A 110,891-nucleotide genomic window follows, 5' to 3' on the forward strand; every position below is an offset into this window, starting at 1 on the left:
ATCTAAGTGCGCATAATGTATATTATGTTAAATTGCGTATAGTGCCCAATAACTTCATATTTGACAGCGGCCTCTTAACAAATCAACACGGTACTTATTTATGACTGACATCCCTTTTCTTGCGTTATGTTCATAGTACATGTTCGCCCTGTCATCTGATATTCAAACTCCTACCTTAATGGACAATGCTTCCTGAAGATGAACTTTCACCGGACCAGAAACTGGCGGTTGTGTATGTTTCATACTTGCCTCCAGTTTCAGGGAAATTAAAATTAAACAGGCAGATTTTGTCTCACAGAACACCCAGTATCACTTTGACAGGAAATCACGAAGGTAAAATCTCAATCGTGGCCGCTCTGGCGCGAGTCCCTGTCATTGCTGAAACATAGCTGCTGCTGGAGTACTTTTTCTGATAAGCCTGATCAATTTTACTTTCAAGCTCAGGGTCTGATGGTTTTGCGAACAGGACGTCGAACTCCTGTCCAATAGCCAGTATCTTACCCGCCTGCTGGGACAATGCAGCCTGATACCATTTTGAACGGGTACCACTATAGGCTCGGACGAAAAGTCTGTTCTCCACCTTCACTTCCCAAATCCATGTCGGCGTACCGGTCGTATTCATATCGGGATGATACGGAGCGATTTTCAGGTCGTCGGCCGCATCTATTCTTGTTAATAATTCAGGGTTCCAGAACATAAACTTCTCCTCTTTCAAGAGCAGTGTCTGTCGTTTGTCGCACAGACACTGCATCTGAAAGCACCGGACGGTGCTATGGCTTACTTATTAAGATTTTTGTTAAAAAATGCAGTGATGTTATCGAACGGGATCTTATCCATACGATCATATAAATCGACATGTGTGGCATCTTTAACAATCAGAAGCTCTTTTGGTTGATTTGCCGCTTCATAAGCCGTTTTGGAGAAGTAAAGCGAATGCGCTTTTTCGCCATGGATGAACAGGATCGGACGCGGAGAAATTTCCTTGATATAGGTCATGAGCGGGAAATTCATGAAGGCCATCGGCGTTGTCACCGACCATGAATTGCCAGAGTTGACGGCTCGTGGATGATAACCGCGTTTGGTCATGTAGTAATCCCCATAGTCCACGAGGAACTGTGCTTCCCCGCCCTTCAGTTTATTATAGGCTGGCTGGTATGCAGGTTTGCCGTTTGCCGCATCTTCCCAGCGCTGAAGACTCATCTTCTCCAGCGCCTGCTCGCGTTGCTCCGGCGTTACGCTGTCATTGTAGCCTTTCGACATCACGCGGCTCATATCATACATGGTGCTGGCAACGACCGCTTTTACGCGTTTATCCACGGCAACAGCGTTCAGGGCAATCCCTCCCATGCCGCAGATACCAATGACACCGATACGTTCACGATCCACATAAGGTTGCAGTCCAATGAAATCGACTGCGGCCATAAAGTCTTCGGTATTGATATCAGGGGAAGCAATATTGCGGGGTTCACCACTGCTTTCACCGGTATAAGACGGATCAAATGCCAGCGTCACGAATCCGCGCTCTGCCAGGGTCTGAGCATAAAGACCTGAAGCCTGCTCTTTTACCGCGCCAAATGGCCCGGAAATCACAAGCGCAGCAAGCTTCTTGTTCCCGCGATCTTTAGGAAGATACACATCTGCGGCCAGCGTAATACCGTAACGATTTTTAAAAGTAACTTTTTGATGATCCACTTTTTCGCTCCTTGGGAAAGTTTTATCCCACGTCTGAACCAGATGGACTGAAGAATCTGCTGTGCCTGGTGCCGGCTGGGCGACCGCAGCTTCTGTTGAAATCAGAGCCATCGCTCCGGCGATGAGTGCGCGATTAAAAAAGCGCGTTGAAGATTTTAGCGTCATGATATTAAAACCTTTCATTGGATGTTGAGGGATAGTTTCAGACAGCATGCATGAGTATTTCAGTTACAACTCTCTTTTCCGGAACTGAATTCGATTCGGGTTGGGTTGTAGAAAGTAAACTCTTTCACGTATGTCTCCTCCGGATAACCTGTCTGGCAGTTAAAAATGGCTTTAACCTGAACGGTTTAAATTGGCTCGCTGTGAAAGCTGACTGACAGGTCACAGCTTCATTTCAGTGTTGTTATTTTGAGTGCCTTACATGAAAGTTGTTATTAAAATACTCTGCATTATTTGTCTGATCCTCTGAAACTGAATTTAAAGCGTATATTTCAATTTTCATCGCTGCTAAGTTGTTAACGTCAAAAGCCGCAATAAACGTGAGGTATTACAGAATGATTTCTGACAAGACGGTTGAAAAACTACTCGGCGTGCTTTCCCGTGATATTGCTCAGCGCACTCCGGGCACCGGTGATTTCCCAACAGCGGTAGAAGGACTCCAACTGTTCCGCCGAAACGAAACCGCTCCTCCGGTGAGCTGCCTGGTCCCTCCCAGTATCGTTCTGGTGGCCGATGGCGCGAAGATCATGTGGGTTGGTGGTCAACCTTACGAATACAATGCGGAAAAATTCCTGATCACCTCCCTTGACCTGCCAGCCAGCTCGGAGGTTTTACAGGCTTCGACATCCCGGCCCTGCGTCGGCGTAGCCTATAAACTTGACCAGCGCGTGCTGATGGAATTAATTGCCCAGGGAAGCCTGCCGCCGATCAAAAAACGAGACGCGGGAACGGGTGTCGGTATAGGAACGGTTACTGATGTTTTGCTGGAACCTTTCTGCCGTCTGCTTTCTTTGCTTGACGAGCCTGAAGCCATTCCTGTCCTCGGGCCGCTGATTCAAAGGGAGATACATTACCGGCTTTTGATGAGCGATCAGTCCGATCATCTCAGACAGATTGCAGCAGTAGACGGCCATGGCTACCGTATCGGTAAAGCTATCGACTGGTTAAAAACCAATATTGCGTCACCCTTACGCGTAGAGGAACTGGCAAGTCGGGTGCAAATGAGCACGCCCTCTTTTCACCAACACTTCAGGCAGCTTGCGGGAATGAGCCCGCTCCGGTATCAGAAATGGCTGCGCCTCAATGAAGCCAGGCGACTGATGCTGAATGAACATTACGATGTCACCACAGCAGCCTATGCTGTCGGTTACGAAAGCTTATCCCATTTCAGCCGGGAATATACGCGGATGTTCGGGGAGTCACCCAAGAGGGATATTACTGTGCTGAGAAAGTCAGCTGGTAAGCTTCAATAAATTCTCCACAGCCACAAGTGAAATCGGTAGTGAATTATATTACTTCCGCCCGGGGTGGCCGCTTCGAAATAAAGCTAAGAGGCATTACGGTAGCGTAATATCGAGATAACTTCAGCAAGGGCGGGTGACAGTTGATGACGGCTGGAGTAATAAAGATGATAACCTTACAAAGCGGATTGGTGTTGTTATTGGTGGATTCGGTGTTCTCATGCCGACGAACGACGTGACCGAAAACTTCCCGACAAACCAGCTATGGCGTTGTTCATAAAACTCCTCCGGCACGTTTGTGGCGCTCTCGATCGTCGTTGGGTTCATCAGGCGAACGCACGTCGGCGACACAAGGACCGCACCAGGTCTGCCGGCGCGGTTAACAACATGTTTCGCTTCTGGTTGCGTATCTGCCAGATAATGCTGACTCACTCAATTTTAACCGTTCCCGGCAAAACGCACGCCGCACTTTCTCCGCCCTAAAATGTCCAGGTAACTGCTGCTGCCAGTGCCGCCTCGTTACGTCGTAACACGATCGGGCTTTGATTGGCATGCTCCCCAAGCCAGGTATAGTCAGCGCTCAGAACCGTGCCCCAGTGGGCATCAAATCGGTGACTCCAGATCAGACTGTTGTCTATGCCATAAAATCCCCCCGGTGCTGAATAGCGGCTATAACCTGAACGCTGGCTCTGCTCCGGATTCACGCCATACCAGGTATTCAGGTAACGGTTGTCGCCAAACAGGGCTGCCGTTTGAAAGGCGATCGTGTCCTGATCGGTTTGTACAGGGAGCAACGTCAAGGATGCCTGGTAGCTTACCCCCTGACCGTCCGTTAAAGGCAGCGTCGCTTTGCCTTCAACACTGAGCCACGAAAGCGCCTGCCAGCCAACGGCAAGGGCCGTATTCAGTGAGACGTCAATGTCTCCCATCCCTTTCAGATTATTTGCCCCTGCCCGCCAGTTGGCGTTTTTATCCCTCCTTCCCAGATCGTATCCCAGCGTATGTTCGAAGTACCAGCCGCTGGCGTTCTGCAGGTCATACCCTACCCCTTTCTGCGTATCAATAAAGAAAGCGCCGTTACGACCCTGAAGCACCGGAACCACCTGCCATACCTGCTTGTCTGAACCTGAGTATCGCGGAGCGTAGCGCCCCCCCAGCCCGATAGTGAAAGAGCCGTCATCATTTGCCTGTACACAGGATGTGATGGCCGTCAAAAGCGGTACGGTCATATACAGGGCTTTTTTTATCGCTATCATACTGTTCTCCTCACGGATGCTGGTTTCTCCTGAGGCAGGAGCTGCCACAAAATGTTGGCGCAGTATGATTTGGCAAAATCAATGAATCGTCGGGATAGTGTTAAGAATCGGTCAAGGTGAACGGATGTTGTCCAGAAGAGTGCTGATTATTGAAGATGACGCCGATGCGGCTGGCGTGCTCGAGGCCTATTTACGCCGTGAAAATTACGATGTCGTCATTACAGGAGATGGACTTTCCGGGCTGGATATGGCGCACCGGTGGAAACCCGATCTGATCCTGCTGGATGTGATGCTTCCGGGGCTTAACGGCACCGAAGTCCTGGCTGGCCTGCGTCGTAAAAATGATGTTCCGGTGATCATGGTCACCGCCATGGGAGATACTCCCGATCGTATTGGCGCTCTGCGCTATGGCGCTGATGATTATGTTGTTAAGCCTTACCATCCGGGAGAAGTTGTGGCCCGGGTGCAGGCGGTATTGCGTCGCAGCAATAAAACGGAAACAAAGGAAGAGATCCTTCGCTGGCAATCACTTGAAGTGGATGTTACGGCCATCGTGGCGAGCATTATCGACGGGGACACCACACCGCGGACGTTGGATCTGACCCCAACCGAATTTTCACTACTGACCACGCTTATGCGCTCTCCTTCACGACCTTTTTCCCGCCAGCATTTACTGGAGCACTGTTTGCCGGAAAGTGAAGCCCTGGAGCGTGTGGTGGATACCCATATTTATAACCTGCGTAAAAAACTCGAAGCGGCGGGTATTTCCGGCGTGCTGGTTAACGTTCGCGGCGTAGGCTACAGGTTCAGACAACCATGACAAAAACCCGCTATTCCTCCCTGTGGCGCTGGATTTGCGCACGTATATTAGCGCTGGCCATCGGAAGCGTAATTGTCATAGCGACCTGTATGTGGCTACGTTATGCGGTGCAGAATTACTGGATCATGAGCAGAATGCCGGCATCGGTCAGACAAGAGTTTCTTGCGCTCAGCCAGAACCCGCAGGCGGACCCGGCGCGCTTCCATCAAATCGTCGATACCTGGTGGGGGTTGAGTTATTCAACACCCTCCATCGCCTCGGCAGACTGGGTCACCGTGGCGTTACTGGTCCTGGTCATGATCCCTTTTATTGTGGTGATGGGGTTGAGATATGCCAGGCCACTGGCGCTGCAGTTCAGCCGGTTGCGTGATGCGGCAAAGGACGTCGCCGAAGGGCAATTTGGCCGCCAGGCAGAGCTCATCAGGAATGCGCCGGCTGAAATGGTCAGCTTTGCCAGTGACTTTAATACCATGACGGGGAAACTGGCCCGCTATGAAAAAGAGTTACGTACCTCTCATGTGGCCATGGCGCATGAGCTTCGCTCCCCACTGACTGCCGCTATCGGACGTTTGCAGGGCATGCTGGATGGCGTGTTTGATGCCAGCCCGGAACAACTGGCAATGGTAATGAAACAGCTTCAGCACCTGAATCGCCTGACCGATGAACTTCATCTGCTCTCACTGTCTGATGCCGGGAATCTGGTTCTGGAAAACGAACCCTTTCGTCTGGATGAGCTGCTTAAGGAACGGGTGACATGGATCATGCCCCAGGCTGATGCACATCGTTTTACCATCAGGCTTCATCATTCTCAGGCGTGTCCTTTCAAAGGCGATACGTTCCGTATGGGCCAGGTGTTTACTATCCTTATGGAAAATGCCCTCCGTTACGGGCGTGATGGCGGCTTTCTTGATGTCACGCTGCACTACGCCAGCGGGCAATATTGCCTCGAATTTCGCGATGACGGCCCGGGGGTATCCTCCCGGTTCCTGCCGGAAATGTTCAACCGTTTTAGCCGGGAGGAGCAGTCGCGTGCCCGCCACTCCGGCGGCAGCGGTCTCGGTTTGTCGATTGCTCGCGCGATTTGTCAGGCCCATGGTGGCAGTATCAGCGCGTCGTTACCTGAAACCGGCGGACTCGCAGTCAGCATTTTGTTACCCTGGACGTCGTCTGAGATGGAAAATAGCCGCTCTTGATAATACCTTGACGAAACGTCGAATCTTTCTCGACTAAGCGCGCATTTAATAACGCCGTAACCTATATGGAGCGGCGTTATGTCAGATGAATTTTTACTCTCCCTCCGCCACAGTCTGCACCATTTGTACGACGTGGCGCGCACCCTTTCCTGGCTGCACTTTCTCCCTCTGACCCTTCTTTCGGTAGTGATTTTTCTGCTGCCCGGATGCGGGGACAACCATGGTAATACGACTGATCCTGTGCGAACGGTGCGCTACGTTGTTGTTGGCTCAGCGCAAACCCTTCCCGCGCTGGAAAGAACCGGAGAGATCCATGCGCACGATGAAACGATTCTCAGCTTTCGTACCGGCGGCCGGATAGTGACGCGTAGCGTCGATATTGGCGATCGGGTCAATGCAGGGCAACTGCTGGCCACGCTTGAAAATACAACCAGTCAGAATCAGCTCGATGGCGCACAGGCTGATTATGAAGGAGCCAAAGCCGCTGCTCAGGTTGCTGCACTTAACCTCAACCGAATGCAAAAGCTCATGCCAACAGGCGCGATTGCCCGCACGCAGCTCGATACCGCCCGCGCAGACTGGCTTGTCGCCCGCGCGCGTTTAAAAAACAGCGAGTCCGCATTGCGTAATGCCCGGGAAAGCCTTGGCTGGACGCGTCTGATGGCGCCGCAAAGCGGCGTGATCACCGAAGTAAGCGCCTCTGCGGGTCAGGTGGTCAGTGGTGGTCAGTCGGTGTTGACGCTGGCGACCGGTGAAGCCCGCGATGTGGTGTTTGATATCGCTAAACCCGAGGCGATCCCGCCACAGGAACAGGCTGGCTTGCGAGTTTCCCTCCTCAGCGACCCGTCGGTGCAAGCGTCCGCCGCGGTAAGAGATATTAGCCCGCAGGCCGATCCTCAGACCCGCACATGGCGCGTCAGGGCTACCCTGCAAAACCCACCGCTGGCAATGGCGCTGGGCGCCAGCGTTACCGTCACGTTACCCGCAACGGGTCCGCATGGATACGCCCTTCCCGCTTCAGCGCTGAGCCGCGTCGACGACAAACCGGCGGTTTATGTAATTAACCCACGGTCGCAGGCCCAGCTTCGCGTGGTGGTGCCAGCATACTATACCGCCACCGCGGTTATTATCTCCGGCGGCCTTGAACCAGGCGACCGGGTGATTACCGCCGGCGTGAGTAAATTACGCTCCGGCGAGCCGGTGATTGCCGGGGAGTGCGAATCATGAAACCCGTATTGGATGAGAAATTTAACCTGTCCGCCTGGGCGCTAAATAATCAACAGATGGTCAGTTTCTTCATGCTGCTGATCATGGCTATGGGCGCGTTCTGTTATGAGAACCTGCCACGTAACGAAGATCCGGCGTTTACGATTAAAACGGCCGTTGTTTCTGCGCAATGGCCCGGGGCATCCGTAACGGATACCACCCGACTGCTGACCGATACGCTGGAAAAAAAGCTGCAGGAAACCCCCTGGCTTGATTATCTCGAAAGTGAAACCCGTGCCGGGAGCTCCGTTATTCATGTCAATCTCCGTGACGATACCCCGCCGCAAAAGGTGCCGGATATCTGGTATCAGGTACGTAAGAAAATGCAGGATATTGCCCCGTCGTTGCCAGAAGGCGTTCAGGGCCCCGCCGTCGACGACGAATTTGATGATACGTTCGGTACGATTTATGGATTTATACCTGAGGGCTATACCCTGCGGGAGGTCCGGGACCGTGTTGAGACAATCCGCCGGGAACTCATGTCGTTACCGGATATCGGAAAAACCAGCCTGCTGGGTGAGCAGCAGGAACAGATAGTTCTCTCTTTTTCTCCAGCGCGTCTGGCAAGTATGGGGTTGAACATCCAGCAGGTAGCGGATGCCCTCAGAGCACAAAATGCGGTTGTCCCGGCAGGTATGATCCGCACCGGACAGGAAAATATGGCGATAAAGGTCAGCGGGGAACTGACTTCTGAAGCTAGCTTACGTGCTGTCACGCTGCATATTAACGATCGTTACCTTCCTCTGACGGATATTGCCACCGTTAGCCGGGAAAACGCCGAGCCTCCCCAGCCGGTTTACCGGGTTAACGGCAAACCCGCCATCGGGCTGGCTATCTCGATGGCGCCGACGGGTAATATGCTGCGTTTCGGCGCCGCGCTGAATGCAAAAATGCATGCCATCAGCGTCACGCTGCCGCACGGTATTGAGATGGTCAAGGTTGCCGATCAATCAGCGGTGGTCAGCGATGCCGTAAGCGGGTTTATCCGGGTGCTTATCGAAGCCGTGGCGATCGTCCTGGCCGTTTCGTTTGTCTCGCTGGGTTTACGAGCCGGACTGGTCGTGGCTGCGGCCATCCCACTGGTTCTGGCCATGACCTTTACGGGAATGATGCTGGCAGGAATAGGTCTGCAGCGTATTTCTCTCGGCGCATTGATTATCGCGCTGGGTCTGCTGGTCGATGACGCCATGATCACTGTGGAAACCATGGTCTCTGGTCTGGAAGCCGGGGATTCCCGCCGGCAGGCGGCTACCCGGGCTTTTAAAACGACCGCATTTCCGATGCTGACGGGCACCCTTGTGATGATTGCCGGGTTTATTCCCGTGGGATTTGCTGCGTCCAGCGCCGGTGAATATTGCTTTTCCCTGTTTGCCGTGGTGCTCATCGCCCTGCTCTGCTCATGGGTTGTCGCGATCCTGTTTTCACCGTTAACCGGGACGTGGCTGTTATCTGACAACATCAGACAGAAGGCGAAAGGGCCTGGACGGATGGCCCGCGGATACCAGTGGCTACTGCGCAAGGCGTTGCGTCACCGCGTCGCCACCGTGTGTATTGCTCTCATTGCGCTTGGTCTGTCCGTTTACGGAACAACCTTTATGCAGGGGGAGTTTTTCCCCGCCTCCGACAGGCCTGAATTGCTGGTCAGCCTGACGCTACCGGCCAATGCCTCGCAGTCGGAAACGCAAAATAGGGCTGAACAGCTGGAGAAGGCCCTGACAGGCAACCGCAACGTTGAGCGCTTTTCGACATACGTTGGGTCGGGAGCGATTCGTTTTTACCTGCCTATGGATGTGCTTCTGGCAAATGAAAATATCGCCCAGATGGTGGTGGTGGCTAAAGATCTTAAAGCGCGGGATCGTCTTCATCGACAGTTAAACAGGATACTGGCTACGCGCTTTAGCGACATCATCACTCGCGTATCGCCCCTGGAACTTGGGCCCCCCGTCGGCTGGCCAGTCAAATACCGGGTGAGTGGGCCAGATTATCTGAAGATCAGGTCGATCGCGAACCGCCTGAGCGATGTCATTGGCCGGTCACCCTCCTCCCGCGAGGTTAATCAGACGGCAGGCGAACCGGAGAGAGTCATTACCCTCAAGGTCAATCAGACCGCCGCCCGGGCTGCGGGCGTGTCGTCAGAAAGTCTGGCCCGGATGCTCAATACCGTCTGGTCCGGCAGTATAGTCACGTCGGTTCGCGATAATGACCGCCTTGTCGATGTGGTGCTCCGGGCCAGGGACAAGGAGCGTCTTAACCTCGCCACCTTCTCTTTGCTGACTATTCAGGGGAATGACGGTAAAAAAATCCCCCTCAGCGCCTTTGCCACGCCAGTCTGGGGCGTGGATGATCCGGTTATCTGGCGTCGACAGCGTTTGCCTTTCATCACCGTGCAAACTGACCTCGCCCCGGGACTTCGCGCCGAAGCAGTATCCGCAGCGTTGCGACCAGCGGTAGACAGGTTGCGCGCGGAACTGCCTGAAGGCTACAGCATTGAAGAAGGGGGCGCGGTTGCTGAATCTGAAAAAGGTAATAGTTCGGTCTATGCGGTTCTGCCGGTGACACTGGTCATCATGCTCTTGCTGTTGATGCTCCAGTTGCGCAACTATTCCCATATGGTGTTGGCTATAGTGATGGCCCCGTTTGGTTTACCGGGTATCGTGCTGGCTATGTTACCTGGCGGAACACCAATGGGATTTGTCGCTCTGCTTGGCGTGATTGCGCTCGCTGGCATGATCATTCGTAACGCCGTCATACTGATTAGCGAGGTTGACAGCAATCTTGCTCAGGGGATGGCAAGCGATGCCGCCATTATTGCGGCCGCAGAGCATCGTGCGCGCCCCATCTGCCTGACTGCCTGTGCAGCCATTCTGGGAATGATCCCCATTTCTCATCAGGTATTCTGGGGACCGATGGCCTATGCGATTATCGGGGGACTACTGGTTGCCACGCTGGTTACACTGACCGTTTTACCTGCATCGTTTAGCCTGTTGCTACAGCTGAGAATGACTTCCTCCGGCGTGATTCATGAAAAATGAGTGGCGTGCCGTCGTATCCTCGTCTCAGGGGGCTGCCAGGTTATTCGCCAGAAGAGAAAGCACTTGCGCCATCCTGTCATCCACCTGCTGCGACGCCCGGATAACAGGAAACCTGACAATGACAATCACAATGCGATGCGGTCTAGCCCGTCCTTCAGGCGCAGGGTCGCGAGCTACAGCGCAGCACGTGATAATAGAACAAAATTTTACTGCTTCTTCGGCAACAGAGAGCGAGGAGAAATGCCAAAGGCTTTGCGGAAGGCGTGGCTGAAATGAGAAAAATCAGAGAAGCCGAAATCCAGCGCCGCCTGGGACACGCTATTGACACGTCCTCGTTCGATAGCCTCTCGGCTCGCCAGCAGCCTCTCCTGCCAAATCACTGCCATCGGCGTTTTTTTGTGGCGGGCGAAAGCACGCGTGACGGTGCGAACGGAAACGTGGTGCGCCCGTGCCAGGCTTTCGATGTTCAAATCTGGATCGACAAATTGCCGCCGGATGTAGTTCATCATCCGCGAATACAGATCGCGCTCAACACCAACGTTGTTCAGGTCCTGTAACTCCAGGCTCAGCACCAGTAGATCCAGCAACGTCCGGGAGAAGCGGCCAGAGATATCCGGAGTGTCCAGGCAGGCGGGCATCGTTGCCGCCTGACGCAGCATTTCGCGCAAGGGGATCACCCCCGGGCGGCGGTCGTCGAGCACCGTCGCGGTGAGGTGTTCGACCCCAGGTAAATGACAGCTCAGCAAATGGCGGGGTATCCGCACCAGATGATTATCGCGCCCGCCAAGACTGAAGCGGAATGTCTGGGCGGCATCGTAGAGCACCAGACTGTCCGCTGCCAGCGTCGCCTTGCGTCCCCCCTGTTCAAGCTGACCGTATCCATCCTGCATATACCCCAACCACAGATCGTCGTCGGGGCCTTGGCGCAAAAAACGGGCCGTGCGATCCCAACTGTGTAGCGGCGCGGACAGTGAACACATATCCACCAGACCCACTCCACGTACCGTAAGCCGTGCATCAAAGTCGACCCCAGCCAGAGGGGCGCTGGCGGCTGGAATACAGTGACGTAACACTACGTCGTTCCAGTACTCGAAGCGGCGCGACTCGGTTACGCCAACGGTTGAATAGTGGAGACTGCCCGCAGACTGCATGCTATTCATCATCATTCACCTCGCGCCGGGTATTCCGCCAAAACGACAGAAACGATTTCGCAGACAGCAACTCTCATGCCAACGAGCTAATACACCCTCTTTCAGTTTCGCCGATCGGCGCTAAGTTCCCGGGAAATAACACTGAAAATCCGCGCCCCTCTTTTCTGCTGGCATATAGGGCGTTGAATAGCAGTACGACAAAATCTGGAATCGCACCCTAAACGTGCGAAGCCTGCACTATGGCGGACCATCACACGACGGGGCTGCCCGCAACCGAATGTCCCTTCCAGCCAAACGACTGTCCTGCTGAAGCAAGTACGCCGCAAATTTCTCCCTAGTATCAGTAAGCGTAAGGTCTTCAGGCCACACCGTGCTCCGGACATAACACGACATCAGACAAGAGGGGGAACGTCATGACTTTCAGCAACGCTACGTTTCGCATCAGCCTGGCCGCCTGCACACTGTGGCTGGCAACCGGCCCGGCCCATGCGGTCGATCTCAATTCGCAGGATTTGATTCCAGCCCCTGCCGGCACCGATGCCATTCTGGGATATTTCACCTACGCGACGAGAGATAGCTTCACCCCGACCGGGGGCGGTGAAATTAAGCAAGAGACCGGGCTCGACTCCTTCGTCAGCATCTTTCGTTACGTTCACTACATGGACGTCGGTGGCTTTACGGTTGCGCCGCAAGTGCTGCTGCCTTACGGACGCCTCTACAATGGCTCACTAAACGGCGTTCGACTTGATTCAGCCAGCGGCCTGGGCGACCCCATCCTTGCCGCGCCGGTCTGGCTGGTCAACAACCCCAGTACAACCTTCGCCATTGTGCCTTACCTGTACCTCCCCGCGGGCTCCTACGACGCCGGACGCACGCTAAACGTTGGTGAAAATCGCTGGAAGTTCGATCTGCAGCTCGGCGGCGTGCAGCAGCTGGGTAACGGTTTCGCCACCCAACTGTCCGCAGATGTGATGTGGTATGGCGTCAACGACGACGCCTCGGGCATCGGCACCGGTCGACTTAAGCAGGACAACACCTATCAGTTTCAGGGCTGGGTGAACTGGACGCCGCCCGCCGATAAGAGCTGGACCCTGGCCGCCGGTTATTCCCAGTACTGGGGCGGCAAACAGCAGCTTGACGGTATTGAGAACGGACAGGCGACGCGCGTCGATCAGGTACGGCTGGAATTATCGAAATTCATCACCCCCACGGTACAGGTACAGGGTCTGCTCCAGCGCGACCTCAACGTCGATGGCGGTTTTAAGGAAGATCTGCATACCACCCTGCGCGTGATGAAACTGTTCTGATGCGAATCGGCACAGAGACATCCCCAGACTCACTACTCACCCGCAACGGAGAAATCCATCATGACCGATCAGCAGCAAAAACCCACACTCTATGAACGTCTCGGCGGTTATGACGCCGTTTACGCTTTCGCAGGGGAAGTGTTGAAGACCTGTATGAAGCATCCCGATATCGGCCATATCTGGGCGCACGTATCCGAATCGTCGTTCCAGAAAGAGCATATCAACTTTGTCGATTTTCTGTGCAAATACTGGGGCGGCAACACGGTCTACCGGGGACGAGATATGGTGACCGCGCACCGCGGAATGGGGCTGACCGAAGTGCACTGGAAAGCCGTATTCGAGGCTATTAATGAATGCTACGAGAACTTCAACGTTCCGCAGGATATTCGTGAAGAGGTCACCGCATTCCTGACCCAGTTCAAACCCGCCGTCATCGGTAGCCCTTCATACCGGGATGTGGTACTCGCCCACCCTGACATGGACGTCACCAAGGGGATGAAAAGCGTCGGCATCCACTGGCCGAAAACAGATAAACCGTCTTAACCGAGGGCGGACATCCGCGCAACAGGCGGGTGTCCGTCTCAGCCAAATGACTGACCTGCACAACCATGTATTGATGACATTTCGGGCTTATGTTGAAGACAGGTTGCATTGGCAAACATCGTACAAAGGGAACTCCATGGCTATTGAACGTCCTACTATTGAACAACTGCAAGCGCTCGCCAGTCGGCTAAACATACGATTGACGCCTGCACAAGCCGAAGAATATCTGGCGCTGATGCAGGCCAATTTCGACGCCTATGATCTCATCGACGCCCTGCCCGACGAGATCCCCCCGGTGCACTACCCGCGCGCCGCCGGCTATCGCCCTGAAGGCGAGGAAAATCCGCTCAATGCCTGGTATTACAAGACCGAGGTGACAGGTGCAGCAACCGGTAAGCTGGCTGGCCGCACCGTGGTGCTCAAAGACAACATCGCGCTGGCTGGCGTACCGATGATGAACGGAGCCTCGACGCTTGAAGGCTTCGTCCCTGTCTACGACGCCACCGTTGCCACCCGACTGCTGGATGCCGGCGCGACTATTCTTGGCAAGGCGACCTGCGAGCACTTCTGCTTGTCGGGAGGCAGTCACACCTCCGATCCGGCGCCAGTACATAACCCATTGCGCCGCGGCTACTCGGCTGGTGGCTCATCTTCTGGGAGCGCCGCTTTGGTCGCTTCCGGAGAAGTTGATTTGGCGATGGGCGGCGATCAAGGAGGCTCTGCGCGTATTCCCGCCGCATGGTGCGGCCTCTATGGGCTGAAACCGACCCACGGTCTGGTGCCTTATACCGGCATCATGCCGATCGAAGCCACTTTCGACCATACCGGGCCGATGACTCGCAGCGTAAAAGACAACGCCTTAGTCCTTGAGGTCATTGCCGGCGCGGACGGATTGGACCCGCGTCAGTATGCCCCCAAAGTAGAAGCTTATACCGAGGCTCTGGGTAAGGGAGCACATGGCTTAAAGATCGGCATTATGGCCGAAGGTTTTCAGTTGCCGAATCTGGATGCGCGAGTCGCGGAGAAAGTTCGCGCTGCCGTCGCCCGTCTGCAGGATCTGGGTGCTACGGTCGGCGAGATTTCGGTACCGGAGCATAGCCTGGCGGGTGCGCTCTGGTCCCCTATCGGCTGCGAGGGGCTGACCGCGCAGATGATGCATGGCAACGGCATGGGCTTTAACTGGAAAGGACAATATGACGTGGCGCTGCTGGACAAGCACGCCCGGTGGCGTGAGGACGCCGACGCGCTTTCCCCATCGCTGAAGATATGCATGTTCGTCGGCCAGTACGGGCTGGAACGCTACCATGGCCGCTACTATGCCAAGGCGCAGAATATCGCGCGTCGCGCGCGTGCGGGCTATGACCGGGCGCTGGCGGACTTCGACCTGCTGGTGATGCCCACTGTACCGCTTGTCGCACAGCCATTACCGAAACCTGACTGCTCCATTACCGAATATATCTCCCGCGCATTTGAGATGATCGGCAATACCGCACCGCAGGATATTACCGGCCATCCGGCAATGACTCTCCCTTGTGGGCTGGTCGACGGCTTACCGGTAGGAATGATGTTGGTAGGACGCCACTTCGCCGAAAGCACCCTTTATCAGGCCGCCGCCGCATTTGAAGCTTCCGGCGACTGGCGGATGTTTTAACTCTTAACCATCGGGAACCATAAAATGAGCCATCAACACGACCACGACCATACTGAACCACCTGCGGACATCGAGCTACGTGTCCGGGCGCTGGAATCCCTGCTACAGGAGAAAGGACTGATTGACCCGGCGGCACTGGATGAACTGATTGACACGTACGAGCACAAGGTCGGCCCTCGTAACGGCGCGCAAGTGGTCGCTAAAGCGTGGAGTGATCCGGAGTATAAACGTCGGCTGCTGGAGGACGCCACAGCCGCCATCGCCGAGCTGGGTTTCTCCGGCGTGCAGGGTGAAGACATGCTGGTAGTGGAGAACACGGCGGACGTGCACAACGTGACCGTCTGTACATTATGTTCCTGCTACCCCTGGCCGGTGCTGGGTCTTCCGCCGGTCTGGTACAAATCGGCCCCCTATCGCTCGCGTATCGTTATCGACCCGCGCGGCGTTCTTGCCGAATTCGGGGTAACCATACCCGAAAGTAAAGAGGTGCGCGTCTGGGACAGCAGCGCGGAACTGCGCTATCTGGTCCTGCCAGAACGTCCGGCGGGTACCGACGGCTGGAGCGAAGCGCAGCTGATTGAACTGGTCACCCGCGATTCAATGATCGGCACTGGGCTGGTCGCCGCGCCATAATAAAAGGAGAAAACCATGAATGGGATACATGATCTGGGCGGTATGCACGGCCTCGGCCCGATCCTCAACGAGGAAAATGAGCCGTATTTCCGCCATGAATGGGAGCGCCGGGTATTTCCGCTGTTCGCCTCGCTGTTCGTCGGCGGACATTTCAATGTGGATGAATTCCGCCACGCCATTGAACGCATGGATCCAGCCCACTACCTGGAGGCAAGCTACTATGAGCACTGGTTGCACGCATTTGAAACGCTGCTGATGGAAAAAGGGGTGATCACCGCCGATGAACTCTGGGGTGGCTCGCCCCCTGCTCCCTGCGCGCCAGGCACGCCGGTGCTGACGCAGGACATCGTCGCGGCGGTTGTCAGTACCGGTGCCTCCGCGCGCGTCAGTCACGATGTTGCTCCCCGCTTTAAGGCCGGAGACCTGGTTCGGGCAAAAAACATTAACCCAACCACCCACACCCGCCTGCCGCGTTACGTGCGTGGGAAAATCGGCCGTATTGAGACCGATCACGGCGTATTCATCACGCCAGACACTGCTGCGCACGGTCTGGGCGAACATCCTCAGCACGTCTACAGCGTAAGCTTCAGCGCACTGGAACTGTGGGGCACGCCGCGCTCGGACAAAGTCTACATCGATCTGTGGGACGACTATCTGGAGGAAGCATGAGCCTTGCGACACAGCGTGATTACGCCGCCGTCGGGTTACCCCGCGACGAGGAGGGGCCTGTGTTTGATAAGCCCTGGCAGGCGAAAGCATTCTCCCTGATCGTCCATCTGCACCGGGCGGGGCTGTTCCCTTGGGCAGAATGGGTTCGGACGTTCAGCGAAGCGATCAAGGCTGCTCCGGCGCAGCCCGGCGAAAGCGTGAACGATGCCTACTATCGCCAGTGGGCGACAGCAATGGAGAACATGATCACCGCCCTCCACCTGACCGCGCCGGATGACATTGCCCGACGGACACAGGAATGGCGACTGGCGTATATAAACACGCCGCATGGTCAGCCGATCGTCCTGGCCAATGCCAGCTGTCCGCCAGCGCATAACCACCACTCGCTTCCACTCGGCGTTCCGGTCACGGTTAGCCCGGCACAATCTTCCATCAGCAAAATCAACAACGGAGTTACATCATGAGCGATATCACCCTTACCACCAACGCCCCGGCCACTCCGATACCGGTCGCGGCGCTGTTGCCCTGGGCACTGTTCACCACCCTGCTGGCGCTTTTAGCGATCTATTTCGTCGGTGCGGAACAAGGCGCGACGTCGATGTTTTCCGGCACCCAGGTGCATGAATTCTTCCACGACGCACGCCATCTGCTGGGTTTTCCCTGCCACTGAGGAGGCGGACATGATTGGGAAACTATTATTCAAGGGGATGATAGCAGGCATTCTGGCTGGACTGGTGGCATTTGCCTTTGCACACCATTTCGGCGAGCCGCAGGTCGATCGTGCTATTGGGATTGAAGACAGTCTGGCCGCTCATACACACCAACACAGCGCGTCGGCTGATGGCGGTGAAGAAGAGGTGTTTAGCCGTCAAACCCAGTCCGGGATCGGGCTAATGGCCGGTATGGTGCTGTTCGGCGCAGCGCTGGGCGGCAGTCTGGCACTGAGCTGGGCCTTTAGCTATCAGCGCTTCGGACCATCGAACCCGCGTCTGTTAGCGTTATGCCTGGCGCTGGTCGGCTTTCTGGTCATGAGCCTGATGCCTGGTCTGAAATACCCACCCAATCCGCCTGCAGTCGGTAACCCGGATACCATCGGCTATCGTACCGAACTGTACTTCGTCATGATGTTGCTTTCCATCGGCATTGTCATCGCGGCCGCGTGGTTATCACATCAGCTAATACCGCGCCTTGGCAGAGGAAATGCGATGATGTGGGCAATGCTGTTCGCTATGGCGCTGATGCTCATGGTTTGTGCCCTGATGCCGACAGTGAACGAAGTGCCCGAACACTTCCCGGCGGACCTCCTATGGCGTTTCCGTATTAGCTCCTTCGGCACGCACCTGGTGCTCTGGAGCGTCATCGGTGTGGCGTTCGGTGCCTTAGCCGAACGTACGCCGGCGACACGTGCGCAACGCCCAGCCTTCCGCCGCGGCTAACATCATGAGAGCGTCGCTAACGCTGATTTGTCAGGGAGAAACGGCAGCGTCCAGTGGTTCACATTTCCCCTGTGATGCCCCTCTGAAGGCACGGGAATGGCAACGGGCGCGTCAGTTACAAAGCCGTGTCGCCCGTTGTCACCGCGTCTGGATCTCCCCGGAGACCGCCGCCCGACAAACTGCCGCAGCGCTCTCTTTACCGGGGACCCCGGTAATGGAGCTGGCGGAGCCCGACTACGGCATCTGGGCCGGTCGGCCATTACGTGAGGTGATGACGCAAGACGCCGACGCTTTCCTGGCCTGGCTGGAGGGTGAAGCGCCGCCGGGCGGAGAATCACGTGTTCAGCTGTTGGCGCGCTGTGGCCGCTGGCTGACAAAACACGTCGATATTCAAGGACGACACTGTGTAATTGCGTCTGCCTCCACTATCCGTGCCATGATCCTCGCCGTTCTCGGCGCCCCACTTCACTCATTTGCACGTATTGACGTCCACTCGCTCAGCATCACCGAGTTGCGCAGTGACGGACGGCGCTGGAATTATTGTTTATTAAGAGATGACATAAATGGCTAATGCTCGACGGTGTCCCGCTGAAGCCATCAGCAAGTAAGCGCCTTTGGCCATGGATGGCTCCATCTACTTGTCCTGCATCGCTAAACCCAATGCCATAGGACCGCTCAGCCCCCTTCACGACCGGTCCTGCGCAAAAAAGTAAACCTTCCCTGACCATGATTATTTATACTCAGAAAACAGGTCATTAAGAAAGGAAGCCACGCGTTGAAATGGGTAACCTGGTTAAAACGTATCGTGTTGTCCCTGCTGCTGTTGATTGTTGGCGCTCTGGGACTACGCGTTTATGACATTCAGCGCGGGCCCGATCTGCAGCTCTGGCATACCTGGGTTCCGCATGAAATGGGCGCGGATGAAATCGACAATGCTGACTGGAACGATTACCTCCAAAAAGAGAATGCGCTCTTCGGTGAGGTAAAACGCCAGGTTTCCGATAAGCTGGACGCTGAACAGCAAACCGAACTGAATCGTTACTACAGTCACAGCCCCATCTATCCGGAATCGTTTCCCACCAACTGGAATCGGTCATACATTATGATGCCGGATGGCAAACCGAGAGGCGCTGTGGTGTTGCTGCATGGTCTGACGGATACACCCTACAGTCTGCGGCATATCGCCGAAAATTACCGGCAACAGGGTTATGTCGCCATCGGTATCAGGTTACCGGGCCACGGGACGGTACCCGCCGGGCTGACCGACGTGGACTGGCAGGACTGGCTGGCCGCCACGCGCCTGGCGGTGAGAGAAGCGAAACGACTGACGGGTCATGATGCGCCCCTGCATATCGTCGGATTTTCCAACGGCGGCGCGCTGGCAATGAAGTATTCGCTGGACGCGCTGGATAATGCCGGACTGGCAAAACCCCAGCGGGTGATCCTGATTTCTCCGATGATCGGTATTACCCGCTTCGCGCGCTTTTCCGGCCTCGCGGGCTGGCCCGCGTTTCTTCCCGCCTTCTCGAAAGCCGCATGGTTAAACATCATGCCTGAGTTTAATCCGTTCAAATATAACTCCTTCCCGACGAACGCCGCCCGTCAGTCGTTTCTGCTGACCAAAGCGCTGCAAAAGCAGATAGTGACGGATTCGAGAAATCATAGGCTTAACAGCTTACCGCCGGTATTGACCTTTCAGTCCGTTGTGGATTCAACGGTCAGTACGCGGGCGATCGTGACGGCGCTGTATAACCGCTTGCCGGATAATGGCAGTGAAATTGTCCTGTTCGATTTAAATCATGCGGTCAGGTTTAATTCATTATTACGCCGGACGTCTTACACCGCGCTGGCGCGGTTGCTGCCCGCGGCGCCGCGGGCTTATCAAACCACGATCATCACTAACGCCAATTCCGCCAGTACAGAGATGGAAATTCGCACCACCCGCGCCGGGAAAACAGACACCACGGTGGAAAAGCTGCAGGGAATGCACTATTTACCGGACGTCTACTCTCTTTCTCATGTCGCGCTCCCCTTCCCCTTGAGCGATTCGCTGTACGGGCGCTATCCCCATCCGCTGAATCAATACGGGATCAGCCTTGGCACGTTTGCAGCTCGCGGTGAGCGTTCTGTGCTGGTTGTGGGTCTGGACTCGCTGATGCGCCAGTCTTCCAATCCGTTCTTTCCCTATATGATCAAGCGCATTGACGAAGGGATCGACACTCGCCCGGCGCTCTCCGGAAAATAACTCCCCTCTGGATAAGTGGCCGCCGAGGCCACTTTTTCCTGAGGGTGCTACACTATGCTTTCGCCGACGTCGACAGCCACTGATATATCGAGGACAGGTCCTGCCCGGCAAATCCCGCATCCGCCGCCTGCTGCCACAGTTCGGCGATGTTATCCAGTCCCGGCATGGTGTGCGGCTCGGACAGGGACAAGGCCAGCCGGGCATCTTTCAGCGCATGCGCCAGCTGCATCTGCGGCGCGAATTGCTCATTGGCGATGGCGTCCAGTTTGACTTTGACATAGGGCGCCGCCAGCGGGCCGCCCTCCAGGGCGCTCCACAGCTGGTCGGGGGTAAAGCCCAGCGTCTTCGCCAGCTGTGCGCTTTCCGCGATGCCCTGCATCATCGCAATCAGCCAGGCATTGAGGACCAGCTTCATTTTCTGGCTGTTGCCCGCCTCGCCAAACCACTGCGTCCCACGTGAGATAGCGGCAAATACCTGTTCCGCCGGGCTACACTTTTCACGATCTCCGCTGGCGAGCACCAGGATCTGCGCCTTCTCCGCCGGGGCTTTGGTCCCTGAAACCGGGGCATCGACGAAGGTCATCGCCGGCTGACGCTCCCGCAACAAAGCGATAGCCTCCTGGGTCTCCGCCAGGCCGATGGTGCCCATCTGGCAATAGATCGCCTGCGGCTGACAGGCAGGCGCTATTTGCGCCAGTACCTGCAGGGTAGCCTGACCATCGGCGAGCATACTGATGATCACCTCGGCATCGGCCACCGCCTGCTGCGGCGTGGCGTGCAGGGATAATCCCTGCGCCTGTAAATCCTCGCCGCGCGCTGGCGAACGGTTCCAGCCCGCGACGGTAAAGCCCTTCTTCAGCAGATTGCTGGCAAAAGCGTGTCCCATGGCGCCGAGTCCCAGCACCGCGACTTTTGGTAATGTACTCATCTTGTCTGTCCTGATTCGCGTGTTAATAAATGGCGGACGTCTACTATCGCATCTCTGGCACGGATGTCAGTAGCAATAACCGCCATATAAAGTGACACTGTCACTATATGATAGCCACGTTTATCGCGGCTCAGGGCTGGCGGAGCCACTCCAGCAAGCGGCGCATCGCTGGCGACAGGCGTTCGTCATCCTGATAGCACAGGCACAGCCGACGCAGCGCCCAGCGATCCTGCAATGTGATAACGGCGAACCGGTAGCGAGGCAGGTAGCGTTCAGCAATAACGCGCGGCAGGATCGCCGCGCCGGCGCCGTGAGCCACCATCTCGCAAAGCCCTTCAAAATGGCTCATCCTGATACGGACGTTCAGCGCCTGGCCGAGTCCGGCGGCCTGCTCTTCGATATGCTGCTGCAGCGCGCTGGTCTGATAGAGCGCGACCAGCGGCTCATGGATGATCGTTGCGAAAGCCACCTCGGCGGCGTCACTCAAGGCATGGGCCGGCGGCACGATCAGCACCAGGGGATCCTCCGCGACGGGCTCCAGGCGCAACGGCCCGGGGTCGACCGCATCGGACACCACCCCGACCTGCGCCACGCCAGCCAGAATGCTGCTGACAATATCTGCGCTGGTGCGCTCTTCGGTGTCGATCTGTATCCCGGGATGCGCGGCCATCCACGTGGCGAGCTTGCCTGGCAGAAAAGCCGACATCGCCGAGGTATTGGCAAACAGGCGCAGCGTGCCCTGCTGACCGCGGGCGAAGGCGTGCATCGCCTGGCGCAGACGCCGCTGCTGCTCTAACAACGGACGCGCATGGCGCGCCAGCACCTCCCCGGCCTCGGTCGTTGTCACCCCCCGGGCATGACGGTGCAGCAGCGGCACACCGACCTCCGCCTCCATTTTTCGCAGCCTTTCGCTGGCGGAGGCCAGCGCCAGATGGGCCGCCGCCGCCCCGCCGGTAATGCTGCCGCTATCCACGATGGCGATAAACAGTCGCAGATCGGCGAGATCCAGTCGCATAAGCCCTCCTTTCCCTTCGGTTTTACCGTAGCATGCGGGCAACATACCGCATTGTCTACCCGGCGACCAGCTGTTTCAATGCCCTTCTCTGAGCCGATAAGTGAGCCATGATGTTTGATCTTCACACTCTCTGTTTACTGCTGATCTTTATCGCCGCCGGGCTGGTCAAAGGGGTGACCGGCATGGGACTGCCCACCGTGGCGATGGGCCTGCTTGGCCTTCTGATGCCGCCACCGGCCGCGGCGGCCCTGCTGGTGCTCCCCTCGCTGTTAACCAATCTCTGGCAACTGCTGGCAGGCCCCGCGCTAGCGCAGATTGTGCGTCGCCTCTGGTTAATGATGACCGGGATGATTATCGGCACGCTGGCGGGATCGTCACTGCTCATCCACCTGAACCCGCGGTGGTCGTCGCTGGCGCTGGGCGTCGTGCTGATAGCTTATGCCGGATACGCGCTCCGTGGTCCGGCGGTGCAGGTTTCCGCCCGCGTGGAAAAGCGCCTGTCGCCGCTGATGGGCGGACTGACCGGACTGATCACCGGGGCGACCGGGGTATTCGTTATTCCGGCGGTGCCCTGGCTGCAGGCGCTGGGCTTTCGTCGCGACGAGCTGGTCCAGGCCCTGGGACTGTCGTTCACCCTCTCCACTCTGGCGATGGCGGCCGGCCTCTCCCTGCACGCAGGCTGGCGCGCAGAGTCGCTGCTGCTGTCGACGCTGGCGCTGTTGCCCGCGCTGCTCGGCATGTGGCTGGGACAGCGGATCCGCTCGCGTCTCAGCCCGCAGCGCTTTCGTCAGGGCTTTCTGTTGTTCCTGCTGGCGCTGGGGCTGGAACTTGTCCTCCGGGGGCTGCTGGGGGGATCGGCCTAGCGGCGGGTAATGTGCTTCACATTGTATTTACTGGTGTTCTGGTAGATCTCTGAGAAATCAACGATCGTCCGGTTCTGGGCGTAGCTGACAGACTGCACCCGTAGCAGGAGACTGTTAGGCGCCACCTGCAGCAGCTCCGCCTGCTCGCGGGTCGCCAGCACCGGCGTATAGCTGCGGTGGCTCTCGATAATGGTGATATGGCACTCTTTTTTGAAATAGTTGAACTTAGACTGCTCAAGGTTACCCACGCTGAGCCACGGAAAAGCGGCGTACGGAATGTAGCTGTTCTCCACCAGGATCGGGACCTCATCAATCAGGCGCAGCCGCCTGACGTAGTAGACTTTCTCTCCCGGCTGGATCTTTAACTGCTGGGCAATGGCCGGCGGGGCGTCAAGCAAGGTGAACTCAATGACCTTATTACGGTAGTTGGTGACCCCCACCACCTGCATCTGGTAGTTAAACCCCTCCAGCTCGCCGCCATGATAGTTACTCTTACGCACAATGCAGGTTCCGCTGCCGTGCCGTCGGGCGATCAGCTTTTCCTCCTCCAGTAGCGCCAGCGCTTTGCGCAGCGTCATCACCGAGACCTGCAGCTCCGCAGCGAGCGCTTTTTCGCTGGGCAGCATATCCCCGACGGCGTAGTCGTCGCTGTTGATACGGGCCTTCAGTTCGGTGGCAATCTTTTTATAAATCACTTTTAGATGTCTCGTTGAGATGGAGGGTGTGGGAAAGAACGATAAATAACGCATTGTATTTACAGATAATAGTTAACTTTTACGCGAGAGATAAGACGTTAACTCATCTATAAAAATGGTTATATTTATATATCTCTCCTGCAACAATATATATGACTTTCGTCACAGATGGCCTTTTTCCTGCTCGGGATCCCGGTGGTCTGCTCCTAGTCTGATAAGCCTATTGATCAGGTGATGACAGCGGGCTATGAAGACGAGAGGACAACCATGATTGGCGTAAAAAAGCTTCAGGACTTTTCCAAGGCGATGATCGGGCCGGTGCTGTATCTGCCGGCTATCGGCCTGTTGATCGCCCTGTTCAGCATGACCACCAACCGGCTGTGGGTGGATGAAAGCAGCGGGATCTATCTGTTAGGGAAATTCGTCTCCAGCATGCTCTGGGCGCTGATGAACAATCTCGGGTTTCTGTTCTGCCTCGGGCTGGCAAGCGGTCTGGCGAAAACCCGCAAAGCCGAAGCCGCTTTCGTGGCGGCCATGACCTGGCTGGTCTACCTGGCGGCGAACAACAGCTGGCTGACCCTGACCCATCGCCTGGCGACCGGGGCCACCAACGCGCAACTGTATGGCAGCGGACAAACCTACATCTTCGGTTTTCAGGTTATCGATATGGGCGTGTTCCTCGGTATTATCCTTGGCTGCGCTGTCGCCTTTGTTCACAATCGCGTGATCGGCATCGAATTTCGCGGCGCGCTGTCGATCTACGGCAACAGCAAGCTGGTGCTGATCGTGATGCTGCCGCTGGTGGGCCTGTTTGCTATCGCCACCGTCTATCTCTGGCCGGTGGTGGAGCTGGGCATCTCGGCGCTGACCGGCTTTATGAAATCGTTTGGCGCCATCGGGGTCTTCCTGTACGGCTTCCTCAACCGGTTCCTGATCCCCACCGGGCTGCATCATCTGATCTGGTCGCCGTTCGTCTTTACCTCTATCGGCGGTCAGCTGCTGATTGATGGCCAGACCGTCATTGGCGCCAAGCCTATTTTCCTCGCCGAAATCGCCCGTCATCCCGTTGACGCGCTCAGTGATTCCGCCCGCTTTTTAACCTATGGGATGGTGAAGATTTTTGGCACCGCCGGGATGGCGCTCGCCTTCTACCGCACGGCGAAACCGGAGAATAAACAGCGACTCAAAGTCACGCTGATCCCCTTAATTGTCACCTCAGTGCTGGTGGGGATCACCGAACCGTTTGAGTTTCTCTTTATCTTCACCGCCCCGCTGCTGTGGCTTATCTACTCCCTGCTGGACGGTTTCTTCCAGATGCTGGCCTGGCTGCTTCACGTGCGGGTCTGCGCCACAAACGGTCTTATCGATTTTGTCGTCTATAACCTGCCCGCCGGCGCCAGCGTGACGCGCTGGCCGGTATTTGTCCTGCTCGGCCTGCTGGAAACCGCCACCATGTACCTGGTCGGCACCTTCTGCATTACCCGCCTGCGAATGCTTACCCCGGGGCGCGAAGCCGCTGCCGATGCGGCGTCTTCCCCACAGACGGATCAGGCGCATGGCGATTCAGACAGAGGCGCGCTGGTGATTGCGGGGCTGGGCGGTAAAGAGAATGTTTGTACGGTGGAAAACTGTTTTACCCGTCTGCGGGTCGATGTGCGCGACCCTGCTCTCATCCAGCAGACGCTGTTGAAAGAGAGCGGCGGGAGCAGCGTGCTGATTAAAGGCAATCATGTCCAGGTGATCTATGGCCTGGGGGTTAACAAAATTCGAACGGCGGTCAACGCCAGTCTGGGTGTAACTGAATAACGAGGTGGTAAATGAAAGATAACTTTGTGGTCACGATTGCCGGCGGCGGGAGTACCTACACGCCAGGGATTGTCATGATGCTGCTGGAAAATATGGCGCGCTTTCCCCTGCGGGAGATCCGTCTGTACGATAACCATCACGAACGTCAGAAGACCATCGGCGACGCCTGCGCCATTCTGGTGGCTGAACGCTTCCCGCAGGTGAAGTTCAGCTATACCACCGATCCGCAGGCGGCCTTCACCGACGTTGATTTTGTGATGGCGCATATTCGCGTTGGCCTGTATGAGATGCGGGAAAAGGATGAAAAGATCCCGCTGAAATATGGCGTGCCGGGCCAGGAAACCTGTGGGCCGGGGGGGATCGCCTACGGTATGCGCTCGATTGCCGGCGTACTGGAGCTGGTCGATTATATGCAGCAGTACGCCCCGGGGGCGTGGATGCTCAACTACTCCAACCCGGCGGCCATCGTCGCGGAAGCGACCCGTCGCCTGCGTCCCGACGCGCGCATTATCAACATCTGCGATATGCCGGTGGCCATCGAGGGGCTGTTTGCCGACATCCTCGGTCTGCCGTCCCGCAAGGCACTGAACGTCCGCTACTATGGCCTGAATCATTTTGGCTGGTGGACCAGCATCACCGATAAAGCCGGTAACGATCTGATGCCGGCGCTGAAGCGTCACGTGGCGGAGCAGGGTTACAGTAGCCCAAAAGAGGATTTTCAGCATAAGGCGCCGAGCTGGATCGAGACCTTTAAAAAGGTGAAGGATGTGTTTGCCCTTGATCCCCTGACCCTGCCTAACACTTACCTGAAATACTACCTCTACCCTGACTACGAGGTGGCGCACTCTGACCCGGACTTTACGCGGGCCAACGAGGTGATGGCCGGGCGTGAAAAAGAGGTCTTCGATATGGCCCGGGAGATCACCCGTCGCGGCACCGCGGAAGGCGCGCATTTCCACGCCGGGGCCCATGCCACTTTCATCGTCGACCTCGCCTGCGCCATCGCCTTTAACACCCAGGAGCGGATGCTGTTGATCGTGGAGAACAACGGGGCGATCGCCAACTTTGACGAAACGGCGATGGTGGAAGTCCCTTGCCTGGTGGGCGTCAACGGCCCAGAACCGCTGGCGATGGGAAAAATCCCTTCGTTCCAGAAAGGGTTGATGGAGCAGCAGGTGGCGGTGGAGAAGCTGGTGGTTGACGCCTGGATCGAGGGCAGCTACCAGAAACTGTGGCAGGCCATCACCCTGTCGAAAACGGTGCCCAGCGCCGCGGTGGCGAAAGCGATCCTCGATGAGCTGATCGTCGCCAACGAAGGTTACTGGCCCGCGCTGCACTGATTTTTTGCCGCAACCCTGCCGGGAGACCTTCTCTCCGCAGGGTTATCAGCGGCACCCGTCCCGCGATACCTGCCTCATAACCTTCCTTCGGCACAGACGCGTCAATGGCCTGCGCTACCCCCTCCAGACCGACGCCCCAGAGTCGCCAGCCACGCTTTTCCCTAATCGGAGTAATGAAATATAAATTCTATTCTTCGATATTATGGCGTAAAAATGTGATCTGCGTTGTATTCTTTGAGTTACATTAACCCACTGAAAACAACATCATTGTTACTCACTCGCAAAATTAACCCCCTTTTCATGGGGATATCGCGCTGCATGCCATTGTGATTGGCTTCATGTATTTACCTTCCTGCAACACTGATTTGAAATTAAATTTTCATAATGTGATCTTGTAGCATGCTCGTTCCATTTCTTTGTGCCATATTCTTATCACAGTAAATCGCCGGAACGACAGCAACATGCCACACCAGGGCGCTGTCCTGCCGACGCACTGAAGACCGCTAACCCCGAAAAGGAGAACGGATATCGACAACATCCATATCACCACCAAGCCGTAAACCTCTTTGACCGCCATTGCTTAGCGTACCCTGCCATGTGCTGAGCAATTACACAAAGAAGAAAATCATTTAATTCAGTTAGATACGACAACACAGGCGTGATAAATCCTGACTGGGGAGATGTATTTTTATCTTGTGTCGTTCAACAAAATAAAGGGACTACCATGTCATTTATAACAAACCTGAACCAGCAACAGAGAAAACGACTTCATCAGATCACCTTAGTGGCCACCTTCGGCGGCCTGCTTTTCGGTTACGACACTGGCGTTATCAACGGCGCCTTTTCCTCACTGAAGCAGTACATGGCGCTGACCCCGACCACCGAAGGGCTGGTGATGAGCGTCCTGCTGGTCGGCGCCGCGCTGGGCAGCGTGTTTGGCGGCAAGTTTGCCGACTACTTCGGCCGGCGCAAATACTTACTCTTCCTCTCCTTTATCTTTCTCATCGGCGCCCTGCTTTCCGCCGCGGCTCCCGATATCACCACCCTGCTGATTGCCCGCGCCCTGCTGGGCTACGCCGTCGGCGGCGCCTCGGTTACCGCTCCGACCTTTATTTCTGAAGTGGCGCCCACCGAGATGCGCGGCAAGCTGACCGGCCTGAATGAAGTCGCCATCGTTATCGGCCAGCTGGCGGCGTTTGCCATTAACGCGATCATTGGCATCATCTGGGGCCATCTGCCGGACGTCTGGCGCTATATGCTGTTGGTGCAGGCGATCCCCGCTATCTGCCTGTTTGTTGGTATGTGGCGCGCGCCGGAAAGTCCGCGCTGGCTGATCAGCAAAAACCGCCACGAAGAAGCGCTGCATATTCTCAAACAGATCCGCCCGGCGGAACGCGCACAGAAAGAGTATGACGACATCTCCACCCTGATCAAAATTGAAGCCGGCAATAAGTACAGCACTCAGAACACCTTCACCACTATCCTCACAACGCCATGGATCCTCAAAATTTTGCTGGTGGGCATTACCTGGGCCGCACTGCAGCAAACCACCGGGGTGAACGTCATTATGTATTACGGTACGGAAATCCTGAGTGCCGCCGGCTTCTCAGAGCGTACCTCGCTGATCTGTAACGTGCTGAACGGTGTCTTCTCCGTCGGCGGTATGCTGATTGGCGTGCTGTTCCTTGTCGACCGCTTCAAACGTAAGACGATCATCATCTACGGCTTCGCCATTATGGCCACGCTGCATCTGATTATCGCCGCGGTCGACTACACCCTGGTGGGCGATCTGAAAGCCACCGCTATCTGGCTGCTGGGCGCGCTGTTCGTCGGCGTGATGCAGGGCTCGATGGGCTTTATCACCTGGGTGGTATTAGCTGAGCTGTTCCCGCTGAAATTCCGCGGACTGTCGATGGGGATCTCGGTATTTTTCATGTGGATCATGAACGCGGTAGTCAGCTACCTGTTCCCGCTGCTGCAGGCGAAACTGGGCCTGGGGCCGGTCTTCTTCATCTTCGCGGCCATCAACTATTTGGCGATTCTGTTCGTGGTGTTCGCCCTGCCGGAGACCTCCAATAAATCGCTGGAGCAGTTAGAAGCAGAGCTGTCAGCGAATCATGAGGATAAAAAATCCACTCGTCTCACCAGGGAGGTTGGCTATGATCGATAACATCACGCTGGATAATCTGCACATCGGCTGCAAGGCCAGTAATAAAGCGGAAGTCATCGCCATGATTGGCGCGGAGTGTAAAGCCAAAGGCTATGTCAATCAGGAGTGCGTTCACTTTCTGCTGGAGCGTGAACATCAGGTTTCCACTTTTTTGGGCAATGGCATCACCCTGCCGCATCTGCCGAAATCAGCGACGGATATCATCCTCAAAACCGGGATTGAGATCTTTCAGTTTCCTGATGGCGTTATCTGGGATCGCGGCAACGTGATGTTTATTGCCATTGGCGTGATTGCGAAAGAGAAAGAGCATATTGACGTGCTCAAAGAAATTGCCTCGATATTCAGCGATGAGCTGATCGCGAATGCGCTGTCATTAATCTCTGACAAAAATGACTTCCTGAAGATCCTCCAGCATAACGCACTGCCCCATTAAGTGCGCCACCGGCCGGGGCGCAGCCCCCGGCCCCTCCATTTATTGGTCTTGCAGCAAACAGACATTGCGAAAAATCTAATTTTCCCCGTTATCACGTCAATCACAATAATAACTGGGGAAATTAACGCATATTAAATTGCTATCATATCTATTTATTATGCGCCCCCTTATCTGATTCACTAAAATCACCAATAAAAACATAATCTTAAGCATCAAAATAGTGTTTTAACCTCTGTTTTGTCAATCAGGCTGCGAGTGCCTCGCGCCAGTAATTCCTGCGCTATCCCATTAGTTTTGATTTAAATCAATACCTCTTCCGTGGTTAAAATGCATTTTACAGCGCGATTATTTTGGCAAGGTGTATACGACATTGGTTTTACGATTTGGATATTTATTTAGCCGGCCCGCAAGCCTGTGGGGATGGCTGATGTGTAACGCGCTTAACGGTATCGCTATCGTCCTTTGCTTTCGCGGGATAAGCGTCGTGACAGGCTATCGTCAAGCGGTCTGGCAGGTCATCATCACGCTGGCTATTATTATATCGACCTGGTATAGCGCTAATTATTTCGCCGCCCTGGAAGCGCGGCGCGACAGACGACGCTTTCTGCTGCTGGCCTGGGTGGTCATGACCATTCTGTTGAATTTCATTCACCTGAGCGGTGGTGAATACCGTTATTAAAGGAGCATGCCCATGACGCTGGCGATGCTGTGGGTGCTTATCACTCACCATAAAGGGCTCGCGCTCTTGCTGGTCGTGATAATTGCACTGCTGTTTATTGCGCTTACCCCGCTGGTCAAAAAACTGCTGAGCACCCTTCACGATCGTTCCTGACCTTTCTCCCATGGCCGCCAACAGGCGGCTATCTCTTCTCCTGTTGGTCTGATTGGGGTCAGTTTGGATATCGAAAATTATTGTACGTTAAGGTTATTTTTTGACCTTTCTACTTTAGCGGGCCTCAGCCGGCGAAACTTACCGGAAGCCGGTATTCGGTTGCTTTTCCATATATAATCACCTGTCGGATTGATGTGTTCCCAGCCTAACGGGGACAAATGCGATAGTAGTTGCTCGTTGATCTTTACCCCTTTGCGCTTCAGGGCATCGACCGCTCTTTCCATATAGACGGTATTCCACAGGGATATGGCAGCCGTCAGCAGTGTCAGTCCGCTGGCGCGATAGCTCTGATTTTCCGGTTTTCTGTCCCTGATTTCTCCCAGCCGGTGCATAAATACCGCACGCGCCAGCGCGTTACGGGCTTCGCCTTTATTCAGCCCTGCCTGTACCCGCCGACGCAGAGCCGGATTGCGGAACCAGTCGAGCATAAACAGCGTTCGCTCAATGCGGCCAATTTCTCTCAGTGCTTTGGCAAGTCCGTTTTGCTTAGGGTAGCTGGCTAGCTTTTTCAGCATCAGAGATGCTGTCACGGTTCCCTGCTTTATCGAGGTCGCCAAACGCAGCACTTCACGCCAGTGAATTTCGATCTCGTTCAGATTCAGACTGGCCGTTGATATCAGTGACTGAAGCGCCGGGTACTGGTCCGCTTTCCCTTTGATAAATAGCTTCTTGTCGTGGAGATCCCTGATTCGTGGACAGAACGCAAATCCCAGCAGATGCATCAGGGCAAAGACATGATCGGTGAAACCCGCGGTATCGGTGTAATGCTCCCTGATTTCCAGGTCACTTTCGTGGTACAGCAGGCCATCTAGCACATGGGTTGAATCCCTGACCCGACTGATTATACAGGTGTAAAACGGGCTGTATTGATCCGATATATGGGTATAAAACTGACGCCCAGGCTCCTGCCCATATTTCGGGTTAACCTGCCCTGCGTAGCGGCCTGAGCTGCCTGTTCTGAAATTCTGTCCATCTGATGATGACGTTGTCCCGTCTCCCCAGAATGCCGCCAGTGGTCTTTTCCCCTGCGCGTTTACCAGCTCTGCGAGGGCTGCTGAATAGGTTTCGTCACGGATGTACCATGCCTGGATATCTTCCAGTGATGATTTGGTGCTTCCGGGGCAGGCTTCCGCCAATTACTGGCGTTCTGATGAAGTCCGCTGCGTGCCAGAAGCGAACATTCATTTACCATCTAAACTCTAATTTAGATGCTGCTCTTTATTATCTTATAGCTGTTTGCGAGTTGAATAGCGTAGCTCATCAACCAGCAAGCTAAATGCTGGCGTTGGCTGGCGGTGGCTTGGATAGTAAAGATGGTACCCGGAGTAAGGTTCACACCACTCTTCCAGAACGCGAACCAGTTGTCCGGATGAGATATAAGGTTCCAGCTGCCCTTCAGGAAGATACGCAAGACCCCGCCCTTCAAGTGCAGCTCTAAGTATCATGCTTCCTGTGTTGAAGACCAACTGACCATCAACCCGCACATTCAGCTCACGCCCGTCTTTCTCAAATTCCCACGCATAGAGTCCTCCATGACCGGAGAGTCGAAGATTAATACAGCTGTGATCGGTAAGTTCCTGTGGCGTACCTGGTACAGGTCTGTCATTGAAATAGGCTGGAGAACCGGCAACCGCCATGCGCATATCTGGTGCAATACGAACGGCAATCATATCCTTTGCAATGGTTTCACCAGGACGAACTCCAGCATCAAAACGGTCCCTCACAATATCGGTCAGACCATAATCCGTCAGGATTTCAACCTTAATATCCGGATAGGCTTTTACCAGGCGGGATACCGCCGGCCACAGAACTGACTCTGCTGCATACTCTGTTGCCGTAAGCCGTATCGTACCCGCAGGCTTATCGCGGAGTTCACTCAGCACCATTAACTGGCGCTGGATATCCTCAATTTGCGGCCCCACGGAGGCCATTAGCCGCTCTCCGGCTTCTGTGGGCACAACACGCCGGGTGGTTCGGTTGAGCAAGCGGAGGCCAAGCTGAGCCTCCAGCCCCCGAACCGTCTGGCTCAGTGCGGACTGTGAAATGCCCAGTCGTTTTGCCGCACGCGTAAAGTTTTGCTCCTTCGCAACCACCATAAACGCAGCAAGGTCATTGAGATTCTGATCGGACATTAAGAAGCTCTCCTTATAATTTCAATCTCATATTACCCTCTAATCACTTAATAAGTCCTCCGATATACTTTCTTCCGTTCACTAATTAATCAGGCCTGACGACTGTAATGCAATAAAAACGTCAGCATTCCCGATGCCACAATCCGGATTGCCGATGCGCCAATAATTTATGAAACAAGACGGCAGATAAACGGAGGTTAATGATGTGCGGAAAATGTGAAGACAACAGTCATCCGGACGCGCCAGCGTCCCCGACCCGGAGAAAGGTTCTGATGGCCGGGGCCGGCCTTGCTGCAGCATCAACGCTGGCGGTCATGCCGGGAAAGGTACAGGCACAGGAATCTGCCGCTCAGGCAGGTAATGGACCCTGGCGTGTTCGTGCCTGGGGCAACAGGGATCCGGAGGGGCCATTTGTTCCCCTGGAAATTCCCCGCCGGGCACTTCGTCCGAACGATGTCCTCATCGACATTATGTACTGTGCTATCTGTCATTCAGATATTCATATCGCCAGGCAGGAATGGGGGGCGCCTTACCCTGCCACCAATTATCCCTGTGTTCCGGGGCATGAGATCATCGGGCGTGTCGCCGCCATCGGAAGCGCCGTGACGAAATTCCGGCCGGGTGATATTGCGGGTGCCGGTGCCATGATTGATTCCTGCGGAGAATGCGAGAGCTGCGTTAACGATCTGGAACAGTACTGCCTGAAAGGCTGGACGCTGAATTTCAACTCGCCGGATAGAATTTCGGGCGGCTATAACTATGGCGGTTTTTCCCAGCGTGTGGTGATCCCCGAACGTTTTACCGTTCGCATCCCACCGGGAATGAATCTTGCCGCTGCGGCACCGTTAATGTGCGCCGGCATCACCACCTTCTCACCCCTTGAGCACTGGTCGGTTGAAGCCGGGCAACGGGTCGGGGTTATTGGCATGGGCGGGCTCGGGCATCTGGCCGTCAAGCTGGCCGTCGCGCGCAGGGCTGATGTTACGGTATTCACCACCACTCCAGGAAAAGTCACGGACGCGAAAAAAATGGGGGCCCGGGAGGCTGTTGTCTGGAACGATCCTGACGCCCTGAAGCCTTATGCGAACCAGTTTGATTTTCTTATATCAACGGTGCCGACGAGCGTCCCCACTCATCCGATTACTAATATGCTTCGCCTGGATGGTACCTACGTCATCGTCGGAGCCCGTGAACCGATAGAAGACGTCCGCGGTTCCGGGCTGTGGCTTCAGCGTCGGCAGGTCTCAGCATCACTGATGGGTGGCATGGCAGAAACTCAGGAGTTCATCGATTTCTGTGCCCGCCGTAACATTGTGGCCGATATCGAGCTGATAAAGCCCGACCAGATAGATCGCGCCTTTGAGCGAATCAAAGCAAAAGACATTCGTTATCGTTTTGTTGTGGACTTTACGTAAGCAGACACCCATTTAGCCGAAAGTAACCAGCGAGGTGAAAGATGAAAGCGATTATTGCTGCAGCAGCCATGTCCGTACTGGGTACCACCCAGGTTTCTGCCGAAAGTATCGAAATCCGTCGTAACGGGCAGACCCCTTCTATCGTCGGCAAGGCCGATAACTTCTCGGGTCATGCAGTTGTCAGCCCGTTGTTGCCGCCAAACGAGTCCACGCGTGCCAATCTGGGCCAGGTGGATTTCGCCCCGGGGGCGCGCACGGCCTGGCATACTCACCCTGCCGGACAGTTGCTGATCGTTACGGCAGGCAAAGGCTGGGTTCAGGAAGAAGGTAAGGCTCGTCAGGATATAGCCCCCGGGGATGTCGTCTGGATCCCTGCGACCGTTCGCCACTGGCATGGCGCCACGGCGACGTCCCCCATGAGCCATCTGGCCATGACGTATATGGTGGACGGTAAAAACGTGGACTGGCAGGAGCCCGTCTCCGACGAACAGTATCAGTAATCCGGAGGTCAGATGAAAACTTCAACGGCAGTTGCGCTGGCGCTTTCTCTCGGATCGGCTGGCGCCATTGCAGAAACGGGGGCACAGCGGGGCCCGCTGTCAGACACCGACACAGAGGCAGTATCTCCCGCACTCGAACGCTATGCGAGCACCAGGCTGGCAGGAGACCTCTGGAAAAGAAACGATTTGTCGCCACGCGATCGCAGCCTCGTTACCGTTGCAGCGGTTATTGCCCGGAATCAGACCGTACTTTTACCGGAGCAGCTGGAGCTGGCGCTGAAAAACGGTGTTAAGCCGGCTGAGCTTTCCGAAACCATCACGCAGCTGGCGTTCTATGCCGGCTGGGGCAATGCCATTGCGGCCGCAGCGGTAACGAAAGAGATATTCCTGCAAAAAGGAATTAACGCTGAACAGCTTCCTCGCGCGGAGGAGGCGCTGCTGCCGATCGATGAAAAAGCTGAAGCAGCTCGCGCTGCACGCGTAGAACAGAGTATCGGTAGCGCGGTGCCGGGGCTTGTCAGCGACACCACCGACGTGCTTTTCCGGGAGTTGTGGCTGCGTCCCGGGCTTGCACCACGGGACAGAAGTCTGGTGACCCTGTCTGCCCTGATTGCAAACGGGCAGGTACAGCAAATTTCGCCGCACCTTAACCGGGCAATGGATAACGGCCTGACCCGGCTGCAGGCTTCAGGCGCACTGAGTCATCTTGCGTATTATGCTGGGTGGCCTAATGCTTTCTCAGCAGCGCAGATTTTCAAAACGGTGTTTGAGCAGCGTGAATCGAAATAACCATTCCTTACAGGAGGACAGTATGTCTCAGGGTATTGATAACAAAATCATCGTCATCACCGGTGCCAGCAGCGGCCTGGGAGCAGAAACAGCCCGACACCTGTCGAAACTGGGCGCAAAAGTTGTTCTGGGCGCGCGACGTATTGAGAAGCTTGAGCAACTTGCCGGCGAACTGGGGCTGGATACCAAAGCAGTACTGCGCACCGACGTGACGGACCGCACTCAGGTCCAGGCCCTTGTTGACCGGGCGGTAGAGCTGCACGGCCGTATTGACGTCATTATTAATAATGCCGGCTTAATGCCGAGCTCCATGCTCGACAAGCTGAAGGTGGATGAATGGGACCGGATGATCGACGTGAACATTAAGGGTGTACTTTACGGTATCGCCGCCGCGCTGCCGTATATGAAAGCCCAGAAGTCGGGACAGTTTATCAACGTATCGTCCGTAGCCGGACATAAGGTTGGGCCCGGCGGTGCTGTATATGCAGGAACGAAATGGGCCATCCGCGCTATTTCAGAAGGCCTGCGTCAGGAAGTGAAACCCTGGAATATCCGCACAACTATTGTTTCACCCGGCGCGGTAGATACCGAACTGACTAAAACCATCACCGACGAAGATATTGCGAAAGGTATGTCGAAAACCTACGAGAATGCGATCCCTGCAGAGGCTTTTGCACGGGTCGTCGCATTTGCCATCAGCCAGCCTGACGACGTGGATGTTAACGAAATACTTTTCCGGCCGACCGTACAGGTTTATTAAAACACAATCAGACGGGTAGCTGACGTCTGCCTTATATCCGGATAGTTTATATCATCCGGATATAAAAAGAGCATTACCAGATAACGCATCTTTCAACACAGGAAATTCAAACCCGAATTTTCTGCGGGCTACTTCGCGCCCGAAAAATCCATACGCGTATACGACATTCTGTTTATTAAAAGGTAAGGGGCTGATTTGTATGCCTGTAAAACATTCTCACACAATCTCCGGTGCCGGTGTTGTCTCTGCACTGATGCCGGTGATGGCTGCGGTACTGGTCGGCTTTATTATTATCGGCGTGGCACTTCCTGTCCTGCCGCTGCATGTCAAAAATGACTTGGGGTTCGGGACCTTTATCGTGGGCCTGGTCGCCGGGGCACAGTTCGCTGCATCGCTTTGTTCCCGGGTGTGGTCCGGGAGCTATTCGGACAGGCGCGGTGCCAAAAAGGGCGTGGTGGCAGGGCTCATCGCAGCTGCCGTATCAGGGCTTCTGTACCAGGTGTCGCTCTGGCTGGTCAGTATTCCTGTCGTGTCAGTGAGCGTGCTGCTTGCCGGGCGCGCGATCCTGGGCGGTGCGGAAAGCTTCATCATTACCGGTGCCGTGGCATGGGGTCTGGCTCTGGTGGATAAAGAGCACGCTGGTAAGGTTATCGCCTGGGTGGGAACCGCGATGTTTGCCGCTATGGCTCTGGGCGGGCCGGTGGGCACGATGTTGTTTGAAGCCTTCGGCTTTGAGGCGGTCGCACTGCTGACGTTTCTACTTCCTTTACTGGTACTGGCGTATCTTGCACGCATGCCCGCAGTTGCGCCCCATCCACATGCCGCGCAGGCAACCTTTGGCTCAGTCATGCACGCGGTCTGGTTACCCGGACTGGGCGCCGCGCTTGCCAGCACGGGCTACTGTACCATCCTGGCCTTCAGCTCACTTTATTACAGCGCCATGAACTGGCAGCCCGTCTGGATGGCATTCACGGCCTTTGGCGTTGCGCTGATTGTTGCCAGAATCGTTGCCGGTCATCTGCCAGATCGCTTTGGTGGCGCACGTATTGCGCTGATTTTTGTGCTCGTTCAGGCCGCCGGGCTCTTTCTGATATGGCTTGCGGGTACGTCCCTGATTGCGACTATCGGTTCAGCGTTAGCCGGTTTTGGCTACTCACTGGTTTACCCGGGCCTCGGTATCGAAGCCATCAGTGGTTCAACGCCCCAGAACCGCGGCATGGTGATGGGCATCTACACAGCATTTCTTGACGTGGCGATGGCGATCGGCAGTCCTGCTCTCGGCTGGGTAGGAGGACATCTTGGGCTGAACGCGATATTCCTGGCCGGCGCGCTGGCAGTGCTGTCCACTGCTGTGGTGGCATCCCTGCTGTTAAAACGCCCGGACCAGAGTAAACAAAATCCGGCCTGAAAAGGTCCTGCTGTCCGGAGGTTTATTGTTCTCCGGATTCTTCACTCCGTTTGTCTTAACACCGTTATTTAATTCAGGAGGTAATATGAAACTGCATTCAAAAGGGAAATTAAAAACCCTGGCCGCGCTGACAATACTGAGCGTTGCTTTGGGTATAGGGGCAAGCACAGCCGTCGCTGCTGATATGTCCCACGGTGCGAATAATTTCTATAAAAGCGATAAGGTGAAGACTGAAACCGTTAAATTCAAAAATATTTACGGTATGGAAGTCACCGGCACGTTATTTACTCCCCGCACTATGGAGGCCGGTAAAAAATATGATGCCCTTATTGTCGGCCATCCTTTTGCCGCAGTAAGACAGCAGGCTGCTAACCTCTATGCAACTAAAATGGCAGAAGCCGGATTTGTTGCGCTGTCCTTCGACCAGTCCTTCTGGGGAGAGAGTTCAGGTACGCCGCGTGGCGCCGTGCTGCCTGATGTTTATGCAGAAAACTTCAGCGCCGCAGTTGATTTCCTCGGAACGCGCGCATTTGTGGATCGTGAAAAAATAGGCGTGATAGGTATCTGCGGTAGCGGCGGCTTTGCCATCGCCGCGACAAAAATTGATCCCCGCATTAAGGCACTCGCGACTGTTAGCATGTACGACATGGGCGAATATTTCCGTACTGGTCTGAACCATGAGCGGACCTTGGAGATGAGAAACAAGGACCTGGCGATTGCTGCAGATCAACGCTACAAAACCGCTGAAACCGGTCAACCCGTCTATGGTCCGGGGCAAAACGATCCGGTGTTCATCGAAGGTAAAGAGTCCAATGATTTTTATCAGACAGAGCGCGGCAAGGTGGCATCCAACGATCGCCGCTCAACACCAGCGACCTATGCGAAATTCATGAACTTCCATCCGTTCATCGATATCGAGTCCATTTCACCGCGACCAATACTCTTTGTCGTGGGTGATGCGGCACCATCACGCACTTATACCGATACCGCCTATAAAATGGCGGCAGAGCCGAAAGAGCTTGTGGAAATTAAGGGGGCTAACCGTATCGACCTGTATGACCGCACTGAACTCATCCCGTGGGACAAGCTGGTGTCATTTTTTAACACCAATCTGAAAAAAGATAAATAATGCGCTATTTGAACGGCACTGTTGCAGTGCCGTTATTCCTGAAAAAAAACAACGGAGAGTTTTATGTTCAAACCAGTCATGCTTGCTCTGGCTTCCCTGACGGCTGTGTCATTCTCATCTGTGGGTACCGAGTTCGAAGGTATCCGGGTCAAGATCACTGCCGGTGACCAGGTGATGACGGCAACGTTTTATGACAATGCCACCACCCGGGCTCTGGTCTCTCGTTTCCCGCTGACGCTGCCCATGGAAGATTTATATGGACGTGAAATGTGCTACCGGTTCCCGGATGCGCTGCCCGCAAACGAAACGAAAACCAGCGGTTATGAAGTGGGAGATATTGTTTACTGGGCACCCCGCCACAGCTTCGTCATCATGTACAAACAGAACAATGAACAGATCGGTAATCTTCAGAAAGTGGGCCGTATCCACTCTGGGGTTGGGATTTTCAGGCATACGGGTAATATTGATGTGACATTTGAGATGGCACATTGATTGCGATTCAATTTCGATAATTTGATGCAGTAACATTATTTGTCTTCATTGAGCATAACTTAGGTGTCTGGGTCAGCGTCCGTTTCGCTCAAAGCTGCCTGTCAACATGGTCAATCTCCCTTACCACAGCCTATGAGTACAAAAAGTAACCTTAACGTACAATAATTTTCGATATCCAAACTGACCCCTGATTCCGCCACCAGCCTCAGCGGCATGCCACCTGCTACTGCGCGCATAAAAAGAAATGAGAACCATTATCAATGAAGCTATGCTAACGTGTCAGCCCAGGCAAAACGCCAGATGACAGAGAACAGGAGGACAGACGAGGTGAAGCAGGATTCAGGGATCATCACAGCGCGGCAGGCGCACGGATTGCTGACGCTGGCGATAGGCGCGCTCTTCTACAGCAGCGGCAGTTTCGCCCGGCCGGATCTGCAGCCGCTGGGACCGAATATTGCGGATAAAGGGTCAGCTTTCTATCATTTTACCCAGCGCCAGTACGACTCTGCCGATGGCGAACGCCATTACCGGGTGTGGACCGCGGTGCCGGATAAAGCGCCGCCGGCCGCCGGTTACCCGGTGCTGTATATGCTGGACGGCAACGCGGTGATGGATAAACTCAACGACGCGTTTCTGCAACAGCTCTCCGCCGGTTCCCCGCCGGTCATCGTCGCTATTGGTTACCAGACGACACTGCCCTTCGATACCGCCGCCCGGGCCTGGGATTACACTCCGCCGCTGAAGACGCATGAACCTCGCGCCGGGAAAACCGCGCTGCCGCCGCGAAAAACCGGGGGCAATGATCTGTTTCGTCAGCTGCTGAGCGAAACGATGGTTCCGCAAACAGAAGCTAACCTGAAAATCGATCCCCGCCAGCGCGCTATCTGGGGCCACTCTTACGGCGGACTGTTTGTACTCGACGCGTGGCGAAACCACTCCCTTTTCAGGATCTACTATTCTGCCAGCCCGTCGCTTGGCCAGGCGCAGACGTCTCCCCTGAAGGACACCCAGACCCTTGATGCCACCGCGTTTACCGGGACGTCCCTGTATCTGCTGGAAGGCGACGGAAAAGCCACTGGCGAGCCCTCCGGGCATGAAGCCTCCCTGGGCGTACTGCGTCAGACCCAGCAGCAGCTGGCCAGCAACGGTCTGACGGTGCAATTCTGGCGCTACCCTGGCCTGACGCACGGTCAGATGTTCGAGGTCTCCCTGCGCGCGGCACTGCTGCACCTTTCCGGGCAGCCTACGTTAGCGCATCAGTAACGATCCCGCGCCCACCAGCCAACGGCGGGTGCGTTAATTCTGCCGTGGCAGATGTTTAACATCGACCGGCTCGCCGAACAGAAAGCCCTGCATTTCGTCGCATCCCTCTTCTTCGAGGATTTGCCGTTGCCCTTCGGTTTCTACCCCTTCGGCGATAAGCGGGGTATTGATTGAGTTGCCCAGCGAGATAATCGCCCGCACGAACGAGCGAACCTGAGGATTGCTCTCCACATCCTGCATAAAGCTACGGTCGAGCTTGATGACGTCGAAATGAAAATCGCGCAGCATGCTCAGGGAAGAGTAACCGGTGCCGAAGTCATCCAGCGCAATACTGATGCCCATCTTTTGCAGATGATGCAGCACGCTGAACGCCAGCTGTTTATTGATGATAAACGCCGTCTCCGTCACTTCAAATTCCAGCAGGCTAACCGGATAAGCGGTTCGCATCAGGATCTCGCGGACTTTTTCGATAAAGCTGCGGTGACGCAACTGTACCGGTGAGATATTGACTGAGATTTTTTTATTCAGCCGATTATCCAGTGATTCGCTGCATACCTGCTCCAGTACCCAGTAGCCTAATGGCACAATAGCGCCACTCTCTTCGGCGATGGGAATAAACACCTCCGGCGGGATAGCCCCCAGCTGCGGATGCTGCCAGCGCAACAGCGCTTCATAACCGGTGATGCGACGATCTTTAATGTTGCGGATCGCCTGATAGTGAAGCGAAAACTCCCCCGCCTGAATACCACGGCGGATGTCGGCGGCCATCATATTCCGCTGACGCGTCTTGTCGTCCATCTCACGTTCGTACCAGCAAATCTTGTGGTCGAGACTGCTCTTTGCCCGATACATGGCCAGATCGGAATTGCTCAGTACCGTATTAATATCCGTCCCGTCCTCCGGGTAGACGGAGATACCTATGCTGGCGGAGAGGATCACTTCCGTCGCGGCAAACGTCTGCTTACCGCTGAAGCAGTGCCAGAGACGGGTGGCAAAGGCGTCCACCTCGCTTTCATCGGCAAAAGGTTTGACGGCCACAAACTCATCGCCGCCGAAGCGGGCGACCATCTCCTCCTTCTGCAGCGTTTTCAGCACGGCGCCTGCCACGCGCTGCAGCAGCTGATCGCCAATAAGATGGCCCTGCAGATCGTTAATCTCTTTAAACTTATCTAAATCGATGGTGAAAACGGCAAAGCGGCGGGCGTCATTACCGGTGATCAGCTTTTCCACCCGCCCAAAGAACTCCACCCGATTGGGTAAACCGGTCAGCGCATCGTAGCGCGCCATCCACGCGATGCGGTCATTGATCGCCTTCTGTTCGCTGATGTCGCGGGTAATTTTGGCAAAGCCCAGCAGGTTATGTTGTTCATCGCGGATGGCATCGATCATGACATGCGCCCAGAACCGGGAGCCATCTTTACGATACCGCCAGCCTTCGCCTTCAAACTGGCCGCTACGCAGGGCAATTTGCAGATTTTTTGCCGGCACCCCGGAGAGCTGTTCGGCTTCGCTATAGAAGAGACCGAAGTAGCGACCGACGATCTCGTCGCTCAGGTACCCTTTTGCCCGGCGGGCGCCCTCGTTCCAGCTGATGACCGTCCCGTCGGCGCTCAACATATAGATGGCATAATCTTTAACACTTTCAATAAAGTGGCGATAGGCAATATCCGTCAGGTGATCGTTACTCATGGTACAGCGCTCTCTGTGGCTCGGTCGTGGCAAAACGCATTAGATATAACAGAATCACGCCCATAATGAATACAAGGTTAAGGTGTTTTATGGTCGCCTTTCCGGCCCGGGCATGCGCCGACCGCGCGGCGCACACGCCTGTTAAGCGTAGTGGACCTGGCCATCTTCGGGAGTGACAAACTCGGCGATTTTCACACTTAGGTCGCCCACTAATAGTTACTTTTATTGATTAAAAAGTTTGATTGAAAGAATAAATAAAAGGAGTAATGTTAATAATACTTTCTATGGAGGTTAAATATGTTGCGTGATTATTTAAAAGTGGAAAAAGAAGATCGCCTGGTTGAACAACAGAGTCGTCATGACAATAGTCAGCATTATTCTTCGGTGACCGAATGGGTTATTTTAAGTAAAGATGGCCAGCGTAAAGGTCGGGTATCCCTGTTTGACCGCTTCACCACCCGCCGCTCCTGGAGCGACAGCTTCCGCATTACGCAGTTTGATAATGCGGGTAAAGTGGTGGTGGATAAACTCACTGACGCGCTGTAAATCCCCCGGATTCCCGGCCTGACGGGAGAATATTCATACGCAAAATTAACACCTGCATAAAATATATTGATGCGTCGCCATCATGTTATTTTCATTCCGCATACTGATAACCTAATGGGTAATTTTCGCCATGGTAAACAGCGCGAATTTTTAACCCGAACACATGCTGAAAAATAAGCCCGCCGGTCGGGCTTTTTTGCATGGTGTTCGCCGCCCAGGCCACAAAATGCCAGGGACATCCCGCGCTGGATGGTATACGATACATATACGAATCATATATGGGTTGTTGCTATGGGAATCGTCAAAATCTCCGATCTGCTGCACGATGACATTCGTGATGCCAGCAAAGCCATGTCCCGCTCCGTCAATGCGCAGGCGGAATACTGGATCCGTCTGGGCATGATGAGCGAACTCTACCCCGAGCTTAACCACCAGCAGATCAAACTGCTGATGCTGAAATCCGGCTCTGACCGTCTGCTGGAGGTGATCAATGCCATCAATAATCATTAAAACCGCCGATGAGCTCGCACGCCAGCGTCATGCCGGCCAGCTGCTGGCATCGGTGTTTGCCATGCTGGATACCTTTATCGTTCCCGGCGTGACGACGATGGAAATCAACGATCGAGTGGAAGATTTTATCGTCAACCAGCTGCACGCCCGCCCGGCCAGCAAGGGGCAATACGACTTTCCCTATGTGTTGAACACCTCGATTAACGACGTGGTCTGCCATGGGATCCCCAAGGCGACCGAGCATCTGCGCTCCGGGATGATCGTTAACGTCGATATTACCCTCGAGAAAGCGGGCATGATCGCTGACTCCAGTAAGATGTACCTGATAGGCGACGTTTCCCCGCTGGCCCGCCGGCTGGTAAAGACCACCTATGAAGCGATGTGGAAAGGCATTGAGGTGGTGAAACCTGGCGCGACGCTGGGCGACATCGGCCATGCCATTCAGCGCTGGGTCGAGGACCATGGCTACAGCGTGGTCAGAGAATACTGCGGTCACGGCGTCGGTCAGGAAATGCATGAAGAGCCGCAGGTGCTGCACTACGGCAGGCCCGGGGAAGGCGCCGTGCTGCGGGAAGGTATGGTATTCACTATTGAACCGATGGTGAACCAGGGCGACAGTCGTATCAAGACCAAAAAGGATGGCTGGACGGTGGTCACCCGCGATAAAAAACTCTCCGCGCAGTGGGAGCACACCGTGGCGGTGACCGCCAACGGTTTTGAGGTACTGACGCTGCGCGACGACGAGCAGTCGCGGATCCGCTGAGCATCTTCCCTTTCTGTATGACGGTGGGCCGCTTTCTGATCCCGGTGCTCGCCTGGGAGCCAGACGATACCTGGTTCTGCCGCCGGATGGCGGCAATAATTATTTCCATGAATGGTTTTCTGCACGCGCGTCTCCCGGATGTGACGGCTGACGCGCGGATACACTGCACAACGGTTTACCTTTTACCTTCAGCATCCGCTTACCCTTCATCACGTCTATCCCGCCTTAGCGATAGCGAATAATAACATCTGCTTCACTATGCTGCGCATTTCGCCAGTGAATACTGACCTCACCGCGATTGTCCGGCATGGCATAGCCAGGGCGGTTGTCTGTCGTGGCGATCTGTTCCGGTGAATGGTACTGACACGAAACATCGATACGATCGCGCTGCGGAGCGATAAGACAGGCTGGATTGATGACCCGCCCTGAAAAATGAACCTGACCGGAAAGCGCAGCAGAGGACGCCTGCGGCGCCAGACACAGACATAACAGAGCGAGACGGAGCGGAGACATAGCAATCTTCCTTGATAGCGGGTGACACTGCGCGGCACAGCATCGTTTCTGTGCCATACAACCTGCGGCTTCCTGCCGTCACTCCACGCTACTGCAAAATAGCGGCGCCGTAAATGGTTATTACGGGCCACCCGGTCATCTGCCGGGAATAACAGCTACTTTTCGCAAAATTTTGCCGGAATAGTTACCACTCCCGGAAATAATTCATTATATGCATGGGCCTCTTTTTAATATTCAGTAAGATTATACTTACACTAAAAAATAAATAATGTTACAGCTTAACACATCTTATCAATGGGCCTTTACGATGTTCTCCGTATAATCCCGCCCCCGACGGTAATATACATTAGCGATGCTTACCGTTTTTTGTGAACAGAAATAATAAACATGCTTTAAAAATGTTAAGTGCTTTTATTAACTTGTGATTATTTAATAAGGTTTGAGTATGAAAGAAAAAGGCACCCTGCTGGTTGTTGGTTCACTGCTGGCCTTAAGTCTGGCTACTGTGACCACTGCCCACGCGGCGGGCACACTGAATTTCACTGGTAAAATTATTAACGAGTCCTGCCAGATCGCTAATAACGGTGGCGATGTTAATGTCGATTTTGGCAACGTCGATATTTCAGCGCTGAAATCACATGAAGCGAAAACCGCAGAAACACCGTTTACCATCAACCTGACCGGCTGCCCGCTGGCACAGAACATCAGTATCAGCCTGGAGGGTACCCCGGACACCAACGCTAACGGCACCAGCGCCGCCGTGCTGGCGCTCTCCGACGCTGCAGATACCGCCAAAGGTGTGGGCATTGAAGTCTTCTCTTCCCCTGACGGCTCGACGGAAGGTACTCAGCTGACCTTTGACAAGCAGAGCAAAACAGCGGTTTCGCAAGCCGACGAAAACGGTGATATTGCATTTAACTTTATTGCCGATCTGAAAAGCGATTCCTCACAGGATGTAACTGCCGGCAATATTAATGCTACGGCCAATATTGATATTGTATATGAATAGAATGTTCTGATTGCCGCTTTACCAAGGGCAGCTTCCCCTGCCCTTATTCTCATCCCTCATGACCGGATCTTCAATTATGCAGTGTTATAAAGTGGCTTTTATCCTGAGCCTTCTCTTTTGCCCGTTCCTGGCGTCTGCCGCCGGGGTTGCCATTGCCGGCACACGTGTCATTTATAATGAACAAAGTCATGAGGCAGACATCGCGGTAGAAAACACCAACTCTCACGATCCCGTGCTTATTCAGAGCTGGGTAGACGACCTGGCTGATAATAATAAATCACCATTTATCGTCACCCCGCCATTGTTCCGTCTGGATGCCGGAGACAGCAACGATCTGCGCATACTATTAACCTCGCCGCAAATGCCCCATGACCGGGAGAGTTTGTTCACCCTAAACATCAAAGTGATCCCTGCCAATACCGCGCCGGCTGGCGAGAACATTCTGCAATTTGCTATTAAGAATCAACTGAAGCTAATTTATCGCCCGGCAGGGCTCCCTGGTTCGGCGCTTCAAGCGGCGCAGCACCTGCGCTGGCGCGTCAGCGGCAACCACCTGCAGGCGGATAATGCCTCCCCCTATTATGTGACTATTACCACGCTCACCTGCGCGGGCCAGAACCAGAAAACGCCGCTTGAGCACAGCGTGATTGCTCCTCACAGCCGTGAAGAGTATACCCTTCCAGGCGAGGCCTGCGCCCACGAGGTGAGCTGGCGCATTCTGGATGACTTTGGCGCCGTGCAGTCGTTTAGCGCCCCCGTTTCGGCGCACTAGGCGTCTGATGTCGCCATGCGCCACGGCCCGGCTCATACCGTTACCGTCGTCAGCCTCTCCATCCTGTTGGGCGGACAGAGCGCGCTCTTGCACGCCCAGGCGACCTTTAATATGGATCTGCTGGAAAAAAACGACCATCTGCCAGCGGTGGATCTGCAGCGTTTCAATCAACAGACGGGCCAGCCGCCAGGCAAGTATCCGGTGAGCTGGCAGGTCAACGGCGTCACGCTGGATGCTCGTAAGACCGTCATGTTTCGCCAGAACGATCGCGGGCAGCTAACGCCCTGCCTAAAGCCTGAAGACCTGGTGCAGGCTGGGGTTAGTCCGGCCGTGCTGGTACAGGCGCCCGGCGCAACGTCCCGCTCATGTCCCGAACTCGCCACGCTGCTGCCGGGCAGTGTGGTCAATTTTGATTTCTCCCATCAGCAGCTGGTAATGACCATTCCTCAGGCGCTGATGACGCACCGGGCGAGGGATAATGTTCCCTCTGCGCTGTGGGACGAAGGTATTAGCGCCTTTCAGAGTAACTATCGCTATTCAGGCGCCAGCCAGCGTACCCGCATGGGCAGCACCGAGCGCGATAACTATCTGATGTTGAAAAGCGGCGTGAACGCCGGCGCATGGCGCTTGCGCGCCAGCAACGGCCTGACCGCCAACAGCGACGATAAGCCCCACTGGACCACCAGCGGCGCCTGGCTTGAGCGCGACCTGACGAGCTGGCAAAGTGAACTGACCCTCGGGGATACCTTCACTTCAGGCGATGTGTTTGACGCGGTACAGTTTCAGGGAATTGCCCTCGCCTCCAGCGACGCGATGCTCCCGGACTCGCAGAAAGGTTTTGCCCCGACCATTCGCGGGATAGCAAGAACCAACGCCCAGGTCACGGTTCGGCAAAATGGCTACGTGCTGTATCAAACCTACGTCACCCCTGGCGCGTTCGTGATTGACGATCTTTACCCCACCGCCAGTAGCGGCAATCTTGAGGTTGCCGTCAAAGAGTCTGATGGCGAAATCCGCCGCTTCACCCAGCCGTATGCATCGGTGACCAGCATGCAGCGCGAAGGCAACCTGAAATACAACCTGGTCGCCGGGCGCTATCATAGCGACGATGCCAGCCAGCGGCCGTTAATGATGCAGCTATCGCTGATGCGCGGGTTCGCCCATAACCTGACGCTGTTGGGCGGACTGCAAAGCGCGGCGCAATACCACAACCTCTCGCTCGGCGCGGGACAGGGGCTGGGAGAAGCCGGGGCGATCTCGCTACAGCTGTTAATCGCCCACGACCGGCACCAGCAGGATCCGATCGATGGCCGGGCCTGGCAGCTCCAGTACAGCAAAGGTTTTGATCGTCTCGGCACGCAGTTCACCTTCACCGGCTGGCGTTATTCGCATCAGCGCTATGCCACGCTGAGCGAGGCGTATTCCAGCCCAGACCCCGACGCCGACGCCGACGCCGACGCCGACGCCGACGCCGACTCGCAGGATAAAGACAACAAAAAAACGACCCTGCAAATCACCGCCAGCCAGAACCTGCCGTACGATATCACCCTCTATCTGAGTCTCGATCAGGACAGCTACTGGTCTGGAGGCGACCCGCAGCGTACCGCCAATATGGGGATCAGCGGCCAGGTTCACGGTATCGCGTGGTCGCTCAGCTACAGCGACTCCCACAGTAGCGATGGTGACGAAGTGGATGACGAGCCGCATTCCGACAAAGTGGTGACGTTGTCACTTTCGGTGCCGCTAAGCCACCTGCTCCCGGGGAGCTACGCCAGCTATACCCAGAACACCTCCCGCCACAGTGCCACCAGTCAGATGGTCAGTCTCAACGGTACTTTGCTGGACAATCATGCGCTTAGCTACGCCGTCAGCCAAACCCTCGATCAACAAAACGGGCACAGCGGAAGCCTGACGGCCGGGTACAGCAGTGGTAGAGGCGATCTGAATCTCGGCTACAGCCGCGATTCGCAGGCCACTCGTCTGAACTACGGCGCCAGCGGAGGTATCCTGATTCACCGCCACGGGGTGGTCTTTACGCCGGAAATGAATGGTTCTGTCGTCCTGATTGACGCCGGTGGCGCCAGCGGTGTGACCCTGGCCAACCAGAAAACCATCGCCACCAATCGTGACGGGTACGCCGTGCTGCCCTTCGCCACCGCCTATCACCGCAACGACGTCTCTCTCGACAGCCATTCACTGCCGGGGAATGTGGATCTGGCCACCAGCACCGTGACGCTGGTCCCCACCAAAGACGCGGTGGTTCTGGCACGCTTTCACACCCACGTTGGTTATAAAGCGCTGTTTACGCTGCAGTCTCGGGGACAACCGCTGCCATTTGGCAGCGAAGTTCGCGCCAAGGACACCAGCAGCATTGTTGCCAGCGAGGGTCAGGTGTATCTGGCCGGCCTTGCGCCAAAAGGCATCCTGTATGCGCAATGGGGGCCTGGCCCTCAGCAGCGCTGTAGCGCCCGCTACGATCTCACCCCGACGCTGGCGCAGACACCCCATCCACTCATCCTACAGCAGGCGTTATCATGTTCTTTTTAACTCTCCTGCGTCGGGTCGTTCTGACGCTGTTACTCGTCGTGTTACCGACCGCCAGCGGATGGGCCTGCTCTCCGGTGTTTGTCCGCGGCCAGGCCTCCACCCTTCGGCTGAACGTGGGGCAACTTACGGTGTCGCCTGACGCCAGACCGGGCACCCCGCTGTATCACAAAAGTTTCGCCTGGAACCGCCTTAGCGACGGCGGCGAACAGTGGATCCGTTGCGCGGACGACCCGCATGGGCTGTCGCCGCTGCTGCTGGACAGTCTGCTGTCCGGGGGGGCGACGCGACCGACGGTTTATCAAACTAATCTCGCTGGCATTGGCGTTCGCGTAGCGCTGCGCGCTATCGGCGGATATGGCGGCTTTCCTGACCGACCAACGCCGTCGCCATTTAGCCTGCGAGTGGACAATCCCGCCGCTTTACCCGATGCGGTGTGGAAACTGGGCTATTTCCGCCTGACGATTGAGCTCATTAAAACCGGCTCTAAGACGACACCGGGCGAGCTTGAGTATCACAGCGAGCGCATTTTAATGGCGGAACATACCCCGCTGGCAGCCTTAGACTTAACCGGCAGGGTCAACACCGCAGGGTGTTCTGTGAATGACGCCACGCCAGCGCTGATTAAGCTACCTGCAGCGATGCTTGATCGCTTCGGCGGCGTCGGCAAAACCACCGGCGATACCCCTTTCGCGCTACAACTGGATTGCAACAGCGCGGTCACGGTTTCTCTGCGTGTTGACGGCACGGAGCCCCTTACCGCCCGGGGGCATGGCGTTTTGCGCAATGACGCCACCGACGATCGGGCACAGGGTATCGGCGTGCAGTTGCTTTACCATCGTCAGCCGGTCGCGCTGAATCATGAGATGATGCTGGGCACCGCGAGCGCGGGTCAGTTTACTCTGCCGCTCACTGCCCGCTACTACCAAACACGTTCCCGGATCACCGCCGGGCAGGTGTCGGCCGTCGCGACCTATACCTTACATTATGACTAGGCGATGACGAACCGACGGATGAAGAGGATCAAGGAATTGCTCTGACCGGCGAATCGTAAGAGAATAGCGCCTACACGCGACGATCTGATTACACGGGAGTTCATCATCAGCCATTCTCGTCGATTCCCCTTAGCCAGCAAAGTGGCGCTGGCAGGCGCGGCGCTCATCGCCGCCGGCATGCTGTTCAGCTGCACCAGTAAGGCCCCGAAATCCCTCGTCACGCCGCCGAAGAGCGCGGCCGTTAAAGCCGGTCAGACGCACCGGGAGCCGGTACGCGGCGTCTGGCTCACCACCGTCTCGCGCCTTGACTGGCCGCCGGTCGGGTCGATTATCGCCAGTACGCCGGAAAGCCGCATCACGCAGCAGAAGCTGGCGCTGATCGCCAAACTCGATAATCTGCAGCGCCTGGGGATCAACACCGTCTTTTTCCAGGTGAAACCGGACGGTACGGCGCTCTGGCGGTCGGATATTCTACCGTGGTCCGATATGCTGACCGGCAAAATCGGCGAATATCCCGGCTACGATCCGCTGCAGTTTATGCTGGATGAAGCGCACAAGCGCGGCATGAAGGTCCACGCGTGGTTTAACCCTTACCGCGTCTCGGTCAACACCAAACCGTCGACCATTGCCGAGCTGAATAACACCCTCACTCAGGTACCGGCCAGCGTGTTTGTCCTGCACCGTAACTGGATCCGCACCGCCAGCGACCGCTTTGTTCTCGACCCGGGTATTCCCGAAGCGCGTGACTGGATCACCAGCATCGTCGCTGAAGTGGTGCAGAACTACCCGATTGACGGCGTGCAGTTCGATGACTATTTCTACACCGAAACCGCCGCTTCCCCGCTTAACGACAACGAGACCTTCCGCCGTTACGGGCAGGGCTATGCCTCGAAGGGCGACTGGCGGCGGCATAACACTCAACAGCTTATTGCCCAGGTCTCCGCGACCATTAAAAAACTCAATCCGAACGTCGAGTTTGGCGTAAGCCCGGCCGGGGTGTGGCGCAACCGCTCCCACGATCCAGCGGGGTCTGATACCCGTGGCGCGGCCGCCTATGATGAATCCTATGCCGATACCCGCAGCTGGGTGCAGCAGGGACTGCTCGACTACATCGCCCCGCAGATCTACTGGCCATTTGCCCGCGATGCGGCGCGCTATGATGTGCTGGCCAACTGGTGGGCCGAGGTGGTTAAGCCCACCCATACCCGGCTGTATATTGGCGTGGCGCTGTACAAGGTGGGTGAACCGTCCAAAAATGAGCCTGACTGGACGGTGGATGGCGGCGTGCCGGAGCTGAAAAAGCAGCTCGATCTCAATGAGTCCCTGCCGCAGATCCAGGGCACCATCCTGTTCCGCGAAAACAACCTCAATCAGCCGCAGACCCGCCAGGCGGTTAACTACCTGCGCAGCCGCTGGGGGCGGCCGCAGAGCTAACCGCCACTCGGCTTCGCTATCGCGCCTGCAGCCCTTGCCGCAGGCGGGCGTGCAGTTTCAGCATGTTCTCCGTGATCGCCCGCCAGACGTGGGCGGAAAAGTCCGCCGGCAGCGTTCGGCGGGCGCTTTCGATGGCCTGCGGCACGCGGTCGGCAAACTCGTCAAGGATCGCCAGCATCTGGTCCCGGGGAAAGTTAACCGCTTTGGCGGTCGCCAGAAAATGACGCGGATAGATGGCGTTAATCTCCGTTTTCCGCCCTCGGGTGGCGTTGAGCCCCATCGACAGCTTCAGGTCGCGCAGATGCAGTCCCGTCCCTCCCAGCACCGGAAATGCCGAAATAATGTCGTAGAACGGCGTGAGCCGGTAGCTGCCGCCGGGCAGCAGAAAGAGCGAGAAATTCTTCGCATGCCCGTCCGTTGCCCCGGTCAGCCACTGGAACACCATGAACTTCATAAAGTCATAGCGATCTTTCAGGGCTTCACTGGAGCCCAGCAGAAAGGTCATGATCGCGGCGATACCCGGCCCGCCGTCAGACTCGTATTTCATCGACGACGGGATGCCGAATGCCTGACACAGATCCTCCTGCGGCAGCCGCAGCAGCACGCGCCCCTCCTGCGCCCAGCGCCGGTCGAAGCGGGTCACCGCCAGCGCACGGATCCGCGGGGTGGTGATAATCTCCGCCTCCGGCACCGCCAGGCCCAACGCCCTGGCCAGCGCCAGGCACAGATATTCGTTATCCACGCTTTCACGCAGATCCAGCGTCGCATTGGGCTGTTTTATCTCGCCAATGGGCAGTTTAATGATATGGGTGGTCGGGGTGGTGCCCTGCGGAATACACCAGTGCTCGCCCATTTGCAGCAGCGCGGTTTTCTCCTGGGCGCCGGCCACCGAGATACGAAAATCGTCCTGGCCGGTCACCATCCCGAGCGGAATATCCGACTGGTAGGCGGTCAGCAACGCGGTCAGTTGCGCCTCATCCAGCGTCTGCCAGCGCAACGCTACAAGATGCGCCTCTTCTCCCGGCGGCAGCAGAGTCACCGCCCCTACGCTATCCCGGCCGACCTCGGCCAGCAGATCGAACGGCTGTTTCGAGCGCGCCTGATAGCGCCTGACGATCCGGTCGCGGACCTGTGGGCTGTCGGGCAACAGGTTATCAAAATAGTGATACACCGCGTCGGCGGTGATATTGCCATACTGCAGCGGCAGCGAGAGGGAGAGCGGCCTGGCGCGCGGGCTGCGCAGCCACTCGTCATCATAGCGGAAACTGTGCGCCCCGTTGGCCTGGCGGGTTAAGGTTCCCACGCGCACATTGTTCATCCAGGTGGTGAGCGTCGCCATTACCAGTCCAGATCCGTAGTGTTATCGGGGGCCGTCGCCGTCTCGGCCGGCTTGGCGTTCAGGGTCATCACCATCCCCAGCGACTGGAGGATCTTGAACAGGGTGGTCAAGGTGGTTTTGTCCGGGTGATTTTCAAAATTGGACAGCGTCGCCTGTTTAATGCCGATCCGGCTGGCCAGCGCCTCCTGAGTCCAGTGATTTTGCTGGCGCAGCAGTTTCAGGTAATTGGCCAGCTGAACGGGACTGTATATCTGCGGGGAATGCATCGCTTGTTCCTCACCATTGTTTATCCCCCTATCGGGATAAATCTGCTTTTATACCCTACAGGGGATAATGTCAAGGTTATCCCCTGGTGGGGATAGGAGAATAATTATCCTTGTGTGGGGATAAAACAGAAAGAATGGTGGCCGGAGACACCTTTACATGCCCGGTGGCGGCTGCGCCTTACCGGGCCTACGGGCTGTCTCTGCCCGCTCCGCAACGATCCAGGCCGGGCAAGCGCAGCGCCGCCCGGCAATGGGCAGCCGGGCTTAGCTGCCGCGGTAGGTCGACCACCCGCCCGGGGCTATCAGAAACGGCAGATGGAAATGGTCATCTGTCGCCTCGCCAATGACAAAATCAATCTGCGCCCGGCTAAAAACGCTCTCGCGCCCGACGCGGGCAAACCACGCCCCCGTTTCCGCGGTTAAGCAGTAGCGCCCCGCCGGCAGCGGCGCGGCGCTGAAGGTGGCGATACGCCCCTGGGCGTTAGTCACCAGGTTCGCCAGCGTCTCGCCCTCCCGGCTCAGGCTGACCGGCACGCCTTCCGCCGGCGTGCCGGTGGAAATATCCAGAATATGGGTGCTCAGGGTACTCATTCGCCAATCGCTCCTTCCAGTCTTAACATCGTAATTTCCCGCAGCTGGGCAAGCGCCTCAGCCACTTCTTCGTCGGCGGTATGCTGCAGCCGGCGCGTCAGCGCCTGCAGCATCTCTTCGCCGCTGCGCCCTTTGGCGCGGATTAAAAACACCCGGCCAAAACGAGCCTCGTAGCGGGCATTCCCCTCCCGCAGGGCCTGCGCCAGCTTTTCATTATCGCTGTCCACCGCCGACTGCTCCTGGCGCGACATCGTCGCGTGCGCCTGGCTGCCGGTCGGTTTTTCGCCGATCCGCGGATGGGCGCTGAGCGCCGCGTTCAGATCGTTCTCCCCCCAGTCGGCCATCGCTTCCCGGGCGACCTGCAGCAGCGCTTCACGGCAGGCGAAGGGTCGCAAGCTCACCAGCGTATCGCTCCAGGCCGGGATCGCCACGCAGGGGGCCAGCAGCGCCACTGCCTCATCATGACTCAGACGGTTAAACTGTCTCAGCGCGATCATCCTGACTCCTTATCGTTTTCGTCGCCGCCTGCTCCTGCGGCAGAACAAGGTTCAGCGCTATCGCCACCAGCCCACCGCTGGTGGCCGCCGAACCGAACAGATCGCCGACCATCGGCGGAAAATGGCTGAGAAACGCCGGCACCGACTCCACGCCAAGGCCCGCGCCAAACGCCAGACCAACGATCAGCACATCGCGTCGGGTGAGCGGGTTCTGGGTAATGATCCGGATCCCGGCCGCTACCACACAGCCAAACATCACCATCGTGGCGCCCCCCAGCACCGGCGCCGGGATCTGCCGCAGCAGTTCGCCCACCGGCGGGAACAGCCCAAGCAGGATCAGAATCACGCCAATGTAGCGCCCGACATAGCGGCTGGCCACCCCGGTCATCTGGATCACGCCGTTGTTCTGCGCGAAAGTCGTGTTCGGAAAGGCGCTGAGCATCGCGGCCACCATGCAGCTGACGCCGTCCGCCAGGATACCGCCCTTCAACCGGTTGCGGAAAGCGCGATCGTCAACAGACTGTTGCGAAATCAGCGAGTTGGCCGTCAGATCGCCCACCGCCTCCAGAATACAGACCAGCGACACCAGCGCCACCGGCAGAAAAATCGTGCTGTTAAACTGAAAGCCGAACGGAAACAGCGTCGGCAGGCGAAACAGGGTGTCGCCCAGGCTGTGAAGGTGGAACTGACCGCTCAGCCCTGCCGCCACACAGCCCACGGCAATGCCCACCACCACCGAGGAGAGCCGCAGCCAGCGGTTTTTGGCGCAGCTCAGCAGAACGATAACGCCAAGGGTACCCGCCCCGAGCGCGATATTGCTCATGCTGGCGAAATCCTGCGCCTTTTCGCCACCGCACCAGTTAATAACGCTGACCTTGATCAGGCTGATGCCGATCAGCGCAATCACGCTGCCGGTAATAATGGGGGTAAAGATTTTCTTCAGCGGTTCAATAAAGCGGCTGACAATCACCGGCACCAGGGCGGCGACAAAGTTAACGCCAAACAGCATCGCCATAATATCCTGCGGCCCGCCGCCCTGCGCTTTCACCCACATCCCTCCGGCTACCGCCACGCCAAGAAAGGCGAAGCTGGTGCCCTGCATGCAGATCATCCCGGCGCCAATGCCCCAGACCCGGTTGGACTGCAAAAAGGTACCGATACCCGAGGCCAGCAGCGACATACTGATGAGATACGGCAGCCAGTCGCCAAGTCCGAGGGTGGCGCCGATAATCAGCGGCGGCGTGATGATCCCCACCAGACCCGCCAGCACATGCTGGAGGGCGCTAAAAAAGGCCGCAAGCGGTGGGATCCGCTGTTCAAGGCCGTAAAGCAGGCCGCTGTGATGTTCGTCAGACATGGTGTTATCCCGTAGCAAAGAGAAGTGCAAGAGCTTCTGCACAAAGCAGGCCAGAGACGACCAACGCGAACGGATAAATTTATTAATACTTTAAAATCATTTAGTTAAATCACTCCAGTCATGCCTCGCTCCCCACCGCTGCGGAACCAGAGTACTGAAACGATAGATTCTTAATGCAACATAAAGAAACTTTTGATTCATAAAAAGGCAACCAATGCGTCACATTGCACCGATGTGGTGCGTCATGACCTATCGCTGTGCCTCAGGCCGGCGGTTTTCCTCCCTCCGGCGAACTGGTACGCAAATTGCTGTAGTCAGTCACAACATCGGGAGAAGGAGAAAAATATGAAAGCAATCGTGATTGGCGCCGGCATCGGCGGCTTAAGTGCGGCAGTGGCGCTCAAACAGTCGGGGATCGACTGCGAAGTCTATGAAGCGGTGAAAGAGATCAAACCGGTCGGCGCGGCAATTTCCGTGTGGCCCAACGGCGTGAAGTGCATGGCCCACCTCGGTATGGGCGATATCATGGAAACCTTCGGCGGACCGCTGCGCCGCATGGCGTATCGCGATTTCCGCAGCGGCGAGAACATGACCCAGTTCAGCCTCGCGCCGCTGATCGAACGTACCGGCAGCCGCCCCTGCCCGGTCTCCCGCGCAGAGCTGCAGCGGGAAATGCTGGATTACTGGGGACGGGAAAGCGTGCAGTTCGGCAAACGCGTCACCCGCTGTGAAGAAAACGCCGACGGCGTGACGGTGTGGTTTACCGACGGCAGCAGCGCCAGCGGCGATCTGCTGATTGCCGCCGACGGCAGCCATTCCGCGCTGCGTCCGTGGGTGCTCGGCTTTACCCCGCAGCGCCGCTACGCCGGCTACGTCAACTGGAACGGTCTGGTGGAAATAGATGAAGCGCTGGCGCCCGGCGATCAGTGGACCACCTTTGTCGGCGAAGGCAAGCGCGTCTCGCTGATGCCGGTCTCCGCCGGCCGGTTCTACTTTTTCTTTGATGTGCCGCTGCCGGCGGGTCTGGCGGAGGATCGTGACACCCTGCGCGCTGACCTCAGCCGCTACTTTGCCGGCTGGGCGCCGCCGGTGCAGAAGCTGATCGCCGCCCTCGACCCGCAGACCACCAACCGTATTGAAATCCACGATATCGAACCGTTCAGCCGCCTGGTGCGCGGTCGCGTCGCGCTGCTGGGCGACGCCGGACACAGCACCACCCCGGATATTGGCCAGGGGGGATGCGCGGCGATGGAAGATGCGGTGGTGCTGGGCGCCGTTTTCCGCCAGACCCGCGATATTGCGACCGCCCTGCGCGAGTATGAAGCCCAGCGCTGCGACCGGGTCCGCGATCTGGTACTGAAGGCGCGCAAGCGCTGCGATATCACCCACGGAAAGGATATGCAGCTCACTGAAGCCTGGTACCAGGAGCTGCGGGAGGAGACCGGCGAGCGGATTATCAACGGCATGTGCGATACCATCCTCAGCGGGCCGCTGGGCTGACGGTCGCCATGGATTCAATCACCGCGCTCAGCGTCTGAATGGCCATCTGCGCAGGACGCGATAGCTGACGCGAAGGCGCGGTGCACAGCGCCAGGGTCAGCGGCCGCAGCAGCGTACTGCGCAGCGGGACAAAGGCCAGCTGGCCGCGCTGAACCTCGTCCAGCACGTCGAGCAGGCTGAGGAGCGTCACGCCGCTGCCGCGCAGCACCAGCGACTTAATGAGCCGGATATCATTGCAGCTGATGGTATTCTCCGGCGCAAAGTCATGGTGGCGATAGAGAAGCGCCACCCGCTCATGAACGATCAGCGGCGCGCCGGGCACGATGTGCCGCTCGAGGCTGAGCTCGCCCAAAGACAGAGCCCTCGCCCCCGCCAGGGGGTGGTCCGGGCGCATCACAATCCCCACCTCCAGTTCGGCAAAGGCCAGCACGCTGAGTCCGGCCTGCCCCTGCGGATCGAGGATCAGACCAACGTCCAGATCCGCCTGACGCACTTTCTGGCTGACGGTGTGGCTGTCGGCCACCTGCAGATCCAGCTCCAGCCACGGCCAGCTGGCGATAATCTCCGCCAGCGCGGCGGCGAAGCCACCTTCCGCCAGCGCCTGCACCATACCGACGCTGACGCTCCCGCGCTTCATCCCCTGCAGCTCATCAAATTTCTGCCGGGTCTGGCGAAACTCCTTCTGCCAGCGCAGCAGATTGTCATACAGCAGTTCGCCCGCGGTGGTCATTCGCAGTCCCTCCGGCAGCCGCTCGAACAGCGGTGTCCCGAAGGCCTCCTCGGCCTGCAGGATCTGGCGGTTAATCGCCGAGGCGGAGATATGCAGCTGCTCGGCGGCCCGGCGCAGGCTGCCGCAGCGGGCCACAGCGATGAAATAGTGGGCGAAACGGGAAAATGGACTCATGGCGACCCTGTACTCTTTTTTGCAACAGCAGAGTGAATTAATGGTGATGGATGTGAACACCCTAATATGACAACAATAATCTCACAACAATAAAACAATCACCGATGTGAGCAGGAAGAGAAATCATGAAGACAACCATCCCGACGCCCCCCGCCCATTGCACCTTTGATCCAGAGGACTGGCTGCGGCTGGCCCGCTGCTGGCACCCGGTGGCCCGCGCCTGCGATATTGGCGGCGCCCCGGTGAAAGCCACCCTGCTGGACGAACAGCTGGTTATCTATCGCATTAAAGGTCAGGTGGTGGTCGCCCGCGACGTCTGCCCGCACCGCGGCGTCCCGCTGACCCTGGGGTTTCATGAAGAAGAAGGCATCGTCTGCCCCTATCATGGCCTGCGCTTTGGCGAGGATGGCCGCTGCAACCGCATCCCCTCCAGTCCGGGGCAACCCATACCAGCCAAACTGCATCTCACCAGCTTCGCCGTGGAGGAGCGCTACGGGCTGATCTGGACCTGCCTGGCCTGCGATCCGGACAATCCGCCGCCGTTACCGACCATGCCGCACTGGGACGACGCCGGCTTTCAGCAAATCAACTGCCCGGCCTTCGAGGTGAAGGGCTTTGCCGGCCGCCAGGTCGAAGGCTTTCTCGATGTCGCCCACTTTGCGTGGATCCACACTGATACCTTTGCCGACCCGGACAATCAGCAGGTGCCGGACTACACCCCGCAGGAGACACCGTTCGGCTTTGTTGCCGACTACTGGAGCTCGGTGGGCAATTACCCGGCCAGCTCCGATTTCCGCGCGCCGGAAGGGTTCCAGTGGCTGCGTCACTTTGAAATGCATCTGCCCTTCACCGCCACGCTGACCATCCATTTCCCTGCCGATGCGAAGCTGGTGATCATGAACGCCGCCTCGCCGGTGTCGTCGCGCGTGACGCGGATGTTCGCCCCTATCGCCCGCAATTTTGACCTGCATGTGCCGGTGGAAGACGTTCATGCGTTCAACCTGCGGGTGTTTGAGGAGGATCGCCTGATGGTTGAGACCCAGCGCCCGGAGCGGCTGCCGCTGGATCTGACCCTGGAGGCGCATATTCCGGCAGACCGCAGCTCTATCGCCTACCGGCGCGGGCTGAAGAAGATGGGCTTTGGCGATTTCTTTCTGGTATGAGTGGAGGTCTTATGCGCGACATACTCCCGGTGGTGGTCGATGGCCTGTGGCGCCAGGGCGCGAAAAATCTGGCCGTTCGTCTGGTGAGCGCCGATGGGCAACCGCTGCCGGCGTGGACGCCCGGCGCCCATATCGACCTCCATCTCCCCTGCGGGCTGATCCGTCAGTATTCGCTGACCGGCAGCCCGGCCGGGCGGGATCACTATCTGCTCTGCGTCGCCCGCGAGGCGCAGTCGCGAGGCGGCTCCCGTTATATTCATGACACCCTGCGCCCGGGGCAGCCCTTGCTGATCTCTGCCCCGCGCAACCACTTTCCCCTGCGCGGGGGCGGCCACGTGGTGCTCCTCGCCGCCGGGATCGGCATTACGCCGCTGCTGGCGATGGCCCACGCCCGGGCGGCGTCCGGCGCCAGCTTTACGCTGCACTACTACGTCAGCCGCGCACAGGAGGCCGCCTTCGCCACCGAGATCGCAAGCCAGCTCACCGGCGGAACCTGCCTGATCCACTGCTCTACCGACGGACAGAGTCCGCGCCTGCGGCTGGCGCAGGATCTGGGCGCGCCGGACGCCGACACCCGGGTCTATTTCTGCGGACCGGCAGGGTTTATGAACCAGGTGCGCGACATCGCGCTGGCGGCCGGCTGGGCGGAGGCGCAACTGCACAGCGAAGCGTTCCAGCCGCCCGCCCCGACGGCGGCCTCGGCGGCGGACGGAACCTTCACCATCACCCTCGCCTCCACCGGGGAGCGCTGGCCGGTACCGGGGGACAAAACCATCGCCCGGGTGCTGCAGGAGCATGGCGTCGACGTGCCGCTCTCCTGCGAGATGGGGATCTGCGGCGCCTGCCTGACGCCGGTGCGGGAGGGAACGGTCGACCACCGGGATACCGTGCAGTCGGAGGCGGAAAAACAGGCAGCGGAGCAGCATATTGCGCTGTGCTGCTCCCGCAGCCTGTCGGCCAATTTAGTTATCGATCTCGCGGGATAAGCGACCGGTCTCCGGCTGTTCGGCGCGGGCGACCGGTTTCACCCGCACGGCGGTGAAGACCACGACCATCGCGGTCAACAGCAGCACACCGCTGCCGGTGAAGACGCCGCTGGCGCCGTGCAGATCGAACACCGCCCCGCCGCCGGCGGCGCCGGCGCTGATGGCCAGCTGAATAGAGGCCACCAGCAGACCGCCCGCGCTTTCCGCCTCATCCGGCACGGTGGTGGCCAGCCAGGTGGACCAGGCCACCGGCACCAGACCGAAGGCAAACCCCCAGAGGGCGACCAGCAGCCCGTCGAGCACGCTCAGATGGCCAAACGTCACCATCAGCAGCGCCAGGACGCTCATCATCAGCGGTACCAGCGCCAGGGTCAGACGCAGGCTGCGGCTCAGCAGATAGCTCGCTACCGAGGTGCCGATAAAGTTAGCGATACCGAAACCGAGCAAAATCAGTGAAACGCCTTCAACGCTGGCCTGCGCGACGGTCTCAAGGAACGGCCGCAGGTAGGTGAAGAAGGCGAAATGGCCGCTGAAAATCAGGATCGACGCCAGCATGCCGCCCAGCATACCGGGACGGCGCAGCACCCTGAACAGCGTGGAGAAGGTGCCAACGCTTTCCGGGCGCATGGAGGGCAGCACCCACAGCTGCCAGAGCAGCGCCAGCAGGCTGGGTATCGCGCAGAGAATAAACACGTTGCGCCAGCCGATCAGCTCCCCGAGGTAGCTGCCGAGCGGCGCGGCCACCACTGTGGCGACAGACACCGCGGAAAAGATGATCGCCAGCGCCTTCGGCACATGGGCCGCCGGCACCAGACGCATCGCCGTGGCGGTGGACATCGCCCAGAAACCGCCGATGGCGATCCCCAGCAGCAGACGACCGAGCAGGAGAAACGCCAGCGAACCGGCAAAAGCGACCATCAGGCTGGAGACAATCTGCAGCACGGAAAAAAACATCAGCACCCAGCGGCGGTCGATATTGCGGGTGGCGGTGGCGATCAGCAGGCCGGTGACTAACGCCACCAGCGCCGTGGCGGTCACCGCCTGCCCGGCCATCCCTTCGCTGACGCCGAGGCTGCTGGCCATCGGCGTTAACAGGCTGGCGGGCAGAAACTCGGCCACGATCAGGCCGAACACCCCGAGGGCCAGGGCATAGACGGCACGCCAGGCAGGCCTGACGGGTGTCAGGCTTGCGTCAGCAGCTATGCAGGAAGTCATATACATCTCTCCAGGTTTATTAACATCCTGGTCATCTTAGGGGCTTACCCCTGGACGATATATGATGCATACTCTTCAGTTATTGATTATTCGTCCGGAATTACCATGAGCCAGCCTACTATCGACCTGACCAGCGAACTGCTGCGCGGTATGCGCCTCTCCGGCGTGAATTACCGGCGCATCGAAACCTCCCGCCCGTTTGGCGTCGGTTTTAGCGCCGTGGCGGGCAAAGCCCAGTTCCATTTCATCAGCCGCGGACCGGTGCTGCTGCGCATGGCCAGCGGAGAACAGTTCACCCTGGAGAGCGGCGACGCGCTGTTTATTCCCAACGGTGACGGACACTCCCTGCTCTCCGATCCGCAGGCCGCGGTGGTGAATGTGGCGCAGCTGAACAGCGAAACGGTGTGCAGCACGGTAAGTTGCATCAACGCTGGCGGCCAGCCTGACTGCCCGGAGCGCGCCGTGATTTTCAGCGGTTGCATGGACTTTGAGCTCGGCGGCATGCAGCCGCTGGTGAAGGCCATGCCCGAGGTGATGCGGGTGAGTTGTCTGCTCCACACCTGGCCGGAGATCCAGCCGCTGCTGGCCGCAATGGAGCGGGAATCCCTCACCCGCCAGGCGGGCTATGCCGGGATCCTCGCCAGGCTGGCGGACGTGGTGGCCGCGCTGATTGTGCGCGGCTGGGTGGCATGCGGGTGCGGTAACGCCACCGGCTGGGTGCAGGTCCTGCGCGATCCCCGGCTGGCGAAAGCGATCTACGCCATGCATCAGCGTCCGGGCGTTAACTGGAAAGTGGAAGATCTGGCGCGGGAGGCGGGGCTGTCGCGCTCTCTCTTCGCCGAGCGTTTTCTTGCCGCCACCGGCACCACCCCCGCCCGCTATCTGACCGAGCTGCGTATGCGGCTGGCGGTGCAGTACATCACCCACGAAGGCCAGGCGCTGGAAAAGGTGGCCTTCCGCCTCGGGTATCAGTCGCTGGCGGCCTTCAGCCGGGCTTTCAAACGCATCACCGGCCAGCCGCCGGGGGCCCTGCGCGCCACGGCACGCTAGAGTCAGCCTTTATATAAAGCGATACACGCCGTTGCCAACGCGAAAGCGTTGCCCCTTAAGCGCCGGGTTGGCGACGCGAAACACCAGTTCGGTCAGCTGGTTGGCGGCTCCTTCGCGGAAAGTAAACCACTGGCCGCCCACGTCCAGCCCCTGCTCCCCCTGTGGCGGGAAGCCCAGCAGCGCCTGCCAGCTATCGCGCACCGCCTGCGGATTGTCCACCTCGAACACCGCCTGCTCGAGCACAATGTCGCCCAGCGGATGAGGCACGTCCAGCCCCTGGGCGCGCAGCCGCGCCAGCCGGGTCTCGTCGTCTTCTCCCCACTGCAGCACAAAAGGATAGACCAGTCCGTCGGTGTCGCCATCGATGGTGAAGATCCGCCAGCGGATGACATTGCCCTGCGGATCGTGGCGCTGGCCATCGACGATCGGTGACACCGCCAGCCCCTTGCGACGCAAGTGGTCATGGGTGGCGTCGATGTCGTCGCTGCGCAGCGCGACGCGAAACAGCGCTTCGTTCTCCGGCAGCAACCGCGCGGCATCCCGCGAGAGCAGAAACCTGTCCGTCGCGGCGCGCAGTTCGTCCGGGTCGGAAATGGCGAGGAATTCGATATAGGTCAGACCAAAATAGCTCAGCGCATTGCGGGTTCCCCACCCCGGATGGCGCCCGCCGGCCACCGCCCGCAGCTGCTGTCCGGCAATGGTTTCAATCGCCGCTTCCGGCTGATTCACAAACTGTACTGCGTGGTCCCACTGCAAGGTTGCCATGATCTCTCCCGCGGTTGTGCCTGTTCAGGCGTCTGCGGCAAAAGATAGTGCCGGGGTGAAGGGAATGGCAAACAAGAATTAAGTATATCGAAAGCTGGATACGTGATTTATATCAACGCGGTATATGGAGTCTGGCAGGCGATGAAACGGCGGACTCACGAATGGCCCGCCGGCTGGATCAGACCGACCCTTCTTTCTCAATCACCAGAATACGCGCCGCTCCCTGGGGATGAGCGACATGCTCGCATCCCACCTCGGCGTAGAAGATATCGCCGGCGTTCAGCACGATCACCTGCTCCTCGCCGTTGACTTTCACATGCATCGCCACCTGACCATCCATGACGGCAAACACCTCCTGACCGTCGTTGATGTGCCAGATATAGGGTTGGTCGGTCCAGTGCAGGCGCACGGTGGTGCCGGAAAAATTGGCGATATCCAGCGCGCCCCACGCGCGGTCGGCGGTGAAATCTTTACTGCTCCAGCTCTGCATAATGATGTCCTGTGGTAAGGGTTATTTTTTCTGCCAGTTTGCCCATGGATCCGCTTTCTCTGCCGGCGCATCGTCGTCGAGCGAAGCCAGATACATCGCCTCCACCTCTTTGCGCGCCCACGGCGTCCGGCGGAGAAATTTCAGGCTGGACTTGATGCTGGGATCGCTTTTAAAGCAGTTAATGTTGACCTGGCGGGCCATTTCCGCCCAGCCGTAGCGCGCGACCAGGGCATTGAGCAGCGCTTCCAGCGTCACGCCGTGCAGGGGATCTTTTGAACTGTGCATGAGGATACATCCGTTCCGCATTAAAAAAGTGCGCCCACCTTACTGACTCTCGGTGACGGGCGCAACGGCTTCAGTTCGCCCTTACGCCTTTATCTATTTAACGCAAAAGCACTGAACCCCGCGCGAACATAAATTAGAAAATAACGTTATTGGTTGATTATCTGGCCCTGAGGCAAGCTGTGCTCAGCCCCGAACAGAGGAAATCACCATGCGCTGCTGTTGTGCCCGAACCCTGAACCTGAATCGACCCATAACATATTATCCGTTTTCGGAGAACACCATGAACGCGACAACCCTGCCGATTCTCGATCTGGCCCGCTACGCGGACCCCGCGAATAAAGCGGCCTTCCTGGCCGACCTGCGCCATGCCGCCCGCGACATCGGCTTCTTTTATCTGATCAACCACGGTGTCGACGACGCGCTTCAATATGAAGTTCAGCGCCAGTCCCAACGCTTTTTTGCCCTCGATGAGGCGCAAAAACAGCAGGTGGCGATGATCCACTCCCCCCATTTTCGCGGCTATAACCGCGCGGCCTCTGAGCTGACGCGCGGCCAGCCTGACTGGCGAGAGCAGTTTGATATCGGCGCCGAACGTCCGGCGCTGACCCTCAGCGATGACGCCCCGCGCTGGCAGCGCCTGCAGGGTCCGAATCTGTGGCCTGCCGCCCTGCCGTCGCTTAAACCGGTATTACTTCACTGGCAACAGCAGATGACCCAGGTGGGGATCCGCCTGCTGCGCGCCTTTGCCGAAGCGCTGCAGCTCCCGGAGAATGCCTTTGACCAACTCTATGGCGACAAACCCAACGAGCATATCAAACTGATCCGCTATCCCGGCCAGCAGGAGACGCAAAGCAGCCAGGGCGTCGGCGCCCATAAAGATTCCGGTTTTCTCAGCTTCCTGCTGCAGGACGAACAGAAAGGGCTGCAGGTTGAGGTGGCGCCCGGGCAGTGGATCGACGCTGTGCCGCTGGCCGGCAGCTTTGTGGTCAATATTGGCGAACTGCTGGAGCTGGCCACCAACGGCTATCTGCGCGCTACCGTTCACCGGGTGGTGTCGCCGCCGGCGCAGCAGCAGCGCCTCTCCATCGCTTTCTTCCTTGGCGCCCAGCTTGACGCGGTGGTGCCGGTTTATACCCTGCCGCCCGAGCTGGCGCGTGAGGCGCGCGGTCCGGACAGCGACCCGCACAATCCGCTGCTGCGCGATGTCGGCTGGAATTATCTCAAGGGCCGTCTGCGTTCCCATCCGGACGTGGCGGAACGCTACTATCAGGACGTGTTTCGCGAACGCGCCGAGCAATTGATCGTTTAACCATAACTAAAAAGGAACACACCATGAAATATGCCGCTTTTAAACTGGCAGGGGTCGCACTGTCTCTTTCTCTGGCATGGACGTCTGCCCAGGCCGCCGCGCTGCGCGTCGCCGCGGACCCGGTTCCCCACGCGGAGATCCTCAACTACATCAAAAAAATCGATCCCAGCCTCGATCTGAAGGTGGTGGAGCTGACCAGCGGGGTCAACGCCAATGAACTGCTGGCCAGTGGCGACGTGGATGCCAACTACTTCCAGCATGTTCCCTACCTGAAGGATCAGGAAAAAGCGCTGGGTAAAACCTTTGCCGTCGCGGCCACCGTGCACATTGAGCCGCTGGGGATCTACTCGCATAAACATAAAAATTTCTCGTCGCTGCCGGACAACGCCACGGTGGCGGTGCCGAATAACACCACCAACCTGAGCCGTGCGCTGTTCCTGCTGCAGGCGCAGAAGCTTATCAAGCTGGACCCTAAATTTACCGACCCGGCCACCACTCTGGCGACGCCGAAGGATATTGTCGAGAACCCGAAACACCTGAAGATCCTGGAGATTGAATCGCCGCAGATCCCGCGCTCCCTCGACGATGTCGACCTGGCGGTGATTAACGGTAACTACGCCCTCGAAGCCGGGCTGGTGCCGGCGAAAGACGCTCTGGGGCTGGAAAGCGCCGAGCATAACCCCTACGCCAATATCCTGGTGACCACCCCAGCCCTGGCCAATGACCCGCGCATTAAGGCGCTGGCGAAAGACCTGACGTCGCCGCAGGTAGCGGAGTTTATCCGTAAAAACTACAACGGCTCGGTGATCCCGGTGGCCCCTCAGTCATGATAACCATCGAAGGGCTGAGCAAAACCTACGCCGGAACCGGCCGACCGGCGCTGAACGATATCGCGTTACAGATCCCGAAAGGGGCGATATACGGCATTCTCGGGCGCAGCGGCGCCGGCAAAAGTACGCTCATCCGCTGTCTCAATTTGCTGGAGCGGCCCACCTCGGGCCGCATTCTGGTGAACGGACAGGATATTACACAGCTGAACAAGGCGGCGCTGCGGGATTATCGCCTGCGTACCGGGATGATTTTCCAGCACTTCAATCTGCTGCATGCCCGCACCGTCGCCGACAACATCGCGGTGCCGCTGGAGATAGCCGGGGTGCCGCGAGCCGCTCGCGAAGCGCGGGTGCGCGAACTGCTGGAGCTGGTGGATCTCAGCGACAAGGCCGCCGCCTTCCCGTCTCAGCTTTCCGGCGGGCAAAAACAGCGCGTCGGCATCGCCCGGGCGCTGGCCGCCCGACCGGAGGTGCTGCTGTGCGATGAGGCGACCAGCGCGCTGGATCCCGAGACCACCGCCTCGGTGCTGGCTCTGCTGGCGGATATAAACCAGCGGCTCAATCTGACCATTGTGCTGATAACGCACCAGCTGGAGGTGGTGAAAACCATTTGTGACCACGCGGCGCTGCTGGAACAGGGCGAAATTGTCGAAAGCGGCAAACTCGCCGACCTGCTGGTGACCCCGTGGTCGCGGCTGCGTCAGTCGCTGCTGCACGACCCGCAGGCTGAACAGGATTTTCTTACCCGTCACGGCGTTCAGGGGAGGCCATTATGCGGAGTAGCATGAGCTGGGAAGATTTGTGGCCGTTATTACTCGACGGCACGCTGGATACGCTCTATATGGTGGGCCTGGCGGCCCTGTTTACCGTGCTGATCGGGCTGCCCACCGGTGTGTTGTTATTTATTTCCCGCGCCAACGGCCTCGCGCCGATGCCGAAACTGAACGCGCTGCTGGGGGCGGCGATCAACATCGGCAGATCGTTACCGTTTATCGTGCTGCTGATCGCGCTGATCCCTTTTACCCGCCTGATCGTCGGCACCACGCTGGGCAGCACCGCCGCTATCGTGCCGGTGACCATCGGCGCCTTTCCGTTCTTTGCCCGTCTGACGGAAAACGCGCTCGACGAGGTGGATTACGGGAGAATCGAAGCCATTCTGTCGATGGGCGGCAACGTCTGGCACGTGATTTTTAAATCTCTGCTGCCGGAAGCCCTGCCGACGCTGCTGGCCGGGATTACGCTGACCATCGTGATGCTGATTGGCTTTTCGTCGATGGCCGGGGTGATCGGCGGCGGCGGACTCGGCGACCTCGCCATCCGCTACGGCTATCAGCGGTTCAATAATGAGGTGATGTTTGGCACGGTGCTGATCCTGGTGGCGATGGTTCAGGGCGTACAAATGGCCGGCGATCGGCTGGTGCGCCGCCTGGCACACCGCCGCTAACCGTCAGATATTAATTCCAGCCGCACTCAGCCGCCAGCTGGCGGACCAGACTGGCGGCGTCACACTCGCGGATCAACCCCACACCCTGCCCGGCCCAGTGCGCGCCATACTCATGGACGCCCTGGGCTTTCGCGGCGGCGGCCAGCGCTTTGCCGATATCATATGCCAGCGGATAATCCGGCACAGCGCTCGCCGGACAGGCTTCCCCCACTGCACAGAAGGTATTCGCCAGACAACGTGCCGGACGCCCGGATATCGCTGAGGTCAGTACCGTGCGCCCGTCAATGCTGTTAGCGATCGCCGCGCGGTAGCCAGCGTCGGCGGCCGATTCCGCACAGAGTAAAAACGCCGTGCCGAGCTGAGCGCCCTGCGCCCCCAGCTGCATCACGCTGGCGATCCCCGCGCCGTCCATGATGCCCCCGGCGGCGACCACCGGGATGGTCAGCCGACGCCGCAGATGTTGCACCAGAGTAAAGGTGCTCATCTGCGCATCTGGCTCCTGCGGGTCGAAGATCCCCCGGTGCCCGCCCGCCTCAAAGCCCTGAGCGACCACCACGTCAATCCCCTGCTGCTCAATGACCTGCGCCTCCTTAAGCGACGTCGCCGTGGCCAGAGTGACGATCCCCTGCTGTCGCAGGCGCTGGATCGCCTCGCGCTCAGGAAGGCCGAAATGGAAGCTCACCACCGCGGGTGAGAGATCGAGAAGCAGCTCCAGCATGGCGGTGTGGCCGATAAACGTCTGGTATATCTCCCTAAGCGACGCCGGAGGGAGACTGCCAAAGCGGGTAAAATGGGGGCGCAGCGTCTCAGCCCAGTCCGCCTCCCGTCGGGCGTCGCGCCGGGGCGGCGCATGGCAAAACAGATTGACATTGAACGGCCGGTCCGTCAGCTGGCGGGTGGCGACGATCATCGCTTCCGCCTGGGCAACGGTTGAAGCGCCCAGCCCCAGCGAACCCAGCGCCCCGGCATGGCTCACCGCGGCAGCCAGCGCGGGGGTGGAGACGCCCGCCATCGGGGCCTGGATCAGGGGGTAGTCAATATCAAGAAGCGAAAGCAGTGAATTTTGCATGGGTTCCTCGTTTATGAGCGATGCCGGAGGCTTACCATCTCTTTTAAAGATGATAAGATCAACATCATTATCATATTGAGAATAAAAATATGAACCACAGCACACTGCAGATTTTTCTCCAGGTGGCCGACACGCAAAGCGTCACTCTGGCAGCAAAACGGCTTGGCCGCGCCCAGTCCAATATCACCACCCGTATTCAGCAACTGGAGGAGGAGCTTGCGGTGGAACTCTTCGTCCGCGGCAACAAAAAAATGGTGCTGTCGCCGGCAGGCGTTCAGTTTCTCAGCTATGCCCGGCGGATCCTGATCCTGGCGGAAGAGGCAAAGCAGAGCCTGCATCCAACCACGCCCGGCGGCAGCCTGCGGCTGGGCGCGATGGAGGCGACCGCCGCCAGCCGTCTGCCGCCGCTGCTCACCCGCTTCCAACAGCGGTGCCCGCAGGTGGATGTCACGCTCAGCACCCGGCCGACCCGCCAGTTAACCGAGGGGGTATTAACCGCCGCCCTTGATGCCGCGCTGGTCTGCCTGCCGCCAGGGACGGATGGTCAACCGGCATGCCCGCCAGGCCTGGGATCTGTCCCGGTGTTTCAGGAAACCCTGATGCTGGTCCGTCCGCAGAGCGCTGGCCCGCTGCGGTTCGCGGCATTTGCCAGCGGCTGCAGCTATCGGACGCTGGGAGAGCGCTGGCTGGCGGAACAACAGGCGGCCGTGGAGGTGCATGAGGTGAGCTCCTATCACAGCATGCTGGCCTGCGTGGCCTCCGGGCGCTACGCCTGCCTGTTGCCGCAGAGCGTGCTGGCGCTGATGACGCTTCCCGAAAACAGCTTAAGCGAACCGCTGTGCGAGGCGACCACCCAGCTTATCTGGCGCCAGGGGTTCAGCACCTCCGCCCTCAGCGAGTGGCGCATCCTGTTGCAAAGCGCCGCGAACGGCTAAGCTAAAAGAGGAAACCGCGACGCACTCGCCGGAGGCGAACCTGAGCTCTTACCGACAAACGCAGAGGCGTTTTGCCGCTACAGTATCCACCCGAGCGACAAAATCGTATTCGCCAGGTCGCGGCTATGATGCCGCTTTTTTGCCGGGTGGCGGCTGCGCCTGACCCGGCCTACGCCTTTTGGGAGTCATTATGTCGTTCTGCCACATGCGCATTGCCAGACCGGTCAGCGAACTGGAGAGCACCGCCAGCATGTATTGCGCCGGGCTGGGGCTGCAGCAACTTGGAAGCTTTACCGATCATGAAGGATTCAGCGGGTTGATGATCGGTTCGCCGGATGCCAGCTGGCATCTGGAATTCACCCACTGCCGCCACCATCCCGTTACCCCCTCGCCAGGAGATGAAGATCTGCTGGTGCTGTACTATCCGCAGCCTGAGGCCTGGAAGGCACAATGCAGCGCCATGGACGCCGCCGGGTTTCTGCGCGTCACGGCATTCAACCCCTACTGGGAGGTCAACGGCGTCACTTTCGTCGACCGCGACGGCTATCGCACCGTGCTGCAAAACCGCGCCTGGGGGGAAGTGCGAAACGTTTCACATCACGAGGAGCCTCAATAACCTCCCTGAGGTGACCCGCACCGCGCCCGGCGGGGGCGTTAAGCCTGTTCCGCCCGCAGCCACGGCGTCACGGTAAGCCCGGCCAGCAGACCTTCCGGACTGAGCAGACGGGTGACGGTCTGCCCCCACGGCTCGTCGCGCGCGGCAACAAGGAGGTGGTACCCCTGCTGCTGCAGCTGCGCCGTCGCCGCGGCAAGGTCGCGGACCTCAAATTCAATCCACGCCTGCGGCACCGGCTCCGTCTCCGGCCACTGCTCCTGACCAAAACAGGACTGCGCCGCCTGCGCCAGCGGCCACAGCGCAAAATGCTTCACCCCGCCAATGGCATCCTGCTCGCTGAGCAGATACGCCTCGTTACCCGGCATCGGCTTCAGCGGCAATCCCAATGCCTGACAATAGAAATCACGGCTTTGCGAGGTGCTTTGGGTAATAGGGCCGAAGCCCGCAATGAACATAACGTCAATATCGGCGAATTCCTGGGACATATACTCTCCTCAAGGCGGCGGCAAGATACCGTCATCATGCCCCGAAGCCGGCGTCAGCGGCAACACCGTTAATGACGGCGGCGAGGCCATCGATCACGGATAAAACGCCCTCGCCACTCGCCAGCCTCTTCGCGGCGCGTTATGCTAAACATCCCTATGTATTAACCCTTTATCCCTATGAGCACTTCCGTCAGCACCACGCAACTTAATCTGCGCATCATTTCGATCGTTGTTTTTACCTGTATCTGTTATCTCTCTATTGGTCTGCCGCTGGCCGTTCTGCCGGGTTATATTCACTATCAGCTGGGCTACAGCACCTTTGTCGCCGGGATCGTGATCAGCCTGCAGTACATCTCGACGCTGATAAGCCGGCCGCACGCCGGGCGCTACACCGATATCTGGGGCCCGAAAAAAGTGGTTAGCCTCGGGATCGTCTGCTGTCTGCTCAGCGGCGCCTTCACGCTGCTGGCGGTAATGTTGCAGGCGATGCCGATGCTGGCGATTGCCGCGCTGTTGGCGGGCCGGGTGTTTCTTGGCGTCGGCGAAAGCTTTACCGCCACCGGCGCCACGCTCTGGGGGATCAAAACCGTCGGCGCGATCCATACGTCGCGGGTGATCTCCTGGAACGGCGTGGCAACCTATGTGGCGATGGCGGTCGGCGCGCCGTTGGGGGTCACCCTTAACCAGTATTTCGGCATCAGCGGCTTTGCCACGGTGGTGGTGCTGGTCGCCGCCATCGGACTGCTGTTCGCCCGCACGCGGCAGGACGTCAGCGTGACCGCCGGCGTCAGAGCCCCCTTTCACGCGGTGGTGCGCAAAATCTGGCCTTATGGGCTGGGGCTGGCCTTTGGCACCGTCGGTTTCGGCGTTATTGCCACCTTTATCACCCTCTACTTTGCCGCGCACAGCTGGCAGGGCGCCGCGTTTACCCTCTCGCTGTTCAGCGTCGGCTTTATCTGTGTTCGCCTGGTGCTGGGGAACACCATCACTCGCTATGGCGGGGTCCCGGTATCCCTGGCCTGCTTCGTCATCGAATGTCTCGGCCTGCTGCTTATCTGGCTGGCGCCGTCGGCCTGGGTGGTGGGGATCGGCGCCTTTCTCACCGGCTCGGGTTTTTCGCTGGTCTTCCCGGCGTTGGGGGTTGAGGCGGTAAAACAGGTGGAAGAGCAAAACCAGGGGACCGCCCTTGGCACCTTCTCGGCGTTCCTTGATCTCGCGCTGGGGCTGACCGGGCCGCTGGCCGGCTGGGTCGCCGGGTACTACGATCTCGCCACCCTGTATCTGCTGGCGGCAATCGTCGTAGTGTTCGCTTTCCTGCTGATTTTACGCGTATATCTGCAACAGCGGGCCGCGGTCAGGACGTAGCCAGGCCCGGCTCGCGGAACGCCGCGGGCCGCCGACACCGGCAAAAAACGAATCGGCAATTGACGACGATTCGGCTTCCGTGCCAACATCCCCTTCAGCGTCTGGCGACAGATGCAAGGACGGTGGCGGAAAACAACAGAGATCGCGCAACGATCCGGCCCGCCGCCGTAGTCCAATCCGAATCACTGACCCACACGGTGAATTCCTGATTCTGGCGGGAAACACAGACATGCACCAAAGTTTTAATCAGCGCGTTCATTTCTATTACTGCGTCCTGGTCGCGCTGAAGATGCACGGAAAGTCGAAAAAGTCGGGCGGTATCAGAGGAAAGAACAACTTTCTGCTGAAATGGCTGCGCCGGGCGCAGGATAACAACATTTTCCCTCCCGATATCACCAGTGAAATCGAATGGCTGCGCGGGAAGATTATTCAGGCCGGCTACGATACCGATCTCGAGCCGATGCTGGATTTTGTTTACGCCACCGCCAGCCGCGCCGAAGCGCTCAAGAACGCCGAATAAGCCACTGCGCCCGCTGCGGGCGCAGATGCTGCCCAATCCGCTTACTCCCTGACAATATGCCCATCACGCACGGGATAGCCTGCTGAGGTTATTTTATCGGTGACACTGTCACGCAAGGCAGATGCTGCAGTGGATCATTTCCCCCTGACAGGCGGCCCCGGGCGTTCTATGCTTTGCCCTGTCTCCCTTACACAGGACAACGCCCGATGGCCGACTGGAACCCTTCGCTGTATCTGCAGTTTGACGCTGAGCGCACCCGCCCGGCGGCTGACCTGCTTTCCCGTATCGCTCACCTGCAGGTCGAGAGCGTCGTTGACCTCGGCTGCGGGCCGGGCAACAGTACCCGCCTGCTGCGTGCCGCCTGGCCGCTGGCGGCGATCGTCGGTATCGATAACTCCCCGGCCATGCTGGACCAGGCGACGCAGGCCTTACCTGACTGTGAGTTTATCGAGGCCGATATCGCCAGCTGGCGGCCTGCGCAACCGCCGGACGTGATCTATGCCAACGCCTCGCTGCAGTGGCTGGCGGATCATGAGACGCTGTTTCCGCATCTGGTGAACCAGTTGGCGGAGAACGGTACGCTGGCGGTGCAGATGCCGGATAACTGGCAGGAGCCCTCCCATACTCTGATGCGTCAGGTCGCCAGCGAGCTGGGATTACCGGACCGTGGTCGCCAGCCCTTGCTTCCGCCGAACGCCTGGTACGATCTGCTCACCCGTCAGGGCTGTGAGGTTGATATCTGGCGCACCACCTATTTTCATCCGCTCGCTTCTCATCAGGCGATCGTCGACTGGCTGCAGGGCACCGGACTGCGACCTTATCTGACGGGCCTCGATGAACCGGCCAGGAGCGCCTTTCTGACCCGCTATTTGGCATTGCTGGCCGACCACTATCCGTTACAGTGTAACGGAATGGTGCTTCTGCGCTTCCCGCGTCTGTTTATCGTGGCGCGAAAAAGAGCCGCCTGACGGTTGGCCTGAGCAAGTCGTAAAACATAACCAACACAAAAATAAGAGCGGGCCAGCTGACCATCCTGATTTTCAGGATTAACTATCCTGAACATTGCGATATTCAACACATTCCTCAGCGTGCGACAGTGACGACCACTTCAACCTGTAACGGGAGTCACTATGCATACCCCCTCTGTCGATCGCCACACGCTGGCCGCCATTGCGCCAAAACTGGCCGAACTGACCGAAACGGTGCTGTTTGGCGATATCTGGGCACGCAGCGAGCTGTCGCTCCGCGAACGCAGCTTAATCACCCTCTCCGCCCTGACGGCGCTGGGCAAAACGGAGCAACTGCCCTGGCATATCGCCTACGGCTATCAAAATGGCCTGAGCCAGGAGGAGATGGTCGAATTGTTTACCCACCTGGCGTTCTACGCCGGCTGGCCGGCGGCGGCCAGCGCCCTGACCTGCCTGAACGCGCAGGAGGCGCCATGCCTCTGACGCGTATTTCGCTTGGCGCGGCCTGGCGTCCCGCGGAGTTTGCTCAACTGTCGGCGCTATTCCATGAATGCCTGGTGGCGGAGTTTGACGTGCCGCCGGCGGACAAATTTCAGTTTATCGAGCAGACCGCCGACGGACAGCGCATTTACGACCCGCATTATCTCAGCGGCGGGCGCAGCGCCCGCTTCGTGCTGTTTCATATTTTCGCCGGGAAGCCGCGCCGCCGGGCGCAGAAACAGGGGCTCTACCGTCGGCTGTGCGCGCGGTTAGCCGATGAGATGGCGGTCAGCCCGCAGGACGTGATGGTGGTGATCCAGTTTAACCAGCTGGAGGACTGGAGTTTCAGCGCCGGCATAATGGCGGGTGAATAAGACAGGCGGCGCCTGCAGGGCGCCGCGATTCAGGCTATTTTGTTGCTACCAGGCGAGATGATGCACCAGTGACAGATCCCAGGCCGTCGCCAAGAGCGAAAGAAACATTATCAGATTGACCACTGTTTCGAGACGTTTTTCCATCGTTGCTTCTCCTGAGCCTGTTTCCCCTGTTATAGCGGGAAAAGCTTAACAACATCTTATCGCTTCAGGAGTCGAGGGTGATCCTGTAGCGCACATAATCGTCAGCCGGGGTGAATTCATCATACAGGTGGCGGGCGGGATTATCACGGCGAGTATGCCAGTACAGACGTGACCAGCCTTTCTCAGCCCCTTCGGTTTGCAGCGACTTAATCAGCGTTCTGGCAATGCCTTGTCCGCGGAAGGCAGGATCGACGAACAGATCCTCCAGATAGCAGATCGGCGTGGTGACCCAGGTGCCTTCGTGCAGAATGCAGATAGCGAACCCCACCACGGTATCATCCACCACCGCGACTCTGCCCAGCACCGGTGAGTTCACCTCCAGCATCCGCTGCCAAGTGCATTCGGTCACCTCTTCCGGTTGCGGGCTGCCGTAGAAGCGGGTATAGCCTTCCCAGAGCTGAAGCCATTCGGCTTTGTCATGCGGCCGAACTTCCCGGATATCGATGACCATGCGAGTTTCCTTACAGATGAATGAATTAGCCTGCGAACATTGGCAGGAAATATGTGATATGTGTTAAGGCCATTATTTTCCTGCGCAGGTATTTGTTCAAGCGGCTTAACCACAATTCTCCCCCTGCGCAGGGCGATTTGGCACTAAAAAGCCTTTTGCAGCGAGGCTGCCGAACGGCTAAATCTGGTTAATAAAAAAGTATGTTGTAACTAATTCGAGTGCGATTAAACCCGGCCGCAGCCGGGTGAATAGACTCCGCTTTCAGCAGAGCGGCCTGACGGCGTCTCGCATACCGCGGGTCAGGATAGCGTCAAGGTCAGCGGCGACCTGCTCCACCAGGCCGGGGATCTGGCTGAGATCCTGCTCCCAGTGGGACTCCACGCTGAGCACGGCGGAAACCAGCTCGCGGATGCATATCTGGCCGTCACGATGGCGGGCCCAGAGCGTCTGGTAGCGCGTCAGCCATTCCGCATCATCCTGTACCGGATAGCTTGTCCCCTCCCGCTCTCCCCGGTAGAAGGCGATCAGCGCCGCCAGGGCGAAGGTCAGGCGCGGCGGCAGCGCGCCATGCGCCTTCTGCCCTGCCAGCAGCTGCGGCAGAATGCGGGTGCGGTATTTGGTCATGCCGTTGAGAGCGATCGAGAGCAGCTGATGTTTGATATAGGGATTACGGAAGCGCCCGGTCACGGCGCTGGCGAATGACACCAGCTCATCGCGCGGCAGATCCAGCACCGGAATAATCTCGTCATAAATCGCCTTTTCGACAAACGCGCAAATTTCCGCATCGTTCATCGCCTCGCCGACGGTGTCGATCCCGGCCAGGAAGGCCACCGGCACCAGGGCGGTGTGCGCCCCGTTGAGGATCGCCACTTTGCGCTCTTTATAGGGCTTGATATCGTCCACGATGCGCACATTGAGCGGCAGCTTATCGAGTCGCAGCTCGCTGGCTAATGAGGCGGGCCCCTGAATAACGAACAAATAAAAGTGCTCGGCAGTATCGAGGAAAGCGTCCTGATAGCCGGTTTGCGCCTCCAGAGCCGCCACTTCATCGCGCGGGTAGCCGGTCACTATGCGATCCACCAGCGTGGAACAGAAGGTATTTGCCGACGTCAGCCAGTTGATAAAGGCCTGCGGCAGCTGCCACTCGGAGGCATAGCGCAGCACCAGCGTCTGCAACGCCTCGCCGTTATAATCGATCAGTTCGCAGGGGATGATCACCCATCCCTTATCGGCTGCGCCGGCAAAATGCTGGTAGCGTTCAAACAGCAGGCGGGTCAGTTTTGCCGGATAGCTTACCGGCGGCGCGTCATCAAACCGATCCCCAGCATGGTAGCTGATGCCCGCCTCAGTGGTATTGGAAAAGACAAACCGCATCTGGGGGTTATGCGCCAGACGTAAAAAAGCGTCGTAGTCAGCGTAAGCGCTGATTTCCCGATTGACCGAGCGGATCAGCCGCGCGTCGCTAACCGCTTCGCCCTGCTCGTTGAGACCGCGAATGATGGTGGTATAGAGGCCGTCCTGGGTATTCAGGGAGGGGGGGAAATCGGTGGCGATAGGACGAACGACCACGATGCCAGCATTCAGGTCGGTATGCGTGTTGAGCAGGTCAATCTGCCAGTCAACGAATGCGCGCAGGAAGTTACCTTCTCCAAACTGGATGATACGGTCAGGGTACTGCGCGCCGGGGAAATCACGACGGTTTAACGTTTTCACAATGGGTTCCCTCTAAGAGTAGTCATACAACCTGAGTAATTGGTCCAATAACTTATCAGGTTTTACTACCAGTGAAACCCTGTTTTGATCAAAGGATTCTGTAATAACCGCCGTCAGGGAAGAAACTTATAGAACAGTGATGTGGCGGTCATTGCACCGTCAGGCATCAGCGCATAGCGCGGAATTTCGCCCACTTTTTCCCAGCCACAGCGGACATAGAACTGTTCCGCCCCACTGCCGGTCGCCGTGTCCAGCACCAGCACCGTCTTACCTACCCGCCGGGCGGTTTGCTCCAGCTCCGCCATCAGCGCGTTGGCAATCCCCAGGCGACGGGCATTTTGGTGAACCAAAAGTTTGGCCACGTCCGCACGATGGGGCTGGTTTTCCGGTTGGCTGGTGATAAGTTGCACGGTGCCGACGGGACGTTCCTCAGCGTCAAGGGCGGCCAGCACGATGCGCTCCCCGGCCGCCACGCTGTTGGCGACATGTTGCCAGAAGGTCGTCGCCGTCTGCTGACTGAAAGGCAGCATAAAGCTCACCGAGGCGCCGCCGTTCACGCAGCTCGCCAGGATATCGCTTAATGCCGGAAGGTGATGAAGAATATCGTCGCGCGATAACGTGCGCAGTGAAAATGATGTGATCATAATAGCTCCTTGTTTTTGACCACATCACTATATTTTAACCAAGCATTAACACAAGCATAACACCTATAGGATTTTCTTATGGTGCGCTTTCCGTCAGCGTCGGCATACAGATGCGGTTACGGCCTGTCTGTTTGGCTTTGACCATTTCATCGTCCGCCGCCAGCAGCAGCTGGTTAAACAGCTCGGTAATACGGGCCTGGCCCACCTCGCGTGTCTCCAGTCCCATACTGATGGTCAGGTGGATCGGGTTATGTCCCCAACCGAAAGCTTGCGACTCTACGCCGTGGCGGATCTTCTCCGCCAGCAGGTAACCCTGCTGGGTGCTGTCGACCACGGCGGCGACCGCAAACTCCTCGCCGCCGATACGGGCGACCATACCCTGCTCGCCCACCAGTTGCCTGACCTGCTGGGCAAACTGAGTCAGTACGCAATCTCCGCCCTCATGGCCCAGGGCATCGTTCACCCTTTTAAAGCCATCGATGTCCAGCACCATCACCGTCAGCAGTTTATCGGCCGGCAAGGCCTGACGCTTCAGCGCCTCGCTCAGCCCGGAACGGGAATAGACCCGGGTCTGGAAATCAAAATCGGCGCGCAGGGCCAGCTGTTTCACCAGCATGTTAATCGCCTCGACGCTGGAGGCGACGATCACCGGACTTATCAGCATCGCCGCGATCCCCAGGCGAGTGGAGAACAACTGCCACGGCTGCATTCGCGTGTCCGGCGCAAAGTGAATTAACGAGTTGGCCACCAGCAGTATCTCGCCGATGCCGGTGAGAAAGGTCAACAGGCAGGTCAGGGGCAGCGGATAGCGCACGGCGCACCAGATCAGGGCCGGTAACGGGAAGGTAATGCTGCCGGCGCCGCCCACCGCCACGCCGAGGGCAATCGACAGCACCAGCGCCAGCGCGGGCAGCAGCTGGCGAAAGCGAAAACCGCTTAACGCGGAGGGCAGCGTCAGGGTCAGAATAAACGGCAGAATAAGCACCGCCGTCGAGAACTGCTCGCTAAACCAGTCCGCCAGCTGGGGAATAAAGGTGGCGCGCTCGACGTCCACCGACCCCAACGCGCCGACCGCTGCGCACAGCAGCGCGGCTAACAGACAGAAACAGAATAAATTAAGCGCGTTAATCGGGCCGGGCATCGAGTCGGCGCGTCGTTTATCCCACAGCACCAGCTGCGCCAGGGTCACAATAAAGACAATATTGGAGAAGTTAATCAGCAATGAGGCAAAGCCCATTCCCCAGCGCGAAGTTAATCCGTCATAGACCAGCATTGCCGCAAAGCAGACGGCATAAAAATAGCTGCGATTAAGCCATACGTAGCGCGCAAAGATCCCGGCCATCACTGCGTTGAGCGGCCAGAAGAAAGAGAGCTCCTGCACCAGACGCAGCATCGCGCCCAGAAAATGCAGCAATAGCGTTAACGTAAATAAGACCAGTGCATCGCGCACGGGTTGTTCTTCACGAAACAGCGTAAATGACCGAATCGACAGTGAAGACATTCAGTAATTATCCGTCTAATTGTTTCAGGCAATTATTATGTTAATAGTTAGTTAGCGGATTATCATAACATGAGAATATTTATCAGGCATACTCCGGCGCCGATCAAATGCAAATTAGCGCACAGACGGGCCGTTCATCTGCAGCACCAGCCAGCGGTGGATCACCTGCACAATATAGCGCTGCTCCTGCTCGCTCAGCGCGCGGCCGTGGGGAATGGCGTGCCATTTTTCCAGGCAGCCGCGACAGCAGGTGGCGGTCGCGTGCTGGGCGATAAACACCGGGTGACCGCGCATCGGCGTCTGCTTGCCATCATTGGCCGGCGCGGCGGACGCCAGCCGCTGACGGATAAAATCGGCGGCATGCTGGTCAATGACCTCCGGTCCCTTATCGAGGCAATATTGCCGCTCTTTCATTCCCAGCCGGAAGCGTGAACGAAACGTCGAACGCGCCAGGCGAGCAAATAATCGATCCTGATCGACCATCAGAACACCGACCTCCCCAGCCGTTGAGTCAGTTTCTCCAGCAGCGCCACGCCGGCCAGGGAGTTCCCCGCCTCGTCAAGCTCCGGGCTCCAGACCGCGATCGCCATCTCCTGGGGCACAATCGCCACAATTCCGCCGCCGACGCCCGATTTCGCCGGCAGACCCACGCGCCAGGCAAACTCGCCGGCGTTCTGGTACATGCCGCTGGTCATCATCAGGGCATTCACCTGGCGGGACTGTATCGGCGCGATAACCGGCGTTTCGAGATGCGGGGCGATGCCGCGGTCGGCGAGAAACAGAAAGGTTCGCGCCAGCTCGACGCAGCTCATCTCCAGCGAACAGTAGTGGAAATAGTTCTGCAGCACGGTGGCGACATCATTATGGAAGTTGCCGAAGGATTTCATCAGCCAGGCGATAGCGGCGTTGCGCGCCGAATGCTCAAACTCAGAGCGGGCCACCAGCGGATCGTAGGCGATATCGGCCACGCCGCTCAGGCGGCGGACAATCTCCAGCATTCGCTGGCGCGGCGCGCTGAGCCGGCTCTGCAGCATGTCGCAGACAACCAGCGCCCCGGCGTTGATAAACGGGTTGCGCGGTTTGCCCTGCTCGATCTCGAGCTGCAGAAGCGAGTTAAAGGGCTGACCGGAGGGATCTTTCCCCACCCGCTGCCAGATCTCCTCTTCCTGATAGTGGTTCATGGCCACCACCAGACTCAATACCTTGGAGATCGACTGGATGGAGAATCGTTCATGGGCATCGCCGGCGGCAAAATGTTGCCCGTCCACCGTACAGATAGCGATGCCAAGCTTATCGCCGCTGACGCTGGCCAGCGCCGGAATATAATCCGCCACTTTACCGCGGCCAATCAGCGGCCTGATTTCTGCCAGAATGGCTTCCAGCATTGCGTTATTGATCACCGTCGCCACACGCGGCTCCTTGCCCACCGTCGAATTTTGGTGGGCGAGTATAGCAGACGAGAACGACGGTCGTCAGGGGCAAACGCAGATTAGCGACGGTCTTTCCAGACGGTCTGCGCATTGCAGAACTCATGCAGGCCAAAATGCGACAGTTCGCGACCAAAACCGCTCTTCTTCACGCCGCCGAAAGCCACCCGGGCGTCGCTGGCGCAGTAGCCGTTAAGGAAGACACCGCCGCACTCCAGCTCGCGGGCAAAGCGCTGGGCCTGCGCCTCGTCGGTGGTGTAGACCGTTGCCGACAGGCCAAATTCGCTGTCGTTGGCGAGGGCCAGCGCATGGTCTGCGTCACGGGCGGTGGTCAGGGTCGCGACCGGACCAAACAGCTCCTGGCGGAAGCCGGTCATGCCGGCGGTGACGTTGCCCAGGACCGTTGGCGCATAGTAATTGCCCGCCCCTTCGATTTTTTCCGCCCCCAGCAGCAGGGTTGCGCCTTCATCGAGGGTCGCCGTTACCTGCTGGTGCAGTTCATCGCGCAGATCGAATCGCGCCATCGGCCCGACGTAATTCTGCTCGTCGCGCGGATCGCCCATCTTCAGCGCCGCGACGGCGTCGACAAATTTGCGGGTGAAGGCCTCGGCAATGCCGGCTTCGAGGATAAAGCGCTTCGATGCGGCGCACACCTGGCCGCTGTTCTGATAGCGGCCGGTGACGGCGGCCTTCACCGCTTCATCCAGATCGGCATCGTTCAAAACGATAAAGGGATCGGATCCCCCCAGCTCGAGCACGCATTTCTTCAACGCTGCGCCCGCCTGAGCGCCAATCGCTTTCCCGGCGCGGACGCTGCCGGTGACGGTCACCGCCGCGATGCGGTCGTCATTGATAATCTGCGAAACGCCGTCATTGGTGGCGTTGACCCAGCCAAACACGCCCTCCGGCAGGCCGGCGGCGGCAAAAATCTCGCCCAGCAGGCGGGCGCTGCCCATCACGTTCGGGGCGTGCTTCAGCAGGTAGCTGTTGCCGGCCAGCAGGATCGGCACCGCGCCGCGCAGCACCTGCCAGACCGGGAAGTTCCACGGCATCACCGCCAGAATGGCCCCCAGCGGACGATATTCGATCACCGCCTGGTTATTTTCCACCAGGGTGGCTTCGGTCGCCAGCATCGCCGGGCCATGTTCGGCATACCAGTCGCAGAGATTGGCGGATTTCGCCACCTCGCCGCGAGCCTGAGCAATCGGTTTGCCCATCTCGAGAGTGATCGTCTGGGCCACCTCTTCACCGCGGGCGCGCAGCTCGGCCCCGATGCGGCGCAGCGCGTCGGCGCGTGCGGCGAGCGGCGTCTGACGCCACTGGCGATAGCCCGCCGCGGCGAGAGCGATAGCCGCGTCGACCTCGCTTTCGTTGGCCCACGGCAGCGAGGAGACCACCTCGCCGGTAGTCGGGTTGACGGAGACGGCGTGCGTTGCAGATAAATTCATCGTTATTCTCTCTCTCGTTGCTTGCGAAGTGAACGTATTCTGGCTTACCTTTCCATTCATTGAAAATGAATAATATTAAGCAACACATTCACAAAAGAAGAATAGTATGGACCTGACTCAGCTAGAGATGTTTAACGCCGTCGCCAGCACCGGCAGCATTACCCAGGCAGCGCAGAAAGTGCATCGCGTGCCGTCCAACCTTACCACCCGCATCCGCCAGCTGGAGGCGGATCTTGGCGTTGAGCTGTTTATCCGCGAGAACCAGCGGCTGCGCCTCTCGCCCGCGGGCCACAGCTTCTTACGCTACAGCCAGCAGATCCTCGCCCTGGTGGACGAGGCGCGAATGGTAGTGGCGGGCGACGAACCCCAGGGACTCTTCTCTCTCGGTTCTCTGGAGAGCACCGCGGCGGTGCGGATCCCCACCACCCTGGCCCACTTTAATCAGCGCTACCCGAAAATACATCTCGCCCTCTCCACCGGCCCCTCCGGGACGATGATCGACGGCGTGCTGGAGGGAGCCCTGAGCGCCGCGTTCGTTGACGGACCGCTGGTGCACCCGGGCCTGGAGGGGCTGCCGGTGTTCCCTGAAGAGATGATGATCGTCGCCCCCTACGGCCACGCGCCCATCGCCCGCGCCAGCGAAGTGAACGGGGCTAATGTCTACGCTTTTCGCGCCAACTGTTCCTACCGCCGGCATTTTGAGAGCTGGTTCCATGCCGACAGAGCCACTCCGGGCCGGATCCATGAGATGGAGTCTTATCACGGGATGCTGGCCTGCGTGATCGCCGGCGCCGGGCTGGCGCTGATCCCGCGCAGTATGCTGGAGAGTATGCCGGGCCATCAGCAGGTTTCCGCCTGGCCGCTGGCGGAAGAGTGGCGCTGGCTCACCACCTGGCTGGTGTGGCGTCGGGGCGCCAAAACCCGCCAGCTGGAAGCGTTTATAGCGCTGCTGAACGAAGATCGGCAAACAGCGGTTTCTCCATAAAGACGCTGAGCGGATCGGGCTGGTAGGGAGCAAACGCGCAGCGGGTCTGATAGCCGTTGCGCGTATAGAGGGTGATGGCCGCATGCTGATGGATGCCGGTCTCCAGGCGCAGAGTATGGCAGTCGCGCTGGCGCGCTTTCGCCTCCAGGGCCGCCAGCAGTTTTTCTCCCAGCTGTTGCCCACGATGCTGTGGATCAATATAGACCCGCTTCATCTCGCCAAAACCTTCATCGCTGAGGACGATAGCCCCACAGCCAACGGCTTCGCCCTGCGGACTGCGGATCGCCAGGGCGATCACTGTCTCCGGCGGCAGTTGACCGAGGTCCAGCAGATGGTTGCTCTCCGCCGGGTAGAGTGTCTCCTGCCAGGCGTCGAGGGCGGCAATCAGGGCGGTAAATTCGGCGTCGGTGGGGGCGATGTCGGTGATGGTATACATAGGTGAGCTCCTTTTTTTACGCCACTGTAGCGCGCCCCGGAACGTTTTCCGCCATAGCATTAACTTATATTGCCGCCCGCCACTTGCGCTAACTAACTGAAACGAAGTAACTTTATCCCCTGCCGTCCGTTTTTGAGACCTGAATATGCGCACCAAAGCCCGTAAAGTGATGATTATTGGCGCCGGTAACGTCGGCGCGTCAGCGGCCTACGCCCTGCTCAACCAGAGCATTTGTGAGGAGCTGATCCTCGTCGACCTTAACCAGCCGCGCGCCGAGGCCCACGCTCAGGACCTCAGCGACGCCGCGGCCTATCTGCCGGGGATGATGACCATCTCCACCCGCGAGGCCAGCGACTGCGCCGATGTCGACATCGCGGTGATCACCGTCTCCGGCGGCGCGCTGCGCCCCGGCCAGAGCCGTCTCGATGAACTGACCACTACCGCAAAAATCGTCAAGAGCATTGTGCCGACCATGATGGCCAACGGGTTTAACGGCATCTTCCTCGTGGCCACCAACCCGTGTGACATCATCACCTGGCAGGTATGGCAGCTCTCCGGCTTACCGCGCAGCCAGGTGCTGGGCACCGGCGTCTGGCTGGATACCACCCGCCTGCGCCGTCTGCTGGCGCAGGAGCTGAACATTGGCGCCCAGAGCATCGACGCTTTTATCCTCGGCGAGCACGGCGATACCCAGTTTCCGGTATGGTCGCACTCCTCGGTATATGGCACGCCGATCGCCGACCTCTACCAGCAACGCACCGGCCGGCCGCTCGACCGGGAGGCGATGGCCGACAAAGTGCGCAAGCTGGGGTTTGAGATCTACGCCGGCAAAGGCTGTACGGAATATGGCGTGGCAGGCACCATCGCCGAGATTTGCCGCAATATTTTTACCGGCAGCCACCGTGCGCTGGCGGTCTCCTGCATTCTTGACGGTGAGTACGGGGTCAGCGGCGCGGCGGCTGGGGTGCCGGCGGTGCTGGCCCAGGGGGGCGTGGAGCAGATTATCGAACTGCGGCTGGCCGGCGAAGAACAGACGAAGTTCAGCCAGTCGGTTGCGGTGATCAAAGCCAATATCGCGCGTCTGCCCTGACGGCAGACGGCGACGTCTGGATCAGTCGGCAATGATCAGCTGAGGGGAAAGGGTCGCCAGCGCCTCGCGGGTCGCTTCCGGCAGGTGGCCGTCGGTGACGATATCGGTCAACGACTCCAGCGGGGCAATGTTGAAGAGTGACCAGGCGCCGTATTTGGAGCTGTCCGCCAGCAGAATGCGCCGGCGAGCATTGGCCATCAGATCGCGTTTCAGGGCGGCTTTCTCCTCCGTCGGGGCGGTGATCCCTTTCTCAAGGTCCCAGCCGTTGCAGCTGACGAAGGCGAGATCGGGCCAGATGGTCTGCAGCAGGCGGCGGCCGTGATCGCCGATGCACGACTGGCTGCTGTCATCGATGCGCCCGCCGATAATCGTCACTTCAATCTGCTTAAATTCCGACAAAAACAGGGCGATATGTAAATCGCTGGTGATCACCCGCAGCGGCAGATGGGTGATCTGCCGCGCCAGTTCAATCATGGTGGTGCCGGCATCAAGCACAATGGCGTCGCCGGCTTTCACCAGCGCTGCCGCCGCGCTGGCGATCGCCTGCTTTTCCAGCGGGCTGCGCTGGGCTTTCTCCAGCGTCGTCGGCTGGGCAGGAATAAACCGGTTCAACGTCACCCCGCCATGCGTGCGGCTGATCACCCCTTCCTGATCGAGTTTGATCAGGTCGCGGCGAATGGTGGCTGGCGAGGCGTTGGTCGCCGCCACCAGCTGGTCGACTGTCACCAGATTATGGCTTTTCAGGAAGTCCATAATCTGCTCTAACCGGTTATATCCCTTCATGTTATTCCTGCGCGATGTGCATGGCGAGCTCAATGGAGGTTGCCATGCTCTCAGACTTCGCTTTACCTGTCCAGGCAATATCAAACGCGGTGCCATGATCCGCAGAGGTGCGGATAAACGGCAGCCCGGCGGTGATATTGACCCCATCATAGAATCCCAGCAGCTTCAGCGGAATATGCCCCTGGTCGTGATACATCGCCACGACCATGTCGTACATCCCCTCATGACACTGCATAAACACCGTGTCCGGCGGACAGGGGCCGGTTACCTCCACTCCCTGCTCCCGCATGGCGGCAACCGCGGGGGCGACGATGCGGATCTCTTCATCGCCAAACAGGCCGTTCTCCCCGGCGTGCGGATTCACGCCGGCGACCGCAATACGCGGACGCTGATAGCCGACGCGGCGCAGAAAGCGATCCGCCACGCCGATCACTGTCTCGATCCGCGGCTGGTTGAGGGTGTCAAGGAACTGGCGCAGGGCGATATGGGTGGTGATATGGATAACCTTAAGCTTTTCGGTATACAGCACCATGGCGTAATCGGTGGTTTGCGTCAGGTGGGCCAACAGTTCCGTATGACCGGGAAAAGCATGCCCCGCCAGATGCAGCGCCTCTTTATTCAACGGCGCGGTGGCGATGGCCGCGACGGCGCCCTCCAGCGCGAGGCGGGTCGCCCGCTTAATGCAGCGAAACGCCAGATCCCCGGCCTGGGCCTGCACTTCGCCAGGACGCAGCCCCTGCGGGTCGCTGAGCGGCTCATCGATGACGTTAATCGTCGCCGGGGCAAAGCTTGCCTCGGCGGGATGGTCAATGATGCGCAGCTCCGCCCGCGGGGTGATGTTCAACGCCAGGATACGCCGCAGCGTCTGCGCGCAGCCCACCACCACCACCGGCGCGCCGCTCAGCGCCCCGTCGGCGAGGGATTTGATAATAATCTCCGGACCAATCCCTGCCGGGTCGCCCATTGTGACTGCAATGATGTTAGACACTCAGTTTCTCCTCAATAAAATTCACAACATGTAATAGCGTGGTGTCGGTGCCGAATCCTCCGGCTTTAGTCATCACCGGCCGCGACCAGCGGCCGCCGAGGAAGTATCCGTATGGGACGCACTCCGCGACCCGGCCGCGGATCTGAAAACCGCTGGCGCCGAGCGCCTGAGCCACGGCGATGGCCACATCGCCACCGGAGAGGTACAGCGCGCCAGGGGGGCACAGGGCCACCGCCTGTGCCGTAACGTCGGCAAGCCAGGCGCAAATGTGCTCCCCGTAGGCCGCACGGCTGAGACCGCGTTCGCGGCACTGGGCTTCAATCCCGTGCCGGACGGCGTTATTCGGGCGGGTGGTCACCACGCAGTGATGACCCTCACGCAGCACCTCGGCGATCCGCGAGGCTTCCTCCTTCGGCGATCCGCTAAAGGCCTGTTCGACATCAATTTCGATCTTTCTCACTCGGGAATGAGCCTGCAGCGCCGCGACCTGGCGCTGCGCCATCTCGCTCATCGAGCCGACCACCGCCAGCAGCGGCCCCTGCTCGCTGCGGCGCAGGCGGCGCGCAAGCGCCTCGCAAAGGCCTGCCGAGCCGACCAGCAGGGTCTCCTGCGCATGAGGAGCGACGGCGTCAATAACCTGATCCAGATGACGCTCTTCCCAGGCGTCGATAATCAGTACCTGCCTCGCTTCGCCTGCCGTCGCTAACGCTCCCGGAAGCTGGGCGGCGCTCAGCGACCGGCTCGGCAGCCGGCTCTGCATGGCGAGAATGCCGGCAATATCCGCCCGGCTAACCGGCGTCTTCGGATCGCTGGCAAATTCGGTGTGATCGAGGGGTATCCCGTGTACATAGCAGCGTCCGTCCCGGGTATGCCGCCCGGCCGCCGGGTAAGCCGGCGCCACAACCGCCACCCGGCAGCCCTGCGCCGTCATCATCGCTTCGAGTTCGGCGCCGGGGTTGCCGCGCAGCGTGGAGTCGATCTTCTTTATCTGCCAGCGCGGGGCGAATCGCGCCGCGCCGCGCAGCAGAGCGGTGACCTTGTCGGCGGCCGCGCCGGCGGTCATCGCCCGGCTGTCGCTGTTGAGTATTAACGCCCGGGCGGATGACGCCTGCCCGGCGGAGAATGCCACTTCTACCGACATGCCCGCCTCCGCCAGGCTGACCCCGGCGTCATTGGCTCCGGTAAAGTCATCTGCCAGCACCAGCACGCTGTTATTGCCGTCTTTCATTGTCCTGCCTTGTGGTCGTTGTAAACGTTGCAAACCTGAAATTGATTATATTCAATCATATTTGATTAAATGTGAGCAAGCTCAAGTTATTAAACCGCCGTATAAATTATAACTTTTCCCCACCAGACGAGTAGAACGACTCGTGAATGATTGAATTCAATCAACCACTACCAAGGAGAAACGCGTGGCGACGATACACAGCACGATCATCAGCGGGGCTGGCGCCTCATCGGCCCTGCTCCCGCTGCTGGCAGATAAAACCCGTATCCTGCTGGTGACCGACCAGAACGTCGGTGCGCTGGAGGCGACCCGGGCGATCCATCGCCTGCTGGCGGCTGACGGGCGCCAGGTTGAGGTCATTAACAGTGTGCCTGCCGAGCCCAGTCATCAGGATGTGGCGGAGATCGTCAGCCAGCTGGGCGCTTCTCAACCGCAGATGGTCGTCGGCATTGGCGGCGGAAGCGTACTGGACGTGGCGAAACTGCTGTCGGTGCTGCTGCATCCGCAAGCCCCCACTCTGACGGCCCTGCTGGCGGGTGAACAGCCGCAACGACGGCTATGCTCCCTGCTAATCCCTGCCACCGCCGGGACCGGCTCCGAAGCAACGCCGAACGCTATTCTGGCGATCCCCGAGCAGCAGACCAAAGTGGGGATCATCTCCCCGGTGCTGCTCCCGGACTACGTCGCCCTGCTGCCGGAGCTGACCACCAGCATGCCGGCCAGCATCGCAGCCTCGACCGGGATCGATGCTCTGTGCCATCTGCTGGAGTGTTTCACCTCCACCGTGGCCAACCCGGTAAGCGATAACGCGGCGTTAATCGGTTTACACAAGCTGGTGCGTCATATCGAACGCTCGGTGGATCAGCCGCAGGATCTGACGGCGAAGCTGGAGATGCTCTGGGCCTCATGGTACGGCGGCGCGGCGATCAACCATGCCGGCACCCATCTGGTGCATGCGCTCTCCTATCCGCTCGGCGGCACCTGGCACCTGCCGCACGGGGTGGCTAACGCCATTCTGCTGGCGCCCTGCATGCGGGTGGTCCGCCCCCACGCGGTGGCGAAGTTCGCTCAGGTCTGGGATCTGATCCCCGACGCGGACCTCACCCTCAGCGAGGAAGAGAAATCCCATGCGCTGGTGGCATGGCTGGCGGCGCTGGTCAAACGCTTACCGCTGCCCGATAACCTCGCCGCCCTCGGCGTTCCCGCAGACAGTATCCCCGCCCTCAGCGCGGCGGCGCAGAACGTTAAGCGCCTGATGAATAACGCCCCCTGCAGCGTCAGCCGTGAAGAGATCGCGGCTATCTACCAGACGCTGTTTCCGGAACATGCCTAACAGGAGAAAGTCAAATGAGGAGAGCCATTAGCGGCGTACTCACCGCCATCGTTACCCCCTTTACCACTGAGGGAGCCCTTAACCTGCCAGCGCTGCAGCAGCAGGTGCAGCGCCAGATCGCCGCGGGCAACGGCATATTCTGCGGCGGCACCAACGGCGAGTTTTTTGTCCTCAATGAGGAAGAGAAGATCGCCGTCGCCAGAACCTGCGTGGAGGCGGCCGCCGGTCGCGCGCCGGTGGTAGCCCACATCGGGGAGGTTTCCACGCGGGAGACTCGCCGGCTTGGCCAGCAGATCGCCCGCCTCGGGGTTGACGCGGTATCGGCCATCACCCCGTGGTTCGTGCCCCTGAAGCAGGAAGAGCTGATAAACCACTATACGGCGATCGCCGACGCGCTGAGCGTCCCGCTCTTTCTTTACAACATTCCCGCCCGCATCGGTAACACCCTTGCGCCGGAGACAGCGCGTAAGCTGGCGCAGCACGACAATATCATTGGCATCAAGGATAGCGCCGGCAGCTACGACAGTCTGAAAGGCTTTCTTGACGCGGTACGCGACATTGACGGTTTCGACGTTCTCAACGGCCCGGACTCGCTTATCCATCAGGGGTTTGTCGACGGCTGCTCAGCCTGCATCTCGGGGCTTGCCAACGTCGCGCCTGCCGAGATCAACGCTATCTGGTCGCTGTTCCATGCTGGAGATATCGCCGGATCGCGCCAGGCGCAGGAGCGGGTAACGGGCCTGCGCACCGACCTGTACAAGGTAGCGTTCTCACCCGCGGCGGTGAAAAAAGCGCTGCAGCTGATGGGCCATGAGGTGGGCGACAGCCGCTACGCGGTGCAGTTTAGTGACCAGCAGCTGCAGGAAATACGCGGCATCATTGCCCGTTATTTAGCGTAATACCCGCTGCGTTTCGTAAATAAAACAGACCGGGTACTGCCGTACCCAGGATTCGTACGCCCAGAGAGAGGCTAAGATGAATCATTTTACCGCTGAAGATACCTTTATTATTGTCGGCATTGTCATTGCCTATATTCTGTTTACCACCTGGCTGACATTCCGTATTCGTAGTAAGAATTCCGGGGATTTTATGGAAGGCTCGCGCGCCATGCCGGCCTTAATTGTCGGTATATTACTGATGTCGGAATATATTGGCGCCAAATCAACCATCGGTACCGCTCAGGCCGCCTTTGAGAGCGGAATTGCCGCCTCATGGTCCGTGCTGGGGGCGGCCATCGGCTTCCCGCTGTTCGGTTTGATTCTGGTAAAGCGCATCTATAACACCGGGAAAATCACCATATCCGGGGCTATCGCTGAGAAATATGGCACCAGTACCAAAAATATTATCTCCCTGATCATGATTTATGCGCTGTTGCTGGTTAACGTGGGCAACTACGTCAGCGGCGCCGCGGCTATTTCCACCGTCTTAAAAGTCAACTTACCCGTGGCCGCCTTTATTACCGCCATCGTCAGTACCTTCTATTTCGCCTTCGGCGGCATGAAAGGCGTCGCCTGGGTCACCATGTTACACAGCGCGTTAAAATACGCTGGTCTGCTGATCATTCTGGGTTTTGCTCTGTCCAAAACCGGCGGCTTCACGCCGATGATTGAGAAGATGCCGGATTACTACTGGACGTGGGATGGCAACATTGGCGCTGGCACTATCTTCGCCTGGCTTATCGGCACTATCGGCTCCATCTTCTGCACCCAGTTTGTTATCCAGGCGATCAGCTCCACCAAAGACGTCCGGTCAGCAAAGCGCTCCACGTGGATCGCCTTCTTTTTCTGCCTGCCCATCGCCCTTGCCATCGCCATCATCGGCGTGGCGGCGAAGTATCTGCATCCGGAAATCAACAGCCTGTACGCCCTGCCGGTATTTCTGCAGGACATGAATCCCTGGCTGGCGGGACTCGTGACAACGTCACTTGTGGCCTCGATATTCGTCAGCGTAAGTACCGTTGCTCTGGCCATTGCCTCGCTGGTGGTGAAAGATTTCTACGTACCATGGCGTAACCCAACTCCGGACCAGGAGTTCAGAGCCACGCGCTGGGCATCGTTAATTATCGGCTTCCTGCCGCTGATCTTTGTGCTGCTGGTGCCGGAAGTGCTGAAACTCTCCTTCTTCACCCGCGCCATCCGCCTGTCCATTACCGTAGTGGCGGTCATCGCCTTCTATGCCCCCTTCTTCAGGAGCACCCGCGGCGCCAATGCCGGTCTGATCGGCGCCTGCGTGGTGACCTCCGTCTGGTATTTACTTGGCGATCCGTTCGGCATCAATAACATGTATGTCGCCCTGGCGACCCCGGCGATCATTATGGTCATCGATCGCCTGATCCCGAATAAATCACAATCATCCCCTGCCCCTGTTGAGCAACGTGGAGTCTGAAACATGTCCGCAATTCCTTCTTTCGACGGCGTCATTCGCCAGCACCAGCAAGATGAACATATCGCATGGGCGATGCTCCCCAACGCCTGCCCGCAAAATCATGCCGCCAACCTGCTTCAGCTGGAAGATGGCTGCCTGATGTGCGTCTGGTTCGGCGGCTCCCAGGAGGGGAAAGCCGACATTTCGATCTGGGGTTCGCGGTTAGCCCCCGGCAGCGATCGCTGGAGCGAAGCGGTTAAGCTCTCCGACGATCCTGACCGCTCGGAACAAAATCCGGTGCTGTTTCAGGCGCCGGACCAGGTAGTGTGGCTGTTATGGACGGCGCAATTCGCCGGCAACCAGGATACCGCCATTGTGCGCTACCGCCAGTCACACGACGGCGGGCAAAGCTGGGGACCCATCGATACCCTGTTGGATCAGCCCGGTACCTTTATTCGCCAGCCGATTAGCGTCATGCCTGACGGCAGCTGGCTGCTGCCGGTGTTTTACTGCCGCACTGCACCCGGCGAGAAATGGGTGGGTAACAATGACGTCAGCGCGGTGAAGATCTCCTCCGACGGCGGCAGAAGCTGGCGTGACGTGGCGGTCCCGGAGAGTCTTGGCTGCGTCCATATGAGCATCACCGCGCATCCCGACGGCGGACTGGCGGCCTTCTTTCGCAGTCGCTGGGCGGATCACATCTGGTTCAGCCGCTCCAGCGACCAGGGTGAAAGCTGGTCTGCGCCGGTGCCAACGACGCTGCCGAACAACAACTCGTCCATTCAGGCGACGACTCTCGACAATGGCGAACTGGCGCTGGTGTTTAATAATATGAGCGCCGCCGGGGCCACCGAACGCCGAGCCTCACTGTACGATGAAATTGCGGATGACGATGGCCGTAAGGAGCCGGAAACAACCGGAAAAAGCGCCTTCTGGGGTGCGCCCCGCGCGCCGATGACGGTGGCGATCTCGCCTGACGGCGGCAAAAGCTGGCCGTGGCTGCGTAATCTTGACGAGGGTGACGGCTACTGCATGACCAATAATTCGGAGCAGAAGCTGAACCGGGAGTTCTCCTACCCCAGCATCAAACAGGGAGCAGACGGTAATTTGCATATCGCCTACACCTGGTACCGCCAGGCGATCAAGTATGTTCGCGTTTCGCCACAGTGGGTGAAAGGAGAAAGCGCATGATTATCGGTACCCTGCAGGCGCTGCACCAGGCTGGTCTGCCGCCAGCGTTAAAGCAGCTTTTGAGCAGCGAGGACTGTTCGCTGGCCGCCCTGAGCGCCAGAGAGGATGGCCGCTTCCAGCCCGACGGCGCGCCGTGGTTCTGCACCCTCGGCGTGGCGCAAACCCAGCCTGCGGCCGAGCGGCATACGGAATATCATCGCCAGTGGGCGGATATTCAGGTCATCCTGGCCGGCGAGGAGCGGATCCAGGCGGGCATGGCTGCCGTGATGCGCCCGCAGGATAATGAGCTTAAGCCCGACCTCTATCTCTGTCAGCCGGCCCCGGAGAGTGTCTCTATTCTGCTGCGTCCCGGCGACTTCGCGGTCTTTTACCCCGGCGAACCGCACCAGGCGCTGTGTGCGGTTTCGACGCCAGCGCCGGTCAGAAAGGCGGTATTCAAGATACCGGCAGCGATGCTGGAGGCGCAATGAAGCGGGCCATAGTCACCGGGGCCAGTTCCGGGATCGGCGCCGCGGTGGTGAGGCGATTGCTGGAGGACGGCTGGCAGGTGGTCGGCATGAGCCGTTCGCTGCCGCCCTTCTCACAGCCGAACTTTCGCCATCTGGAGGTCGATGTCAGCCAACGCAGCGCGCTGCTGGCGGCGCTGGAACAGATTGAGCCTCCTCAGGCCATCATCCACGCCGCGGGTTCGATGACCGCCGCGCCCCTGGGCAATCTTGATCCACTGCGCGGCGAGTCGCTGTGGCGTTTACATGTCGACGCGGCCCAAACGCTGGTCAATCACTTCGCCCCGGCCATGGCGCCGGGCGGGAGGGTTGTTCTGCTGGGAAGCCGAACATCACGAGGCGCAGCGGGTCGTTCCCAGTATACGGCCACCAAAGCCGCGCTGGTCGCCCTTGCCAGAAGCTGGGCGGCAGAGCTGGCGCCCGCTGGGGTGACGGTCAACGTGGTGGCGCCCGGGGCAACCGATACGCCGATGCTCCATCAGCCTGGCAGGGAAAGCTCTCCGCCGCGGCTGCCGCCGCTGGGGAGGCTCATTACCCCGCAGGAGGTGGTCTCGCTGATAAGCTGGTTATTGAGTGAGGGCGCATCGGCGATGACCGGACAGGAGCTGGTGATGTGCGGTGGCGCCTCCCTTGCCTGATGACGCACGCCGCGCCGTCCCCGGACAACGGAACGACGCGGCGGTGAGGATTAACGCAAATAGACAGTCCCGCGCAGATAGGTGGTGGCCTGGCCGCCGATCAGCACCCGGTCGCCCTGCCACTGGCAGCGCAGATCCCCGCCGCGGGCGGAGACCTGGCGCGCCAACATGGTGGTTTTCCCCAGCTTGTCGCCCCACCAGGGGATCAGCATGCTGTGGGCGGAACCGGTCACCGGATCCTCCGGCACCCCTTCTCCCGGGCAGAAGAAGCGGCTGACAAAGTCATATTCCTCATCCGGCGCGCTCACGCAGATCATTTTGCCGAGCGTCTGCAGGCGCGCCATGTCCGGTTGCACCGCTTCAACCTGCCGGCGATCCGCCAGCAGCACCAGATAATCGCGCCCTTCCCGTACCTCGACGGCCGCCTCGAGGCCCAGCCCGGCCAGCAGATCCGCCGGCGGATTGGCCACCGGGGTGGTCGTCCACGACGGGAAGTCGAGCGTCAGCCAGTCGCCGCTGCGGGTCACCCGCAGGTCGCCGACAAAACGGGTGCTAAAGGTAATCGTCGCCGAGGGATGGTCGAGATATTCAAAAATAACGTGCGCCGTCGCCAGGGTGGCGTGGCCGCAGAGGTTGATCTCGCCAAGGGTGGTAAACCAGCGCAGCTCATAGCCTTCGTCGGTGCGGACGAAGAACGCCGTTTCGGACTGGTTATGCTGTTGGGCCATTTTCAGCAGCACATCGTCGGCTAACCACTCGCTGAGGGGGCAAACGGCCGCGGCATTGCCGCCGAAGTTTTTATCGCTGAAAGCATCGACCAGATAAAATTGTATTTCCTGCATACACTGTCCTTACTTTTTTTACTTTCCTTCAACATGACATAAAAGCGCCCCCCTGACACTATCCATAGCAAAATTAATTGCTTAACCGCACCTGGGCGTTTGCAGTGAAATGAGATGCAGATCACAAAATGATTGTCTTTTCGCCAGCAAACGTTTTAAGATCAGCGTCACATCTTCCCCTGAATCACCAGTCCAGAGCTTATGACTACGAATACGGTCTCACGCAAGGTAGCGTGGCTACGTGTCGTGACGTTGGCCATCGCCGCGTTTATTTTTAACACCACAGAATTTGCCCCGGTCGGTCTGCTGTCGGATATTGCCGACAGCTTCGGCATGGAAACCGCCCAGGTGGGCATGATGCTGACCATCTACGCATGGGTGGTGGCGTTAATGTCGCTGCCGTTTATGCTGCTGACCAGCAAAGTGGAGCGTCGGCGGTTGCTCATCGGCCTGTTTATTCTGTTTATCGCCAGCCATGTGCTGTCGTTCTTTGCATGGAATTTTGACGTGCTGGTCATCAGCCGCATCGGCATCGCCTTCGCCCATGCGGTGTTCTGGTCGATAACGTCGGCGCTGGCCATCCGCATGGCGCCTCCGGGCAAACGGGCGCAGGCGCTGAGCCTGATCGCCACCGGTACCGCGCTGGCGATGGTGTTTGGCATTCCGATCGGCCGCATTATCGGCCAGTATTTTGGCTGGCGGATGACCTTCCTGGCGATCGGCCTCGGCGCCTTAGCCACTCTGGCCTGCCTGGTGAAACTGCTGCCGACGCTGCCGAGCGAACACTCAGGCTCGCTGAAAAGCCTGCCGGTGCTGTTCCGTCGCCCTGCGCTGGTCAGCGTGTACATTCTGACCGTGGTGGTGGTGACCGCCCATTATACCGCCTACAGCTATATCGAACCCTTCGTCCAGACGGTGGCGGGTCTGAGCGGCAATTTTGCCACCGTGATGCTGCTGATCCTCGGCGGGGCCGGGATTATCGGCAGCATTCTGTTCGGCAAACTCGGTAACCAGCACGCTTCGGGGCTGATAAGCCTCGCCATCGGCCTGCTGCTGGCCTGTTTGCTGCTGCTTTTGCCGGCCTCGCATAACCCGCACCACCTGATGCTGCTCAGCATCTTCTGGGGGGTGGCGATCATGATTATCGGTCTCGGCATGCAGGTGAAAGTGCTGGCCTCCGCCCCGGACGCCACCGACGTCGCCATGTCGCTGTTCTCGGGCATCTTTAACATCGGCATTGGCGCCGGCGCGCTGGTGGGCAGCCAGGTGAGTCTGCACCTCTCTATGGCCTCCATCGGCTACATCGGCGCCATCCCGGCGCTGGCAGGCCTGATCTGGGCCCTGCTGATCTTCCGTCGCTGGCCGGTATCGCTGGAAGAGCACCAGCCGCACCACTCTTGATTGAGCCGCAAAAAAAAGCCCGTCGGTATCGCGCCGGCGGGCTTTTGTCTCTCTGCGCATCACCGCGGTCAGGGATGCCAGGTCGAAATGATCTCCAGCACGCCGTTAATAATGAACTGCACGCCCATGCAGACCAGCAGGAAGCCCATCAGCCGCGAAATGGCCTCAATGCCGCCTTTGCCTACCAGACGCATAATCGCCCCCGAACTGCGCAGGCAACCCCAGAGAATGATCGCCAACAGGGCAAAGATAATCGGCGGCGCCGCCAGCACCACCCACTCCGGGAAGTCCACGCCGTGCTTCACGGTTGAGGCGGAACTGATGATCATCGCGATGGTGCCCGGACCGGCGGTGCTTGGCATCGCCAGCGGCACAAAGGCGATATTGGCGGTTGGCTCATCCTGTAGCTCTTCCGATTTGATCTTCGCTTCCATCGAATCGTGGGCTTTTTGCTGGGGGAACAGCATGCGGAAACCGATAAAGGCCACAATCAACCCCCCGGCGATACGCAGCCCAGGTATTGATATGCCGAATGTATTCATCACCACCTGGCCGGCATACCACGACACCATCAGGATGGCGAAGACATACACCGAAGCCATCAACGCCTGCTTGTTCCGCTCGGCGTTGTTCATATTGCCCGCCAGGCCAAGGAACAGCGCCACGGTAGTCAGCGGGTTCGCCAGCGGTAACAGCACCGCCAGGCCGAGCCCTATCGCTTTAAACAAATCAAACATAGTTAAAAAAAGTCCCGTAAATATTCATTTTTTAAGGATGGTTTCACGCCGTGAGTATACCGGCTTCAACAATTCCAACGCCAGCCTGCTGATCAATCACCTTCGCCAAAAATTAACAAGCGTTAGAAAATTCACAAACAGTGACCCGTGTCGAATTTTCTTGTTTTAGCAAATCGTGGCATCGGCCAATTCATAATGTTGACTTATGATTGCCTGGGCAATAGTATCACTCGCAACTAAATCATTGCCTGGGCAACCATCATGAAAAGTACCAGCGACCTGTTCAACGAGATGATCCCGCTGGGCCGCTTGATCCAGATGGTTAACCAGAAAAAAGATCGCCTGCTCAACGACTACCTCTCACCCATGGATATTACCGCGACCCAGTTCCGGGTGCTCTGTTCCATTCGTTGCGAGGTATGTATTACCCCCGTTGAGCTGAAAACCGTGCTTTCCGTCGACCCGGGCGCGATGACGCGTATGCTCGACCGCCTGGCGTGTAAAGGCTGGATTGAACGGTTACCCAACCCCGCTGACAAGCGCGGCGTGCTGGTGCAGTTGACGCCAGACGGCGCAGCCCTTTGCGAGCAGTGTCATCAGGTTGTGGGTCAGAAGTTACACCAGGAGTTAACAAAAAATCTGTCGGCGGACGAAGTCGCCATGCTTGAGCAACTCCTCAAGAAGGTCCTGCCGTAAAAATAAGAAGAGGTAAGATGATGTCCAGACGTAATAATGACGCCATCACTATCCATAGTATTTTGTCGTGGATCGAGGATAACCTGGAATCGCCCCTGTCGCTGGAAAAAGTGTCTGAGCGCTCAGGTTACTCCAAGTGGCACCTGCAACGTATGTTTAAGAAAGAGACCGGCCATTCCCTCGGCCAGTACATCCGCAGCCGTAAGCTGACGGAGATTGCGCAAAAGCTCAAGCAGAGCAATGAGCCAATCCTGTACCTGGCGGAACGCTACGGTTTCGAATCGCAGCAGACCCTGACGCGAACGTTTAAAAACTATTTCGATGTTCCGCCCCACAAATATCGCATAACGAATGTACCTGGCGAATCCCGCTATCTGCATCCGCTAAATAACTGTTGTTAATCGCCTGCATTATTAAAGACGTATTGAGGAAATCATGAAACTATTCGCTGCCGCAGCCATCGTCGTTCTGTCGCTGGCATCCAGCTTCAGCTATGCGGAGCAAACCACCACACCGGTGCGGCAAAACCAGCGTGACACAATGATTATCCCTTCGGAACATAACGACTCGCCGTTTGATTTCAATCATATGGCGGCCGGCAATGATAAATCTGACGAACTTGGCGTGCCGTACTACCAGCAGCACGACCTGTGATGCCATTACACGCATACTTGTGTATAGCCCCGTCTCCGGGGCTTTTTTTTACCCGCGCGCCATGCCCGGCCGCAACAGACGCAGACCGAAAACGTTGATATAGAGCCCGGCCATGATCAGCGCCGCCCCGGCGAGCTGCAGCCCGCTCAGCGTCTCTCCCAGCAGCAGCGCGGCGCTGGCCATCCCCACCACCGGCACCAGCAGCGACAGCGGCGCCACCCGCCAGGTTTCATACCGCCCCAGCAGCGAGCCCCAGATACCGTAGCCGACGATAGTGGCGATAAACGCCAGGTAAAGCAGCGAGAGTACCGTCAGCACATCGATCTGGCGCAGACTCGCCAGCATCAACTGCGGGCCATCGATCAGCCACGAGGCGAGCATAAACGGCAGCACCGGGATCAATGCGCTCCACACCACCAGCGACATGATCGGCGGCCGGGTCGCCTGGGACATGATTTTTTTGTTAAAAATATTGCCGCAGGCCCAGCTGAGCGCCGCCGCCAGGGTCAGCATAAAGCCCACCAGCGGGACATGTTCCCCTCCGAGGCTCCCCTCCACCAGCACCAGCACGCCGAAGATCGCCAGAGCGATCCCCGCCAGCTGCTTGCCCTGCAGGCGTTCGCCAAAGACGAAGGCGCCGAGGATGATGGTAAAGAAGGCTTGCGCCTGCAGAACCAGCGACGCCAGCCCCGCCGGCATGCCCAGGCCGATAGCGCAGAACAGAAAGGCAAACTGGCCAAAGCTAATGGTCAGGCCATAGCCCAACAGCAGGCGCAACGGAATGGCTGGCCGGGCGACAAACAGCAGCGCCGGGAAGGCCACCAGCATAAAGCGCAGGCCCGCCAGCATCAGCGGCGGCATATTGTGCAATCCCAGCTTAATCACCACGAAGTTAAGCCCCCACACCACCACTACCAGCAGCGCCAGCAGTCCATCTTTCCTCGTCATACCCTGCCTCTGTCGTTATTAGAATTTTTGTGAACAAAATCAAAGTAGCGAAAAAGCGGCCGCCAGGATAGATCATTATTTTTGGCAGGTTCAGAAGTGCCGATCGCGACCGGGGCGACCTGTACAAGGCGTGATGACCGTGTTATTTGTGATCGAACACATAAAATTATAACAACATGACAGGCAAGGAAATCATGATCACCACACTCCGGCGCTCCACCATCGCGCTGCTGGCATCGTCGTTACTGTTGACTATCGGCCGCGGGGCCACACTGCCGTTTATGACCATCTACCTCACCCGACGCTATCAGCTGGCGGTGGATGTGATTGGCTACGCCCTGTCGCTGGCCCTGGTGGTCGGCGTGCTGTTCAGCATGGGCTTTGGCATCCTCGCGGACAAGTTCGACAAAAAGCGCTATATGGTGTGGTCAGTGCTGGTATTTATCCTCGGTTTCAGCGCGATACCGCTGGTCAATAACGCGACCCTGGTGGTGATCTTCTTTGCGCTGATCAACTGCGCCTATTCGGTCTTTTCCACCGTGCTGAAAGCCTGGTTCGCCGACCGGCTGACGGCGGAGAAAAAAGCGCGCATCTTCTCGCTGAACTACACCATCCTCAACATCGGCTGGACCGTCGGGCCGCCTATCGGCACGCTGCTGGTGATGCACAGCATTAATCTGCCCTTCTGGCTGGCGGCGGCCTGCGCCGCCTTCCCGCTGGTGTTTATTCAGCTGTTTCTCCAGCGGGATGGGGCCGCCGCCGCCCAGCCGGGAGCTGCCGCCTGGACGCCTTCGGTGCTGCTGCGCGACCGCGCGCTGCTGTGGTTTACCTGTTCCGGGCTGCTGGCCTCCTTCGTCGGCGGCGCGTTTGCCTCCTGTATCTCGCAGTACGTGCTGGTGGTCGCCAGCAGCGACTTCGCCGAGAAAGTCGTGGCCGTGGTGCTGCCGGTTAACGCCGCGGTGGTCGTCGCCCTGCAGTACGCCGTTGGCCGGCGGCTGAGCGCGAGAAATATCCGCCCGCTGATGACCTTCGGTACCGTCTGCTTTGTGATCGGCCTCGTGGGCTTTATGTTCTCCGGCGCCAGCCTGTGGGCGTGGGGGATCTCGGCGGCGATCTTCACCCTTGGCGAGGTGATTTATGCCCCCGGCGAGTATATGCTGATTGACCATATCGCCCCGCCGGGAATGAAGGCCAGCTACTTCTCCGCTCAGTCGCTGGGATGGCTGGGCGCGGCCTTCAACCCGATGTTCACCGGGTTGATCCTCACCCATCTGCCGCACTGGTCGCTGTTTGTCATTCTTATCGTGGCTATTGTCGCCGCCTGGCTGATGATTTTCCGGGGGATCAATGCCCGTCCCTGGCAGCCGGATTCTCCGCTGGCCAGGGCCTGACGCCAGCTGACATGCGGCTGTCAGGTTACTGTCGGGCCGTTGTCGGGTCGCTGTCGTGGTGGCTGGCGGCCCGCTTTTCCATACTCCATCACAGGTTTACATCCGCAGAACGTCATGGAGCATATGAATATGAACAGCATCAATCAGGTCAAACAATTACGGCTGCAGCGCGCCTGGTCCCAGGAACAGCTGGCCGAAATGGCGGGGCTCAGCGTCCGCACGATCCAGCGCATTGAGAATGGCGAACGCCCGGGGCTGGAGACCCTCAGCGCCCTCGCCGCGGTCTTTGAGGTGACGGTGGCCGAGATCGGCGGCGAAGCCTCGCGGGAGGGCGCGCCGGGTCCGCAAGCATCGCTGGATCTGCGTATAGAGGAAGCGAAAGCGCGGGTGCAGCAGGAGAGTCGCTTTTTTCGTTCGCTGTCGGTGGCGCTGGTGGTCTGCGTGCTGCTGGCGGTGCTCAACCGGTACACGAACCCGCAGTACTACTGGTCCGGCTGGGTCGCTCTGATCTGGGGCGCTCTGCTGGTGGTGAGAGGATTACGTCTATTCGTCTTTGGCGAATGGATCAAAAACTGGCGCCAGGCGCGCCTGCAGCGGCTGCTGCGTAAATAGCATGGAAACCGGCGGCGCGCGCCGCCGGCCCGCTCAGATAGTCACCAGGGCGCGCACGCCGTCGGTTTCCATATCTCCGCCCTTTCCCTGCTGGACGATGGCGCCGCGCGACATCACCAGGTAGTGGTCCGCCAGCCCGGCGGCAAAGTCATAGAATTGCTCCACCAGCAGAATGGCCATATCCCCGCGGCTCGCCAGTTGACGGATCACCTCGCCAATCTCTTTGATGACCGAGGGCTGGATCCCCTCGGTGGGCTCATCGAGGATCAGCAGCTGCGGACGGCTGGCCAGCGCGCGGCCGATCGCCAGCTGCTGCTGCTGACCGCCGGATAAGTCACCGCCCCGCCGCTGCTTCATGGTCTTGAGCACCGGGAAAAGCTGGTAAATCTCCTCCGGCACCTGCTGCGCCTCGCGGGCGGGAAAGCGCGACAGCCCCATCAGCAGGTTTTCTTCCACCGTCAGGCGAGGAAAAATCTCGCGTCCCTGGGGGACGTAGGCCACCCCGGCCTGCACCCGCTGGTGCGGTTTACGGTGGGTGATGTTCTGATCCTGCCAGCGTACCTCGCCGCTGCGCGCCGGAATAAGCCCCATCAGACATTTCAGCAGGGTGGTCTTACCGACGCCGTTGCGCCCCAGCAGGCAGGTGACCTCGCCCTGACGGGCGGTAAAATCCACCCCGCGCAAGATGTGGCTCCCGCCGTAGTACTGATGTAACTGACTCACCTGTAACATTGGCGCTCCTTAACGTCCCAGATAAACTTCAATGACCTGCTCATTGGCCTGCACCTCCCGCAGCGACCCCTCCGCCAGCACCTGGCCCTGATGCAGGACCGTCACCCGGTCGGCGATGGTCTCGACAAACCCCATGTCGTGCTCCACCACCATCAGGGAGTGCTGTCCGGCCAGCGTGCGAAACAGCTCCGCGGTATATTCGGTTTCCGCATCGGTCATGCCGGCCGCTGGCTCATCAAGCAGCAGCAGATGCGGTTCCTGCACCAGCAGCATGCCGATCTCAAGAAACTGTTTCTGGCCATGGGACAGCAGACCCGCCTGGCGGTAGCGTTCGCCGTCGAGGCGCAGCAGGCGCAGCACCTCATTCAGCCGATCGTCCTGTTCGCTGCTCAGCCGGGCGCGCAGGCTGGCCCACACTGATTTATCCCCCTTCATCGCCAGGGCGAGATTTTCCGCCACCGTCAGCGCTTCGAAGACCGTCGGTTTTTGAAACTTGCGCCCGATACCCTGGCGGGCGATGGCCACCGGGTCGAGAGTGGTCAGATCCACCGACTGGTCATAGATCGCTTTGCCGCTCTGCGGCCGGGTTTTGCCGGTGATCACGTCCATCAGGGTGGTCTTGCCCGCGCCGTTGGGGCCGATCACGCAGCGCAACTCGCCGACGCCTATCGCCAGCGACAGATCCGTCAGCGCCCGGAAACCGTCAAAGCTGACGTTAATGTTCTCCAGCTGCAGTACCGGGTCGGTTTGCGCACGGAAGCGATCTCCGGGCAGCTGGCGGGTAAACAGTCCTTCATCCGGTTGCATTAGCGGTCTCCTCGACGCAGCAGCCCCATCACCCCGCGGGGTAAAAACAGGGTCACGATGATGAACATGAGGCCAAGAAACAGCTGCCAGTACTCCGGCATCGCCACGGTGAAAATGCTTTTCGCGCCATTGACCAGCCCGGCGCCAAGCACCGGGCCGATCAGGGTGCCGCGCCCGCCGAGCGCCACCCAGATGGCGGCCTCGATGGAGTTGGTCGGCGACATTTCGCTGGGGTTGATGATCCCCACCTGCGGGACGTATAACGCCCCCGCCAGGCCGCAGAGCACCGCCGACAGCGTCCACACCAGCAGCTTGAAGCCGCGCGGGTCGTACCCGCAGAACATCAGGCGGTTCTCGGCATCCCGCACCGCGGTGAGGATGCGGCCAAACTTACTCTGCGCCAGCGCCGAGCCCAGCCACAGGGTCAGCAACAGCAGCAGGACCGTGGCCATAAACAGCGCCGCCCGGGTGCCGGTGGCGGTGACCGGAAAGCCCAGCAGCGTGGTAAATCCGGTGAAGCCGTTGTTACCGCCAAACCCGGTCTCGTTGCGAAAGAACAGCAGCATACCGGCATAGGTCAAGGCCTGGGTCATGATCGAGAAATAGACCCCTTTGATCTTCGAGCGGAAGGCGAACCAGCCGAAAACCAGCGCCAGCAGGCCGGGAACCAGCACCACCAGCGCCATCGCCCAGGCGAAATGCTGCGTGCCCCACCAGAACCAGGGCAGCTCGTTCCAGGAGAGAAAAGACATGAACGCCGGCAGACCGTCCCCCGCCGCCTGGCGCATCAGGTACATGCCCATGGCGTACCCGCCGAGGGCAAAGAAAATCCCGTGGCCAAGGGATAGCATACCCGCGTAGCCCCAGACCAGATCCAGCGCCACCGCCACGATGGCGTAGCAGAGGATTTTACCGCTCAGGGTCAGCAGCCAGCTCGGCACCGCCAGCGGATGGGAGGCCGGCAGCAGCGCCAGGAATGGCATGCTCAGCAGCCCCAGCACTAACAGGATCCCCAGCCAGCGCAGAGGCCGCGGCGCGCGCTGCGCCAGCGTTAAGGTAATGGGTTGGCTCATCAGTCAATCACCCTCCCTTTCAACGCGAACAGGCCCTGCGGGCGTTTCTGAATAAACAGAATAATCATCACCAGGATCAGGATCTTGCCCAGCACCGCGCCCATCTGAGGTTCAAGAATTTTGTTGAAAATGCCCAGCCCAAAGGCTGCCGCCACGCTGCCGGCCAGCTGGCCGACGCCGCCAAGGACCACCACCAGGAACGAGTCGATGATATAGCCCTGACCCAGCTCCGGGCCGACGTTGCCAAGCTGCGACAGCGCCACGCCGCCCAGCCCGGCAATACCGGAGCCGAGACCAAAGGCCAGCATATCCACCCGCCCGGTAGGCACGCCGCAGCAGGCGGCCATCGCCCGGTTCTGCGTCACGGCGCGGACGTTCATTCCGAGGCGGGTGCGGTTCAGGATGAGCCAGGTGAAGCACAGCACCAGCAGGACGAACGCCAGCACCGCCAGCCGGTTCCACGGCAGGATCAGGTTCGGCAGGACCTGCACGCCGCCGGAGAGCCAGGCGGGGTTCGCCACCTCCACGTTCTGCGCGCCGAACAGCATCCGCACCAGCTGAATAAGCATCAGGCTGATCCCCCAGGTGGCGAGCAGCGTTTCCAGCGGCCGACCATACAGATGACGGATAATGGTGCGCTCGAGCGCCATGCCGATCCCGGCGGTGACCAGGAAGGCCACTGGCAGCGCGACCAGCGGATAAAAGGCCAGCCACTGCGGCGCGAGCTGCGCCAGGACCTGCTGTACCAGCCAGCAGCTGTAGGCGCCGATCATCAGCATCTCGCCATGGGCCATGTTAATCACCCCCAGCAGGCCGTAGGTGATCGCCAGCCCCAGCGCGGCCAGCAGCAGCACCGAGCCCAGCGACAGCCCCATAAAGGCCTGGCCCAGCAGATCGCCGAGCAGCAGACGATGTTTGATCTTTTGCAGGCTGTCGCTGGCCGCCTCGCGCACCGCCGCATCCGGCTCATGCTGGGCATCGGTAAAGGGGATCAGCAGCGCCTGGGTTTCCGGGTCCGCGGAATGGCCGAGCAGCGTCACCGCGGCCAGCCGCGCGCTGGCCTCAGGCTGAGTCAACTGCAGGCGCGCCAGCGCCACCTCCAGCAGGCCCCGCACATTATCATCGCTTTCCGCCTTCAGCCGCTGCTGCAGCAGAGCGGCCATGGCCGGGGTCGCTTCCCGCTGCAGGGTGCGCGCCGCGGACGCTCGCTCTGTGACGTTGTCACTTAAAATAAGATGGCTGGCCAGCGCGCCGGCAGCCAGATTGCGCAGGCGGTTGGTCAGACGGACCGGCCGGGTGTCGCCCTGCGGCGCGGCGGCGGCGCCCAGCGGTTGTAAGCCGCCCTGTCGGGCGCGGAAGGCATGTTTTCCGTCGTCCATCACCAGGCTCTCGCTGGTTAACGCCCGCAGCAACGGCAGGCGATCGGCCTGCGGCGCCGCCGCCCACTGGGTCAACAGCTGCGCCTGCTGGCTGCGGCTGGCGGCGACGAAATCATCCGCCTCCGCAGCCTGCGCCCGCCATGGCAGCAAGCTCAGCAGCAGCGCCAACACACTCATGAGACGCAATGCGTTCATGTCGTTCTCCTCTGGTCAGCGGCCGACGGGCGCGACGCTCCCGCCCCGTCGGCCCTGGCGCTTACTGGCTGACGGTTTTCACCGGATGGTCAGGTTTCTTATCATTACCGGGGATCCACGGACTCCACGGCTGCGCGCGGACGGGCTCATCGGTCTGCCAGACCACATTGAACTGGCCGTTGCCTTCGATTTCACCGATCATCACCGGCTTATGCAGATGGTGGTTGGTGGCATCCATCGTCAGGGTAAAACCGGACGGCGCTTTAAAGGTTTGCCCGGCCATGGCGTCGCGCACTTTGTCCACGTCGGTGGTGCCGGCTTTGGTCACCGCCTGCGCCCACATATGCAGACCCACCCAGGTCGCCTCCATCGGGTCGTTGGTCACCACCGTATCGGCATTCGGCAGCTTGTGCGCTTTGGCGTAAGCGCGATAGTCGGCGACAAAGGCTTTATTGGTCGGGTTATCGACCGACTCAAAGTAGTTCCATGCCGCGAGGTTGCCGACCAGCGGTTTGGTATCGATGCCGCGCAGCTCCTCTTCCCCCACCGAGAAGGCCACCACCGGCACGTCGGTCGCTTTCAGACCCTGGTTAGCCAGCTCTTTGTAGAAAGGCACGTTGGAATCGCCGTTGATGGTAGAGACCACCGCCGTTTTGCCGCCGGCGGAGAATTTTTTGATATTGGCGACGATGGTCTGGTAATCGCTATAGCCGAACGGGGTGTAGACTTCTTCGATATCTTTGTCCTGGATCCCTTTGGCATGCAGGAAGGCGCGAAGGATCTTGTTGGTGGTGCGCGGATAGACGTAGTCGGTTCCCAGCAGGAAGAAGCGTTTGGCGCCGCCGCCGTCCTCGCTCAGCAGGTATTCCACCGCCGGGATGGCCTGCTGGTTAGGCGCCGCGCCGGTATAGAAGACGTTGGGGGACATCTCTTCCCCTTCGTACTGTACCGGGTAGAACAGCAGGCCGTTCAGCTCCTCAAACACCGGTAGCACCGATTTACGCGAGACCGAGGTCCAGCAGCCGAACACCACCGCCACCTTGTCCTGGGCCAGCAGCTGGCGCGCCTTCTCGGCGAACAGCGGCCAGTTGGAGGCCGGGTCGACCACTACCGGCTCCAGCTTCTTGCCCAGCACCCCGCCTTTGGCGTTGATGTCGTCGATGGCCATCAGGGCGACGTCCTTCAGCGGCGTTTCGGAAATCGCCATCGTCCCGGAGAGCGAATGCATAATCCCGACTTTAATGGTGTCGGCGGCATAGGCCTGGAATGAGAGACCCATAGCCATTACAGAGGCGGAGAGTGCAAAAGCTTTTAATAACGTTCTTCGTTGCATGATTCACTCCTGAGTAGCGCAAAAATAAAGAATTAACAGCTAACCAGAGGTGATAAGGCAAAAACGGTGCCAGGTTGTGAGAACAGCGGGATGCGGCGCAGGCGGAGGGCGGAGACGAAGGAGATGGCAGCGTTGCCTCATCACGGTGCAACGCTGCGCTAAGAAAGGCATTACCAGACGTCGGCGGCGATGGCGGTCACCAGACGAACTTTTTGCCACTGCTGGTCTTCGCTGAGGGCGTTACCCTCTTCCGTGGAGGCGAAACCGCACTGCGGACTCAGGCAGATCTGCTCAAGCGGAACATACTGCGCCGCCTCGGCGAGACGCGCTTTGACCCCCTGCGGGTTCTCCAGCTCGCCGTTTTTGGTGGTGATCAACCCGAGGACCACCTGCTGATGGCCGGGACGAATAAAGCGCAGCGGCGCGAAATCCCCGGAGCGGTCGTTGTCATATTCGAGGAAGAAGGCATCGACATTGACGCCGCCAAACAGCACCTCGGCCACCGGCTCATAACCGCCCTCCGAGATCCAGGTTGAGCGGAAATTACCCCGGCAGACGTGGAGGCCCACCGTCAGATCGGCCGGTTTGCCCTCCAGCGCCTGGTTCAGCACCCGGGCATAAATGCGCGCCAGCGCATCCGGATCGTCGCCGCGCTCGCGCACCTGCTGACGCTGGGCATCGGAGCACAGATAGGCCCAGACGGTATCGTCCAGCTGCAGATAGCGACAGCCGGCGTCATAAAAGGCGCGGATCGCGTCGCGCCAGGTGGTGGCCAGGTCGTCGAAGTAGTCGCTGAGATCCGGGTAAACGGTGGCATCAATATCTTTCCGACCGCCGCGGAAGTGCAGCACGCTCGGGCTGGGAATGGTCATCTTCGGCTGCGCGTCGCCGCTGATGCTTTTCAGATAGCGGAAATCCTCCAGCATCGGGTGGTCGCCGAACGCCAGCTTGCCGGTAACGCGCACGCCGTGGGCTTTGGTCTGCACGCCGTTGAACTGGATCCCCTGCTCGGCATCGTAACGCTCAACGCCCTGCAGGCCGTCGAAGAAATCGAAATGCCACCATGCGCGACGAAACTCGCCGTCGGTGACCACGTGCAGGCCGCAGTCGCACTGCTGCTGGACCAGATGACGGATAGCGTTATTCTCAATTTCGCGCAGCTGACCGGCGTCGATCAGCCCCTCCGCCAGCTGCTGACGCGCCTGTTTGATACTGTCCGGACGCAAAAAACTGCCGACGATGTCTGCGCGGAACGGGGCCTGTTGACGTTGCATGCTGTCTCCTTAGCGGTGGGCGCGTTAGTTGCCCACCGTGATAGTTCATTATTTGAATTTTTAGACTTCTGGATGGCTATATGTCCAGATACTGGCATGCAGGTCGACGGGCCGCAAACGAGAATATTTCATGGTACATGAAAAATATTCACTTACCGGCGACAAACGCATAACCCTCATCTTCCCAGCCGGTGATCCCGCCGAGCATCATTTTCACCGGCCGCCCCAGTTCGGCCAGCTTCAGCGCGGCTACGTCGGCACCGTTGCAGTGCGGCCCGGCGCAATAGACCACAAACAGGGTCTCCGCCGGCCAGGCCGCCATTCTCTCGGCGCTGATCTGGCTGTGCGGAAGATGCAGCGCGCCGGGCAGGTGACGCCTGGCGAAGGCTTCCTCGCTGCCGACCACGTGCAGCAGGACAAAGTCGACCTCGCCGGCACGCTGGGCGCTGTGCACATCGGCGCAGTCGGTCTCGAGATGCAGCTTACGGCGGAACCAGCGGATAGCCTCGGCGGAGGTGGCGGGGGTAAATTGGCTTACTACACTCATGGCGTCTTCTCCTTGTCTGTGATAACACTACTTTACTGACGCCCATCACCCTTATCTGCCGGCAACCATGACAGAAAACGCTAACATCCTGACAACCCCTTCGGTGACACTGTCACCTCACCGCGTGGTGGCCCTTGCCTACGATGGCCTGTGCACGTTTGAGTTTGGCGTGGCCGTGGAGATCTTCGGCCTGCCGCGCCCGGAAATGGGCGAGCGCTGGTACCAGTTCGCCGTCGCCGCCGTCGATGAAGGGCCTTTGAGAGCCACCGGCGGGGTCCGCCTGATGACCGACGGCGGCCCTGAGCTTCTCGCCCAGGCGCAGACCATCGTGGTCCCGGGCTGGCGCGGCATCGACGCCCCGGTCCCCGAAGCGCTGTGCGCCGCCCTGGCCGCCGCTCACGCCCGCGGATGCCGGATAATCTCCATCTGTTCCGGAGTGTTCGTTCTCGCCGCCGCCGGGCTGCTCAATGGCCGCCAGGCGACAACCCACTGGCGCTACACCGCGGCGCTGCAGTCCCGTTTTCCGCAGATCCAGGTGGTGGAGGATGTCCTTTACGTGGGCGATGATTTGCTGATGACGTCCGCCGGCAGCGCGGCGGGGATCGACCTCTGTCTGCATCTGGTGCGCGAGGATTTCGGCAGCGAGGCAGCGAATGTGGTCGCTCGCCGCCTGGTGGTCTCTCCCCATCGCGATGGCGGTCAGGCGCAGCAGGTCCTGCGTCCGGTGGCCCGCAGCCGGGAGAGCCTGCGCCTTGGCCAGCTGTTTGATTATCTGCACCAGCATCTCGCCGCCAGCCACACCGTCGCCTCCCTCGCGCAGCGCGCCGGCATGGGGACGCGCACCTTTTTGCGCCGCTTTGAAGAGGCCACTGGTAAAACCCCCGCCCGCTGGCTGCTGGAGGAGCGTCTGCTGCGCGCCCGTCAGCACCTGACGGAGAGCACGATGGGCATCGACCAAATCGCTGAGCGCTGCGGATTTGCCAGCGCTGGCACCCTGCGCCACCATTTTCGCCTGCGCTTCGCGCTAAGCCCGCTGCAGTACCGTAAACAGTTTGCTACTTCTCCGATTGCAAAATCCTCGCAGCCACGGACAATAGACGGCCACAGTAAACCGGTCGCCAGGATGGTCGATGATGAAGAAAGAGTGTCGGGTAGTGATCTATAAAGAGGGCCTGCTGGGCAGCCTGTTTTTTGGCGAAGCCAAAGCCGACCCTGACAAAATGAGCCAGTTTCTCAGCAGCTATACCCGCGAGGGCTGGGAGGTAAAAACCATGTCGGTGGAGCGCCGCCGTACCGCCCTGTTCTGGTCGCGGGAAGCGTATCTGTTTGTGCTTGAAAGGCCCCTGTAACGGAGCCTGCGCCTGGTTTACACGCGTAAGCCAGGCGTTGCCCGGCATCCGCGCTCAGGGCTGGCGAATATAGCCCTGCTCGTGCATTTTGCGCATGCCCTCCTCGCCAGCGCAGACCATCCCGGTGGTCAGCATGGCAAAACCAAAACGCTGATAGAACGCGATTTTATCGGCCACCGCATAGATAAAAATTTTGCCAAAGGGCAGCAGCTGCTCCCGGACCGCCAGCATCAGCTGTTGTCCGTAACCCTGCCCCTGTCGGTCGGGGACGATCGCCACATCCGATAAGTAGCTGCTCCAGGTGCAGTCGCTGATGGCGCGCGCCACGGCAATCAGCTGACCGTTCTCATAGCCGAACCAGCAGAAGGTGCTCTGGCGAAACGCCTGCTCCAGCTGCTGAACATCACGTTCATTCAGCCCGGCCTCGGCGACGATGGTCCGCACCCGCCGCCAGTCTACCCGCGCAATCGCCTCTTTGCCCTCAATCACCATCATGACCTTGTCTCCCGCCGTGTTCGGCATCTATCCCGGAAGAAAGATGTAGCATGCCGCCGCCGTGGATGCCAGGCGAAAAATCCAACGAAAGAACGCGGAAAACGGGAGTGAGGCAAAAAAAAACCGCCATGTGACTGGCGGTAAATCAATGCTTGCATGGATAGATTGTATTTTGCATTTTTCGCAGGCAGAGGATCCTGACCTCTCTACGTTTGATCCCGAGGTTAGCATGGTCAACCTCAATAAATCCTCAACGGCCTGCGGCTAAAGCTTCTCCACCAACGCTTTCAGCTGCGCCAGGGTCTGCTGCCGTTCCTCCGCGGCGGCGAGCGGCCACGCCGACTGGCGCACGATGAGCCGGGTCGGCAGCAGCTCGCGGATCCGCATCTGCGGGGCCGCCATCAGAGCAATCAGCCGCTCCACGGCCCGTTTGCCCAGCAGATCAAAGTCCTGCGCCACCGTGGTGAGCGGCGGCTGAAAGTAGAGACTGTCAGCGGTGTCGTCATAGCCGGTCACCGACACCGCCTGGCTGCCGCTGCGATTGAGCTGGGCCAGCGCGCTGAGTACCCCGAGCGCCATCTGATCGTTGGCTACCACAATGGCGCTGATCCGCGGCTGGAGGTGCAGCAGTTCGAAGGTTTTCTGCCAGCCGCTGGCGGCGCTCCAGTCACCGAACACCGTGGTTGAACGGGCAATGTTCAGGCTGTGCAGCGCCTCGCGCCAGCTGGCGAGACGCAGACGGGCGGAAACCGAACTTTCCGGCCCCGCCAGCAGGCCGAATTCGCGATGCCCGAGCTCCCACAGATGGCGCACGCAGGCTCCGCAGCCGTCGCGATGGTCGAAGCGCACGCAGCAGACATCGGCCTCCGGGGAGACGTCAAGAAACAGGCAGGCCATATCCGGGTTCTCTTTAACCAGCCGCTCGGCGGTGGCGCTCTCCAGCGGCAGGCTGACGATCACCCCGCGAATATGCTGGGCGCGCAGTTCGTCCAGCCGGGCCTGCAGCGCGGCGAAGTCGGCCTGCGCTGGCATCGCTATCGCCACCTCCAGCTGGTGCAGGCTGGCATGGCTCTTTACCGCGGCGGCGATCTGCGAGGGGGCATGCAGGGTCAGCGAGGCGGTAATCAGCCCAATGGAGGGCGCCGCTTTGCCGGCGAGCAGCTGCGCCGAGCGGTTAGGCACGTAGTGCAGCGTCTGCATTGCGCGGATCACCTGCTCGCGGGTGCGGGCTGACACCACTTCCGGACGGTTCAGGACCCGGGAGACCGTCTGTTGGGAGACGCCCGCCGCGCGGGCGACATCCTCCAGGGTTGCGGTACGACGCGGCATAGTTTCTCCTCATCGACAAAATGTCGTGCGCTAACATTTTATGTTTAACGCACGACAAAAAACAGCGTATTACCCCCGCTTTCGTGATCGTCTGTTAATTTCATTTCCGCCGTCGTTGCTGGAAAAAACAAATTACCCGATAACGTTCTTCATCCTGTTTAGCGATCGACATTTTCTGACTTACCGGGGATTACTATGCCAA

Annotated in this window: 115 protein-coding genes and 1 pseudogene (1 of these 116 running past the window's edge); 70 read left to right on the forward strand and 46 right to left on the reverse strand. The window is 58.7% G+C overall.

The genetic code is table 11. The features are described 5' to 3' along the window. Positions 1-325: 325 nt before the first annotated feature. Positions 326-697: a DUF2255 family protein gene (locus tag ACOI6Z_RS12225; protein WP_025999258.1), complete on the reverse strand. Its 372-nt coding sequence runs from the start codon at positions 695-697 to the stop codon at positions 326-328. An 80-nt stretch (positions 698-777) separates the two neighbouring features. After that, a complete protein-coding gene (locus ACOI6Z_RS12230) occupies positions 778-1,875 on the reverse strand; it encodes an alpha/beta hydrolase (RefSeq protein WP_420687430.1) in 1,098 nt (365 codons plus the stop codon). Between the two features lie 374 nt (positions 1,876-2,249). Between ACOI6Z_RS12230 and ACOI6Z_RS12235 the strand changes: the two genes are divergently transcribed. Further along, positions 2,250-3,167 (forward strand): AraC family transcriptional regulator, encoded by a 918-nt coding sequence (locus ACOI6Z_RS12235; protein WP_243817078.1) that lies wholly within the window; start codon positions 2,250-2,252, stop codon positions 3,165-3,167. A gap of 467 nt (positions 3,168-3,634) precedes the next feature. Here the strand turns inward: ACOI6Z_RS12235 and ACOI6Z_RS12240 are convergent, their stop codons facing one another. Further along, a complete protein-coding gene (locus ACOI6Z_RS12240) occupies positions 3,635-4,411 on the reverse strand; it encodes a MipA/OmpV family protein (RefSeq protein ID WP_065812544.1) in 777 nt (258 codons plus the stop codon). A gap of 124 nt (positions 4,412-4,535) precedes the next feature. Here ACOI6Z_RS12240 and ACOI6Z_RS12245 point away from each other — a divergent pair, with 124 nt between their 5' ends. The 4 genes from ACOI6Z_RS12245 to ACOI6Z_RS12260 all read left to right on the forward strand — a co-directional run bounded on the left by ACOI6Z_RS12245 (position 4,536) and on the right by ACOI6Z_RS12260 (position 10,722). Beyond that, on the forward strand, positions 4,536-5,231 hold the full coding sequence (locus ACOI6Z_RS12245) for a response regulator (RefSeq protein WP_064154609.1): 696 nt from the start codon (positions 4,536-4,538) through the stop codon (positions 5,229-5,231). Next, positions 5,228-6,424 (forward strand): sensor histidine kinase, encoded by a 1,197-nt coding sequence (locus tag ACOI6Z_RS12250; RefSeq protein ID WP_064154610.1) that lies wholly within the window; start codon positions 5,228-5,230, stop codon positions 6,422-6,424. The genes ACOI6Z_RS12245 and ACOI6Z_RS12250 overlap by 4 nt, the downstream gene beginning before the upstream one ends. A 78-nt stretch (positions 6,425-6,502) precedes the next feature. Then, complete coding sequence (locus ACOI6Z_RS12255) at positions 6,503-7,651, forward strand: efflux RND transporter periplasmic adaptor subunit (protein WP_065812543.1); 1,149 nt, start codon at positions 6,503-6,505, stop codon at positions 7,649-7,651. Further along, entirely contained in the window at positions 7,648-10,722 is a 3,075-nt protein-coding gene (locus ACOI6Z_RS12260; RefSeq protein WP_065812542.1) for an efflux RND transporter permease subunit, read from the forward strand. The genes ACOI6Z_RS12255 and ACOI6Z_RS12260 overlap by 4 nt, the downstream gene beginning before the upstream one ends. Before the next feature lie 206 nt (positions 10,723-10,928). Here ACOI6Z_RS12260 and ACOI6Z_RS12265 read toward each other — a convergent pair whose 3' ends face one another. Beyond that, complete coding sequence (locus ACOI6Z_RS12265) at positions 10,929-11,882, reverse strand: AraC family transcriptional regulator (protein WP_065812546.1); 954 nt, start codon at positions 11,880-11,882, stop codon at positions 10,929-10,931. A 404-nt stretch (positions 11,883-12,286) separates the two neighbouring features. Between ACOI6Z_RS12265 and ACOI6Z_RS12270 the strand changes: the two genes are divergently transcribed. From ACOI6Z_RS12270 to ACOI6Z_RS12315, 10 genes are all read left to right on the forward strand, one after another. Then, positions 12,287-13,180, forward strand: a complete 894-nt coding sequence (locus tag ACOI6Z_RS12270) for a transporter (RefSeq protein ID WP_065812541.1) — start codon at positions 12,287-12,289, stop codon at positions 13,178-13,180. A 60-nt stretch (positions 13,181-13,240) separates the two neighbouring features. Next, complete coding sequence (locus tag ACOI6Z_RS12275; protein WP_420687364.1) at positions 13,241-13,723, forward strand: group I truncated hemoglobin; 483 nt, start codon at positions 13,241-13,243, stop codon at positions 13,721-13,723. Positions 13,724-13,859: 136 nt separating this feature from the next. Then, complete coding sequence (locus ACOI6Z_RS12280; protein WP_065812540.1) at positions 13,860-15,374, forward strand: amidase; 1,515 nt, start codon at positions 13,860-13,862, stop codon at positions 15,372-15,374. A 24-nt stretch (positions 15,375-15,398) separates the two neighbouring features. Beyond that, complete coding sequence (gene nthA, locus ACOI6Z_RS12285) at positions 15,399-16,007, forward strand: nitrile hydratase subunit alpha (RefSeq protein WP_065812539.1); 609 nt, start codon at positions 15,399-15,401, stop codon at positions 16,005-16,007. 15 nt (positions 16,008-16,022) lie between these two features. Then, a complete protein-coding gene (gene nthB, locus ACOI6Z_RS12290) occupies positions 16,023-16,676 on the forward strand; it encodes a nitrile hydratase subunit beta (RefSeq protein ID WP_065812538.1) in 654 nt (217 codons plus the stop codon). Beyond that, complete coding sequence (locus tag ACOI6Z_RS12295; RefSeq protein ID WP_064154618.1) at positions 16,673-17,140, forward strand: nitrile hydratase accessory protein; 468 nt, start codon at positions 16,673-16,675, stop codon at positions 17,138-17,140. The genes nthB and ACOI6Z_RS12295 overlap by 4 nt, the downstream gene beginning before the upstream one ends. Then, a complete protein-coding gene (locus ACOI6Z_RS12300; protein ID WP_065812537.1) occupies positions 17,137-17,346 on the forward strand; it encodes a CbtB domain-containing protein in 210 nt (69 codons plus the stop codon). The genes ACOI6Z_RS12295 and ACOI6Z_RS12300 overlap by 4 nt, the downstream gene beginning before the upstream one ends. Before the next feature lie 10 nt (positions 17,347-17,356). Beyond that, positions 17,357-18,112, forward strand: coding sequence for a CbtA family protein (locus ACOI6Z_RS12305; RefSeq protein ID WP_065812536.1), 756 nt, complete (start codon positions 17,357-17,359; stop codon positions 18,110-18,112). 4 nt (positions 18,113-18,116) lie between these two features. Then, the gene (locus tag ACOI6Z_RS12310) at positions 18,117-18,683 is read left to right on the forward strand and encodes a histidine phosphatase family protein (RefSeq protein WP_064154773.1); all 567 of its coding nucleotides are present in this window, start codon (positions 18,117-18,119) and stop codon (positions 18,681-18,683) included. A 204-nt stretch (positions 18,684-18,887) separates the two neighbouring features. Continuing rightward, positions 18,888-20,357, forward strand: a complete 1,470-nt coding sequence (locus ACOI6Z_RS12315; RefSeq protein WP_065812535.1) for an alpha/beta hydrolase — start codon at positions 18,888-18,890, stop codon at positions 20,355-20,357. Positions 20,358-20,409: 52 nt separating this feature from the next. Here the strand turns inward: ACOI6Z_RS12315 and ACOI6Z_RS12320 are convergent, their stop codons facing one another. Further along, positions 20,410-21,285 carry an NAD(P)-dependent oxidoreductase gene (locus tag ACOI6Z_RS12320; RefSeq protein ID WP_050534232.1) on the reverse strand — a complete coding sequence of 292 codons (876 nt, stop codon included), beginning with the start codon at positions 21,283-21,285 and terminating at the stop codon, positions 20,410-20,412. 130 nt (positions 21,286-21,415) lie between these two features. After that, complete coding sequence (locus ACOI6Z_RS12325) at positions 21,416-22,300, reverse strand: LysR substrate-binding domain-containing protein (RefSeq protein WP_032452837.1); 885 nt, start codon at positions 22,298-22,300, stop codon at positions 21,416-21,418. A gap of 110 nt (positions 22,301-22,410) precedes the next feature. Between ACOI6Z_RS12325 and ACOI6Z_RS12330 the strand changes: the two genes are divergently transcribed. After that, positions 22,411-23,163 (forward strand): sulfite exporter TauE/SafE family protein, encoded by a 753-nt coding sequence (locus tag ACOI6Z_RS12330; protein WP_044523184.1) that lies wholly within the window; start codon positions 22,411-22,413, stop codon positions 23,161-23,163. On the opposite strand, the gene ACOI6Z_RS12335 is transcribed toward ACOI6Z_RS12330, so the two are convergent. Continuing rightward, positions 23,160-23,858: a GntR family transcriptional regulator gene (locus tag ACOI6Z_RS12335; protein WP_072413182.1), complete on the reverse strand. Its 699-nt coding sequence runs from the start codon at positions 23,856-23,858 to the stop codon at positions 23,160-23,162. The two genes, ACOI6Z_RS12330 and ACOI6Z_RS12335, sit on opposite strands and share 4 nt — an antisense overlap. 267 nt (positions 23,859-24,125) lie before the next feature. On the opposite strand from ACOI6Z_RS12335, the gene ACOI6Z_RS12340 reads away from it, so the two are divergent. The 6 genes from ACOI6Z_RS12340 to ACOI6Z_RS12365 all read left to right on the forward strand — a co-directional run bounded on the left by ACOI6Z_RS12340 (position 24,126) and on the right by ACOI6Z_RS12365 (position 30,439). Continuing rightward, positions 24,126-25,664 carry a PTS transporter subunit EIIC gene (locus ACOI6Z_RS12340; RefSeq protein WP_243817076.1) on the forward strand — a complete coding sequence of 513 codons (1,539 nt, stop codon included), beginning with the start codon at positions 24,126-24,128 and terminating at the stop codon, positions 25,662-25,664. 11 nt (positions 25,665-25,675) lie between these two features. Continuing rightward, on the forward strand, positions 25,676-27,004 hold the full coding sequence (locus ACOI6Z_RS12345) for a 6-phospho-alpha-glucosidase (RefSeq protein WP_023289677.1): 1,329 nt from the start codon (positions 25,676-25,678) through the stop codon (positions 27,002-27,004). A gap of 724 nt (positions 27,005-27,728) precedes the next feature. After that, on the forward strand, positions 27,729-29,174 hold the full coding sequence (locus ACOI6Z_RS12350) for a sugar porter family MFS transporter (protein WP_032452833.1): 1,446 nt from the start codon (positions 27,729-27,731) through the stop codon (positions 29,172-29,174). Next, a complete protein-coding gene (locus ACOI6Z_RS12355) occupies positions 29,164-29,607 on the forward strand; it encodes a PTS sugar transporter subunit IIA (RefSeq protein WP_032452832.1) in 444 nt (147 codons plus the stop codon). The genes ACOI6Z_RS12350 and ACOI6Z_RS12355 overlap by 11 nt, the downstream gene beginning before the upstream one ends. Positions 29,608-30,034: 427 nt before the next feature. Then, positions 30,035-30,286 carry a hypothetical protein gene (locus ACOI6Z_RS12360; protein ID WP_023289674.1) on the forward strand — a complete coding sequence of 84 codons (252 nt, stop codon included), beginning with the start codon at positions 30,035-30,037 and terminating at the stop codon, positions 30,284-30,286. A 12-nt stretch (positions 30,287-30,298) separates the two neighbouring features. Further along, a complete protein-coding gene (locus ACOI6Z_RS12365; protein ID WP_023289673.1) occupies positions 30,299-30,439 on the forward strand; it encodes a hypothetical protein in 141 nt (46 codons plus the stop codon). Between the two features lie 77 nt (positions 30,440-30,516). Here the strand turns inward: ACOI6Z_RS12365 and ACOI6Z_RS12370 are convergent. Next, positions 30,517-31,635: pseudogene (locus ACOI6Z_RS12370) on the reverse strand (Tn3 family transposase); the annotation flags it as partial. Positions 31,636-31,725: 90 nt separating this feature from the next. After that, positions 31,726-32,631 (reverse strand): LysR family transcriptional regulator, encoded by a 906-nt coding sequence (locus ACOI6Z_RS12375; protein ID WP_064157624.1) that lies wholly within the window; start codon positions 32,629-32,631, stop codon positions 31,726-31,728. A gap of 200 nt (positions 32,632-32,831) precedes the next feature. Between ACOI6Z_RS12375 and ACOI6Z_RS12380 the strand changes: the two genes are divergently transcribed. From ACOI6Z_RS12380 to ACOI6Z_RS12415, 8 genes are all read left to right on the forward strand, one after another. Further along, positions 32,832-34,046 carry an NAD(P)-dependent alcohol dehydrogenase gene (locus tag ACOI6Z_RS12380; RefSeq protein ID WP_217332885.1) on the forward strand — a complete coding sequence of 405 codons (1,215 nt, stop codon included), beginning with the start codon at positions 32,832-32,834 and terminating at the stop codon, positions 34,044-34,046. 41 nt (positions 34,047-34,087) lie between these two features. Next, entirely contained in the window at positions 34,088-34,546 is a 459-nt protein-coding gene (locus ACOI6Z_RS12385; RefSeq protein WP_065812534.1) for a cupin domain-containing protein, read from the forward strand. A gap of 12 nt (positions 34,547-34,558) precedes the next feature. Next, the gene (locus ACOI6Z_RS12390; protein ID WP_065812533.1) at positions 34,559-35,335 is read left to right on the forward strand and encodes a carboxymuconolactone decarboxylase family protein; all 777 of its coding nucleotides are present in this window, start codon (positions 34,559-34,561) and stop codon (positions 35,333-35,335) included. Between the two features lie 22 nt (positions 35,336-35,357). Beyond that, positions 35,358-36,095 (forward strand): SDR family oxidoreductase, encoded by a 738-nt coding sequence (locus tag ACOI6Z_RS12395; RefSeq protein WP_065812532.1) that lies wholly within the window; start codon positions 35,358-35,360, stop codon positions 36,093-36,095. 199 nt (positions 36,096-36,294) lie between these two features. Then, entirely contained in the window at positions 36,295-37,503 is a 1,209-nt protein-coding gene (locus tag ACOI6Z_RS12400; RefSeq protein ID WP_065812531.1) for an MFS transporter, read from the forward strand. A gap of 85 nt (positions 37,504-37,588) precedes the next feature. Continuing rightward, the gene (locus ACOI6Z_RS12405) at positions 37,589-38,632 is read left to right on the forward strand and encodes an alpha/beta hydrolase (RefSeq protein ID WP_065812530.1); all 1,044 of its coding nucleotides are present in this window, start codon (positions 37,589-37,591) and stop codon (positions 38,630-38,632) included. 63 nt (positions 38,633-38,695) lie between these two features. Then, positions 38,696-39,124, forward strand: a complete 429-nt coding sequence (locus ACOI6Z_RS12410; RefSeq protein ID WP_065812529.1) for a cyclophilin-like fold protein — start codon at positions 38,696-38,698, stop codon at positions 39,122-39,124. Positions 39,125-39,451: 327 nt separating this feature from the next. Continuing rightward, positions 39,452-40,387 carry an alpha/beta hydrolase gene (locus ACOI6Z_RS12415; RefSeq protein WP_065812528.1) on the forward strand — a complete coding sequence of 312 codons (936 nt, stop codon included), beginning with the start codon at positions 39,452-39,454 and terminating at the stop codon, positions 40,385-40,387. A 33-nt stretch (positions 40,388-40,420) separates the two neighbouring features. On the opposite strand, the gene ACOI6Z_RS12420 is transcribed toward ACOI6Z_RS12415, so the two are convergent. Continuing rightward, positions 40,421-42,076 (reverse strand): putative bifunctional diguanylate cyclase/phosphodiesterase, encoded by a 1,656-nt coding sequence (locus ACOI6Z_RS12420; protein ID WP_243817074.1) that lies wholly within the window; start codon positions 42,074-42,076, stop codon positions 40,421-40,423. Positions 42,077-42,373: 297 nt separating this feature from the next. On the opposite strand from ACOI6Z_RS12420, the gene ACOI6Z_RS12425 reads away from it, so the two are divergent. From ACOI6Z_RS12425 to map, 3 genes are all read left to right on the forward strand, one after another. Continuing rightward, positions 42,374-42,622, forward strand: a complete 249-nt coding sequence (locus ACOI6Z_RS12425; protein WP_004205912.1) for a hypothetical protein — start codon at positions 42,374-42,376, stop codon at positions 42,620-42,622. 291 nt (positions 42,623-42,913) lie between these two features. After that, complete coding sequence (locus ACOI6Z_RS12430) at positions 42,914-43,132, forward strand: ParD-like family protein (RefSeq protein ID WP_002904808.1); 219 nt, start codon at positions 42,914-42,916, stop codon at positions 43,130-43,132. Continuing rightward, complete coding sequence (gene map, locus ACOI6Z_RS12435) at positions 43,113-43,895, forward strand: type I methionyl aminopeptidase (protein WP_023289670.1); 783 nt, start codon at positions 43,113-43,115, stop codon at positions 43,893-43,895. Before ACOI6Z_RS12430 ends, map begins: the two co-directional genes overlap by 20 nt. A 225-nt stretch (positions 43,896-44,120) precedes the next feature. On the opposite strand, the gene ACOI6Z_RS12440 is transcribed toward map, so the two are convergent. Beyond that, positions 44,121-44,408, reverse strand: coding sequence for a hypothetical protein (locus ACOI6Z_RS12440; protein ID WP_044523033.1), 288 nt, complete (start codon positions 44,406-44,408; stop codon positions 44,121-44,123). A gap of 445 nt (positions 44,409-44,853) precedes the next feature. Between ACOI6Z_RS12440 and ACOI6Z_RS12445 the strand changes: the two genes are divergently transcribed. The 5 genes from ACOI6Z_RS12445 to ACOI6Z_RS12465 all read left to right on the forward strand — a co-directional run bounded on the left by ACOI6Z_RS12445 (position 44,854) and on the right by ACOI6Z_RS12465 (position 51,162). After that, complete coding sequence (locus ACOI6Z_RS12445) at positions 44,854-45,417, forward strand: fimbrial protein (RefSeq protein ID WP_044523030.1); 564 nt, start codon at positions 44,854-44,856, stop codon at positions 45,415-45,417. A 76-nt stretch (positions 45,418-45,493) separates the two neighbouring features. Continuing rightward, positions 45,494-46,189, forward strand: a complete 696-nt coding sequence (locus ACOI6Z_RS12450) for a molecular chaperone (RefSeq protein WP_044523027.1) — start codon at positions 45,494-45,496, stop codon at positions 46,187-46,189. 15 nt (positions 46,190-46,204) lie between these two features. Next, on the forward strand, positions 46,205-48,736 hold the full coding sequence (locus tag ACOI6Z_RS12455; protein ID WP_420687373.1) for a fimbria/pilus outer membrane usher protein: 2,532 nt from the start codon (positions 46,205-46,207) through the stop codon (positions 48,734-48,736). Then, positions 48,724-49,728 carry a fimbrial protein gene (locus ACOI6Z_RS12460; RefSeq protein ID WP_130952623.1) on the forward strand — a complete coding sequence of 335 codons (1,005 nt, stop codon included), beginning with the start codon at positions 48,724-48,726 and terminating at the stop codon, positions 49,726-49,728. Before ACOI6Z_RS12455 ends, ACOI6Z_RS12460 begins: the two co-directional genes overlap by 13 nt. 141 nt (positions 49,729-49,869) lie before the next feature. Beyond that, the gene (locus ACOI6Z_RS12465) at positions 49,870-51,162 is read left to right on the forward strand and encodes a glycoside hydrolase family 10 protein (RefSeq protein WP_065812522.1); all 1,293 of its coding nucleotides are present in this window, start codon (positions 49,870-49,872) and stop codon (positions 51,160-51,162) included. A 16-nt stretch (positions 51,163-51,178) separates the two neighbouring features. On the opposite strand, the gene ACOI6Z_RS12470 is transcribed toward ACOI6Z_RS12465, so the two are convergent. The 5 genes from ACOI6Z_RS12470 to ACOI6Z_RS12490 all read right to left on the reverse strand — a co-directional run bounded on the left by ACOI6Z_RS12470 (position 51,179) and on the right by ACOI6Z_RS12490 (position 55,212). Further along, positions 51,179-52,501, reverse strand: a complete 1,323-nt coding sequence (locus tag ACOI6Z_RS12470) for a type II toxin-antitoxin system HipA family toxin (protein WP_065812521.1) — start codon at positions 52,499-52,501, stop codon at positions 51,179-51,181. Beyond that, complete coding sequence (hipB, locus tag ACOI6Z_RS12475) at positions 52,501-52,767, reverse strand: type II toxin-antitoxin system antitoxin HipB (protein ID WP_065812520.1); 267 nt, start codon at positions 52,765-52,767, stop codon at positions 52,501-52,503. The genes ACOI6Z_RS12470 and hipB overlap by 1 nt, the downstream gene beginning before the upstream one ends. Positions 52,768-53,031: 264 nt before the next feature. Continuing rightward, positions 53,032-53,358, reverse strand: coding sequence for a hydroxyisourate hydrolase (gene uraH, locus ACOI6Z_RS12480; RefSeq protein WP_117134218.1), 327 nt, complete (start codon positions 53,356-53,358; stop codon positions 53,032-53,034). Continuing rightward, on the reverse strand, positions 53,355-53,855 hold the full coding sequence (uraD, locus tag ACOI6Z_RS12485) for a 2-oxo-4-hydroxy-4-carboxy-5-ureidoimidazoline decarboxylase (protein ID WP_032452825.1): 501 nt from the start codon (positions 53,853-53,855) through the stop codon (positions 53,355-53,357). Before uraD ends, uraH begins: the two co-directional genes overlap by 4 nt. Beyond that, positions 53,833-55,212, reverse strand: a complete 1,380-nt coding sequence (locus tag ACOI6Z_RS12490) for a nucleobase:cation symporter-2 family protein (protein WP_065812518.1) — start codon at positions 55,210-55,212, stop codon at positions 53,833-53,835. The genes uraD and ACOI6Z_RS12490 overlap by 23 nt, the downstream gene beginning before the upstream one ends. Positions 55,213-55,557: 345 nt before the next feature. On the opposite strand from ACOI6Z_RS12490, the gene hpxO reads away from it, so the two are divergent. Further along, complete coding sequence (gene hpxO / locus ACOI6Z_RS12495) at positions 55,558-56,712, forward strand: FAD-dependent urate hydroxylase HpxO (protein ID WP_023289663.1); 1,155 nt, start codon at positions 55,558-55,560, stop codon at positions 56,710-56,712. On the opposite strand, the gene hpxR is transcribed toward hpxO, so the two are convergent. Beyond that, positions 56,693-57,616, reverse strand: coding sequence for a LysR family hpxDE operon transcriptional regulator HpxR (gene hpxR / locus ACOI6Z_RS12500; protein WP_023289662.1), 924 nt, complete (start codon positions 57,614-57,616; stop codon positions 56,693-56,695). The genes hpxO and hpxR overlap by 20 nt on opposite strands. A 125-nt stretch (positions 57,617-57,741) precedes the next feature. Between hpxR and hpxD the strand changes: the two genes are divergently transcribed. Both hpxD and hpxE read left to right on the forward strand, forming a co-directional pair. Continuing rightward, positions 57,742-58,779, forward strand: coding sequence for a molybdenum cofactor-independent xanthine hydroxylase subunit HpxD (gene hpxD / locus ACOI6Z_RS12505; protein WP_048297498.1), 1,038 nt, complete (start codon positions 57,742-57,744; stop codon positions 58,777-58,779). An 11-nt stretch (positions 58,780-58,790) separates the two neighbouring features. Next, positions 58,791-59,765: a molybdenum cofactor-independent xanthine hydroxylase subunit HpxE gene (gene hpxE / locus ACOI6Z_RS12510; RefSeq protein ID WP_064157613.1), complete on the forward strand. Its 975-nt coding sequence runs from the start codon at positions 58,791-58,793 to the stop codon at positions 59,763-59,765. On the opposite strand, the gene ACOI6Z_RS12515 is transcribed toward hpxE, so the two are convergent. Next, positions 59,742-60,980: an MFS transporter gene (locus ACOI6Z_RS12515; protein WP_032452827.1), complete on the reverse strand. Its 1,239-nt coding sequence runs from the start codon at positions 60,978-60,980 to the stop codon at positions 59,742-59,744. The two genes, hpxE and ACOI6Z_RS12515, sit on opposite strands and share 24 nt — an antisense overlap. A 105-nt stretch (positions 60,981-61,085) precedes the next feature. On the opposite strand from ACOI6Z_RS12515, the gene ACOI6Z_RS12520 reads away from it, so the two are divergent. Continuing rightward, positions 61,086-62,030, forward strand: a complete 945-nt coding sequence (locus ACOI6Z_RS12520) for an AraC family transcriptional regulator (protein ID WP_065812517.1) — start codon at positions 61,086-61,088, stop codon at positions 62,028-62,030. Between the two features lie 9 nt (positions 62,031-62,039). Here ACOI6Z_RS12520 and ACOI6Z_RS12525 read toward each other — a convergent pair whose 3' ends face one another. The 3 genes from ACOI6Z_RS12525 to ACOI6Z_RS12535 form a co-directional block, all read right to left on the reverse strand. After that, positions 62,040-62,795, reverse strand: coding sequence for a VOC family protein (locus ACOI6Z_RS12525; RefSeq protein WP_049014129.1), 756 nt, complete (start codon positions 62,793-62,795; stop codon positions 62,040-62,042). A gap of 178 nt (positions 62,796-62,973) precedes the next feature. Next, on the reverse strand, positions 62,974-63,285 hold the full coding sequence (locus tag ACOI6Z_RS12530; RefSeq protein WP_023289656.1) for a cupin domain-containing protein: 312 nt from the start codon (positions 63,283-63,285) through the stop codon (positions 62,974-62,976). Positions 63,286-63,306: 21 nt separating this feature from the next. Next, the gene (locus ACOI6Z_RS12535; RefSeq protein ID WP_004205937.1) at positions 63,307-63,570 is read right to left on the reverse strand and encodes a VF530 family DNA-binding protein; all 264 of its coding nucleotides are present in this window, start codon (positions 63,568-63,570) and stop codon (positions 63,307-63,309) included. A gap of 280 nt (positions 63,571-63,850) precedes the next feature. On the opposite strand from ACOI6Z_RS12535, the gene ACOI6Z_RS12540 reads away from it, so the two are divergent. Genes ACOI6Z_RS12540 through ACOI6Z_RS12555 form a run of 4 tightly spaced genes read left to right on the forward strand, consistent with a single transcriptional unit; the run spans position 63,851 to position 67,153 of the window. Further along, positions 63,851-64,879, forward strand: coding sequence for an isopenicillin N synthase family dioxygenase (locus tag ACOI6Z_RS12540; protein ID WP_065812515.1), 1,029 nt, complete (start codon positions 63,851-63,853; stop codon positions 64,877-64,879). A gap of 23 nt (positions 64,880-64,902) precedes the next feature. Continuing rightward, positions 64,903-65,709 carry a MetQ/NlpA family ABC transporter substrate-binding protein gene (locus tag ACOI6Z_RS12545; protein ID WP_032452814.1) on the forward strand — a complete coding sequence of 269 codons (807 nt, stop codon included), beginning with the start codon at positions 64,903-64,905 and terminating at the stop codon, positions 65,707-65,709. After that, positions 65,706-66,497, forward strand: a complete 792-nt coding sequence (locus ACOI6Z_RS12550) for a methionine ABC transporter ATP-binding protein (RefSeq protein ID WP_023289653.1) — start codon at positions 65,706-65,708, stop codon at positions 66,495-66,497. Before ACOI6Z_RS12545 ends, ACOI6Z_RS12550 begins: the two co-directional genes overlap by 4 nt. After that, complete coding sequence (locus ACOI6Z_RS12555) at positions 66,494-67,153, forward strand: methionine ABC transporter permease (RefSeq protein WP_072096700.1); 660 nt, start codon at positions 66,494-66,496, stop codon at positions 67,151-67,153. Before ACOI6Z_RS12550 ends, ACOI6Z_RS12555 begins: the two co-directional genes overlap by 4 nt. Positions 67,154-67,163: 10 nt before the next feature. Here ACOI6Z_RS12555 and ACOI6Z_RS12560 read toward each other — a convergent pair whose 3' ends face one another. Next, positions 67,164-68,222, reverse strand: coding sequence for an NAD(P)H-dependent flavin oxidoreductase (locus tag ACOI6Z_RS12560; protein ID WP_065812514.1), 1,059 nt, complete (start codon positions 68,220-68,222; stop codon positions 67,164-67,166). A gap of 89 nt (positions 68,223-68,311) precedes the next feature. On the opposite strand from ACOI6Z_RS12560, the gene ACOI6Z_RS12565 reads away from it, so the two are divergent. Beyond that, on the forward strand, positions 68,312-69,157 hold the full coding sequence (locus ACOI6Z_RS12565; RefSeq protein WP_044522978.1) for a LysR substrate-binding domain-containing protein: 846 nt from the start codon (positions 68,312-68,314) through the stop codon (positions 69,155-69,157). Between the two features lie 190 nt (positions 69,158-69,347). Continuing rightward, the gene (locus ACOI6Z_RS12570; RefSeq protein WP_050534219.1) at positions 69,348-69,773 is read left to right on the forward strand and encodes a VOC family protein; all 426 of its coding nucleotides are present in this window, start codon (positions 69,348-69,350) and stop codon (positions 69,771-69,773) included. 38 nt (positions 69,774-69,811) lie between these two features. Here ACOI6Z_RS12570 and ACOI6Z_RS12575 read toward each other — a convergent pair whose 3' ends face one another. Beyond that, a complete protein-coding gene (locus ACOI6Z_RS12575) occupies positions 69,812-70,258 on the reverse strand; it encodes a VOC family protein (RefSeq protein ID WP_044522975.1) in 447 nt (148 codons plus the stop codon). 177 nt (positions 70,259-70,435) lie between these two features. Here ACOI6Z_RS12575 and ACOI6Z_RS12580 point away from each other — a divergent pair, with 177 nt between their 5' ends. From ACOI6Z_RS12580 to ACOI6Z_RS12600, 5 genes are all read left to right on the forward strand, one after another. Then, positions 70,436-71,623, forward strand: coding sequence for an MFS transporter (locus tag ACOI6Z_RS12580; RefSeq protein ID WP_420687384.1), 1,188 nt, complete (start codon positions 70,436-70,438; stop codon positions 71,621-71,623). Positions 71,624-71,852: 229 nt separating this feature from the next. Continuing rightward, complete coding sequence (locus tag ACOI6Z_RS12585) at positions 71,853-72,143, forward strand: hypothetical protein (RefSeq protein WP_008804940.1); 291 nt, start codon at positions 71,853-71,855, stop codon at positions 72,141-72,143. Positions 72,144-72,349: 206 nt separating this feature from the next. Continuing rightward, positions 72,350-73,111, forward strand: coding sequence for a trans-aconitate 2-methyltransferase (gene tam, locus ACOI6Z_RS12590; protein ID WP_065812513.1), 762 nt, complete (start codon positions 72,350-72,352; stop codon positions 73,109-73,111). A 162-nt stretch (positions 73,112-73,273) separates the two neighbouring features. Beyond that, positions 73,274-73,594, forward strand: a complete 321-nt coding sequence (locus ACOI6Z_RS12595; protein ID WP_044522959.1) for a carboxymuconolactone decarboxylase family protein — start codon at positions 73,274-73,276, stop codon at positions 73,592-73,594. Next, positions 73,585-73,965: a tautomerase family protein gene (locus ACOI6Z_RS12600; RefSeq protein ID WP_023289643.1), complete on the forward strand. Its 381-nt coding sequence runs from the start codon at positions 73,585-73,587 to the stop codon at positions 73,963-73,965. Before ACOI6Z_RS12595 ends, ACOI6Z_RS12600 begins: the two co-directional genes overlap by 10 nt. A 208-nt stretch (positions 73,966-74,173) precedes the next feature. On the opposite strand, the gene ACOI6Z_RS12605 is transcribed toward ACOI6Z_RS12600, so the two are convergent. From ACOI6Z_RS12605 to sad, 7 genes are all read right to left on the reverse strand, one after another. Continuing rightward, the gene (locus ACOI6Z_RS12605) at positions 74,174-74,620 is read right to left on the reverse strand and encodes a GNAT family N-acetyltransferase (protein WP_032452801.1); all 447 of its coding nucleotides are present in this window, start codon (positions 74,618-74,620) and stop codon (positions 74,174-74,176) included. A 261-nt stretch (positions 74,621-74,881) separates the two neighbouring features. Beyond that, positions 74,882-76,333 (reverse strand): tagaturonate reductase, encoded by a 1,452-nt coding sequence (locus ACOI6Z_RS12610; RefSeq protein ID WP_064154642.1) that lies wholly within the window; start codon positions 76,331-76,333, stop codon positions 74,882-74,884. 113 nt (positions 76,334-76,446) lie between these two features. Next, positions 76,447-76,977 (reverse strand): GNAT family N-acetyltransferase, encoded by a 531-nt coding sequence (locus tag ACOI6Z_RS12615; protein ID WP_023289640.1) that lies wholly within the window; start codon positions 76,975-76,977, stop codon positions 76,447-76,449. A gap of 76 nt (positions 76,978-77,053) precedes the next feature. Further along, complete coding sequence (locus ACOI6Z_RS12620; RefSeq protein ID WP_023289639.1) at positions 77,054-78,478, reverse strand: GGDEF domain-containing protein; 1,425 nt, start codon at positions 78,476-78,478, stop codon at positions 77,054-77,056. 114 nt (positions 78,479-78,592) lie between these two features. After that, positions 78,593-78,961: a DUF4186 domain-containing protein gene (locus tag ACOI6Z_RS12625; protein WP_023289638.1), complete on the reverse strand. Its 369-nt coding sequence runs from the start codon at positions 78,959-78,961 to the stop codon at positions 78,593-78,595. After that, the gene (glsB, locus tag ACOI6Z_RS12630) at positions 78,961-79,887 is read right to left on the reverse strand and encodes a glutaminase B (RefSeq protein ID WP_023289637.1); all 927 of its coding nucleotides are present in this window, start codon (positions 79,885-79,887) and stop codon (positions 78,961-78,963) included. The genes ACOI6Z_RS12625 and glsB overlap by 1 nt, the downstream gene beginning before the upstream one ends. A gap of 80 nt (positions 79,888-79,967) precedes the next feature. Then, positions 79,968-81,353 carry a succinate-semialdehyde dehydrogenase gene (gene sad, locus ACOI6Z_RS12635; protein WP_044522931.1) on the reverse strand — a complete coding sequence of 462 codons (1,386 nt, stop codon included), beginning with the start codon at positions 81,351-81,353 and terminating at the stop codon, positions 79,968-79,970. A 106-nt stretch (positions 81,354-81,459) separates the two neighbouring features. Here sad and ptrR point away from each other — a divergent pair, with 106 nt between their 5' ends. After that, the gene (gene ptrR / locus ACOI6Z_RS12640) at positions 81,460-82,338 is read left to right on the forward strand and encodes a putrescine utilization regulator PtrR (protein WP_023289635.1); all 879 of its coding nucleotides are present in this window, start codon (positions 81,460-81,462) and stop codon (positions 82,336-82,338) included. On the opposite strand, the gene ACOI6Z_RS12645 is transcribed toward ptrR, so the two are convergent. Next, positions 82,292-82,774, reverse strand: a complete 483-nt coding sequence (locus tag ACOI6Z_RS12645) for a GNAT family N-acetyltransferase (RefSeq protein WP_060590745.1) — start codon at positions 82,772-82,774, stop codon at positions 82,292-82,294. The two genes, ptrR and ACOI6Z_RS12645, sit on opposite strands and share 47 nt — an antisense overlap. A gap of 145 nt (positions 82,775-82,919) precedes the next feature. Between ACOI6Z_RS12645 and ACOI6Z_RS12650 the strand changes: the two genes are divergently transcribed. Continuing rightward, complete coding sequence (locus tag ACOI6Z_RS12650; RefSeq protein ID WP_050534210.1) at positions 82,920-83,864, forward strand: L-lactate dehydrogenase; 945 nt, start codon at positions 82,920-82,922, stop codon at positions 83,862-83,864. A gap of 21 nt (positions 83,865-83,885) precedes the next feature. Here the strand turns inward: ACOI6Z_RS12650 and ACOI6Z_RS12655 are convergent, their stop codons facing one another. From ACOI6Z_RS12655 to dtnK, 3 genes are read right to left on the reverse strand one after another with little or no spacing between them, the layout of a single operon-like run. Beyond that, a complete protein-coding gene (locus tag ACOI6Z_RS12655) occupies positions 83,886-84,647 on the reverse strand; it encodes a DeoR/GlpR family DNA-binding transcription regulator (protein WP_060590747.1) in 762 nt (253 codons plus the stop codon). A gap of 1 nt (position 84,648) precedes the next feature. Next, positions 84,649-85,635, reverse strand: coding sequence for a D-threonate 4-phosphate dehydrogenase (locus ACOI6Z_RS12660; RefSeq protein ID WP_064154645.1), 987 nt, complete (start codon positions 85,633-85,635; stop codon positions 84,649-84,651). After that, complete coding sequence (gene dtnK / locus ACOI6Z_RS12665) at positions 85,628-86,863, reverse strand: D-threonate kinase (protein ID WP_072421699.1); 1,236 nt, start codon at positions 86,861-86,863, stop codon at positions 85,628-85,630. Before dtnK ends, ACOI6Z_RS12660 begins: the two co-directional genes overlap by 8 nt. A 184-nt stretch (positions 86,864-87,047) precedes the next feature. On the opposite strand from dtnK, the gene ACOI6Z_RS12670 reads away from it, so the two are divergent. From ACOI6Z_RS12670 to ACOI6Z_RS12695, 6 genes are all read left to right on the forward strand, one after another. Continuing rightward, complete coding sequence (locus tag ACOI6Z_RS12670) at positions 87,048-88,196, forward strand: iron-containing alcohol dehydrogenase (protein WP_048297482.1); 1,149 nt, start codon at positions 87,048-87,050, stop codon at positions 88,194-88,196. A 14-nt stretch (positions 88,197-88,210) separates the two neighbouring features. Then, positions 88,211-89,095 (forward strand): dihydrodipicolinate synthase family protein, encoded by an 885-nt coding sequence (locus tag ACOI6Z_RS12675; RefSeq protein ID WP_420687388.1) that lies wholly within the window; start codon positions 88,211-88,213, stop codon positions 89,093-89,095. 76 nt (positions 89,096-89,171) lie between these two features. Beyond that, positions 89,172-90,581 (forward strand): sodium:solute symporter family protein, encoded by a 1,410-nt coding sequence (locus ACOI6Z_RS12680; RefSeq protein ID WP_072413168.1) that lies wholly within the window; start codon positions 89,172-89,174, stop codon positions 90,579-90,581. A 3-nt stretch (positions 90,582-90,584) separates the two neighbouring features. Then, positions 90,585-91,751, forward strand: a complete 1,167-nt coding sequence (locus tag ACOI6Z_RS12685; RefSeq protein ID WP_044522918.1) for a sialidase family protein — start codon at positions 90,585-90,587, stop codon at positions 91,749-91,751. Further along, positions 91,748-92,221, forward strand: a complete 474-nt coding sequence (locus ACOI6Z_RS12690) for a YhcH/YjgK/YiaL family protein (RefSeq protein WP_032452776.1) — start codon at positions 91,748-91,750, stop codon at positions 92,219-92,221. The genes ACOI6Z_RS12685 and ACOI6Z_RS12690 overlap by 4 nt, the downstream gene beginning before the upstream one ends. Then, positions 92,218-92,895, forward strand: a complete 678-nt coding sequence (locus ACOI6Z_RS12695; RefSeq protein WP_050534204.1) for an SDR family NAD(P)-dependent oxidoreductase — start codon at positions 92,218-92,220, stop codon at positions 92,893-92,895. The genes ACOI6Z_RS12690 and ACOI6Z_RS12695 overlap by 4 nt, the downstream gene beginning before the upstream one ends. A 50-nt stretch (positions 92,896-92,945) precedes the next feature. On the opposite strand, the gene ACOI6Z_RS12700 is transcribed toward ACOI6Z_RS12695, so the two are convergent. After that, the gene (locus ACOI6Z_RS12700; protein ID WP_420687389.1) at positions 92,946-93,737 is read right to left on the reverse strand and encodes a PhzF family phenazine biosynthesis protein; all 792 of its coding nucleotides are present in this window, start codon (positions 93,735-93,737) and stop codon (positions 92,946-92,948) included. A 201-nt stretch (positions 93,738-93,938) separates the two neighbouring features. Between ACOI6Z_RS12700 and ACOI6Z_RS12705 the strand changes: the two genes are divergently transcribed. Next, positions 93,939-95,138: a sugar transporter gene (locus ACOI6Z_RS12705; RefSeq protein WP_420687390.1), complete on the forward strand. Its 1,200-nt coding sequence runs from the start codon at positions 93,939-93,941 to the stop codon at positions 95,136-95,138. A gap of 68 nt (positions 95,139-95,206) precedes the next feature. On the opposite strand, the gene ACOI6Z_RS12710 is transcribed toward ACOI6Z_RS12705, so the two are convergent. Then, on the reverse strand, positions 95,207-95,875 hold the full coding sequence (locus ACOI6Z_RS12710) for a MarC family NAAT transporter (protein ID WP_004205969.1): 669 nt from the start codon (positions 95,873-95,875) through the stop codon (positions 95,207-95,209). A 261-nt stretch (positions 95,876-96,136) separates the two neighbouring features. On the opposite strand from ACOI6Z_RS12710, the gene marR reads away from it, so the two are divergent. Genes marR through marB form a run of 3 tightly spaced genes read left to right on the forward strand, consistent with a single transcriptional unit; the run spans position 96,137 to position 97,225 of the window. Next, the gene (gene marR, locus ACOI6Z_RS12715) at positions 96,137-96,571 is read left to right on the forward strand and encodes a multiple antibiotic resistance transcriptional regulator MarR (RefSeq protein WP_004143563.1); all 435 of its coding nucleotides are present in this window, start codon (positions 96,137-96,139) and stop codon (positions 96,569-96,571) included. A 20-nt stretch (positions 96,572-96,591) separates the two neighbouring features. Then, entirely contained in the window at positions 96,592-96,972 is a 381-nt protein-coding gene (marA, locus tag ACOI6Z_RS12720; protein WP_004205971.1) for an MDR efflux pump AcrAB transcriptional activator MarA, read from the forward strand. A gap of 34 nt (positions 96,973-97,006) precedes the next feature. Next, complete coding sequence (gene marB, locus ACOI6Z_RS12725; RefSeq protein ID WP_048297476.1) at positions 97,007-97,225, forward strand: multiple antibiotic resistance protein MarB; 219 nt, start codon at positions 97,007-97,009, stop codon at positions 97,223-97,225. 48 nt (positions 97,226-97,273) lie between these two features. Here marB and eamA read toward each other — a convergent pair whose 3' ends face one another. Continuing rightward, positions 97,274-98,173, reverse strand: a complete 900-nt coding sequence (gene eamA, locus ACOI6Z_RS12730) for an O-acetylserine/cysteine exporter (RefSeq protein WP_420687391.1) — start codon at positions 98,171-98,173, stop codon at positions 97,274-97,276. 194 nt (positions 98,174-98,367) lie between these two features. Here eamA and ydeE point away from each other — a divergent pair, with 194 nt between their 5' ends. Both ydeE and ACOI6Z_RS12740 read left to right on the forward strand, forming a co-directional pair. After that, positions 98,368-99,564, forward strand: coding sequence for an efflux MFS transporter YdeE (gene ydeE / locus ACOI6Z_RS12735; protein ID WP_420687392.1), 1,197 nt, complete (start codon positions 98,368-98,370; stop codon positions 99,562-99,564). A 129-nt stretch (positions 99,565-99,693) separates the two neighbouring features. Further along, positions 99,694-100,176, forward strand: a complete 483-nt coding sequence (locus ACOI6Z_RS12740) for a helix-turn-helix domain-containing protein (RefSeq protein WP_023289618.1) — start codon at positions 99,694-99,696, stop codon at positions 100,174-100,176. Positions 100,177-100,209: 33 nt separating this feature from the next. Here the strand turns inward: ACOI6Z_RS12740 and urtE are convergent, their stop codons facing one another. The 7 genes from urtE to ACOI6Z_RS12775 all read right to left on the reverse strand — a co-directional run bounded on the left by urtE (position 100,210) and on the right by ACOI6Z_RS12775 (position 107,516). Beyond that, positions 100,210-100,908, reverse strand: a complete 699-nt coding sequence (gene urtE / locus ACOI6Z_RS12745; protein WP_023289617.1) for an urea ABC transporter ATP-binding subunit UrtE — start codon at positions 100,906-100,908, stop codon at positions 100,210-100,212. 9 nt (positions 100,909-100,917) lie between these two features. Further along, on the reverse strand, positions 100,918-101,715 hold the full coding sequence (gene urtD / locus ACOI6Z_RS12750) for an urea ABC transporter ATP-binding protein UrtD (RefSeq protein WP_023289616.1): 798 nt from the start codon (positions 101,713-101,715) through the stop codon (positions 100,918-100,920). Then, positions 101,715-102,788, reverse strand: coding sequence for an urea ABC transporter permease subunit UrtC (urtC, locus tag ACOI6Z_RS12755; RefSeq protein WP_044522890.1), 1,074 nt, complete (start codon positions 102,786-102,788; stop codon positions 101,715-101,717). Before urtC ends, urtD begins: the two co-directional genes overlap by 1 nt. Then, positions 102,788-104,362, reverse strand: a complete 1,575-nt coding sequence (urtB, locus tag ACOI6Z_RS12760) for an urea ABC transporter permease subunit UrtB (RefSeq protein ID WP_048334859.1) — start codon at positions 104,360-104,362, stop codon at positions 102,788-102,790. The genes urtC and urtB overlap by 1 nt, the downstream gene beginning before the upstream one ends. A 61-nt stretch (positions 104,363-104,423) precedes the next feature. Continuing rightward, on the reverse strand, positions 104,424-105,695 hold the full coding sequence (gene urtA, locus ACOI6Z_RS12765) for an urea ABC transporter substrate-binding protein (protein WP_004205981.1): 1,272 nt from the start codon (positions 105,693-105,695) through the stop codon (positions 104,424-104,426). A 170-nt stretch (positions 105,696-105,865) separates the two neighbouring features. Continuing rightward, the gene (locus ACOI6Z_RS12770) at positions 105,866-106,969 is read right to left on the reverse strand and encodes a cobalamin-independent methionine synthase II family protein (protein WP_004205982.1); all 1,104 of its coding nucleotides are present in this window, start codon (positions 106,967-106,969) and stop codon (positions 105,866-105,868) included. A 148-nt stretch (positions 106,970-107,117) separates the two neighbouring features. Then, a complete protein-coding gene (locus ACOI6Z_RS12775; protein WP_049014026.1) occupies positions 107,118-107,516 on the reverse strand; it encodes a rhodanese-like domain-containing protein in 399 nt (132 codons plus the stop codon). Positions 107,517-107,583: 67 nt separating this feature from the next. Here ACOI6Z_RS12775 and ftrA point away from each other — a divergent pair, with 67 nt between their 5' ends. Further along, complete coding sequence (gene ftrA / locus ACOI6Z_RS12780; RefSeq protein ID WP_048297468.1) at positions 107,584-108,681, forward strand: transcriptional regulator FtrA; 1,098 nt, start codon at positions 107,584-107,586, stop codon at positions 108,679-108,681. Then, a complete protein-coding gene (locus tag ACOI6Z_RS12785) occupies positions 108,650-108,865 on the forward strand; it encodes a DUF4177 domain-containing protein (protein WP_004205985.1) in 216 nt (71 codons plus the stop codon). Before ftrA ends, ACOI6Z_RS12785 begins: the two co-directional genes overlap by 32 nt. 54 nt (positions 108,866-108,919) lie before the next feature. Here the strand turns inward: ACOI6Z_RS12785 and ACOI6Z_RS12790 are convergent, their stop codons facing one another. Continuing rightward, on the reverse strand, positions 108,920-109,360 hold the full coding sequence (locus ACOI6Z_RS12790; protein ID WP_023289611.1) for a GNAT family N-acetyltransferase: 441 nt from the start codon (positions 109,358-109,360) through the stop codon (positions 108,920-108,922). Positions 109,361-109,624: 264 nt separating this feature from the next. Further along, entirely contained in the window at positions 109,625-110,689 is a 1,065-nt protein-coding gene (locus ACOI6Z_RS12795; RefSeq protein WP_023289610.1) for a LacI family DNA-binding transcriptional regulator, read from the reverse strand. 195 nt (positions 110,690-110,884) lie between these two features. Here ACOI6Z_RS12795 and ACOI6Z_RS12800 point away from each other — a divergent pair, with 195 nt between their 5' ends. Beyond that, positions 110,885-110,891, forward strand: the 5' portion of a protein-coding gene (locus ACOI6Z_RS12800; protein WP_420687393.1) for a beta-galactosidase. 3,101 nt of this gene lie beyond the right edge of the window; the window shows 7 of its 3,108 coding nt (coding positions 1-7); its start codon is at positions 110,885-110,887; the stop codon falls past the right edge of the window.

Source organism: Klebsiella sp. C239 (assembly GCF_048822715.1).
GTDB lineage: Bacteria > Pseudomonadota > Gammaproteobacteria > Enterobacterales > Enterobacteriaceae > Klebsiella > Klebsiella quasipneumoniae.

Excerpts from the sequence above, each read along its gene's own strand:
- ACOI6Z_RS12225 (WP_025999258.1), bottom strand. The coding sequence starts at position 697 with ATGTTCTGGAACCCTGAATTATTAACAAGAATAGATGCGGCCGACGAC.
- ACOI6Z_RS12230 (WP_420687430.1), bottom strand. The coding sequence starts at position 1,875 with ATGAAAGGTTTTAATATCATGACGCTAAAATCTTCAACGCGCTTTTTT.
- ACOI6Z_RS12235 (WP_243817078.1), top strand. The coding sequence starts at position 2,250 with ATGATTTCTGACAAGACGGTTGAAAAACTACTCGGCGTGCTTTCCCGT.
- ACOI6Z_RS12240 (WP_065812544.1), bottom strand. The coding sequence starts at position 4,411 with ATGATAGCGATAAAAAAAGCCCTGTATATGACCGTACCGCTTTTGACG.
- ACOI6Z_RS12245 (WP_064154609.1), top strand. The coding sequence starts at position 4,536 with ATGTTGTCCAGAAGAGTGCTGATTATTGAAGATGACGCCGATGCGGCT.
- ACOI6Z_RS12250 (WP_064154610.1), top strand. The coding sequence starts at position 5,228 with ATGACAAAAACCCGCTATTCCTCCCTGTGGCGCTGGATTTGCGCACGT.
- ACOI6Z_RS12255 (WP_065812543.1), top strand. The coding sequence starts at position 6,503 with ATGTCAGATGAATTTTTACTCTCCCTCCGCCACAGTCTGCACCATTTG.
- ACOI6Z_RS12260 (WP_065812542.1), top strand. The coding sequence starts at position 7,648 with ATGAAACCCGTATTGGATGAGAAATTTAACCTGTCCGCCTGGGCGCTA.
- ACOI6Z_RS12265 (WP_065812546.1), bottom strand. The coding sequence starts at position 11,882 with ATGAATAGCATGCAGTCTGCGGGCAGTCTCCACTATTCAACCGTTGGC.
- ACOI6Z_RS12270 (WP_065812541.1), top strand. The coding sequence starts at position 12,287 with ATGACTTTCAGCAACGCTACGTTTCGCATCAGCCTGGCCGCCTGCACA.
- ACOI6Z_RS12275 (WP_420687364.1), top strand. The coding sequence starts at position 13,241 with ATGACCGATCAGCAGCAAAAACCCACACTCTATGAACGTCTCGGCGGT.
- ACOI6Z_RS12280 (WP_065812540.1), top strand. The coding sequence starts at position 13,860 with ATGGCTATTGAACGTCCTACTATTGAACAACTGCAAGCGCTCGCCAGT.
- nthA (WP_065812539.1), top strand. The coding sequence starts at position 15,399 with ATGAGCCATCAACACGACCACGACCATACTGAACCACCTGCGGACATC.
- nthB (WP_065812538.1), top strand. The coding sequence starts at position 16,023 with ATGAATGGGATACATGATCTGGGCGGTATGCACGGCCTCGGCCCGATC.
- ACOI6Z_RS12295 (WP_064154618.1), top strand. The coding sequence starts at position 16,673 with ATGAGCCTTGCGACACAGCGTGATTACGCCGCCGTCGGGTTACCCCGC.
- ACOI6Z_RS12300 (WP_065812537.1), top strand. The coding sequence starts at position 17,137 with ATGAGCGATATCACCCTTACCACCAACGCCCCGGCCACTCCGATACCG.
- ACOI6Z_RS12305 (WP_065812536.1), top strand. The coding sequence starts at position 17,357 with ATGATTGGGAAACTATTATTCAAGGGGATGATAGCAGGCATTCTGGCT.
- ACOI6Z_RS12310 (WP_064154773.1), top strand. The coding sequence starts at position 18,117 with ATGAGAGCGTCGCTAACGCTGATTTGTCAGGGAGAAACGGCAGCGTCC.
- ACOI6Z_RS12320 (WP_050534232.1), bottom strand. The coding sequence starts at position 21,285 with ATGAGTACATTACCAAAAGTCGCGGTGCTGGGACTCGGCGCCATGGGA.
- ACOI6Z_RS12325 (WP_032452837.1), bottom strand. The coding sequence starts at position 22,300 with ATGCGACTGGATCTCGCCGATCTGCGACTGTTTATCGCCATCGTGGAT.
- ACOI6Z_RS12330 (WP_044523184.1), top strand. The coding sequence starts at position 22,411 with ATGTTTGATCTTCACACTCTCTGTTTACTGCTGATCTTTATCGCCGCC.
- ACOI6Z_RS12340 (WP_243817076.1), top strand. The coding sequence starts at position 24,126 with ATGATTGGCGTAAAAAAGCTTCAGGACTTTTCCAAGGCGATGATCGGG.
- ACOI6Z_RS12345 (WP_023289677.1), top strand. The coding sequence starts at position 25,676 with ATGAAAGATAACTTTGTGGTCACGATTGCCGGCGGCGGGAGTACCTAC.
- ACOI6Z_RS12350 (WP_032452833.1), top strand. The coding sequence starts at position 27,729 with ATGTCATTTATAACAAACCTGAACCAGCAACAGAGAAAACGACTTCAT.
- ACOI6Z_RS12355 (WP_032452832.1), top strand. The coding sequence starts at position 29,164 with ATGATCGATAACATCACGCTGGATAATCTGCACATCGGCTGCAAGGCC.
- ACOI6Z_RS12360 (WP_023289674.1), top strand. The coding sequence starts at position 30,035 with ATGTGTAACGCGCTTAACGGTATCGCTATCGTCCTTTGCTTTCGCGGG.
- ACOI6Z_RS12365 (WP_023289673.1), top strand. The coding sequence starts at position 30,299 with ATGACGCTGGCGATGCTGTGGGTGCTTATCACTCACCATAAAGGGCTC.
- ACOI6Z_RS12375 (WP_064157624.1), bottom strand. The coding sequence starts at position 32,631 with ATGTCCGATCAGAATCTCAATGACCTTGCTGCGTTTATGGTGGTTGCG.
- ACOI6Z_RS12380 (WP_217332885.1), top strand. The coding sequence starts at position 32,832 with ATGATGTGCGGAAAATGTGAAGACAACAGTCATCCGGACGCGCCAGCG.
- ACOI6Z_RS12385 (WP_065812534.1), top strand. The coding sequence starts at position 34,088 with ATGAAAGCGATTATTGCTGCAGCAGCCATGTCCGTACTGGGTACCACC.
- ACOI6Z_RS12390 (WP_065812533.1), top strand. The coding sequence starts at position 34,559 with ATGAAAACTTCAACGGCAGTTGCGCTGGCGCTTTCTCTCGGATCGGCT.
- ACOI6Z_RS12395 (WP_065812532.1), top strand. The coding sequence starts at position 35,358 with ATGTCTCAGGGTATTGATAACAAAATCATCGTCATCACCGGTGCCAGC.
- ACOI6Z_RS12400 (WP_065812531.1), top strand. The coding sequence starts at position 36,295 with ATGCCTGTAAAACATTCTCACACAATCTCCGGTGCCGGTGTTGTCTCT.
- ACOI6Z_RS12405 (WP_065812530.1), top strand. The coding sequence starts at position 37,589 with ATGAAACTGCATTCAAAAGGGAAATTAAAAACCCTGGCCGCGCTGACA.
- ACOI6Z_RS12410 (WP_065812529.1), top strand. The coding sequence starts at position 38,696 with ATGTTCAAACCAGTCATGCTTGCTCTGGCTTCCCTGACGGCTGTGTCA.
- ACOI6Z_RS12420 (WP_243817074.1), bottom strand. The coding sequence starts at position 42,076 with ATGAGTAACGATCACCTGACGGATATTGCCTATCGCCACTTTATTGAA.
- ACOI6Z_RS12425 (WP_004205912.1), top strand. The coding sequence starts at position 42,374 with ATGTTGCGTGATTATTTAAAAGTGGAAAAAGAAGATCGCCTGGTTGAA.
- ACOI6Z_RS12430 (WP_002904808.1), top strand. The coding sequence starts at position 42,914 with ATGGGAATCGTCAAAATCTCCGATCTGCTGCACGATGACATTCGTGAT.
- map (WP_023289670.1), top strand. The coding sequence starts at position 43,113 with ATGCCATCAATAATCATTAAAACCGCCGATGAGCTCGCACGCCAGCGT.
- ACOI6Z_RS12440 (WP_044523033.1), bottom strand. The coding sequence starts at position 44,408 with ATGTCTCCGCTCCGTCTCGCTCTGTTATGTCTGTGTCTGGCGCCGCAG.
- ACOI6Z_RS12445 (WP_044523030.1), top strand. The coding sequence starts at position 44,854 with ATGAAAGAAAAAGGCACCCTGCTGGTTGTTGGTTCACTGCTGGCCTTA.
- ACOI6Z_RS12450 (WP_044523027.1), top strand. The coding sequence starts at position 45,494 with ATGCAGTGTTATAAAGTGGCTTTTATCCTGAGCCTTCTCTTTTGCCCG.
- ACOI6Z_RS12455 (WP_420687373.1), top strand. The coding sequence starts at position 46,205 with ATGCGCCACGGCCCGGCTCATACCGTTACCGTCGTCAGCCTCTCCATC.
- ACOI6Z_RS12460 (WP_130952623.1), top strand. The coding sequence starts at position 48,724 with ATGTTCTTTTTAACTCTCCTGCGTCGGGTCGTTCTGACGCTGTTACTC.
- ACOI6Z_RS12470 (WP_065812521.1), bottom strand. The coding sequence starts at position 52,501 with ATGGCGACGCTCACCACCTGGATGAACAATGTGCGCGTGGGAACCTTA.
- hipB (WP_065812520.1), bottom strand. The coding sequence starts at position 52,767 with ATGCATTCCCCGCAGATATACAGTCCCGTTCAGCTGGCCAATTACCTG.
- uraH (WP_117134218.1), bottom strand. The coding sequence starts at position 53,358 with ATGAGTACCCTGAGCACCCATATTCTGGATATTTCCACCGGCACGCCG.
- uraD (WP_032452825.1), bottom strand. The coding sequence starts at position 53,855 with ATGATCGCGCTGAGACAGTTTAACCGTCTGAGTCATGATGAGGCAGTG.
- ACOI6Z_RS12490 (WP_065812518.1), bottom strand. The coding sequence starts at position 55,212 with ATGTCTGACGAACATCACAGCGGCCTGCTTTACGGCCTTGAACAGCGG.
- hpxO (WP_023289663.1), top strand. The coding sequence starts at position 55,558 with ATGAAAGCAATCGTGATTGGCGCCGGCATCGGCGGCTTAAGTGCGGCA.
- hpxR (WP_023289662.1), bottom strand. The coding sequence starts at position 57,616 with ATGAGTCCATTTTCCCGTTTCGCCCACTATTTCATCGCTGTGGCCCGC.
- hpxD (WP_048297498.1), top strand. The coding sequence starts at position 57,742 with ATGAAGACAACCATCCCGACGCCCCCCGCCCATTGCACCTTTGATCCA.
- hpxE (WP_064157613.1), top strand. The coding sequence starts at position 58,791 with ATGCGCGACATACTCCCGGTGGTGGTCGATGGCCTGTGGCGCCAGGGC.
- ACOI6Z_RS12515 (WP_032452827.1), bottom strand. The coding sequence starts at position 60,980 with ATGACTTCCTGCATAGCTGCTGACGCAAGCCTGACACCCGTCAGGCCT.
- ACOI6Z_RS12520 (WP_065812517.1), top strand. The coding sequence starts at position 61,086 with ATGAGCCAGCCTACTATCGACCTGACCAGCGAACTGCTGCGCGGTATG.
- ACOI6Z_RS12525 (WP_049014129.1), bottom strand. The coding sequence starts at position 62,795 with ATGGCAACCTTGCAGTGGGACCACGCAGTACAGTTTGTGAATCAGCCG.
- ACOI6Z_RS12530 (WP_023289656.1), bottom strand. The coding sequence starts at position 63,285 with ATGCAGAGCTGGAGCAGTAAAGATTTCACCGCCGACCGCGCGTGGGGC.
- ACOI6Z_RS12535 (WP_004205937.1), bottom strand. The coding sequence starts at position 63,570 with ATGCACAGTTCAAAAGATCCCCTGCACGGCGTGACGCTGGAAGCGCTG.
- ACOI6Z_RS12540 (WP_065812515.1), top strand. The coding sequence starts at position 63,851 with ATGAACGCGACAACCCTGCCGATTCTCGATCTGGCCCGCTACGCGGAC.
- ACOI6Z_RS12545 (WP_032452814.1), top strand. The coding sequence starts at position 64,903 with ATGAAATATGCCGCTTTTAAACTGGCAGGGGTCGCACTGTCTCTTTCT.
- ACOI6Z_RS12550 (WP_023289653.1), top strand. The coding sequence starts at position 65,706 with ATGATAACCATCGAAGGGCTGAGCAAAACCTACGCCGGAACCGGCCGA.
- ACOI6Z_RS12555 (WP_072096700.1), top strand. The coding sequence starts at position 66,494 with ATGAGCTGGGAAGATTTGTGGCCGTTATTACTCGACGGCACGCTGGAT.
- ACOI6Z_RS12560 (WP_065812514.1), bottom strand. The coding sequence starts at position 68,222 with ATGCAAAATTCACTGCTTTCGCTTCTTGATATTGACTACCCCCTGATC.
- ACOI6Z_RS12565 (WP_044522978.1), top strand. The coding sequence starts at position 68,312 with ATGAACCACAGCACACTGCAGATTTTTCTCCAGGTGGCCGACACGCAA.
- ACOI6Z_RS12570 (WP_050534219.1), top strand. The coding sequence starts at position 69,348 with ATGTCGTTCTGCCACATGCGCATTGCCAGACCGGTCAGCGAACTGGAG.
- ACOI6Z_RS12575 (WP_044522975.1), bottom strand. The coding sequence starts at position 70,258 with ATGTCCCAGGAATTCGCCGATATTGACGTTATGTTCATTGCGGGCTTC.
- ACOI6Z_RS12580 (WP_420687384.1), top strand. The coding sequence starts at position 70,436 with ATGAGCACTTCCGTCAGCACCACGCAACTTAATCTGCGCATCATTTCG.
- ACOI6Z_RS12585 (WP_008804940.1), top strand. The coding sequence starts at position 71,853 with ATGCACCAAAGTTTTAATCAGCGCGTTCATTTCTATTACTGCGTCCTG.
- tam (WP_065812513.1), top strand. The coding sequence starts at position 72,350 with ATGGCCGACTGGAACCCTTCGCTGTATCTGCAGTTTGACGCTGAGCGC.
- ACOI6Z_RS12595 (WP_044522959.1), top strand. The coding sequence starts at position 73,274 with ATGCATACCCCCTCTGTCGATCGCCACACGCTGGCCGCCATTGCGCCA.
- ACOI6Z_RS12600 (WP_023289643.1), top strand. The coding sequence starts at position 73,585 with ATGCCTCTGACGCGTATTTCGCTTGGCGCGGCCTGGCGTCCCGCGGAG.
- ACOI6Z_RS12605 (WP_032452801.1), bottom strand. The coding sequence starts at position 74,620 with ATGGTCATCGATATCCGGGAAGTTCGGCCGCATGACAAAGCCGAATGG.
- ACOI6Z_RS12615 (WP_023289640.1), bottom strand. The coding sequence starts at position 76,977 with ATGATCACATCATTTTCACTGCGCACGTTATCGCGCGACGATATTCTT.
- ACOI6Z_RS12620 (WP_023289639.1), bottom strand. The coding sequence starts at position 78,478 with ATGTCTTCACTGTCGATTCGGTCATTTACGCTGTTTCGTGAAGAACAA.
- ACOI6Z_RS12625 (WP_023289638.1), bottom strand. The coding sequence starts at position 78,961 with ATGGTCGATCAGGATCGATTATTTGCTCGCCTGGCGCGTTCGACGTTT.
- sad (WP_044522931.1), bottom strand. The coding sequence starts at position 81,353 with ATGAATTTATCTGCAACGCACGCCGTCTCCGTCAACCCGACTACCGGC.
- ptrR (WP_023289635.1), top strand. The coding sequence starts at position 81,460 with ATGGACCTGACTCAGCTAGAGATGTTTAACGCCGTCGCCAGCACCGGC.
- ACOI6Z_RS12645 (WP_060590745.1), bottom strand. The coding sequence starts at position 82,774 with ATGTATACCATCACCGACATCGCCCCCACCGACGCCGAATTTACCGCC.
- ACOI6Z_RS12650 (WP_050534210.1), top strand. The coding sequence starts at position 82,920 with ATGCGCACCAAAGCCCGTAAAGTGATGATTATTGGCGCCGGTAACGTC.
- ACOI6Z_RS12655 (WP_060590747.1), bottom strand. The coding sequence starts at position 84,647 with ATGAAGGGATATAACCGGTTAGAGCAGATTATGGACTTCCTGAAAAGC.
- dtnK (WP_072421699.1), bottom strand. The coding sequence starts at position 86,863 with ATGAAAGACGGCAATAACAGCGTGCTGGTGCTGGCAGATGACTTTACC.
- ACOI6Z_RS12675 (WP_420687388.1), top strand. The coding sequence starts at position 88,211 with ATGAGGAGAGCCATTAGCGGCGTACTCACCGCCATCGTTACCCCCTTT.
- ACOI6Z_RS12680 (WP_072413168.1), top strand. The coding sequence starts at position 89,172 with ATGAATCATTTTACCGCTGAAGATACCTTTATTATTGTCGGCATTGTC.
- ACOI6Z_RS12685 (WP_044522918.1), top strand. The coding sequence starts at position 90,585 with ATGTCCGCAATTCCTTCTTTCGACGGCGTCATTCGCCAGCACCAGCAA.
- ACOI6Z_RS12690 (WP_032452776.1), top strand. The coding sequence starts at position 91,748 with ATGATTATCGGTACCCTGCAGGCGCTGCACCAGGCTGGTCTGCCGCCA.
- ACOI6Z_RS12695 (WP_050534204.1), top strand. The coding sequence starts at position 92,218 with ATGAAGCGGGCCATAGTCACCGGGGCCAGTTCCGGGATCGGCGCCGCG.
- ACOI6Z_RS12700 (WP_420687389.1), bottom strand. The coding sequence starts at position 93,737 with ATGCAGGAAATACAATTTTATCTGGTCGATGCTTTCAGCGATAAAAAC.
- ACOI6Z_RS12705 (WP_420687390.1), top strand. The coding sequence starts at position 93,939 with ATGACTACGAATACGGTCTCACGCAAGGTAGCGTGGCTACGTGTCGTG.
- ACOI6Z_RS12710 (WP_004205969.1), bottom strand. The coding sequence starts at position 95,875 with ATGTTTGATTTGTTTAAAGCGATAGGGCTCGGCCTGGCGGTGCTGTTA.
- marR (WP_004143563.1), top strand. The coding sequence starts at position 96,137 with ATGAAAAGTACCAGCGACCTGTTCAACGAGATGATCCCGCTGGGCCGC.
- marA (WP_004205971.1), top strand. The coding sequence starts at position 96,592 with ATGTCCAGACGTAATAATGACGCCATCACTATCCATAGTATTTTGTCG.
- marB (WP_048297476.1), top strand. The coding sequence starts at position 97,007 with ATGAAACTATTCGCTGCCGCAGCCATCGTCGTTCTGTCGCTGGCATCC.
- eamA (WP_420687391.1), bottom strand. The coding sequence starts at position 98,173 with ATGACGAGGAAAGATGGACTGCTGGCGCTGCTGGTAGTGGTGGTGTGG.
- ydeE (WP_420687392.1), top strand. The coding sequence starts at position 98,368 with ATGATCACCACACTCCGGCGCTCCACCATCGCGCTGCTGGCATCGTCG.
- ACOI6Z_RS12740 (WP_023289618.1), top strand. The coding sequence starts at position 99,694 with ATGAACAGCATCAATCAGGTCAAACAATTACGGCTGCAGCGCGCCTGG.
- urtE (WP_023289617.1), bottom strand. The coding sequence starts at position 100,908 with ATGTTACAGGTGAGTCAGTTACATCAGTACTACGGCGGGAGCCACATC.
- urtD (WP_023289616.1), bottom strand. The coding sequence starts at position 101,715 with ATGCAACCGGATGAAGGACTGTTTACCCGCCAGCTGCCCGGAGATCGC.
- urtC (WP_044522890.1), bottom strand. The coding sequence starts at position 102,788 with ATGAGCCAACCCATTACCTTAACGCTGGCGCAGCGCGCGCCGCGGCCT.
- urtB (WP_048334859.1), bottom strand. The coding sequence starts at position 104,362 with ATGAACGCATTGCGTCTCATGAGTGTGTTGGCGCTGCTGCTGAGCTTG.
- urtA (WP_004205981.1), bottom strand. The coding sequence starts at position 105,695 with ATGCAACGAAGAACGTTATTAAAAGCTTTTGCACTCTCCGCCTCTGTA.
- ACOI6Z_RS12770 (WP_004205982.1), bottom strand. The coding sequence starts at position 106,969 with ATGCAACGTCAACAGGCCCCGTTCCGCGCAGACATCGTCGGCAGTTTT.
- ACOI6Z_RS12775 (WP_049014026.1), bottom strand. The coding sequence starts at position 107,516 with ATGAGTGTAGTAAGCCAATTTACCCCCGCCACCTCCGCCGAGGCTATC.
- ftrA (WP_048297468.1), top strand. The coding sequence starts at position 107,584 with ATGACAGAAAACGCTAACATCCTGACAACCCCTTCGGTGACACTGTCA.
- ACOI6Z_RS12785 (WP_004205985.1), top strand. The coding sequence starts at position 108,650 with ATGAAGAAAGAGTGTCGGGTAGTGATCTATAAAGAGGGCCTGCTGGGC.
- ACOI6Z_RS12790 (WP_023289611.1), bottom strand. The coding sequence starts at position 109,360 with ATGATGGTGATTGAGGGCAAAGAGGCGATTGCGCGGGTAGACTGGCGG.
- ACOI6Z_RS12795 (WP_023289610.1), bottom strand. The coding sequence starts at position 110,689 with ATGCCGCGTCGTACCGCAACCCTGGAGGATGTCGCCCGCGCGGCGGGC.